Annotated in this window: 108 protein-coding genes, 2 tRNA genes and 5 pseudogenes (2 of these 115 running past the window's edge); 44 read left to right on the plus strand and 71 right to left on the minus strand. The window is 62.9% G+C overall.

Translation table 11 applies throughout. The features are described 5' to 3' along the window. From IPK59_11265 to IPK59_11290, 6 genes are all read left to right on the plus strand, one after another. A protein-coding gene (locus IPK59_11265; protein MBK8159305.1) for an ABC transporter permease crosses the window boundary here: on the plus strand, nucleotides 1-415 show its final stretch. Its footprint begins 422 nt before the window's first position; 415 of the gene's 837 nt are visible here — the last part of the coding sequence; its start codon lies beyond the left edge, outside the window; it ends in the stop codon at nucleotides 413-415. After that, the gene (locus IPK59_11270) at nucleotides 415-1,335 is read left to right on the plus strand and encodes an ABC transporter permease (GenBank protein MBK8159306.1); all 921 of its coding nucleotides are present in this window, start codon (nucleotides 415-417) and stop codon (nucleotides 1,333-1,335) included. Before IPK59_11265 ends, IPK59_11270 begins: the two co-directional genes overlap by 1 nt. Nucleotides 1,336-1,357: 22 nt before the next feature. After that, on the plus strand, nucleotides 1,358-3,052 hold the full coding sequence (locus IPK59_11275; protein ID MBK8159307.1) for an ABC transporter substrate-binding protein: 1,695 nt from the start codon (nucleotides 1,358-1,360) through the stop codon (nucleotides 3,050-3,052). A gap of 56 nt (nucleotides 3,053-3,108) precedes the next feature. Next, nucleotides 3,109-4,167: an acetamidase/formamidase family protein gene (locus IPK59_11280; GenBank protein MBK8159308.1), complete on the plus strand. Its 1,059-nt coding sequence runs from the start codon at nucleotides 3,109-3,111 to the stop codon at nucleotides 4,165-4,167. A 29-nt stretch (nucleotides 4,168-4,196) separates the two neighbouring features. Further along, nucleotides 4,197-5,954 carry an ABC transporter ATP-binding protein gene (locus IPK59_11285; GenBank protein ID MBK8159309.1) on the plus strand — a complete coding sequence of 586 codons (1,758 nt, stop codon included), beginning with the start codon at nucleotides 4,197-4,199 and terminating at the stop codon, nucleotides 5,952-5,954. A gap of 177 nt (nucleotides 5,955-6,131) precedes the next feature. Continuing rightward, the gene (locus IPK59_11290; GenBank protein ID MBK8159310.1) at nucleotides 6,132-7,541 is read left to right on the plus strand and encodes an amidase; all 1,410 of its coding nucleotides are present in this window, start codon (nucleotides 6,132-6,134) and stop codon (nucleotides 7,539-7,541) included. A 155-nt stretch (nucleotides 7,542-7,696) separates the two neighbouring features. Here IPK59_11290 and IPK59_11295 read toward each other — a convergent pair whose 3' ends face one another. Next, entirely contained in the window at nucleotides 7,697-8,197 is a 501-nt protein-coding gene (locus tag IPK59_11295; GenBank protein MBK8159311.1) for a helix-turn-helix transcriptional regulator, read from the minus strand. Between the two features lie 199 nt (nucleotides 8,198-8,396). Here IPK59_11295 and IPK59_11300 point away from each other — a divergent pair, with 199 nt between their 5' ends. The 9 genes and pseudogenes from IPK59_11300 (at nucleotide 8,397) to IPK59_11340 (ending at nucleotide 18,644) form a co-directional block, all read left to right on the plus strand. Beyond that, on the plus strand, nucleotides 8,397-8,843 hold the full coding sequence (locus tag IPK59_11300) for a MaoC family dehydratase (GenBank protein ID MBK8159312.1): 447 nt from the start codon (nucleotides 8,397-8,399) through the stop codon (nucleotides 8,841-8,843). Nucleotides 8,844-8,993: 150 nt separating this feature from the next. Next, nucleotides 8,994-9,982, plus strand: a pseudogene (locus IPK59_11305) (bifunctional riboflavin kinase/FAD synthetase). Nucleotides 9,983-10,008: 26 nt separating this feature from the next. Beyond that, entirely contained in the window at nucleotides 10,009-12,882 is a 2,874-nt protein-coding gene (locus tag IPK59_11310; protein MBK8159313.1) for an isoleucine--tRNA ligase, read from the plus strand. After that, nucleotides 12,882-13,388 (plus strand): signal peptidase II, encoded by a 507-nt coding sequence (gene lspA / locus IPK59_11315; GenBank protein MBK8159314.1) that lies wholly within the window; start codon nucleotides 12,882-12,884, stop codon nucleotides 13,386-13,388. Before IPK59_11310 ends, lspA begins: the two co-directional genes overlap by 1 nt. Nucleotides 13,389-13,391: 3 nt before the next feature. After that, nucleotides 13,392-13,988: a DUF3035 domain-containing protein gene (locus tag IPK59_11320; GenBank protein MBK8159315.1), complete on the plus strand. Its 597-nt coding sequence runs from the start codon at nucleotides 13,392-13,394 to the stop codon at nucleotides 13,986-13,988. A gap of 7 nt (nucleotides 13,989-13,995) precedes the next feature. After that, a complete protein-coding gene (locus IPK59_11325) occupies nucleotides 13,996-15,381 on the plus strand; it encodes an insulinase family protein (protein MBK8159316.1) in 1,386 nt (461 codons plus the stop codon). Continuing rightward, nucleotides 15,378-16,718, plus strand: coding sequence for an insulinase family protein (locus IPK59_11330; protein ID MBK8159317.1), 1,341 nt, complete (start codon nucleotides 15,378-15,380; stop codon nucleotides 16,716-16,718). The genes IPK59_11325 and IPK59_11330 overlap by 4 nt, the downstream gene beginning before the upstream one ends. Before the next feature lie 188 nt (nucleotides 16,719-16,906). Further along, complete coding sequence (locus IPK59_11335) at nucleotides 16,907-17,293, plus strand: hypothetical protein (protein MBK8159318.1); 387 nt, start codon at nucleotides 16,907-16,909, stop codon at nucleotides 17,291-17,293. A 148-nt stretch (nucleotides 17,294-17,441) separates the two neighbouring features. Next, a complete protein-coding gene (locus tag IPK59_11340) occupies nucleotides 17,442-18,644 on the plus strand; it encodes a multidrug effflux MFS transporter (GenBank protein ID MBK8159319.1) in 1,203 nt (400 codons plus the stop codon). Nucleotides 18,645-18,647: 3 nt separating this feature from the next. On the opposite strand, the gene IPK59_11345 is transcribed toward IPK59_11340, so the two are convergent. Together IPK59_11345 and IPK59_11350 are read right to left on the minus strand one after the other, a co-directional pair. Then, on the minus strand, nucleotides 18,648-20,708 hold the full coding sequence (locus IPK59_11345; GenBank protein ID MBK8159320.1) for a PBP1A family penicillin-binding protein: 2,061 nt from the start codon (nucleotides 20,706-20,708) through the stop codon (nucleotides 18,648-18,650). A 162-nt stretch (nucleotides 20,709-20,870) separates the two neighbouring features. Then, nucleotides 20,871-22,001 (minus strand): DUF2336 domain-containing protein, encoded by a 1,131-nt coding sequence (locus tag IPK59_11350; protein ID MBK8159321.1) that lies wholly within the window; start codon nucleotides 21,999-22,001, stop codon nucleotides 20,871-20,873. 524 nt (nucleotides 22,002-22,525) lie between these two features. Here IPK59_11350 and IPK59_11355 point away from each other — a divergent pair. The 3 genes from IPK59_11355 to IPK59_11365 all read left to right on the plus strand — a co-directional run bounded on the left by IPK59_11355 (nucleotide 22,526) and on the right by IPK59_11365 (nucleotide 24,891). Then, nucleotides 22,526-22,610 (plus strand) — tRNA-Leu (locus IPK59_11355). Nucleotides 22,611-22,760: 150 nt separating this feature from the next. Next, a complete protein-coding gene (locus IPK59_11360; GenBank protein ID MBK8159322.1) occupies nucleotides 22,761-23,657 on the plus strand; it encodes an SMP-30/gluconolactonase/LRE family protein in 897 nt (298 codons plus the stop codon). Nucleotides 23,658-23,721: 64 nt separating this feature from the next. After that, entirely contained in the window at nucleotides 23,722-24,891 is a 1,170-nt protein-coding gene (locus IPK59_11365) for an aminotransferase class I/II-fold pyridoxal phosphate-dependent enzyme (GenBank protein ID MBK8159323.1), read from the plus strand. Between the two features lie 1,349 nt (nucleotides 24,892-26,240). Here the strand turns inward: IPK59_11365 and IPK59_11370 are convergent. After that, nucleotides 26,241-26,897: pseudogene (locus IPK59_11370) on the minus strand (response regulator transcription factor). A 12-nt stretch (nucleotides 26,898-26,909) separates the two neighbouring features. Further along, entirely contained in the window at nucleotides 26,910-27,608 is a 699-nt protein-coding gene (locus tag IPK59_11375) for a hypothetical protein (protein ID MBK8159324.1), read from the minus strand. Between the two features lie 227 nt (nucleotides 27,609-27,835). Here IPK59_11375 and IPK59_11380 point away from each other — a divergent pair, with 227 nt between their 5' ends. Then, nucleotides 27,836-28,333, plus strand: coding sequence for a hypothetical protein (locus tag IPK59_11380; protein MBK8159325.1), 498 nt, complete (start codon nucleotides 27,836-27,838; stop codon nucleotides 28,331-28,333). A gap of 63 nt (nucleotides 28,334-28,396) precedes the next feature. Here IPK59_11380 and IPK59_11385 read toward each other — a convergent pair whose 3' ends face one another. After that, on the minus strand, nucleotides 28,397-29,302 hold the full coding sequence (locus tag IPK59_11385; protein ID MBK8159326.1) for a dihydrodipicolinate synthase family protein: 906 nt from the start codon (nucleotides 29,300-29,302) through the stop codon (nucleotides 28,397-28,399). Here IPK59_11385 and IPK59_11390 point away from each other — a divergent pair. Then, nucleotides 29,301-29,933 carry a GntR family transcriptional regulator gene (locus tag IPK59_11390; protein MBK8159327.1) on the plus strand — a complete coding sequence of 211 codons (633 nt, stop codon included), beginning with the start codon at nucleotides 29,301-29,303 and terminating at the stop codon, nucleotides 29,931-29,933. The two genes, IPK59_11385 and IPK59_11390, sit on opposite strands and share 2 nt — an antisense overlap. 8 nt (nucleotides 29,934-29,941) lie before the next feature. Here the strand turns inward: IPK59_11390 and IPK59_11395 are convergent, their stop codons facing one another. Further along, entirely contained in the window at nucleotides 29,942-30,601 is a 660-nt protein-coding gene (locus IPK59_11395) for a TetR/AcrR family transcriptional regulator (GenBank protein MBK8159328.1), read from the minus strand. 230 nt (nucleotides 30,602-30,831) lie between these two features. On the opposite strand from IPK59_11395, the gene IPK59_11400 reads away from it, so the two are divergent. The 11 genes from IPK59_11400 to IPK59_11450 all read left to right on the plus strand — a co-directional run bounded on the left by IPK59_11400 (nucleotide 30,832) and on the right by IPK59_11450 (nucleotide 40,959). After that, nucleotides 30,832-31,797 carry a homocysteine S-methyltransferase family protein gene (locus IPK59_11400; GenBank protein MBK8159329.1) on the plus strand — a complete coding sequence of 322 codons (966 nt, stop codon included), beginning with the start codon at nucleotides 30,832-30,834 and terminating at the stop codon, nucleotides 31,795-31,797. A gap of 13 nt (nucleotides 31,798-31,810) precedes the next feature. After that, nucleotides 31,811-32,440 carry a GNAT family N-acetyltransferase gene (locus IPK59_11405; GenBank protein ID MBK8159330.1) on the plus strand — a complete coding sequence of 210 codons (630 nt, stop codon included), beginning with the start codon at nucleotides 31,811-31,813 and terminating at the stop codon, nucleotides 32,438-32,440. A 36-nt stretch (nucleotides 32,441-32,476) separates the two neighbouring features. Then, nucleotides 32,477-33,046 carry a DUF2062 domain-containing protein gene (locus IPK59_11410; GenBank protein ID MBK8159331.1) on the plus strand — a complete coding sequence of 190 codons (570 nt, stop codon included), beginning with the start codon at nucleotides 32,477-32,479 and terminating at the stop codon, nucleotides 33,044-33,046. A gap of 91 nt (nucleotides 33,047-33,137) precedes the next feature. After that, nucleotides 33,138-33,698: a DUF2062 domain-containing protein gene (locus IPK59_11415; GenBank protein MBK8159332.1), complete on the plus strand. Its 561-nt coding sequence runs from the start codon at nucleotides 33,138-33,140 to the stop codon at nucleotides 33,696-33,698. 85 nt (nucleotides 33,699-33,783) lie between these two features. Beyond that, nucleotides 33,784-35,175: a glutamine synthetase gene (locus tag IPK59_11420; GenBank protein MBK8159333.1), complete on the plus strand. Its 1,392-nt coding sequence runs from the start codon at nucleotides 33,784-33,786 to the stop codon at nucleotides 35,173-35,175. A 176-nt stretch (nucleotides 35,176-35,351) separates the two neighbouring features. Continuing rightward, a complete protein-coding gene (locus tag IPK59_11425; protein ID MBK8159334.1) occupies nucleotides 35,352-36,101 on the plus strand; it encodes a PspA/IM30 family protein in 750 nt (249 codons plus the stop codon). Beyond that, entirely contained in the window at nucleotides 36,101-37,789 is a 1,689-nt protein-coding gene (locus IPK59_11430) for an ATP-binding protein (GenBank protein MBK8159335.1), read from the plus strand. The genes IPK59_11425 and IPK59_11430 overlap by 1 nt, the downstream gene beginning before the upstream one ends. Further along, entirely contained in the window at nucleotides 37,776-38,630 is an 855-nt protein-coding gene (locus IPK59_11435) for a hypothetical protein (protein ID MBK8159336.1), read from the plus strand. The genes IPK59_11430 and IPK59_11435 overlap by 14 nt, the downstream gene beginning before the upstream one ends. After that, entirely contained in the window at nucleotides 38,627-39,355 is a 729-nt protein-coding gene (locus IPK59_11440) for a hypothetical protein (GenBank protein ID MBK8159337.1), read from the plus strand. Before IPK59_11435 ends, IPK59_11440 begins: the two co-directional genes overlap by 4 nt. Then, entirely contained in the window at nucleotides 39,312-40,358 is a 1,047-nt protein-coding gene (locus IPK59_11445; GenBank protein MBK8159338.1) for an OmpA family protein, read from the plus strand. Before IPK59_11440 ends, IPK59_11445 begins: the two co-directional genes overlap by 44 nt. A gap of 25 nt (nucleotides 40,359-40,383) precedes the next feature. Next, nucleotides 40,384-40,959 carry a DUF2062 domain-containing protein gene (locus IPK59_11450; protein MBK8159339.1) on the plus strand — a complete coding sequence of 192 codons (576 nt, stop codon included), beginning with the start codon at nucleotides 40,384-40,386 and terminating at the stop codon, nucleotides 40,957-40,959. Between the two features lie 1,645 nt (nucleotides 40,960-42,604). Here the strand turns inward: IPK59_11450 and IPK59_11455 are convergent. The 5 genes and pseudogenes from IPK59_11455 to IPK59_11475 all read right to left on the minus strand — a co-directional run bounded on the left by IPK59_11455 (nucleotide 42,605) and on the right by IPK59_11475 (nucleotide 48,248). Then, a pseudogene (locus tag IPK59_11455) lies at nucleotides 42,605-42,745 on the minus strand (SEC-C domain-containing protein). Between the two features lie 22 nt (nucleotides 42,746-42,767). Beyond that, nucleotides 42,768-44,549, minus strand: coding sequence for a single-stranded-DNA-specific exonuclease RecJ (recJ, locus tag IPK59_11460; protein MBK8159340.1), 1,782 nt, complete (start codon nucleotides 44,547-44,549; stop codon nucleotides 42,768-42,770). A 16-nt stretch (nucleotides 44,550-44,565) separates the two neighbouring features. After that, complete coding sequence (glpX, locus tag IPK59_11465; protein ID MBK8159341.1) at nucleotides 44,566-45,525, minus strand: class II fructose-bisphosphatase; 960 nt, start codon at nucleotides 45,523-45,525, stop codon at nucleotides 44,566-44,568. 14 nt (nucleotides 45,526-45,539) lie between these two features. Next, on the minus strand, nucleotides 45,540-46,853 hold the full coding sequence (locus IPK59_11470) for a homoserine dehydrogenase (protein ID MBK8159342.1): 1,314 nt from the start codon (nucleotides 46,851-46,853) through the stop codon (nucleotides 45,540-45,542). A 54-nt stretch (nucleotides 46,854-46,907) separates the two neighbouring features. After that, nucleotides 46,908-48,248, minus strand: a complete 1,341-nt coding sequence (locus tag IPK59_11475) for an OmpA family protein (GenBank protein MBK8159343.1) — start codon at nucleotides 48,246-48,248, stop codon at nucleotides 46,908-46,910. Nucleotides 48,249-48,584: 336 nt separating this feature from the next. On the opposite strand from IPK59_11475, the gene phaC reads away from it, so the two are divergent. Both phaC and IPK59_11485 read left to right on the plus strand, forming a co-directional pair. Then, nucleotides 48,585-50,330, plus strand: coding sequence for a class I poly(R)-hydroxyalkanoic acid synthase (gene phaC / locus IPK59_11480; protein ID MBK8159344.1), 1,746 nt, complete (start codon nucleotides 48,585-48,587; stop codon nucleotides 50,328-50,330). 115 nt (nucleotides 50,331-50,445) lie between these two features. Then, nucleotides 50,446-51,105 (plus strand): aquaporin, encoded by a 660-nt coding sequence (locus tag IPK59_11485; protein MBK8159345.1) that lies wholly within the window; start codon nucleotides 50,446-50,448, stop codon nucleotides 51,103-51,105. Nucleotides 51,106-51,280: 175 nt separating this feature from the next. On the opposite strand, the gene IPK59_11490 is transcribed toward IPK59_11485, so the two are convergent. Continuing rightward, nucleotides 51,281-53,362 carry an elongation factor G gene (locus IPK59_11490; protein MBK8159346.1) on the minus strand — a complete coding sequence of 694 codons (2,082 nt, stop codon included), beginning with the start codon at nucleotides 53,360-53,362 and terminating at the stop codon, nucleotides 51,281-51,283. Between the two features lie 242 nt (nucleotides 53,363-53,604). Here IPK59_11490 and IPK59_11495 point away from each other — a divergent pair, with 242 nt between their 5' ends. Then, nucleotides 53,605-54,285, plus strand: a complete 681-nt coding sequence (locus IPK59_11495; protein ID MBK8159347.1) for a TetR/AcrR family transcriptional regulator — start codon at nucleotides 53,605-53,607, stop codon at nucleotides 54,283-54,285. Beyond that, nucleotides 54,282-55,448, plus strand: a complete 1,167-nt coding sequence (locus IPK59_11500) for a glycosyltransferase family 2 protein (protein MBK8159348.1) — start codon at nucleotides 54,282-54,284, stop codon at nucleotides 55,446-55,448. The genes IPK59_11495 and IPK59_11500 overlap by 4 nt, the downstream gene beginning before the upstream one ends. Before the next feature lie 9 nt (nucleotides 55,449-55,457). On the opposite strand, the gene IPK59_11505 is transcribed toward IPK59_11500, so the two are convergent. Further along, nucleotides 55,458-55,931, minus strand: coding sequence for a hypothetical protein (locus IPK59_11505; protein MBK8159349.1), 474 nt, complete (start codon nucleotides 55,929-55,931; stop codon nucleotides 55,458-55,460). 103 nt (nucleotides 55,932-56,034) lie between these two features. Here IPK59_11505 and IPK59_11510 point away from each other — a divergent pair, with 103 nt between their 5' ends. Continuing rightward, nucleotides 56,035-57,285 (plus strand): D-amino acid dehydrogenase, encoded by a 1,251-nt coding sequence (locus tag IPK59_11510; protein MBK8159350.1) that lies wholly within the window; start codon nucleotides 56,035-56,037, stop codon nucleotides 57,283-57,285. A gap of 114 nt (nucleotides 57,286-57,399) precedes the next feature. Here IPK59_11510 and IPK59_11515 read toward each other — a convergent pair whose 3' ends face one another. Beyond that, on the minus strand, nucleotides 57,400-58,044 hold the full coding sequence (locus IPK59_11515) for a hypothetical protein (GenBank protein MBK8159351.1): 645 nt from the start codon (nucleotides 58,042-58,044) through the stop codon (nucleotides 57,400-57,402). 5 nt (nucleotides 58,045-58,049) lie between these two features. Then, the gene (locus IPK59_11520; protein MBK8159352.1) at nucleotides 58,050-58,856 is read right to left on the minus strand and encodes an aspartate/glutamate racemase family protein; all 807 of its coding nucleotides are present in this window, start codon (nucleotides 58,854-58,856) and stop codon (nucleotides 58,050-58,052) included. A gap of 193 nt (nucleotides 58,857-59,049) precedes the next feature. On the opposite strand from IPK59_11520, the gene IPK59_11525 reads away from it, so the two are divergent. Then, nucleotides 59,050-59,670 carry a hypothetical protein gene (locus tag IPK59_11525; GenBank protein ID MBK8159353.1) on the plus strand — a complete coding sequence of 207 codons (621 nt, stop codon included), beginning with the start codon at nucleotides 59,050-59,052 and terminating at the stop codon, nucleotides 59,668-59,670. Nucleotides 59,671-59,683: 13 nt separating this feature from the next. Here the strand turns inward: IPK59_11525 and IPK59_11530 are convergent, their stop codons facing one another. Both IPK59_11530 and IPK59_11535 read right to left on the minus strand, forming a co-directional pair. After that, nucleotides 59,684-61,711 (minus strand): CocE/NonD family hydrolase, encoded by a 2,028-nt coding sequence (locus tag IPK59_11530; protein MBK8159354.1) that lies wholly within the window; start codon nucleotides 61,709-61,711, stop codon nucleotides 59,684-59,686. 23 nt (nucleotides 61,712-61,734) lie between these two features. Next, entirely contained in the window at nucleotides 61,735-62,616 is an 882-nt protein-coding gene (locus tag IPK59_11535; GenBank protein ID MBK8159355.1) for an AEC family transporter, read from the minus strand. Between the two features lie 135 nt (nucleotides 62,617-62,751). Between IPK59_11535 and IPK59_11540 the strand changes: the two genes are divergently transcribed. From IPK59_11540 to IPK59_11555, 4 genes are all read left to right on the plus strand, one after another. Next, entirely contained in the window at nucleotides 62,752-64,344 is a 1,593-nt protein-coding gene (locus tag IPK59_11540; GenBank protein MBK8159356.1) for a 5-guanidino-2-oxopentanoate decarboxylase, read from the plus strand. A gap of 236 nt (nucleotides 64,345-64,580) precedes the next feature. After that, entirely contained in the window at nucleotides 64,581-64,823 is a 243-nt protein-coding gene (locus tag IPK59_11545) for a hypothetical protein (protein MBK8159357.1), read from the plus strand. Nucleotides 64,824-65,022: 199 nt separating this feature from the next. Further along, nucleotides 65,023-65,550, plus strand: a complete 528-nt coding sequence (locus tag IPK59_11550) for a sel1 repeat family protein (protein ID MBK8159358.1) — start codon at nucleotides 65,023-65,025, stop codon at nucleotides 65,548-65,550. 35 nt (nucleotides 65,551-65,585) lie between these two features. Beyond that, on the plus strand, nucleotides 65,586-65,936 hold the full coding sequence (locus tag IPK59_11555; protein ID MBK8159359.1) for a cupin domain-containing protein: 351 nt from the start codon (nucleotides 65,586-65,588) through the stop codon (nucleotides 65,934-65,936). Between the two features lie 50 nt (nucleotides 65,937-65,986). Here IPK59_11555 and IPK59_11560 read toward each other — a convergent pair whose 3' ends face one another. The 7 genes from IPK59_11560 to IPK59_11590 form a co-directional block, all read right to left on the minus strand. Beyond that, nucleotides 65,987-67,261: an ArgE/DapE family deacylase gene (locus IPK59_11560; GenBank protein ID MBK8159360.1), complete on the minus strand. Its 1,275-nt coding sequence runs from the start codon at nucleotides 67,259-67,261 to the stop codon at nucleotides 65,987-65,989. 24 nt (nucleotides 67,262-67,285) lie between these two features. Next, a complete protein-coding gene (locus IPK59_11565) occupies nucleotides 67,286-67,888 on the minus strand; it encodes a 2-hydroxychromene-2-carboxylate isomerase (GenBank protein ID MBK8159361.1) in 603 nt (200 codons plus the stop codon). Between the two features lie 15 nt (nucleotides 67,889-67,903). Beyond that, on the minus strand, nucleotides 67,904-68,584 hold the full coding sequence (locus tag IPK59_11570) for an SDR family oxidoreductase (protein MBK8159362.1): 681 nt from the start codon (nucleotides 68,582-68,584) through the stop codon (nucleotides 67,904-67,906). A 3-nt stretch (nucleotides 68,585-68,587) separates the two neighbouring features. Continuing rightward, complete coding sequence (locus IPK59_11575) at nucleotides 68,588-68,974, minus strand: RidA family protein (protein MBK8159363.1); 387 nt, start codon at nucleotides 68,972-68,974, stop codon at nucleotides 68,588-68,590. Between the two features lie 38 nt (nucleotides 68,975-69,012). Beyond that, a complete protein-coding gene (locus IPK59_11580; GenBank protein ID MBK8159364.1) occupies nucleotides 69,013-70,128 on the minus strand; it encodes an isovaleryl-CoA dehydrogenase in 1,116 nt (371 codons plus the stop codon). Between the two features lie 1,344 nt (nucleotides 70,129-71,472). After that, complete coding sequence (locus IPK59_11585) at nucleotides 71,473-73,776, minus strand: NADP-dependent malic enzyme (GenBank protein MBK8159365.1); 2,304 nt, start codon at nucleotides 73,774-73,776, stop codon at nucleotides 71,473-71,475. 195 nt (nucleotides 73,777-73,971) lie between these two features. Beyond that, a tRNA-Leu gene (locus IPK59_11590) sits at nucleotides 73,972-74,056 on the minus strand. A gap of 122 nt (nucleotides 74,057-74,178) precedes the next feature. On the opposite strand from IPK59_11590, the gene lipB reads away from it, so the two are divergent. After that, nucleotides 74,179-74,820 (plus strand): lipoyl(octanoyl) transferase LipB, encoded by a 642-nt coding sequence (lipB, locus tag IPK59_11595; protein MBK8159366.1) that lies wholly within the window; start codon nucleotides 74,179-74,181, stop codon nucleotides 74,818-74,820. A gap of 149 nt (nucleotides 74,821-74,969) precedes the next feature. Here the strand turns inward: lipB and IPK59_11600 are convergent, their stop codons facing one another. The 42 genes and pseudogenes from IPK59_11600 to IPK59_11805 all read right to left on the minus strand — a co-directional run bounded on the left by IPK59_11600 (nucleotide 74,970) and on the right by IPK59_11805 (nucleotide 106,536). After that, entirely contained in the window at nucleotides 74,970-75,746 is a 777-nt protein-coding gene (locus IPK59_11600; GenBank protein ID MBK8159367.1) for an SDR family oxidoreductase, read from the minus strand. Nucleotides 75,747-75,767: 21 nt separating this feature from the next. After that, nucleotides 75,768-76,064, minus strand: a complete 297-nt coding sequence (locus IPK59_11605) for an acylphosphatase (GenBank protein MBK8159368.1) — start codon at nucleotides 76,062-76,064, stop codon at nucleotides 75,768-75,770. Further along, nucleotides 76,064-78,049, minus strand: coding sequence for an acetyl/propionyl/methylcrotonyl-CoA carboxylase subunit alpha (locus IPK59_11610; GenBank protein MBK8159369.1), 1,986 nt, complete (start codon nucleotides 78,047-78,049; stop codon nucleotides 76,064-76,066). The genes IPK59_11605 and IPK59_11610 overlap by 1 nt, the downstream gene beginning before the upstream one ends. Nucleotides 78,050-78,072: 23 nt before the next feature. Next, nucleotides 78,073-79,605 (minus strand): acyl-CoA carboxylase subunit beta, encoded by a 1,533-nt coding sequence (locus IPK59_11615; protein ID MBK8159370.1) that lies wholly within the window; start codon nucleotides 79,603-79,605, stop codon nucleotides 78,073-78,075. A 194-nt stretch (nucleotides 79,606-79,799) separates the two neighbouring features. Continuing rightward, a complete protein-coding gene (locus IPK59_11620) occupies nucleotides 79,800-80,513 on the minus strand; it encodes an ATPase (protein ID MBK8159371.1) in 714 nt (237 codons plus the stop codon). 5 nt (nucleotides 80,514-80,518) lie between these two features. Beyond that, the gene (locus IPK59_11625; GenBank protein ID MBK8159372.1) at nucleotides 80,519-82,585 is read right to left on the minus strand and encodes an AsmA family protein; all 2,067 of its coding nucleotides are present in this window, start codon (nucleotides 82,583-82,585) and stop codon (nucleotides 80,519-80,521) included. Nucleotides 82,586-82,617: 32 nt separating this feature from the next. After that, the gene (locus IPK59_11630) at nucleotides 82,618-83,298 is read right to left on the minus strand and encodes an HAD-IA family hydrolase (protein MBK8159373.1); all 681 of its coding nucleotides are present in this window, start codon (nucleotides 83,296-83,298) and stop codon (nucleotides 82,618-82,620) included. A gap of 10 nt (nucleotides 83,299-83,308) precedes the next feature. Next, on the minus strand, nucleotides 83,309-84,319 hold the full coding sequence (locus IPK59_11635; GenBank protein ID MBK8159374.1) for an RluA family pseudouridine synthase: 1,011 nt from the start codon (nucleotides 84,317-84,319) through the stop codon (nucleotides 83,309-83,311). Between the two features lie 37 nt (nucleotides 84,320-84,356). Then, nucleotides 84,357-85,013, minus strand: coding sequence for a cysteine hydrolase (locus tag IPK59_11640; GenBank protein ID MBK8159375.1), 657 nt, complete (start codon nucleotides 85,011-85,013; stop codon nucleotides 84,357-84,359). Between the two features lie 321 nt (nucleotides 85,014-85,334). Next, nucleotides 85,335-86,618: a replication-associated recombination protein A gene (locus IPK59_11645; protein ID MBK8159376.1), complete on the minus strand. Its 1,284-nt coding sequence runs from the start codon at nucleotides 86,616-86,618 to the stop codon at nucleotides 85,335-85,337. Nucleotides 86,619-86,680: 62 nt separating this feature from the next. After that, nucleotides 86,681-88,081 (minus strand): Do family serine endopeptidase, encoded by a 1,401-nt coding sequence (locus IPK59_11650; GenBank protein ID MBK8159377.1) that lies wholly within the window; start codon nucleotides 88,079-88,081, stop codon nucleotides 86,681-86,683. Between the two features lie 111 nt (nucleotides 88,082-88,192). Next, the gene (rplQ, locus tag IPK59_11655; GenBank protein ID MBK8159378.1) at nucleotides 88,193-88,615 is read right to left on the minus strand and encodes a 50S ribosomal protein L17; all 423 of its coding nucleotides are present in this window, start codon (nucleotides 88,613-88,615) and stop codon (nucleotides 88,193-88,195) included. A gap of 181 nt (nucleotides 88,616-88,796) precedes the next feature. Further along, nucleotides 88,797-89,813 carry a DNA-directed RNA polymerase subunit alpha gene (locus tag IPK59_11660; protein ID MBK8159379.1) on the minus strand — a complete coding sequence of 339 codons (1,017 nt, stop codon included), beginning with the start codon at nucleotides 89,811-89,813 and terminating at the stop codon, nucleotides 88,797-88,799. A 151-nt stretch (nucleotides 89,814-89,964) separates the two neighbouring features. Beyond that, nucleotides 89,965-90,366, minus strand: coding sequence for a 30S ribosomal protein S11 (rpsK, locus tag IPK59_11665; GenBank protein ID MBK8159380.1), 402 nt, complete (start codon nucleotides 90,364-90,366; stop codon nucleotides 89,965-89,967). Between the two features lie 60 nt (nucleotides 90,367-90,426). After that, nucleotides 90,427-90,804: a 30S ribosomal protein S13 gene (gene rpsM, locus IPK59_11670; GenBank protein ID MBK8159381.1), complete on the minus strand. Its 378-nt coding sequence runs from the start codon at nucleotides 90,802-90,804 to the stop codon at nucleotides 90,427-90,429. A 163-nt stretch (nucleotides 90,805-90,967) separates the two neighbouring features. After that, nucleotides 90,968-91,624, minus strand: a complete 657-nt coding sequence (locus IPK59_11675; protein ID MBK8159382.1) for an adenylate kinase — start codon at nucleotides 91,622-91,624, stop codon at nucleotides 90,968-90,970. Then, nucleotides 91,621-92,970, minus strand: a complete 1,350-nt coding sequence (gene secY / locus IPK59_11680; protein MBK8159383.1) for a preprotein translocase subunit SecY — start codon at nucleotides 92,968-92,970, stop codon at nucleotides 91,621-91,623. Before secY ends, IPK59_11675 begins: the two co-directional genes overlap by 4 nt. 103 nt (nucleotides 92,971-93,073) lie before the next feature. Further along, the gene (locus IPK59_11685) at nucleotides 93,074-93,565 is read right to left on the minus strand and encodes a 50S ribosomal protein L15 (GenBank protein MBK8159384.1); all 492 of its coding nucleotides are present in this window, start codon (nucleotides 93,563-93,565) and stop codon (nucleotides 93,074-93,076) included. An 11-nt stretch (nucleotides 93,566-93,576) separates the two neighbouring features. Then, the gene (gene rpmD, locus IPK59_11690; GenBank protein ID MBK8159385.1) at nucleotides 93,577-93,762 is read right to left on the minus strand and encodes a 50S ribosomal protein L30; all 186 of its coding nucleotides are present in this window, start codon (nucleotides 93,760-93,762) and stop codon (nucleotides 93,577-93,579) included. A 26-nt stretch (nucleotides 93,763-93,788) separates the two neighbouring features. Then, the gene (gene rpsE, locus IPK59_11695) at nucleotides 93,789-94,358 is read right to left on the minus strand and encodes a 30S ribosomal protein S5 (GenBank protein ID MBK8159386.1); all 570 of its coding nucleotides are present in this window, start codon (nucleotides 94,356-94,358) and stop codon (nucleotides 93,789-93,791) included. 18 nt (nucleotides 94,359-94,376) lie between these two features. Continuing rightward, nucleotides 94,377-94,739 (minus strand): 50S ribosomal protein L18, encoded by a 363-nt coding sequence (rplR, locus tag IPK59_11700; protein MBK8159387.1) that lies wholly within the window; start codon nucleotides 94,737-94,739, stop codon nucleotides 94,377-94,379. 9 nt (nucleotides 94,740-94,748) lie between these two features. Further along, entirely contained in the window at nucleotides 94,749-95,282 is a 534-nt protein-coding gene (gene rplF / locus IPK59_11705) for a 50S ribosomal protein L6 (protein MBK8159388.1), read from the minus strand. An 18-nt stretch (nucleotides 95,283-95,300) separates the two neighbouring features. Next, entirely contained in the window at nucleotides 95,301-95,690 is a 390-nt protein-coding gene (gene rpsH, locus IPK59_11710) for a 30S ribosomal protein S8 (protein ID MBK8159389.1), read from the minus strand. 10 nt (nucleotides 95,691-95,700) lie between these two features. Then, nucleotides 95,701-96,006: a 30S ribosomal protein S14 gene (gene rpsN / locus IPK59_11715; GenBank protein ID MBK8159390.1), complete on the minus strand. Its 306-nt coding sequence runs from the start codon at nucleotides 96,004-96,006 to the stop codon at nucleotides 95,701-95,703. A gap of 21 nt (nucleotides 96,007-96,027) precedes the next feature. Next, nucleotides 96,028-96,570 carry a 50S ribosomal protein L5 gene (gene rplE / locus IPK59_11720; GenBank protein ID MBK8159391.1) on the minus strand — a complete coding sequence of 181 codons (543 nt, stop codon included), beginning with the start codon at nucleotides 96,568-96,570 and terminating at the stop codon, nucleotides 96,028-96,030. 14 nt (nucleotides 96,571-96,584) lie between these two features. After that, nucleotides 96,585-96,902 (minus strand): 50S ribosomal protein L24, encoded by a 318-nt coding sequence (rplX, locus tag IPK59_11725; GenBank protein MBK8159392.1) that lies wholly within the window; start codon nucleotides 96,900-96,902, stop codon nucleotides 96,585-96,587. 23 nt (nucleotides 96,903-96,925) lie between these two features. Continuing rightward, nucleotides 96,926-97,294: a 50S ribosomal protein L14 gene (gene rplN / locus IPK59_11730; protein ID MBK8159393.1), complete on the minus strand. Its 369-nt coding sequence runs from the start codon at nucleotides 97,292-97,294 to the stop codon at nucleotides 96,926-96,928. Nucleotides 97,295-97,332: 38 nt separating this feature from the next. After that, on the minus strand, nucleotides 97,333-97,578 hold the full coding sequence (rpsQ, locus tag IPK59_11735) for a 30S ribosomal protein S17 (protein ID MBK8159394.1): 246 nt from the start codon (nucleotides 97,576-97,578) through the stop codon (nucleotides 97,333-97,335). A 21-nt stretch (nucleotides 97,579-97,599) separates the two neighbouring features. Beyond that, nucleotides 97,600-97,803, minus strand: coding sequence for a 50S ribosomal protein L29 (gene rpmC / locus IPK59_11740; GenBank protein MBK8159395.1), 204 nt, complete (start codon nucleotides 97,801-97,803; stop codon nucleotides 97,600-97,602). Nucleotides 97,804-97,821: 18 nt separating this feature from the next. Further along, nucleotides 97,822-98,238 carry a 50S ribosomal protein L16 gene (gene rplP, locus IPK59_11745; protein MBK8159396.1) on the minus strand — a complete coding sequence of 139 codons (417 nt, stop codon included), beginning with the start codon at nucleotides 98,236-98,238 and terminating at the stop codon, nucleotides 97,822-97,824. 35 nt (nucleotides 98,239-98,273) lie between these two features. Next, the gene (gene rpsC, locus IPK59_11750) at nucleotides 98,274-98,954 is read right to left on the minus strand and encodes a 30S ribosomal protein S3 (protein MBK8159397.1); all 681 of its coding nucleotides are present in this window, start codon (nucleotides 98,952-98,954) and stop codon (nucleotides 98,274-98,276) included. Continuing rightward, on the minus strand, nucleotides 98,954-99,343 hold the full coding sequence (gene rplV, locus IPK59_11755; protein ID MBK8159398.1) for a 50S ribosomal protein L22: 390 nt from the start codon (nucleotides 99,341-99,343) through the stop codon (nucleotides 98,954-98,956). The genes rpsC and rplV overlap by 1 nt, the downstream gene beginning before the upstream one ends. Nucleotides 99,344-99,345: 2 nt before the next feature. Continuing rightward, nucleotides 99,346-99,624, minus strand: coding sequence for a 30S ribosomal protein S19 (gene rpsS / locus IPK59_11760; GenBank protein MBK8159399.1), 279 nt, complete (start codon nucleotides 99,622-99,624; stop codon nucleotides 99,346-99,348). A 14-nt stretch (nucleotides 99,625-99,638) separates the two neighbouring features. Next, complete coding sequence (gene rplB / locus IPK59_11765; GenBank protein ID MBK8159400.1) at nucleotides 99,639-100,463, minus strand: 50S ribosomal protein L2; 825 nt, start codon at nucleotides 100,461-100,463, stop codon at nucleotides 99,639-99,641. Nucleotides 100,464-100,466: 3 nt separating this feature from the next. Continuing rightward, the gene (locus IPK59_11770; protein MBK8159401.1) at nucleotides 100,467-100,781 is read right to left on the minus strand and encodes a 50S ribosomal protein L23; all 315 of its coding nucleotides are present in this window, start codon (nucleotides 100,779-100,781) and stop codon (nucleotides 100,467-100,469) included. 14 nt (nucleotides 100,782-100,795) lie between these two features. After that, nucleotides 100,796-101,425 carry a 50S ribosomal protein L4 gene (rplD, locus tag IPK59_11775; GenBank protein ID MBK8159402.1) on the minus strand — a complete coding sequence of 210 codons (630 nt, stop codon included), beginning with the start codon at nucleotides 101,423-101,425 and terminating at the stop codon, nucleotides 100,796-100,798. Nucleotides 101,426-101,436: 11 nt separating this feature from the next. After that, a complete protein-coding gene (gene rplC, locus IPK59_11780; GenBank protein ID MBK8159403.1) occupies nucleotides 101,437-102,129 on the minus strand; it encodes a 50S ribosomal protein L3 in 693 nt (230 codons plus the stop codon). A gap of 14 nt (nucleotides 102,130-102,143) precedes the next feature. Next, complete coding sequence (gene rpsJ / locus IPK59_11785) at nucleotides 102,144-102,458, minus strand: 30S ribosomal protein S10 (protein ID MBK8159404.1); 315 nt, start codon at nucleotides 102,456-102,458, stop codon at nucleotides 102,144-102,146. A 28-nt stretch (nucleotides 102,459-102,486) separates the two neighbouring features. Then, complete coding sequence (gene tuf / locus IPK59_11790; protein MBK8159405.1) at nucleotides 102,487-103,677, minus strand: elongation factor Tu; 1,191 nt, start codon at nucleotides 103,675-103,677, stop codon at nucleotides 102,487-102,489. A gap of 31 nt (nucleotides 103,678-103,708) precedes the next feature. Next, nucleotides 103,709-105,660: pseudogene (locus IPK59_11795) on the minus strand (elongation factor G). Nucleotides 105,661-105,681: 21 nt separating this feature from the next. Beyond that, entirely contained in the window at nucleotides 105,682-106,152 is a 471-nt protein-coding gene (rpsG, locus tag IPK59_11800) for a 30S ribosomal protein S7 (GenBank protein ID MBK8159406.1), read from the minus strand. Between the two features lie 12 nt (nucleotides 106,153-106,164). Next, nucleotides 106,165-106,536, minus strand: coding sequence for a 30S ribosomal protein S12 (locus IPK59_11805; GenBank protein MBK8159407.1), 372 nt, complete (start codon nucleotides 106,534-106,536; stop codon nucleotides 106,165-106,167). A 599-nt stretch (nucleotides 106,537-107,135) separates the two neighbouring features. Between IPK59_11805 and IPK59_11810 the strand changes: the two genes are divergently transcribed. Next, entirely contained in the window at nucleotides 107,136-108,857 is a 1,722-nt protein-coding gene (locus tag IPK59_11810; GenBank protein ID MBK8159408.1) for an SUMF1/EgtB/PvdO family nonheme iron enzyme, read from the plus strand. 108 nt (nucleotides 108,858-108,965) lie between these two features. Further along, nucleotides 108,966-109,538, plus strand: a complete 573-nt coding sequence (locus IPK59_11815; protein MBK8159409.1) for a hypothetical protein — start codon at nucleotides 108,966-108,968, stop codon at nucleotides 109,536-109,538. Between the two features lie 120 nt (nucleotides 109,539-109,658). Here the strand turns inward: IPK59_11815 and IPK59_11820 are convergent. From IPK59_11820 to recO, 4 genes and pseudogenes are all read right to left on the minus strand, one after another. Further along, nucleotides 109,659-111,786, minus strand: a pseudogene (locus IPK59_11820) (DNA topoisomerase IV subunit A). Nucleotides 111,787-111,923: 137 nt separating this feature from the next. Then, nucleotides 111,924-112,469, minus strand: coding sequence for a GNAT family N-acetyltransferase (locus tag IPK59_11825; protein MBK8159410.1), 546 nt, complete (start codon nucleotides 112,467-112,469; stop codon nucleotides 111,924-111,926). Nucleotides 112,470-112,473: 4 nt separating this feature from the next. Then, entirely contained in the window at nucleotides 112,474-113,715 is a 1,242-nt protein-coding gene (locus tag IPK59_11830) for an FAD-binding oxidoreductase (protein MBK8159411.1), read from the minus strand. Nucleotides 113,716-113,786: 71 nt separating this feature from the next. Next, nucleotides 113,787-114,344, minus strand: the 3' portion of a protein-coding gene (gene recO / locus IPK59_11835; protein ID MBK8159412.1) for a DNA repair protein RecO. The gene runs 174 nt beyond the window's last position; the window shows 558 of its 732 coding nt (coding positions 175-732); the start codon falls outside the window, past its right edge; it ends in the stop codon at nucleotides 113,787-113,789.

Here is a 114,344-nt window from a genome sequence, read left to right on the forward strand (position 1 = left end):
CATGGTCATCGCCATGGTGAGCTGGGTGCAGCTCGCCCGCGTGGTCTATGCCGAGACCGTGTCGCTGGCCGAGCGCGAATATGTGGTGGCCGTCCGCGCCATCGGCGCCTCCACAATCCGCATCCTCTTTCGCCATATCCTGCCGCATCTCGTCCCCACCCTCATCGTCTGGGGCACGCTCGGCATCGCCACCACCTCGCTCTTCGAGGCGACCCTGAGCTTTCTCGGCATCGGCGTGCAGCCGCCGACACCCTCCTGGGGGAACATGGTCAACGAGAACCAGACCTATTTCGAAAGCGCCCCTTGGCTGGTCTTCATCCCGGGAGCGGCGATCGGCCTCCTCGCCCTCTCCTTCAACCTCATCGGCGATGCGCTCCGCGACATCCTCGATCCCACCCTGCGGGGACGTCACTGATGGCCGGCTATCTCATCCGCCGCATCATCCAGGCGCTCCTCACGCTGATCGGCATCAGCCTCATCACCTTCCTCATCCTGTTCCTGCTGCCGGCCGATCCCGCGCGCCAGGTTGCCGGCCGCACCGCCAGCGTCGAACAGGTCGAACAGGTGCGTGCGCAATTGGGCCTCGACCTTCCGCTCTGGCAGCAATATGGCCGGTATGTTGCCAAGCTTGGCGTCGGCGATCTCGGCCGCTCCTATGAACAGCGCACGGAGGTCTCGGCTCTGGTGGCCTCGCGCCTCCCCGCCACCCTCTGGCTGATGCTGGCGGCGATCGTCTGCGAGCTGGCCATCGGCCTGTCGGTGGGCGCCATCGCCGCCTTCCGGCGCAACAGCCAGCTCGACCGCCTGGTCATGTTCGGCGCCTTCGCCTTCGTCTCGACGCCGCAATTCCTGCTCGGCTACACGCTGCTCTATGTCTTTGCCTTCTGGCTCGGCTGGTTCCCGATCGGCGGCTATGGCAGTTTCAGCCATGTCGTGCTGCCGGCGCTGACCCTGGGCCTGCTGGGTGGCGGCTGGTATGCGCGCATGATGCGCTCCAGCGTCATAGAGGTGCTGCGCCAGGATTTCGTCCGCACCGCGCGCGCCAAGGGGCTGTCGCGTGCCCGCATCATCTTCGTCCATATCGTGCCCAACGCCATCCTGCCCATCATCGCCATGATCGGCATCGATATCGGCATCTTCATGAGCGGCATCGTCGTGGTGGAATCGGTGTTCGGCTGGCCCGGCATCGGCCAGCTCACCTGGCAGGCCATCCAGAAGGTCGACTTTCCCATCATCATGGGCGTGACGCTGGTCTCGGCCTGTGCCATCGTCCTTGGCAATCTGCTGGCGGATCTGGCCGCACCGCTGATCGACCCCAGAATCAGACTCAAATAGACCTATGGACAGGAGGACTTCAATGAACCGTCTACTGGCATCCGCCTCGATCGTGACGCTGCTGGCGCTCGGCGCCTGCGGCGAGGAAAAGAAAGAAGAAGCGCAACAGGCAGCCCCCGCCGCCAGCAACACCACGGCAACGACCGAAGCGGCGCCGGCCACCGCCGAGATCAAACAGGGCGGCAGCATGATCGTCACCTTCAAGGACGATCTCCCCACCCTCGACCCCGCCGTCGGTTATGACTGGAAGAACTGGTCGGTGATCAAGAGCGTGTTCGACGGGCTCCTCGACTACAAGCCCGGCACCACCGAGATCGTGCCGGACCTGGCCGAGAGCTTCGAGACTTCCGCCGACGGCCTCACCTACACCTTCAAGCTGCGCCAGGGCGTCAAGTTCCATAACGGCCGCGAGATGAAGGCAGCCGACGTCAAATATTCGTTGGAGCGCATGATCAACCCGGCGACGCAAAGCCCGGGTGCGGGCTATTACGCCGGCATCAAGGGCTTTGCCGAATTCCAGGGCGGCACCGCCACGGAAGTGGCCGGCATCACGACACCCGACGATTACACCGTGAAGCTCGAGCTCACCGCGCCTGATGCCACCACGCTCCATCTGCTGGCGCTCAACTTCTCCTTCGTGGTGCCCAAGGAAGAGGTCGAGAAATCCGGCCTCGATTTCGGCAAGAAGCCGGTCGGCACCGGCGCCTACAAGGTCACCGAATGGACCTCGGGCCAGAAGATCGTGCTCGACCGCAATGCCGATTACTACAAGGCCGGCCTGCCGCGCCTCGACAAGATCACCTTCGAGATCGGCCAGGAGCCGGTCGTGGCACTCCTGCGGCTGCAGAAGGGCGAGATCGACATCGCCGGCGACGGCATTCCGCCCGCGAAGTTCGAGGAGATCATGAACGATCCGACCTCGAAGGATCTGGTCATCACCGCCGACCAGCTCCACACCGGCTATGTCGCCATGAACGTCACCATGAAGCCGTTCGACAATGTGGCCGTGCGCCAGGCCGTCAACATGGCGATCAACAAGGAGCGCATCGTGAAGTTGATCAACGACCGCGCGGTCGTTGCCAATCAGCCGCTGCCCCCCGCCATGCCCGGCTACGACACGGCCTATAAGGGCTACGCCTTCGACGTCGAGGGCGCCAAGGCGAAGCTGAAGGAAGCAGGCCTCGAGGCCGGCTTCGAGACCGACCTCTATGTCATGAACACCGACCCGCAGCCGCGCATCGCCCAGGCGATCCAGCAGGATCTCGCCGCCATCGGCATCAAGGTCAATCTCAAGAACCAGGACATGGGCACCGTGATCGCCGCCGGCGGCAAGAAGGACGGCGCGCCGATGATCTGGTCGGGCGGCATGGCCTGGATCGCCGACTTCCCGGATCCCTCCAACTTCTACACCGTGATCCTGGGCTGCGGCGGTGCGGTCGAGGGCGGCTGGAACTGGTCCTGGTATTGCAACGAGGCGCTCGACAAGCGCGCCGCCGAAGCCAATGCCATGACCGATCCCGCGAAAGCCGGCGAACGCGCCATCGCCTGGGGCAAGATCTTCACCGACCTCATGGCGGATGCGCCCTGGGCGCCGGTCTTCAACGAGAAGGCCTATGTCGTGCACAGCAAGCGCGTGGCCGGGCCTAACGGCGTCTTCGCCGATCCCATCCACATCCCGGTCAATTACGACGAAGTCTATGCGACCGATGTGAAGTAACGGCGCGGGAGCCGGCTCAATGCCGGCTCCCTTTTCTTTTCGGCAATGAGGTCATCATGAGCGGTTCGCACGGCCATCCGGCACACACCATCCACCGCCACCATCATCACCATGGCTGGGACAATTCGATAAAGCCCGTGCTGACCGTGGCACCAGGCACCGTGGTCGAGCTGGAAACCATCGACAGTTCCGGCGGGCAGATCACGCCGTCCTGGACAGTGGCCGACATGGGCAAGCTCGATTTCGCCAAGGTCAATCCGACCACGGGGCCGATCTATATCGATGGTGCCGCCCCCGGCGATGCGGTCAAGGTGACGCTCCTCTCCTACAAGCCTTCCGGCTGGGGCTGGACCGCGAACATCCCGGGCTTCGGGCTCCTCGCCGACCAGTTCAAGGACCCGGCGCTCCATATCTGGAAATACGATGCCACGAGCCTCGCCCCCGCCATGTTCGGCAACATCGCGCAGGTGCCGCTGAAACCCTTCGCCGGCACGATCGGTCTGGCCCCTGCTGAAGCCGGCCTTCATTCCGTCGTGCCGCCGCGCCGCATGGGCGGCAACATGGATATCCGCGACATGGCCGCCGGTACCGAATTGCTGCTGCCGGTCGAGGTCGCTGGCGCGCTGTTCTCGCTCGGTGACACCCACGCCGCGCAAGGCGATGGCGAGGTCTGCGGCACCGCCATCGAAAGCCCAATGGACGTCACCGTGAAGCTCGATCTGGTGAAAGGCGCCAACATCAAATTCCCGCAGTTCCGCACGCCCGGCCCGGTCACGCGCCACTTGGATGCCAAAGGCTATGACGTCACCACCGGCATCGGTGCCGATCTGATGGAAGGCGCCAAGGCCGCGGTCAGCGGCATGGTCGATCTTCTCACCAAACGCCACAAGATCAGCGCGGTCGAGGCCTATATGCTGTGCTCGGTCTGCGGCGATCTCCGCATCAGCGAGATCGTCGACATGCCGAACTGGGTCGTCTCCTTCTACTTCCCCGCGTGGTGCTGGATTGATGGCAGCGCCCTCACCCCGACCCTCTCCCCGCAAGCGGGGCGAGGGAGTTTCGAGCGAGCTCGCCATAAAGCCCCTCGCCCCTCTGGGGAGAGGGGTTGGGAGTGAGGGTCTACGTCGTGATTCTCGCCAAACCCATCGGCGATCTCCTGCTCGACGTGCGCGCGCTCAGCGTCGAGTTCGCCTCCCCCCAGGGTGCCGTCCGCGTCATCGACAAGCTCTCCTTCGATCTCCGCGCCGGCGAAACACTCTGCATCGCCGGCGAATCCGGCTCGGGCAAATCGGTGACGGCGCTCTCGCTCATGGGCCTGCTGCCCAAACCCGGCGGGCGCGTGGCCGAAGGCAGCGCGCATTTCCTCGGCCGCGATCTTCTCAAGCTCGATGAAGCGGCGATGTCACAGCTTCGCGGCAACGAGATCAGCATGATCTTCCAGGAGCCGATGACCTCGCTCAATCCCGTGCTCTCCATCGGCACGCAATTGACCGAAGGCCTGGTGCGGCATCTGGGTCTCAGCCAGGCCGATGCCCGCAAGCGCGCGTTGCAAGCCCTCGACGCCGTGCGCATGTCGGAACCCCAGCGGCGCCTGGCGCAATATCCCCACGAGCTTTCCGGCGGCATGCGCCAGCGCGTGATGATCGCCATGGCGATGGCGTCGAAACCCAGGATCCTCATCGCCGATGAGCCGACCACCGCCCTCGACGTCACCATCCAGGCGCAGATACTGGAACTGATGGCGACACTCCAGCGCGAGACCGGCACGGCTATCATCATGATCACCCATGACATGGGTGTCGTGGCCGAGATCGCCGACCGCGTCGTGGTGATGCGCAAGGGCGAGGCGGTTGAGCGCGGCACCACCGCCGAGATCTTCGCCCGCCAGCAGCATCCCTATACGCGCGCCTTGCTCGCCGCCGTGCCGAGCTTCAGCCAAGGTGCCGCGGCACCCAAGGCGCCCGATCTCACCGGCGCCAGCCCGCTCATCACCGTTAAGGACCTCATCGTCCGCTTCGACATCAAGGGTGGCCTGCTGCAGCGTGTGCAGCAGCGCGTCCATGCGGTCGAGAAGGTGAGTTTCGAACTGATGCCGGGCGAGACCCTGGCGCTGGTCGGCGAATCCGGCTGCGGCAAATCCACCACCGGCAAGGCGCTGATGCATCTCGTCCCCAGCGTCGGCGACATTCGCATTGAAGGCGAAACTGCCGGCCATAAATCGACCCGCGAGCTGAAGGCCATCCGCCGCCGCGTGCAGATGATCTTCCAGGATCCGCTCGCTTCCCTCGATCCGCGCATGAGCGTGGGCGACCTCGTCATCGAACCGCTGGTCATCCACCAGATCGGCACGGCATCTGAGCGGCGCGAGAAGGCGGCGGAACTGTTCCGCCGTGTCGGCCTCACCCCCGACCAGCTCGCCCGCTTTCCCCACGAATTCTCCGGCGGCCAGCGCCAGCGCATCTGCATCGCCCGCGCCCTCGCCCTGAACCCGAAGGCCATCGTCGCCGATGAATGCGTCTCCGCCCTCGACGTCTCGATCCAGGCGCAGATCCTCGAGCTGATGCAGGAATTGCAGGACGAGCTTGGCATCAGCTATCTCTTCATCTCCCACGACATGGCTGTGGTCGAACGCATCAGCCACCGTGTGGCGGTGATGTCGATGGGCCAGATCGTCGAGACCGGCCCCACCCGCGCCGTGCTCGGCAATCCGCAGCATCCCTATACGCAGAAGCTCTTGGCCGCCGTGCCGATCCCGGACCCAGCGCGCCGTCATGCCGACGATTGGCAGCGCGACCGACAGCGCATAGAAGGCGAAGTGCCGAGCCCCTTCCAACCCGTCGATTTCACCCCGACCTATGTCACCTACCGCGATCTCGGCGGCGGCCATCTGGTGGCGGCTTGAGCGTACTTTGTCTAATGGGAAAAGCACCCCTCACCCCAACCCCTCTCCCCAGAGGGGCGAGGGGCTTCAGAGCGAGCTCAGTCGAAACTCCCTCGCCCCGCGCTTGCGGGGAGAGGGTCGGGGTGAGGGGCGTTTCATGCAGCTAAATCTGCTAACCGGCCTATTTAGGAGAAAACCATGACCGAATTCTGGCGCCTCAGCGCAGTGAAGGCCGTCGAGCTGCTGAAAAAGGGCGACGTCACACCGCTCGATCTCATCGACGATGCGCTGGCGCGCATCAATGCCGTGAACCCGAAGGTCAACGCCATCGTGACGCTCTGCGCCGAGCGCGCCCGCGACCACGCCAAGCGGCTGATGGCAAAACCGATCGACCAGCGCGGCCCGCTCTGCGGCCTCCCCTTCGGCGTCAAGGAACTGAATGACGTCGCCGGGGTCCGCACCACCTATGGCTCACCGATCTTCACCGACAATGTGCCGGTGAAATCCGACATCATGGTCGAGAAGCTTGAGGAAAACGGCGGCATCGTGCTCGGCATGACCAACACGCCCGAATTCGGCGCCGGCGCCAATACCTTCAACGAGGTGCATGGCGAAACCTATAATCCCTGGAACACGAAGCTCAATGCCGGCGGCTCGTCGGGTGGTGCCGCCGTGGCGCTGGCGACCGGCCAGGTGTGGCTCGCGACCGGTTCCGATCTCGGCGGGTCTTTACGCACACCCGCCGCCTTCTGCTCGGTGGTGGGCCTGCGACCCTCCCCCGGCCGCGTGCCATCCGGCCCCGGCGAACTGCGCTTCGACACATTGTCGGTCGACGGGCCGATGGCGCGCAACGTCACGGACACGGCGTTGATGCTGGATGCGATGGCCGGCTGGCATATCGACATCCCGGTCTCGTTCCCGGCGCCGACGGAGCCCTTTCTCACCACCACGCAACGCCGCCTGAAGCCTTCGCGCATCGCCTTCTGCCTTGATCCCGCCGGCCTGCCGATCGAGCCGGGCGTCAAGGATATCTGCCGCAAGGCGCTCGACAAACTCTCCGCAGCCGGCCTCAACGTCGAAGAAGCGACGCCGGATTTCAGTGGCGTCGGCAATGCCTTCCAGACCCTGCGCGCGGCCGATTACGCCGCCACCATGCGCGCGCTCCTCAACCAGCATCGCGCCAAGCTGAAGGACGAGGTGATCTGGAATGCCGAAAAAGGCCTGAAGCTCACCGGCGAGGAGATCGGCAAGGCGCATATCCGCCGCTCGCGCCTTTATGCCGACATGGTGAAGCTGTTCGAGACCTACGATCTTCTCATCCTGCCCGCGGCACCCATTCTGCCGCGCGACATCAAGGAACGCTGGCCGCGCGAGATCAATGGCGAACAGCTCGACAATTATGTCGAATGGCTGAAGCTCGCGGCACTCATCACCATGACCTCCTGTCCGGTCCTGTCGCTGCCCTGCGGCTTCTCCCCCGACGGTCGGCCGATGGGCCTGCAATTGGTCGGCAAGCCCCGCGGCGAAGGCGCCCTGCTGTCCCATGCCCTGGTCTGCGAGGAGATTCTCGGTATCCGCGATCTGGTGCCGATCGATCCGCGGGGGTAGGGCAAGAGCCCCTCACCCCAACCCTCTCCCCGCTATCGCGGGGCGAGGGAGTTCCGACCGAACTCGCTGCAAAGCCCCTCGCCCCGCGCCGCCGACGAATGTCGGTCTTCGCCTCCGGGCGGGGAGAGGGGTTGGGGTGAGGGGGTCGTGGCGGACTACTTCCCATCCCCCTTCATCGCCTTCTCATAAGCCGCCTGCATCTGCGCACTGGCGCTCGGCCCATCACTCTTGGGCGCCGCCCCCAGATGCCCGACGCGCAATTCATCCATGAACGCCGCCCAGAATGCCGGCCCGCCCTGCTCCAGCAGATGTGCCCGCACCGAGAGGGTGTGCGTGGCGTCGGTGTGCCGGGCGCCCCAGGCACCCATATGGGCCAGCAGCGGCACCAGCTGAATGGCCTTCTCGGTCAGCGAATAGATCGCCTTCTGCTTGTGGCTGGGATCGTCGGCCTTGGTGATGAGGCCCTCTGCCAGCAGCCGCTTCAGCCGGTCGGCGAGGATGTTGGAAGCGATGCCTTCCTCGGATTTCGTCAGCAGTTCGCGGAAATGCCGCCGGTTGCCGAACATCATGTCGCGGATGACCAGCAGACTCCATCTGTCCCCCAGTGCCTCCAGGGTCAGGTTGATCGGGCATCCCGATCGCTGGCTCTCGCTCAAATTGCCGCTCCTTGCGTAACTGATTGCAATTTAGGAGTGGTAGACTGAGTGCGCAAGCGCCCCTCCCTCACAATCTTGCGCTGCCTATCCTTGAGGCAGGTGGGGGCGGTCGTTATAGTGCGGCCCGATTTGTGCGGTGCAATGCCCGGGTACCCTTCCCACGGGGGCAAAGACCGACGCAGACCTTGGGAGAGGGTTCATGAGCGTTGCTTACGCGGATGAGTTGCGCGGCAAATATATCGATGAAATCGATACGGGCATGTCGGCGATCTATTCAAAGACGGTGACCGAGACCGATATCGTGCTGTTCGCGGGCTTGTCCGGCGACACGAACCCGGTCCATCTCGACGAGGAGTTCGCCAAGCCCACCATGTTCAAGGGCCGCATTGCCCATGGCATGCTGACGGCCGGCTTGATCTCCGCCGTGTTCGGCACCAAGCTGCCGGGACCGGGCTGCATCTATCTCTCCCAGACGCTGAAATTCAAGGCGCCTGTCCGGATCGGCGACACAGTCGTTGCCCGCTGCACGGCCATGGTCGTCGACAAGGAAAAAGGCCGCGCCACCTTCGCGACCGTTGCCACGGTCGGCGACACGGTCGTGCTGGAAGGCGAAGCCATGCTGCTCGTCCCGAAGCGGCCGGCGTGAGTTGAGTTTTGTGATGGCACACGCCCGACCAAGATCCCCTCACCCCCACCCTCTCCCCGCTATCGCGGGGCGAGGGAGCTTCGGTGCGCCAGAACAATCGCGTTCCCTCGCCCCACGCAGTGGGGAGAGGGTTAGGGTGAGGGGCACTTTATGCGCCTGATCCGACATTTCCAGGATGTGCCGCCCGAGGGCCGCGGTGCCGTGGTGGCGCTGGGGAACTTCGATGGCGTGCATCTCGGCCACCAGGTGGTCATCGGCCAGGCGTCTGAGATCGCGCGCTCGAAGAACGCGCGCCGCTGGCCGTGCTCACCTTCGAACCGCATCCGCGCAGCTTCTTCCGGCCGCAGGACCCGCATTTCCGCCTCACCCCCTTCCGCATCAAGACGCGGCACCTGCAGGCGCTGGGTGTCGACTTCCTGTTCGAACTCACCTTCGATGCCGAGATGGTGGCGCGGAGCGCCGAGAACTTCGTGACCGAGATCCTGGTCGAGGGCTGCCACATCTCCCATGTCGTGGTCGGCTACGATTTCTGCTTCGGCAAGAGCCGCAGCGGCAATGCCGCGACACTCACCGAATTCGGCGGCCGCCATGGTTTCGGCGTCACCTCGGTCGCCGCGGCAAAATCGGGCGATGGCCCCGCTTACTCCTCGACCCTGGTGCGCGAACAGCTTCAGGCGGGCGATCCCAAGAGCGCCGCCGCCACCTTGGGCCGCCCCTGGGAGATCGAGGGCCGTGTCGAACATGGCGATGCGCGCGGGCGGTTGCTGGGTTTTCCCACCGCCAACGTCGCCTTGGGCGATTTCATGGAACCCAAGCTCGGCGTCTATGCCGTGATGGCCTGCGATGACGGGGCGGAAAATCCACACTGGATCCACGGCGTCGCCAATCTTGGCCGCCGCCCCACCGTGGGCGGCACGCGCGTGCAGCTCGAGGTGCATCTCTTCGACTTCTCGGCCGACCTCTACGGCAAGCATCTCCGCGTGGCGCTGCTCGACTTCATCCGCCCGGAAATGAAATTCAACGGGCTCGATGCCCTGAAAACGCAGATCGCCGTCGACAGCCTCGAGGCGCGGCGCCTGCTGAAAGACTATCAAGGCCCGGCACCGGGACACCTGCCCGGACATTCGCGCCAGCCATAACAGTTTTGCAAATTCGGATACCGATCATGACCGCCGAGACCACCAAGCCCGATTACAAGAACACCGTCTTCCTGCCGAAGACCGACTTTCCCATGCGCGGCGACCTGCCGAAGAAGGAACCGGCGATCCTCGAATCATGGTTGAAGGACGACCTCTACGGCAAGCTGCGCGCCAGCACCAAGGGCAAGACCAAGTTCGTGCTCCATGACGGCCCGCCTTACGCCAACGGCAACATCCATATCGGCCACGCCCTCAACAAGATCCTCAAAGACGTCATCAACCGCTCGCAGCAGATGCTGGGCAAGGATGCGCATTACGTGCCGGGCTGGGACTGCCACGGCCTGCCGATCGAATGGATGATCGAGGAACAGTACCGCAAGGCCGGCAAGAACAAGGACGAGGTGGAGATCAACGAGTTCCGCCGCCAATGCCGCGACTTCGCCGCCAAATGGATCGACGTACAGCGCGAGGAGTTCAAGCGCCTCGGCATTTTCGGCGATTGGGATCATCCCTACCTCACCATGAGCTTCCCGGCCGAGGCGCAGATCGTGCGCGAGATCGGCAAGTTCCTGATGAATGGCGGCCTGTTCCGCGGCTCGAAGCCCGTGATGTGGTCGGTCGTCGAGAAGACGGCGCTGGCCGAAGCCGAGGTCGAATATCATGACCATGTCAGCAACACGATCTGGGTGAAGTTCCCCATTGCCAAAGGCCCGGATGCCCTTAAGGGTGCATCGATCGTCATCTGGACGACGACGCCCTGGACCATACCCGGCAACCGCGCCATCGCGTTTGGCAAGGACATCGATTATGTCGGGCTGGAAGTCACCGGCACCGGCGAGGGTGCCCATGTGAAGTCCGGCGACCGGCTCGTCGTCGCTGCCGATCTCCGCAGCGCGTTCGAGGAGAAGGCCGCGATCACCACCGCCAAGGTGATCTGGTCGGGCAAGGGTTCGGACCTTGTCGGCAGTGTCACCCATCATCCGTTCCACGGATCGGGCTATGATTTCGACGTGCGGCCCTATGCCGGCGATTTCGTCTCGATCGAGGCCGGCACCGGCTTCGTGCACATCGCCCCCGGCCACGGCGCCGACGATTACGAGCTGGGCCTTGCCAATGGCGTCGAAGTGCCGCAGACGGTCGGTCCCGACGGCGCCTATTACGACCATGTGCCGCTCTTTGCCGGCAAGCGTGTCATGAACCAGTACGGCAAGAAGGGCGATGCCGACGATTCCGTGATCGCAGCCTTGACCGAGCGCGGCATGCTGGTGGCGCGCGCGCAGATCACACATTCCTATCCGCATTCCTGGCGCTCGAAGGCGCCGATCATCTTCCGCAACACGCCGCAATGGTTCATCTCGATGGAGAAGAACGATCTGCGCAAGACGGCACTCTCCGAAATCGAGAAGACGCGCTTCGTGCCCGCGGGCGGCAAGAACCGGCTCTATTCGATGATCGAGAACCGGCCCGATTGGTGCATCAGCCGCCAGCGTGCCTGGGGCGTGCCCATCGCCGTCTTCGTCAACAAGAAGACGCAGGAACCGCTGCGCGACCAGAAGGTCATCGACCGCATCGCCGACGCCTTCATGAAGGAAGGCGCCGATGCCTGGTACTCAAGTGCGCCTTCGCGCTTCCTCGGCAATGACTACAACCCCGATGATTTCGAGCAGGTGAAGGACATCGTCGATGTCTGGTTCGATTCCGGCTCGACCCATGCCTTCGTGCTGGAGCCGCGCAACCGCGCCGACCCGACCTGGGACATGCAGTGGCCGGCCTCGCTCTATCTCGAAGGCTCCGACCAGCATCGCGGCTGGTTCCATTCCTCGCTGCTGGAAAGCGTCGGGACGCGTGGCAAGGCGCCCTACAAGGCGGTCATGACCCACGGCTTCACGCTCGACGAGCAGGGCCGCAAGATGTCGAAATCGCTCGGCAACGTCGTCGCCCCGCAGAAGGTGATGGCGAAGTCCGGCGCCGACATCCTGCGCCTGTGGGTCGTCTCGACCGACTATGCCGACGACCAGCGCATCGGCAACGAGATCCTGAAACACTCCGCCGAAGCCTATCGGCGTCTCCGCAATACGCTGCGCTATCTGCTGGGCGCCCTCAAGGGCTGGGACGAGGCCGAGCGCCTGGCCCCCGCCGAGATGCCGGAGCTCGACCGCTGGGTTCTCCACCGTCTTTCCGAACTCGACGCCAAGGTGCGCGAGACGGCGGAAGGGTTCGACTTCCACACCCTCTTCACCGAGCTCCACAATTTCTGCGCGGTCGATCTCTCGGCCTTCTATTTCGACATCCGCAAGGACGCCCTCTATTGCGACCGGCCGGATTCCAACCGCCGCCGGGCGACAAGGACCGTGCTCCATGAGGTGTTCTCGGCGCTCACAGCTTGGCTGGCGCCGATCCTCTGCTTCACAGCTGAGGAAGCCTGGCAGGCACGTCCCTGGGCAAATCAGGGGGGGAAGGATGGCGAGGAAAGCGTGCATCTGCGCGTCATTCCGATCCTGCCCACCTCCTGGAAGGATGAGGCGCTGGCGGCAAAATGGGGCAAGATCCGCGACATCCGCCGCGTCGTCACCGGTGCCCTGGAATTGGCGCGTGCCGAGAAGAAGATCGGCGCCAGCCTCCAGGCGCACCCCATCGTCTATCTCTCAGCCGAGCGTCTGGAGCAGCTAAAGGGTTTGAACTTAAGCGAAATTTCCATCACCTCCGGCATCACGATCAGCACCGATCCAGCCCCCGCCGACGCCCAGACCCAGCCAGACGTCGATGGCGTCGCGGTCGTGGTCAATCTGGCTGGGGGCGAGAAATGCGAACGCTGCTGGCAGGTCCTGCCGGAAGTCGGCAAAAATGCAGCCCATTCAACGCTTTGCCATCGCTGCGCCGATGCGGTCGGGGCGGCCTGATGCGCATCGCGACCCCGAGCCTCTTCCGCAATTCGATCCTCCTTGCCGGGCTGATCATCGCCGCCGACCAGTTCACCAAGTGGTTGGTCATGTTCGAAATCATGAACCCGCCGCGGGTCATTCCGGTGGTGCCCTCGCTCAACATCGTGATGGCCTGGAACACCGGGGTGAGCTTCAGCATGCTGCAGGGTACCGGCCCCTGGCTCCTCTCCGCCCTTGCCCTCGCCGTCAGCCTGGGGCTGCTGATCTGGCTGGGGCGCCTCACGCATCGCCTGCCGGGCTATGCCGTTGGCTTCATCATCGGTGGGGCGGTCGGCAATGTCATTGACCGGCTGCGCTTCGGCGCGGTCTTTGATTTTATTGATTTTTACGTTGGCGATTGGCATTGGCCGGCCTTCAACCTTGCCGATTCCGCCATTTTCGTGGGGGTCGTTCTGCTGCTGTTCGACAGCTTGTTTCATCAGCCGGATCGGGGTAAAAATAGCGCCGGATCGGAGGCTCCCTAAACCATGCGCGCAAGACTCATCGTCACTGCTGTTGGCCTGTTGGCCCTGCCCGCCCTGGTCGGCGGCTGTTCCAACACCACCAAGGAAGCGCTCGGCCTGACCAAGCGCTCGCCGGATGAATTCGAGGTCGTCTCCAACGCCCCTCTCTCCATGCCGCCGGATTACAATCTGCGCCCGCCCGCGCCCGGTTCGCCCCGGCCGCAGGAAGGGACCGCGCGCGATCAGGCGCAGCAGGTGGTGTTCGGCTATCCGGGCGCCGGTGGCGTGCCCTCCAAATTGCCGGAAATCGGCGTCGGCGAAGCCTCCAGCGCCCAATCGGCCGGTGAAGCCTCGCTGCTGCAATCGGTCGGCATGGCCGGGGTCGATCCCAATATCCGCCAGGTGGTGGATGCCGAGACCAGCGAAGACGAAGCGGATTCGCAGCAGCTGGTCGACAGCATCGTGTTCTGGCGCAAGCCCGAACCCTACGGCACCGTGGTCGATCCCACCGAGGAACAGAAGCGCCTGCAGGAAAATGCGGCGCTGGGCAACGCGCCCACCCAGGGCGATGTGCCGATCATCGAACGCAAGAAAAAAGGCCTGCTGGAAGGGTTGTTCTAGGATCTTCATGTTTTACAAACTCAATCGTCTCCTGAGGCCGGCTGCCCTGTGCGCCGGCCTTAGTTTTTGCCTCATGGCCCCGCTGCCCGCCGGCGCTGAGATGTTCGATGCCGAGAGCTTCACGCTCCAGAACGGCATGGAGGTCGTGGTACTGCCGCGTCACCTGGCGCCCGTCGTCTATCAGGTCGTGGTCTACAAGGTGGGGGCGGCGGATGGCGAGCCGGGCAAGAACGGCATCGCCCATTTCCTGGAACATCTGATGTTCAAGGCGACGAGCACGATGGCGGCCGGCCAGTTCAGCCAGGATGTCGACCGCCTGGGCGGTACCGACAATGCCTTCACCAACCAGGACATGACCGCCTACCACCAGGAGATCGCGGCCGAGCATCTGCCCCTCATCATGGCGGCTGAGGCCGATCGCATGGTCAATCTGCAGCTCGACGACAGCGTCGTCCTGCCGGAACGGGACGTCATCCTCAACGAGCGCGGCCAGACGGTCGAGAGCGATCCCGGCAGCCGCCTCATTGAGGCGATGACCGCGGCCATCTACCAGAACCATCCCTATGGCTTGCCGATCATCGGCTGGCGCCATGAGATGGAGGGCTACACGACCGAGGACGCCTTGCGCTTCTATCGCCGCTGGTACGCCCCCAACAACGCCATCCTGGTGGTGGCGGGCGACGTGACCCTGGAACAGGTGAAGGCGCTGGCGGAGAAGAATTTCGGATCCCTGCCGGCCCGAAAACTGCCCGAGCGCGTGCGCCTTCAGGAACCGCCGGCAGAAGCACCAAGGCGCCTCTCTTTGGCAAGCCCCGAGGTCGAACATCCCAGCATCTGGCGCCGCTATCTGGCACCCAGCTATCGCACCGCTGCCGAGAACGACCCGAAAGCGCCCTACGCCCTCAGCCTGCTCTCCGAGATTCTCGGTGGTGGCGCCGTCGGAAGGCTTTACCGCCGCCTGGTCATCGATGAGAGCCTGGCGCTGAGCGCCGGTGCCAGCTTCAATGGCGACCCGCGTGACTATGGTAGCTTCACCTTCTATGCGAGCCCCCGCGACCCCGCCGAGCTGGTCAAGGTCGAGGCGGCACTCGATGCCGAAATCGCGCTGCTGCTCAAGGACGGCATCAGCGAGACGGAACTGACCGAAGCACGGAACCGATTGCTGATGGAAGCCACCAAGGCGCGCGACAGTCTCAACGGCCCGGCCTTGCTGGTGGCCGAAGCGCTTGCCAGCGGCGAGACCCTGGAGGATATCCAGGCCTGGCCAGACCGAATCCAGGCCGTCACAGTTGAGGACGTGATGCGCGCCGCGCGCGCCGTGCTGACGGAGGATAACAGTGTCACCGCCACGCTGACGCCGCCGCTGCCCGCAGACACGGTGGTCGCCCCATGAACATGAAACAGATCATCTTGGCCGCCTTTCTGGCGGTGCTGACGCTGGTGCCGCAAAGCGCCGCTGCCACAGAGATCCAGCGCGTCACGAGCCCGGCCGGCATCGAAATCTGGCTGGTCGAGGACCATACGGTGCCGGTGATCTCTCTGGCCTTCGGCTTCGAAGGCGGCACCGCCGCCGACCCCAAGGGCAAGGAAGGTGTGGCGACGCTGGCGTCCGGGCTGTTCGATGAGGGGGCGGGCGAGCTTGATTCCCGCGCCTTCCAGCAACGCATTGCCGAGCTTGGCCTCGATTACGGCTTTACCGCCAGCGCCGACAGTTTCACCGGCGGGCTGCGCACCTTGACCGAGAACAAGGAGGCGGCCGTCGATCTGCTGGCGCTCGCCCTCACCAAACCGCGCTTCGATCCGGAACCGGTCGAACGCATGCGCAAGCAGTTCCTGATCAGCATCGAGGGCGAGCAGCGCGACCCGCGTTCCGCCGCTTACCGCACGCTGGAACGTAAAATGCTGGGCGATCACCCCTATGCCCAATCCAATTACGGCAGCAAGGAATCGATGTCGGCGCTGACACCTGACGATCTGCGGCAGTTCCTCAAGGATCGGCTGACCCGCGATCATCTTTTCGTGGCTGCCGCCGGCGACATTAACGCCGCGGATCTCGGCAAGCTGGTCGACCGCGCCTTTGCCGGCCTGCCGGCGACCGGAGTCGCCGCCGCCGTGCCGGAAGCGATTGTGACGCCGACCGGGTCACTGTCGGTGGTCGAACGCGATATCCCGCAGGCGGCGGTGCTGTTCGCACAGCCCGGCGTGAAGCGCAGCGACAAGGACTTCTTTGCCGTCTACCTCATGAATTACGTGCTGGGCGGTGGTGGGTTTTCATCGCGGTTGATGACGGAGCTGCGCGAGAAGCGCGGGCTCACCTACGGCATCAATACCGATCTGGTGACACTCGATCACGTCGGGTTTCTGACTGGCAGCTTTGAAACGCCCAATGCCAAGGTCAAGGAATCACTCGACCTCCTGCGCGCAGAATGGCAGCGCATGGCCGAACAAGGCCCGACGGCCGAAGAACTGGAATCGGCCCGCACTTATCTGCTGGGCTATTATCCGCGCAACCTCACCACGACCTCGAAGGCGGCAGAGACCCTGCTCGGCATCCAGATGGATCACCTGGGCATCGACTACATGGAAAAGCGCCGCGAGGAAATTTCCGCCGTCACCATCGACGATGTGAAGCGGGTGGCGAAGGCTCTGCTGAAGTCGGATGCGCTGACCGTCGTGGTGGCCGGCAAGCCGGAAGGCTTGGAAGGCGCGGAGCTGGTGCCTGGGCAGTAATGCACTCGATTCTCTCTAACAGTCATGGTCGGCGAAGGCCGACCATCCACGAGTTTGCCGCGACATTTAGAAAGTAACTCGTGGATCCTCCGCCTTCGCGGAGGATGACAAACTAAAGCCCGTTTCGCGCCAAGTACCCGCCAAATGGGTTGAGCAGCGAGACTTGAGGTGTGAAAGGCTCGTTGGTCATGAGCGTCAAGAATCCACCACCTGAATTTGTCATTCGCTTCGGCGGCGTTTCGATTGATCGAGACGAATTGACGAAATCACTCGGCGTTGACCTCGACCGATACGAACCGTCGCCTCACGAGTCATCCCATTACGCTCAGATCAGCTTGTCGGGCGATGTCGATCATTGGACATCGATCGCTGAATTCCTTGATGCGGTTGGCCCGCGAATCAAAGCCCTCATTGGTCAGAGGCTGATTGGTTCAGCGTCTATGGATTTCGCGGTCTACATCCCCCGTGATGCCTGGGCTGCGTCGATGACCGTTCCCGCTGCCGTGGCGCTACGCGCCAGTCAAAACCTGATCGACATCGAAACATCGACCTACCTCACGAATTCAGGCGCCTGATGAAAACGGCCCGTCAGCGCAGCAACACTTCGATCGTCATCCCCGTGCTTGGCACGGGGATGACGAGTTTGTTGGCAACTGAAGAAAGTAACTCGTGGATGGTCGGCCTTCGCCGACCATGACGATCTAGTAAAATGACCTTTAACGAATGACTGCCTCCGCCAACGAACCCATCAGCCGCGTGACCCTCGTCACCCTCACCTCGCTGGTGGCGATGGGGCCGCTGTCGACGGATTTTTATCTGCCGGCGCTGCCATCTATCGCGAAGTATTTTGATGTTGCCGAGGCGCATGCGCAGGCGACGCTGTCGGCGTTCCTCATTGGCTTTGCCGCCGCCATCCTGGTCTATGGGCCGCTCTCCGACCGCTTCGGCCGGCGGCCGGTGCTGGCCGGCGGAATCGTGATCTTCACCCTGGCCAGCCTGGGCTGCATGCTGTCGGACAGTATCGGCATGCTGGTGCTGTTCCGCTTCCTGCAGGCGCTGGGTGCCTGTGCGGGTCCAGTCATCTCGCGCGCCATGGTGCGCGATCTGGTCGGCGCCAATGGAGCGGCGCGCGTCTTCTCTTATTTGAGCGCAGCGGTTGCCCTGGCCCCGGCCATCGCCCCCATCATCGGCGGGTTCCTGACCGATGCCTTCGGCTGGCGCGCCTGTTTCGCGGCCCTCACTCTTTACGGTGCCGGCGGGCTCATCGCGGTGTTCACGGTGCTGAGGGAAACCAACACCCAGCGCGACATGAGTGCCGCCAATCCGCTGGCCTGGTTTCGCATCTATGGCGCATTGGTCAAGCATCGCGGCTATTTCGGCTATGTGCTGGCGGCGACCTTCGGCTATAGCGGGATCTTCTGCTTCATCTCAGGGTCCAGCTTCGTCTTCATCGATGTGCTGCAGGTGCCGGCCAAATATTTCGGCTTCTGCTTCGGCGTGTTCGTGATCGGGTACATCATCGGCGCCACCAGCGGCGGCAAGCTGTCGAAACGGCTCACCGCATCGCAGCTGGTGGGACTGGGATCGCTGATAGCGCTCCTCAGCGCGCTGGCGCTGGTAGCCATCAACCTCATTGCCCCGGCATCGGTCTGGACCGTGCTGGCCCCCTTGCTGCCCTATATGATCGGCGTTGGCATGACGCTGCCGGCGGCGCAGGCCGGCGCCATCGGCCCCTTCCCGCGATCGGCAGGTGCCGCCTCGGCGCTCCTCGGCTTCGTGCAGATGACGGTCGCAGCCGCGATCGGCGCCGTGCTGGGTGTCATCGGTTCGCCCTCGCCCATGCCGATGACCTTGATGATTGCCGGAACTGGCGTGGCGCAGATCGCCTGCTACTGGTTCGTCATCCGGAAAGCGCCTGCTACCTAGACTTCAATCGCGGCCCTGGTCTTCGCGCTGCTGGTAATAGGGCTTCTTGTCGGCCGGTGCTGTTTTCTTGGTGCCTGAGTCAGGCGAGGCATCGCCACCGCCCAGAATCGTGTCGAGCAGTGAGCCGATGCCGGACTCCTCTTCGGGCTGTGCCGCGGGCTGGGAAATCTCGGGCACCAGGTCGACCGGTGCGCCGGCGCTGGCCACCAGCGCGCCACCGGTCGGTCGCGGGATGTCGCGCGGCGGCACATTGGCCAGCACGTCGCTCATGAAATCATGCCAGATGACGACCGGCAGCGAGCCACCGGTCACCTTGTCCATGGCGGCGCCATTGTCGTTGCCGACCCACACACCTGTCACCAGATCGGCGGTGAGGCCGACGAACCAGGCATCGCGGAAATTCTGGCTGGTGCCGGTCTTGCCATAGGCCGGACGGTCGATCTTGGCCTTCTTGCCCGTACCCCAATCGACCACCGAGGCCATGACGTCGAGCATTTCGTTGGTGGCACCCGCACTGGCGACACGGCCGGGGCCGGAGCCGCCGCGCTCGTAAAGTACCTGGCCGCTGCGCGTGGTGATGCGGCTGATGGCATAGGGCCAGACGCCCTTGCCCTGATTGGCAAAGACCGTATAGGCGGTGGTCATTTCGAGGAGCGTCGTCTCGGAGGTGCCGAGGGCGATCGAGGCGTCGTTGCCGATCGGCGTGGTGATTCCCAATCGTTGCGCAGCCGCGATGACTTGTCTGCGGCCGACCTGTTCCGAAAGTTGCACCGCCACCGAATTGAGCGAGCGCGCAAAGGCTTCGCGCAGACTGACCTCGCCATAGAATTTGTCGTTGTAATTGCCGGGCTGCCATTTGCCGATGCGGATCGGCCCATCGGTGAACATGTTGCCGGGACCGTAGCCAGCCTCGAAGGCGGCGAGGAAGACGAAGGTCTTGAACGCGGAGCCCGGCTGACGCATGGCCTGCGTCGCGCGGTTGAACTGGCTGGCGCGGTAGGAGACACCGCCCACCATGGCCTTCACCGCACCGTCCGGCGTCATCGCAACGAGGGCCGCCTGGGAGGCATTCTGCTTGGGGCCAAGCTCGGCCATGGTCTGGCTGAGATGCTGTTCGGCCGCGCGTTGCTGGACCGGGTCGAGCGTGGTTTCGACCACCAGATCCTGGTCGGAGAAGCCGACATAGGACGAGACCTGGTCCAGCACCCAATCGGCATAGAACTGGCCGATCTGCCCTTTGGCCTCGGCACTGACCGAGGGGGCCGTCATGGTGGCGGCCGCGTCGGCCACATCCTGGTCGATGAAATCGGCCGCGACCATGTTCTGCAGCACCAGCGTGGCGCGGTCGCGGGCGAGGGTCTTGTCGTTCAGGGGGTTGTAGCGCGACGGTGCCTTCAGCATGCCGGCCAGCATGGCGGATTCGAACATGCTGGCTTCCGCCGCCGGGTGGCCGAAATATTTGCGCGAGGCGGCGTCGATGCCATAGGTGCCGGCGCCGAAATAGACACGGTTGAGATAGAGCTCGAGGATCTGGTCCTTGGTGAAATTGCGCTCCAGCCACAGGGCCAGCAGCACCTCCTGGCCCTTGCGATGGATCGAGCGTTCCGGCGTCAGGAAGATGTTCTTGGCCAGCTGCTGGGTGATGGAGCTGCCGCCCTGCACCAGGCGGCCCTGGGTGAGGTTGACATAGACGGCGCGCGCCAGGCCTTTGAGGTCGAGGCCGAAATGGCTGTAGAAGCGCCGATCTTCGGTCGCGATCACGGCCTGGGGCAGATAGGCCGGGAGATCACGCAGTGCCACCGCGCTGCCATAGAGATCGCCATAGGAGGCGATGAGGCTGCCGTCGCTGGCAATCAGGCTTACCGAGGCGCGGCGCTTGATCTCGTTGAGCTTGGAGACGTCCGGCAGGTCATAGGCGCACCAGGCCACGAAGATGAGGGCGATAAAGCCGCCCCAGATCGATGCCACCAGACCCCATTTCAGGGCGAAGATGGCCAGCCGGCGGCGCCACTTACGCCCCGGTTTTGCCGAATTGCCGCTCTGTCCCGAGTCGCTTGTCGTCATGGCCGCCTTTTACCAGATCGCCACCCCAGTTCCAGTCTGACGGAACCGGGGCGAGATCGTTGCAAACGGTCATATGGCCATGAAATAGGGCGGAAACAGGGCGCCCAATGGATCATTTTCCGGTGAAATCAGGGGGCGCAACCAGGAGAAGGCGAGGACAGGCTACCTGCCCATGGCCCGCCGGCCGATCATCGTCTCCTGGCCGTCACCATGGGTGTGGCGGGTAGCCAGCACCAGCAGGGCTTCGGTGATGCGCTGTTCGAATGCCTGCTCGGCATTGCTGTCGCCGATCACATCATCCAGCACAGGACGGACATTGGTACGCCAGCCCTCCGGCGCGAAGCCAAAGCGGCGTACGCGCTCATGTCGACCAAGCAGGGTCAATTGCAGGAACAGTTCCCGGAAGGACGGGTCCAGATGGCAGCGTTCGAATAATTGTTGTGGGCCGCGGCCGCCTTCGTCACCCAGCAGCGCCCGCACATTGCTGATCTGGATACCGGCCTTGAGGCTCAGGGCCGGTAGCACGAAGGCGAAGTTGCCAAGGCTGAAGGCGCGCAGGATCAGGGTCGAACTCAGCAGGCCGTTCTGATGCAGCGCATCGATGAGGCCGCGCATTTCCTCGGCGCGCTGGCCCGGTGCAAAGCTGGTCAGGAGAATGTTCTCGCGGCCATGCTCGATGAGCGCCGAAACACGCGCCGGCTCAAGGCTGTACTTGTCGATGAGCCGTTCGAGAATGCGCCCGGTGACGACGGTGGTCATGCGTTCGGCCACTGCCACCGGCAAGGCACGGCGCTGTGCCACGGCATCGGTTACATTCGCATTGTCGGCAAAACGGTCGAGCATGCGATGATAGGCCTGCGTCGGGATCGCGGCGTTTTCATTCGCGGCCACGCGCAGCACGACTGTTTCGTCATCGGTCTTGATCAGCGCCGTGGAGACGGCGGCCGACAGTTGCGGACGAGTGGCCACAGTACGGGCATGTTCGATCGAGCGGTGTTCGATGATGGCGACCAGATCCTCATCGGTCAGCGACAGGCATTCGGACAGGATCGGCCGCGCCACATCCATGACATCTTCGGCCAGTCGGCGCGCAATGCTGCGATCAAGACCCGGGGCGGATTTCAGCGTTTCGGCGAGCTTGCGACGGAAATCAAGCTCTGCCTCCGGCAGGACCGCATTGATGATGGCGTGAGCGATCTCGCGTTCTTCCGGCGTCATCTCACCGGCCTGATAGACCCCAGCCACCGCCAACATCGTGGCAGCGCGCCTTGCCGGGGTCAGGTCTGCGCTCAAGCGTGTCACATCTGCTTGCGTCAACCTTGCCACACTTTCGTCCCTTCTTTTGCCACCGCCAGTCAGTGGCAGCGGTCTCTTCCCATCCGGTACGCCGCTGTTTCCGGCCCGGATCGGCCCTTTCACTTTCGGCCTGGGCAGAACCCAGGGCGGATTCGACTCGGGGCCACCATCATCCCGGCACCGACTCAAACCGCCTGACCAAACAATAGTTTTTGCCTAGCAGCGACGTCCAGACACGATCGCAGGAGATGGCCTCTTATCACGGATAAATCACGATAATTCAGCAATATAGTGTGAGTTTTCGTTGCCTCAAATATGCCGTCAAATTTAGTTAATTTAGCGTAAATGCGCTGTGGCAAAACTGGGACCGAACTGCACGAAAAGCAGGACCGGGCGACGGCGCTGCCAGCGACAAATGCACCGGCTTCAACATCTTCCCGCCGCGATGCTTGCCAAGTGCCTGCCTTTGGCTAATATGCCGCCGCGCCGCCCACCTGCTGAACGGGCTGGCCAACACAGATGCCTCTGTGGCGAAATTGGTAGACGCGCCTGACTCAAAATCAGGTTCCGAGAGGAGTGCTGGTTCGAGTCCGGCCAGGGGCACCATCTTTTCCTGCTAACATCCATCCGCGCACTCCCCGACGACGCCGTCAGGCATACCGTAGCCTCATGCGGCCGATAAGAATTCGGCATTTCGGGCTTGCGTGCCTCGGGCTGACAATCCTCCCACCATAAGAACGTTGACAGGGGGATGGGATGGCTCGGTTCGGTATACCTTCCGGCGTGATCGTTGCGGCGCTCCTGGGGCTGGCGACGACCAGCGCCGCAGCGGATGTCAGGGTCATCAATGACAATGCCGGCTTTCCTGAAGGCCCGACCGTGCTGGCCGACGGGACCCTGCTCTATGCCGAGTATGGCAGTCACCAGGTCTCGCGCTGGGACGGCAAGGCAAATTCGGTCCTATGGTCCAAGGAGGGTTGCGGGCCCTCGGCCGTCGTGCCCATGGGCGAGAATTTCGCCGTCACCTGCTATGACAGCGCGCAGATGGTCGTCATCTCGGCCGACGGCAAGACGCTGGCCACCTATGACAAGGATGCTGCCGGCAACGCCCTGACCGGTGCCAATGACGCGACGCCGGACGGCAAGGGTGGCGTCTTCTTCACTGCGTCAGGCCCCTGGGAATCCGGCCCGATCGTGAGTCGCGTCCTGCATCTCGATCCCGACGGCACAGTGACGCCACTGGCCGACGATCTCCATTATGCCAATGGCATCGCGCGGTCGGCCGACGGCGGCTTGCTCTATGTCAACGAGTCGGAAGCGGGCCGGGTCATCACGTTCAAGATCGGCGCCGATTTCAGCCTGTCGGACCGGCGCCTGTTCGTGCGCCTCACCGGTCTGGGCGAACCGGCCGACGCCTATCCCGATGGGATCAAACTGGGGCCGGACGGACATCTCTATATCGGGCAGTACAGCAGCGGGCGCATCCTGGTGGTCGACGCCACCGGCAAGCTGACGCGCACCATCGAGGTGCCATCGCCGGCGGCGCCCAACATGGCTTTCAGCAGCGACGGCAAGACACTCTACGTCACCGCCGTCGATGACAAGAACAATGCGCCCTACAAAGGCAAGGTCTACGCCCTCCCCCTCAACTAGGGGGTTGCCTTGACCAGCGCGCCTCAGCACTCTTGCCCGACCTCTACAACAGGGCGAGGGTGCGATGCAGGAGCGGGATTGGCGGGCGGAGAGTCTGGCGGCGCAGGCGCTGGGCTGGGTCGATGCGACGACACAGGCGATAGCGCCGCCCATTCACATGTCGAGCACTTTCCTGCGTACGCCGGATTACGGCAGCGAGCGTGCCTATATCCGCGACCAGAATCCGGCCTTCGACCAGGCCGAAGCCCTGCTAGCAAAGCTTGAGGGCGGTGCGGCCGCCGCCTTGTTCGCCTCGGGCATGGCCGCTGCCACCTCTGTGTTCATGGCGCTGAAGCCGGGCGACCATGTGATCGCGCCGCAGATGATGTATTGGTCGCTGCGCAACTGGCTGACCGGTTATGCCAGCGTGTGGGGGCTCGACGTCACCCTCGTTGACATGACGGACCTTGCTGCCTTGCAGGCGGCGTTGCGGCCCGGCCGTACCAAGCTGGTCTGGATCGAGACGCCGGGCAATCCGCTCTGGTCGATCACCGACATCGCCGCCTGCGCCACCCTCACCCATGAGGCAGGCGCGCGCCTGGCGGTCGATTCAACGGTGGCGACACCGGTCTTCACACGCCCGCTTGCGCTTGGCGCCGACCTGGTCATGCATTCGGCGACCAAATATCTCAACGGTCATTCCGATATCTGCGCCGGGGCCCTGGTGACGGCGCAGGCGGACGCCGCCTGGGATCGCATGGTCGAGATGCGTTATACGCTTGGTGCCATTATCGGCTCGGTCGAAGCCTGGCTGCTGCTGCGCGGGATGCGCTCATTGTTTCCGCGCGTGCGGCAGCAGGCGGCGAGTGCTGCCGAACTCGCCCGGCGCTTCGCGGCACATCCGGCGGTGGCCACCGTGCTCTATCCTGGCCTGCCCGATTTTCCCGGCCATGACATCGCCCGGCGCCAGATGCAGGGCGGCTTCGGCGGCATGCTGTCGATCCGCGTCAAGGCAGGGACGGAGGCTGCCAAGGCGACCGCCGCCCGGGTTGGCCTGTGGCAGCGCGCGACCTCGCTGGGTGGGACAGAGAGCCTCATCGAGCACCGAGCCAGCATCGAGGGTCCGACAAGCCCGGTGCCCGGCGACATGCTGCGTCTGTCGGTCGGGCTGGAGGATGCAGACGATCTCTACACCGATCTCGATCAGGCGCTTGTCGTCGGCAATGCACCGGCGCGAATGGCACCGGCACGTTAGCCAGGCGGCCGGCAGATCAAGGTCGACCCGCAATCCGCCAAGAGAACTTTCACTCAGAGCCAGGCGACCGCGATAGAGCGTCACGATTTCCCGCACGATATCCAGGCCGAGGCCGGAGCCGGGTACGCGTTCGTCGAGCCTTTGTCCACGCCCCAACACCGTGTCGCGGGCGGCAGGTGCAATGCCCGGCCCATCATCCTCGATTGCGATGGCAAGGCGGCCTTCGCGTCGCAGTGCCGTGATCGAAACACAGGACCTCGCCCATTTGCATGCATTGTCGCAGAGATTTCCGAGGATTTCGACGAGATCGCCACGGTCGCCGGCAAAGATGGCATCGGATTCGATCTTCAGGCGCAGGGATAGATTTCGGTCCCGATAGATAGTGCCGAGGGAGAAGGTCAGATCGTCGGCGACCTCGGTCAGTTCGACGCGGGCGTGGCCGGTCGCGGTCGGCCCGGCGGCGAGGATTCGCTTCAGGATCCGCTCGACCTGGTCGGTGATCGATTGCAGTTGCGACGCCAGAACCAGCCGACGGGAATCGTCAAGATGGGCGATCTCGTGGGATAGGACCGAAAGGGGATTCTTGATGGCATGCGCGAGATTGCCGGCTTCATTGCGGGCGCGCTCGATGAGATGCCGATCGTGCTCGATGAGCGCGTTGACTTCCACAACCACGGGCGCGATCTCGTCAGGGAAACTGGGACTGAGGCTCTCGGCGCGACCGTCACGGATCGTGGCGATCTCGCTCCGCAACCGCGCCAAGGGCCGCAGCCCGAAGCCCACCTGCAGGTAGACAGCGATCAGGAAGGCAATGCCGAGAGTGGCAAAGATCACGACGATATGTGTGGCAAATTGTGCGACGTCGGCCTCAGTCTCGTCGCACGGTGCCGCCACCAGCACAGTGACCGGGAGATCGGTTCCGGGCAGCTTCACATTGCGGCGGAAGACGCGCAGTTCGCGGCCGCCGGGACCGATGAGTTCGGCAATGCCCTCGACCTGCGACAGCAGCGACAAGCCACCTGATTCCATCGGGCCGGCCGAGATGGATTGACGCACCACCCGGCCATCGAGTGCTGCCTGCCAATACCAACCGCTGAGCGGTCGGGTAAAACGCGGATCCGCGGGAATGTAATCGAGCACCAGATCACCGGAGGGGTTTATACTGGCCGCCGCCAGAAGTTCGCGCTGGTAGGCGGTCAGTTCAGCGTCCAACTGGCGCTCAAGATGGGTGCGAAACGCCCAAAGCAACAGCACACCGGCCAGCAAGAGCACCGGCAACGCCCAGATGGCGGCGGCCGCCATGAGGCGTAACTTCAGGGAATGCGGGAAAAGTGTGCCGATGAACTGTTTCATAGCGCCAGCACGTAGCCCTGGCCACGCCGCGTTTCGATCACGTCGGCGCCCAGCTTCTTGCGCAGGCGATTGATCAGAACTTCAATGACATTGCTGTCGCAGTCGAAATTCTGGTCGTAGATATGTTCGGTAATTTCGGTCTTCGAGATAACGGCACCTCGTCGCATCATCATGTAGGCGGTGAGGCGGTATTCAAGCGGCGTCATGACGATCGGACGGCCATCCTTGAAGATCGCGCTCTGCGCTGTGTCGAGGGTGAGCGGGCCGATCGTCAGGACGGGGTTGGCGATCCCTTTGGCGCGGCGGATAAGAGCCTCGATTCGGGCGATCACCTCCTCCATCTGGAAAGGCTTGGCCACATAGTCGTCGGCCCCGGCGCGCAGACCCTTGACCTTTTCGGTCCATGAATCGCGGGCCGTCAGGATCAGCACGGGCACCGTGATTCCTTCCTTTCGCCAGCGTTCGAGAATTGACAGCCCGTCCAGTTTCGGCAGACCGAGGTCGAGGATAATGGCATCATAGCTCTCGGTGGACCCCAGATGATGTCCATCCTCGCCATCGCTGGCCGTATCAACCGCCTAGCCGGCAGCAGTCAACGCCGTGGCGAGAAGACGCAGGATCTCGGCATCATCTTCAACGATCAGGATGCGCATATCGGTAGTCCCTCAGTCATCGCCGCCACCTTCACCGCCACCGCCGCCGCCACCACCTTCACCGCCGCCGCCACCGCCGCCACCATCTCCGCTGCCTTCGCCGCCACCGCCATCACCTCCTTCGCCACCGCTGGAATCACCGCCATCCGAATCGCCACCGTCGGAATCCCCGCTGCCGGAATTGCCGCTGCCCGATCCTTCGCCACCGGAATCGTCACCGCCCGAATCATCACCCCCGGACCCGCTGCTGCCCGAGCTGTCAGTGGCGACGCTGTCGGCACTGTCATCGTCGATCGGATCACCCGACTGCCCGGCGCCGTCCAGGCGAGTCATCAGCTTCGCGATATCGGGATCCTCGGCGGGACCCTGGACGCGTTTGAGATCGAGATCGACAAGATCGAAATCCAGGAGGGCTACACTGCCGCTGACGGTCAATACCTTGACCTCATAGACCCAGACGCAACTGCCGCCGATAGCTTGCGCCGTGATATCGACCGACAGCGGCTCGGCGCTGACCGTCGCTGCCAGTTCGCCATAAAGCGCGGAGGTGCCGGCGGCACCGGCGGGCCCAGCAGCTGCTGCGCATTCGCCGGCCCAGGCCGCGCGCATCCCCCCCGGTGCCGTCATACCTGTCACGCAAACCAGCGCCGCCAGCGCCAGGCGGTGGCGCGGTGGGAGATGGACTGGCCGGATGACGGCATAGGGCAACAAGACGATGGCTCTCGATCCGATTGGTGGCAGCAAATCGCAGGTTGCGGGATGACGCTGGTCAACCCTGTGGCCAACCCTGTCGATCGCCAAGGATATAGCAGGCCCTGTCGCACCTTAAACCAAGCTTTAAAGGACGCATCAGGCTTGTGTCAGGTGACAATCCCTATTGTCCGCCTGTCAGTGCGGCCACGTCCGCCGCCAGCAATCAGGAGGAGAAGACGATGTCCATGAAATTTGTATCCGAGCGCTTTGGCGAAGGTGTTGGCGCGGTCGGCCTGGCCAAGCGCCTGCTGCTCGGCGGCACCGCGACCCTGGCCCTGGTGGCGGCAATCAGCGCTGCCCCGGTGAACTTCGAACGCAGCCTGCTCGGCGACCTCAGCAGCGCCGACGCCCATGCCGATGGCGGCGAAGGCGGGGGGGATGGCGATGGTGGCGGCAGCGAAGGCGGCAGCGACAGCGATCACGATAGCGATCACGATAGCGGCGAAAGCGGCAACAGCGGTAGCGGCAGCGGGAGCGGCAGCGGCGAAAGTGGCAGCGACGACAGTGGCGAGAGCGGCGGCGACGACAGCGGCGAAAGCGGCGACGATGACGGTACGCCCGATCAGGGCACCGGCGACGCGCCGGGAACGCCCGGGGCACCTGCAGCACCCGGGGCACCGACCCTGCCGCCGATCCCTGGCAATGACGATGGCACACCGGACCAGGGCACGGGCGACAACTGATCCAGCCGTTTCAAGTCAGGAAAGGGCCCGATTGCCAATCGGGCCCTTTTCACATCTGCGTCGCTACGCGGCCTTCTTCAATTGCGGGCGGTTGGCCAGGGCCGTTTCGTAAAGCCCGATCACGCGTTTCCGCTCTTCGCCTGCGAGCACCATCCGCGGCGCGCGCACCGTCTCGGTGCCCAAGCCCACGACCTGCTGGCCCAATTTGATGTGCTGCACCAGCTTGATCTCGGTATCGAGATGGAGGAGCGGGGTGAACCAGCGGTAGATCGCACGGGCCTCTTCATAGCGGCCGGCCTTGCAAAGTTGCCACAGCGCCATGGCTTCGTCCGGAAAGACGTCGGAGAGGCCCGAGACCCAGCCATCGATGCCGAGCACGGCACTTTCCAGCACCAGATCGTCAACACCTGCGAAGATCTTGAAGCGTGTCCCGGTTTCATTGTGGAGATCGGTGATGCGGCGCACATCGTCGGAGGATTCCTTGATGGCGACGATGTTCGGGACGTCGCCATAGGCTTTGAGCGCCTCCGGACGAATGTCGACACCGTAGACCAGAGGGTTGTTGTAGATCATCACAGGAAGACCGCTGGCGCCGGCCACCTTGGTAAAATGGTTGAGCGTCTCGCGCGGGTCCGATTTGTAGACCATGCCAGGAAGGACCATGAGGCCGTCGATGCCGATCTTCTCGGCATCGCGGGCGAACTGCATGCCGCTGGCCGTGGTGAATTCGGAGACCCCGGACAGGACCGGCACCTTGCCGCCAGCCACCTCCTTGGCGGCGGCCAGGACCGCACGCTTTTCATCGGCCGCGAGCGAGCAGTTCTCGCCGCAGGTGCCCAGCATGATGAGGCCATTGACGCCGGCCTTCAGCAGGGCCGCGATCTCCTTCTGGGTCGCGGGCGTATACAATATGCGAAATGAGTCAACAGGGCAGTTCATGGCGAACGACACCATCCAGAAACGCACCATGGCCGAGGAAGTGGCCGACGTCCTGCGGGGGCGAATCCTCGCCGGCCGGCTGAAGGCCGGGGAACCTATCCGCCAGGAGCATGTCGCCAAGGAATTGGGGGTGAGCCGCATCCCGCTGCGCGAGGCACTCTCTCAGCTCGCTGCGGAGGGTTTCGTGACCCTGGCGGCCCATAAAGGGGCGGTGGTGGCGCCCTTGTCCCTGGCCGAGGTCGAGGAGCTGTTCGAGCTGCGCCTCATGCTGGAGGACGGGCTGCTCGCCCGGGCCATCCCGCATATGGGAGAGGGCGATTTTGCCATGCTCGACGCCCTCATCGACGAAAGCCGTGCCCCCGATGGCCTCAAGCGCTGGGGTGAACTCAACTGGCGCTTTCACGAGGTCATGTATCTGCCGGCCGGAAGGCCCGTCACCTTGAAGCTGCTCCGGCGCGTCCATGACAACATCGACCGGTATCTGCGCCTGGAAATCACCATGTCGGCGGAAGGGCGCAGTCGCGGCTATCGCGAGCACGAGGAACTGGTCGAACTGGCCCGCGCGCGCGACGTGGCGGGGGCCCGCAAATTGCTGGCCCGGCATATCACCGCCACGGCAGAGAACCTCTCACGGACACTGAAGGCGCGCGCGGAAGCCTGACGGCAGCCTCAATGCGCCGTCGGCTGGGCCATCCTGGCACGGGCCGGCTGCGGGTGATCCAGCGGCTGATAGAGCAGTCGGACATAGGAGCGCAGCAGCAGAATTTGTTGCGCCAGCACTTGCGGCTCCTTCAGCACCTTTGAGACCACGATACCGCCTTCAACGACGGAGGAAACCATGTCGGCAAGGGCATCCGTGTCGACGGGCTCGCGCGGTACATGGCGTTCGTTGATGTCGCGGAACATCACCGTGAAACGGCGGCGCCATGCCAGGACCGCCTGACGGTTCAGATCGCGCGTCGCCTGATCGAACAGGCGCTCGTTGTAGCAGTAGGTGACGACCAGGCAACCAGGGTGGCCACCAGGCAGATCGTGCATCATCTCGGCAAGCATCTGGAGCCCGATGAGAAAGGCCTGCAGCGGATCGTCGCTGAGCTTGCCGGCGCGGCCGAAGATATCGTTCAGGATGGCCTCGTCATTCGCCAGATGTCGCTGCAGCAGGCCATGGGCCAGCGCGTTCTTGTCCCGGAAGTGATAGAAGAAGCCACTCTTGGTGATGCCGGCCGCGGCGATCAGTTCCTCGATCGAGGTGGCACCGAACCCCTTCTGCAGCACCGCCGTCTCGGCAATGTCCATGATGCGCGCGCGTGTCGTGGCGCCCTTTCCCATACTGGCTACCCTCCGCTTCGTTGACCGCCGACAACTGGACCGGCGGTACAGCAATGCCATGATTTCGCGCCAATGCCTGTGAACCATCTCACAGCGCCCATTTTGCCCGGCAGATAGGTTGCGCCCCAGACAGCAACCGTACCACGCGTCCACTAGCTGCCAGCGTTCCCGGCCGACTACATCAGCGGCCGGACGGTTGTCACCATCAGCTTGAGACGACAGAGACAATGATGACCCAGATTGAAAAGGCCCAATATCGCCATGCCCAGTATCGCCAGGCCCTGCCGCAGTTGAAGGGCGGCATCTTCCTCGCCGACGGCGGGCTGGAGACCACATTGGTGTTCGAGGACGGCATTGACCTGCCCTGCTTCGCCGCCTTTCCCTTGCTGGACAACGATACCGGTCGCGCCACCCTGCGTGGCTACTTCGCCCGCTATCTCGATATCGCGGCCAGGAACGGCGTCGGCTTCGTGCTGGATACGCCGACCTGGCGGGCCAATGCGGATTGGGGCGCCAAGGTCGGTTATGATTCGGCAGCCCTCGCCCGCATCAACCGCGATGCGGTAACCTTCATCGCCGATCTGCGCGCGCATCTTGCCAATGCGGGCCGGCCGATCGTGCTCTCGGCGGTGATCGGCCCGCGTGGTGATGGCTATGTCGCCGGCACCGAAATGAGCGTTGCCGAGGCGGAGCGCTATCACAGCGCGCAGATCGAGAACTTCGCCGCGACCGCAGCCGACATGGTCAGCGCCGTCACCATGACCAACGTGCCGGAAGCAACCGGCATTGCCCGCGCGGCGAAGGCGGCGAAGATGCCGGTCGTCATTTCCTTCACCGTCGAGACCGACGGCAAGTTGCCGAGCGGCACCACGCTGGGTGCCGCGATCGAGGCGGTCGACGCGGCCACCGGCGGCTATCCCGCCTATTACATGATCAACTGCGCCCATCCGACGCATTTCGAAAGCGTGCTGAAAGGCAGCTGGATCAACCGCATCGGCGGCATTCGCGCCAATGCCTCGACCAAGAGCCATGCTGAGCTCGACGCCGCGACCAGCCTTGATGCGGGCAATCCGCAGGAATTGGGCCAGCAATATCGCGCTCTGCGCCGATTGCTGCCGCGCGCCACGGTGCTGGGCGGGTGCTGCGGCACCGATCATCGCCATGTCGAGCATATCTGTCACGCTTGTGCGGCGTGAGGGAGGGACGGTGATGCGTTTTGCAGCCATGGCGCAGACGGCCAAATACAACACCCTGTCGATCGGCCTGCGGCCGGCGGGACCGGAGGACGCCGCCGACCTGGTCGAACTGGTAAATGCGGCGGGCGAAGGCCTGCCGGTGATCTTCTGGCGCTCCATGGCGCCCGACGGCATCGATCCATTGCTGGTCGGCCGGCAGCGCATCTGCCGTGACGAAGGTGTGTTCTCCTACACCAAGGCGGAAGTGGCGGTGGTTGGGGGTAGTGTCGCCGGGACGGTCATCGACTATGCGTTGCCGGACTTGCCCGACGCCGTGTCACTGGTGACACCGGCGCTGATCCGGCCCTTGAACGAGTTGGAGAACCTTGCCTGCGGCAGTTGGTACGTGAACATCCTCGCCGTGGCGCCGGCATGGCGACGGCGGGGCATCGGCCAGCACTTACTGCGCGCGGCAGCATTCCGGGCAGCCGCGGCCGGGCGACGGGAGCTTGCCATCATCGTTTCCGACGGCAATCTCCCAGCGCAACGACTTTATGCAGCGATGGGCTTTGTTGAGCGGGCAAGACGGCGGATGTTCAAAGGTGACTGGCAGAATCCCGGTCAGCATTGGCGGCTGCTGACCAAGCCTGTGCCGCGTACCTGACATATCGCTGTCATCATCGCCCTGCATAGATCGGGCATGGCGAATCCGGCGGCACCCCCGCGTCCCAGGAACAAGGCTGACCGCAGGCGACTGATACCGTTCAGCACGCGGGTGGGTCGCCTGCTCCGCCTGCGCCTCACCGTGCCTTTGCTGCGTGCGCGCCACACCCCGGAGCTGGCGGCGCGCGGCACCATGATCGGACTCATCTGGGCCTTCACGCCGACCTTCGGGCTGCGCATGCCGCTGGTCCTGCTCACCTGGCTGGTGGCGCGCCACCTCTGCCGCTGGGATTTCAGCCTGCTGCTGGGAATCGCCTGGACCTGGACCACCAATGCCCTGGTCACGCTGCCGGTCTATTACGGCTTCTATGTCACGGGGCAGATCCTCCTCGGCCGCTGGCACGATCTCGGTGGGTTCGCTGCATTCGAGGCATTGTGGGAACCACTGCGCCGTGCCGATCCGGCACCGATTGTGGACCTCCTCCTGGATTGGGGACTGGTCCTGTGGCTGGGGGCGTTGCCCTGGGCAATCCTGATGGGCTGGCTCGGCTATCGCTGCAGCCTGCGGCTGCTGCGCAGGCGACAACCGGCGCGCAATCCAATCTAGCGCACATACACTGCCCTTGCGCCCGGACCTTTCGTCGACCAGATTGCCGGGCATGAGACACAAGACGAAACAGCCTGCGGCAGGGCGCCGCATGAGCTTTCTGCAGAAATGGCAGCGCCTGCTGCGCTACCGCCTGATCATGCCGCTGCTGCGTTCACGCCATGCGCCGGAACACACGGCGCGCGGCACGGCGATCGGCATCATGTGGGGCTTCACGCCTTCGATCGGCATCCAGATGCCGGCGGTCTTCCTCACCTGGGTGATCGCGCGACGGATGTTCAACTGGGACTTCAACCTGGTGCTGGCTTTGGCCTGGACCTGGATCAGCAATTTCGTCACCGCGCTGCCGCTCTATTACCTTCTGTACGTCACCGGGCAGATCATGTTCGGTCGCTGGTACGATCTCAGCGGCTATGAGAGCTTTCTCAGCCTGTGGCAGGGCAGTTTCAGCGCCGATCAATCGCTGCTTGAACAATTGGCGATGCTGGGCCGCGTGCTGGTGCTGGATTGGGGCATCGCGATGGCGGTGGGATCCGTCCCGTGGGCCGCCGGCATGGGCCTGCTCGGCTATCACTACAGCCTCCAATTCGTCCGCGCCCACCGCCAGCGCCGCGCCGAACGCATGCGGCGGCAGAAATCCCACACGGCTTGATTAAACCCATTTGGGTGGCATAGGGTCGCCCAGTTCATTTGGGGCCGGTCAATTTGGGGCCGATCAAGTCTAGGGAATCATCATCATGGCCAGGAAGCCAGCCGCGCAAAACAGCGAATTCGACGCGTTTCTGAAGCGTTATCCGAAGACCCAGGATGTCGATGTCTTCGTCCATGACATGAATGGTTTCCTGCGCGGCAAGCGCTTCCCCGTGGCCGAAGCCAAAAAGCTGTGGGAGAGCGGCGTCGAGATGCCGCGCTGCCTGCTGTTCCTCGATCCCACCGGCGACGATCTCGATCCCGGCGGTCGGTCGGAAGCCATGGGCGATCCGGACGGTACCGCGCATCCCATTCCCGGCCGCCTCGCACCCGTCCCCTGGGCGGAGCATCCGACGGCGCAGGTGCTGCTGCAGATGCATGACCCCTTCATCACCGGCGAGACCAATGCCGGCAAGCCGTCCAAATATTGCCCGCGCGCAGCGCTGCAGGGCACGCTGGCACGTCTCACCAAACTGGGTGTGACGCCGATGGTGGCGGTGGAGCTTGAATTCTACCTGCTCGATCCGGCGCGCGATGCAAGCGGCCAACCGCAACCGCCGAAGAATCCGCAGACCGGGCAGATCGAGACCTCGAAGCAGCCTTACAGCATGGATGATCTCGACGCCTATGCGACCTTCATCCGGCGCGCAGCATCCCATGCCGAGGCGCAGAGCATTCCGGCCTCGGCTGCCATCACCGAATATTCGCCAGGCCAGTTCGAGATCAATCTGAAGCATCAGCCCGATGCGGTCGCCGCCTGCGACAATGCCGTGCTGCTGAAGCGCTGCGTCAAGGGAACGGCGCGCGAGCTCGGCTATATCGCAAGCTTCATGTCGAAGCCTTTCCTGCAGGCGGCCGGCAGCGGCATGCATGTGCATGTGAGCCTCATCGACAAGGCCGGAAAGAATTTGTTCGGCGAGACCGGCGCCAAGGGCGAGCAGATGCTGCGACATGCCATCGGTGGGTTGCAGGCGACGATGGCGGAATCGATGGCGATCTTCGGCGCCAATCCCAATGCCAGCCGCCGCTATGTGCCCGGCAACAATGTGCCGATGAGCCCGGAATGGGGCTACAACAACCGCACGGTGGCCTTCCGCATCCCGGCCGGCGGCCCCAAGGCGCGGCGCATCGAGCACCGAGTCGCCGGGGCCGATGCCAATCCCTATCTCGCCATGGCGGCGATCCTGGCCGGCATCGCCCATGGGCTGGAACAGAAGCTCGATCCGGGCGCCCCTGCCGAGACCGGCGATTTCAAGCGCCCACCGGACCCGCGCATTCCGTTCAAATTCCCGGCCGCGCTGGAACGCCTCGCCAAGGCCCGGATCCTGCCGCTCTATATCGAGCCGGAATGCCTCGCGCTCTATGTCGATGCGCGCCGGGCCGAGTTGGAGAAGTTCTCCGACGTGATCGCCCCGCGCGAATACGATTGGTATCTGTAGGCGGTTCGGGCCGCAGTGAGGTCCGGTCTGGCGTCAGCCGGACTGGGCCAACACCCGTTAGGGTGCTGTTGAAGCACGTTTTTTGCTAGAAGAAGCCGCCGATCGATGGCAGTCTGTGGCCCTATGCGCGGCCGCCTCTGCGGCACAGTGACGGCACGTCACGGAAAGGGGAAACCATGTTCGGACGTATCGGCAATTTGCTCAGGGCGTTTCTCAACATTTTCGTCAGCAGCGTCGAGCGGCAGAATCCAGAAGCCCTGCTGCAGCTGGAAAAGGAGAATCTGCGCAAGCAGATCGGCAATTTCAACCAGGGCCTGGCGTCGCATGCGGGCCTGGCTGAGCGCCTGATGGGTCAGGTGCGCAAGCTGGAATCCGACCAGAACGACCTCCGCGCCAAGGCCTCGGCACATCTCAAGGCCGGCAACAAATCCGCGGCCGGGCAATATGCCCTGCGCCTGCAGACGGTGGAACGGGAACTGGCCGAGAACCGGCGGCAGTTGGAGCAGGCCGAGACCACCTATCAGAACATGGTGAAGGCGCGCGACGTGGCGATCGCCAGCGCGCGGGCCAAGATGGAGAGCCTGCGCGGCGCCATCGCCGACATGCGGATGAATTCGGCCATGGCCGAGATGCACGAAATGGCCGCCGGCATGATCGGCGAGATCGGCGGCGGCGGCGACACGCTCAACCGTCTCCATGAAATGGTCGAGGAAGAGCGCCAGAAGTCGGCGGGCCGGGCGCGCGTCGCCAAGGATTCGATCGACATGACCGACATCAATATCAAGGAATCGGAGATGAACGCGCTGGCCGATCAAGCACTGGCCGATTTTGCCGCCCGCGAGGGCCTGGCGCTTGAAGGCGCACCGGCGGCACCGGCACCGCGCGCCATGGGCAGCGCCAGCGAAGGCGCCGCGGAGAAGAACTGATGCCCCTGTCGCCCGAGGCACCGGCCTGGGCAGCCGAGATCGCACTCGCCTATGAGAGCACCTCCCAGGGACAGTTCATCCTCTCCGGCAATGTTCACGACCGCATTCCGCTCAAAGGCAAGCTGATCAATTTGGTCGGTTATATCGAGACGGAGTTGCTTGCCGGCTTCCAGATCGTGTTCTCCTTCGATCTTGGCAATGGCTTGCGCGTGACGCGCGGGGCGGATCTGCTGGAAGGATGGAGTGGGACGAAGCGCCTGGACGGCACCATCCGCCAGCCCTTGATGGCGGTCGAGCTCATCAGCGCCTATCTGCGCTATCTCGCCAATCTGCAGACCTTGCGCCAGGACAAGCCTCTGCATGTGGCCGCAATCCTGCGCGGTGCCGACGAGATCCTGCCGGCGACCGGCAATGGCGGCCATGAATTCGGTGGCCCTGCCAGCCTGCTGCGCGATTGGGCCGGCGAGACACCGTTCTGCGATTTGCCCTTCGTCAGCCTCCTCATCGCCGACAATATCAACGATCTGCACCCCTCGGTGGCGTTCAATCCACGGGCTGCGCGCGTGCAGGTGCCCTTGCCGCCCGTGGCAACGCTGAGCGCCGCCCTCACCTTGCTGCGCCGTGACTTTGCCCCGGCCTTCGAGGGGCTGGACGGCAGCGACGACAACACCGCCGCAGCACTCAGCGGTGTCGCGGTGACGGCGGTCGAGTCCCTCTGCAAGCAACGGGCCCATCAGCGCAAGCCGATCCGCAAGGTCGACCTGGTCGACATCAAGAAGGAACTGGTCGAGCGCGAGAGCGGCGGCCTCATCGATTTCATCGAGCCGCGCCGCACGCTGGCTGATTACGAGGGCCAGGCGGCGCTGAAGACCTGGCTGAAGCAGGATGTGGCTCTGTGGCAGTCGGGCGATCTCAAGGCCCTGCCAAAGGGCTATCTCATCTGCGGGCCGGTCGGCACCGGCAAGACCTTCCTGGTCGAATGCCTGGCGGGCGAAGCTGGCGTGCCGGTCGTGAAGCTGAAGAATTTCCGTAACCGCTGGGTGGGGTCGAGCGAAGGCAATCTTGAGAAGATCTTCAGCCTGGTGCGCGCACTCGGCCGTTGCATGATCTTCATCGACGAGGCCGACCAGGCGCTTGGCCGCCGCAACGCGGATTCCGGCGATAGCGGCCTTTCCGGACGCCTCTATGCGATGATCGCGCAGGAGATGGGCGATGCCGACACGCGCGGCCGCGCCATCTGGATCCTCGCCTCCTCGCGGCCGGACCTCATCGAGGTCGACCTCAAGCGCCCGGGCCGCGTCGACGTGAAGGTGCCGCTGCTCCCCACCACGACAGCAGAGGAAAGCGCCAAGCTGCTGCGGGCGCGATGTCGCCGGGTCGACCTTGCTCTCAGCATCGCCCCGTTGACGAGCCTTGGCACCAAGCTGCCGCTGCTCCTGACACCAGGTGCCGCCGAGGCCATCGCGGTCAAGGCCTATCGCCTGTCGCGGACCCAGTCGCTGTCGCCATTGCAGGCGCTCGGCCTGTGCCTCACAGGCTATCAGGCGCCGGTGCCGGAAGACGTCATGCAATTCCAGATGCAGCTTGCGGTACGCGAGGCAACCGATCTTGCCTTCGTGCCGGAATCGCTGCGCCACCTCGCCAGTGATCCGAACACCCGTGATGGGCAATCCCGTGCGCTGGGCTAAGTATCTCTGGCGCGCACTCAATGCGCGGCCCTTCGGCATGCCGATCCCGCCGCTCTGGTTCGGGATCGCGGCCTTTGCATTGCTGGGCCATTTCCTCAACCCCGCCTTCTACCTCATCGGCGGCGGTGTCACGGCTTTGTGCGCGGGCCTCATTGCCAGCAACCGGCGTTTCCAGAACAGCGTCGACGCGGCCGATATGGAACCGGGTGAAGATCCGCAGATTGCGCTGCTGAAGCGCCTCGACGAGGAGAGTCGCGCGCGCCAGGCGAAGCTGGAGCAGCAATGCAGGGAGCTGCAGCGCGTGCTTGAGGGCGCCAATGCCGGGCATGAACATATCCAGGGCGTCTGGCAGCTGGCGCAATTGCATCTCCGGCTGCTGGCGGCGCGGTCGGCGGCGGATGCGGTGGTGAGCGGCCGCGACGGCGAAGCAGGCAAGCAACTGGCCGTGCAGGCCGCGGTCCTCAATAAGCGGATGGCGCAGCCGGATATCGACCAGGAACTGCGCGAAGCCCTCGATGATCAGAGCAAGCTTCTGGAGAAGCGCCTCGCCGTGCAGACCGAAGCGCACCGGCGGGTTCAGTTGGTGGATGCCGAACTCGACCGCATCCGGGAGCAGATCGCCCTCATCCGCGAAGAGGCGCTGCTGACCTCCGATCCTGCCGGCATCCGCCGGTCGGTTGATTCATTGGCGGCCTTCCTCAATGAATCGGGCCGCTGGCTGCAGGACCAGGAAGAGATTTTTGGCGGGCTTGATCCGCTGTCGTCGGACCCCTTTGGCCCGACATCGCCTGATACGCAACAACGGCCGCGCAACGGCAGTCGCATGGGAGAATCGCAATGACAGATCGTGGTGTCGGCAAACCGTCCGGCGGCTCTCCGCTCGGCATCATCCTCACGCTGCTGTTCAGCATCGCGGTGATCGGCGTCGGTGCCTGGCTCTATCTCAAGAGTGCCGAGACGCCGGATGCGCCCGCTACGCCGGCCGCGGCAACCACATCGCCGCAGCTGCAATCGACACCGCAGGACGAGGCAGCACCGGCCGCGGCGCAGATCGGCGAGGCGCCCACCCCCGTTGAACCCACGGCCGGCAGCCCGACGCTGGAACTGCCCGCGGCCTACGTGCCCAAGAACAATGTTCTTGAGGTCGATATCAGCGAATATGCCGGCTATGGCGGCCTCATCGTCGCCAATGGCGGCTTTGCGCCCAACCCGGACTCGTTCTTTGCCAAGGAGTATGGCTTCCAGGTCAAGATCACGGTCTCGGAAGAGGAGACCTGGGGCAAGCTCAACAATGGGAAATTCGCGGCGGCGGCCACCACCACCGACGTGCTGGCGGTGCTTGGCCGGCAGTTCGACGTCACCGTGCCGGTGCAGATCGGCTTCTCGCGCGGCGCCGACATGATTGTGGTCGACCAGGGCATCGTCTCGGTCAACCAGCTCGCCGGCAAGATTCTGGCCGGGTCCGGAATTCAACGAGAGCGAATTCTTCCTGCGTTACCTCGCCCAGGAAGCGGGTTTGCAGGTGAAGCTGCTGCGCGATCTAGACGCGAAGCCCGCCGCCAATGAAGTGGGCCTCGTGCTCTATGAAGACGCGTTCGTCGCCTGCGACGCCTATGCCTATGAACTCCAGGGCAACAGCCCGCGCCTCAATGGCTGCGTGGGGTGGACGCCGCGCACCGACGAGGTGATCGAGGCCTCGGGCGGCAAGGCAAAGAGGCTGGTTTCCAACCGCAACCTGCTGGTGGTTGCGGACATTCTCACCGTCAACAAGGGCTTTGCCGATGCCAATCCGAAGATGGTGAAAGGCCTCGTGCATGGCATCCTGGAGGGCAATCGGCGCCTCCGCGACCAGCCCGACCAGCATGTCGGCATCGTCGCCAAGGCCTTCGGCTGGTCGGAGGCCGACACGCGCGACGAGCTGAGCCGCGTCCACCTTTCCAACCTGCCGGAGAACCTCGCCTTCTTCGACGGCACGATCGACGCCGCCGGCTCCTATTCTGGGATCTACCAATCCTCGGTGCTGGCCTATGGCAGCCGCATCCGCAACCCGGTCGATGGCGAGCGCTTCCTGGATCTCGCCCATCTGAAGGCATTGAAGGCCGAGGGCAAGTTCGCCGACCAGAAGATCGCCATCGCCCCCATCAAGACCAGCGCCAGCCAGCAGCTGGAAGGCGATCCGCTGCTCAGCAAGGATATCCGCTTCTTCTTCGAGCCGAACTCCTCCACGCTCGACAGCACCGCCAAGGAGAACCAGGACTACCTCGACACGATCAAATCATTCCTGCAGGTGAGCCCCGGTTCGCTGGTCCTGCTGCGCGGCCATGTCGACAATGCCCGGGTCGAGGAGTTCCGCAAGCAAGGCGGCGAGGAGCTGGTGAAGACGATGGCCCTCAAAGCCATGGAGCTCTCCAAGGAACGCGCCAACGGCGTGCGCGCGGCCCTTCTCAAGAAGCATCCCACGATCGATCCCAAGCGCATCGAGATCGTCGGCCGCGGCTGGGAAGAACCAGCCGGCCCCGACAGCGACCTCAACCGCCGGGTCGAGGTACAGTGGTTCACGTTGGAGTGACGGTGCGGGCGGCCGAAGCGCTGACTTGAGAGGCGGCGGCAGCAAGCGGCGGAGCTCTCTCTACCGCGCCTTCCGCTACCGCCTGCTCATCCCGATGCTGCGTGCGCGCCACGCGCCGGAATTCGCCGCGTGCGGCACGATGGTAGGATTGATGCTGGCCTTCACGCCGACCATCGGCCTCCACATGACGCTGGCGCTGGCGGTGTGGGTGATCGCCACGCGCCTCTTCAAATGGGAGTTCAGCCTGATCCTGGCGCTGGCCTGGACTTGGGTCAGCAATGTTTTCACCGGCCTGCCGATCTATTACCTGCTCTATGTGACGGGGCAGCTGCTGATGGGCCGCTGGCAGGACCTCTCCGGTTACGCCGAGTTCATCGACCTCTGGCACACATTCACCGCCGGCGACCACACCATCTGGCAAGACGCCACCATCATGGCCAAAGTCATGCTGGAAGATTGGGGTGTCGCGATGTGCGTGGGGGGAGCGCCCTGGGCGGTGGTGGCGGGTGGGATTGGATATTGGGTGAGTCTGAAGTTTATCCGCGCATATCGGCGGGAGAAGGCGGTGCGAAGGGGACCTTCACGTAGCCAAATGTCGTAGAATTGCTTGATCGACAAACTTCCCCAATCGGAGCACATCGGGCCTGTCGGCAAGCGCTCGACCCTTTGCTTGCTCAGTTGTCGTCTTCGTTAACTGAAGAAGCACTATGCTGCGATTGAAAAATAGCCCATGTCACGCGCTCTGCTACAGCCATCATCAAATCATTTCGTTCCAGATTTCCAAATTGGGCGATGTCCGGAGCCCCCGATATCTGTCGTAGAATCTGTTCGTTCGTATAGTCGGCGTAGACGGTCATCAACCACTCGAACATCTCTAGCGGGGTGTCCGCCCGTTTGTTTGGCTGACGAAGTTCACCAAATATTGCACTACCAAAGCTGACGTACTCGCGCAGCTCCTGATCAGTCATGTCCATAGTTAATATGTGAGCGCCAATTTCATCTGACATAACGCCCAGATACATGCACCGTTCATCTTCAGAGACAGCAACAGAGGTTACTTCGGCAAAACCGATGCCAGAATCACTAAAAAAATATTTTTCACCAATCATAATGCGGCGACTACCGCCATCTATTGTCTCCGATAACAACCGACCGTCAAAAGTTGATGGCAGCTCTGTATATCGAACGATCATGTCGAGGATATGGTAGATATCGATGTGCTTTTGTTTTTGCTGATAAATTACATGCAACGGCAACGCACCGCCCTTTAGAAAATCTGGGATGCCGTAGCCAAAGGCCGTGGTCACGCTTTGTGCGCGGTCATCCATCAAATGGCGATGGTAGTTCCAGTTTGTCACGAACACGTAAGCCGAAATATTCGTCGTGCGAGCGGATTCACTCTCTTTGAGTCGCCCTATAGCACGCTCGACCCACATCGGCGGCTGTTGATTTGTCGCCACTTGGTCACTGTTTGTGTCGATGAAAACGAGGCGAGTGCTTGCCGATGGCTTCTGCAAGGCCTGACGTAGATGCGCAGTCACTTTGTCAGTCGGGTCCTTATCCTTGCTCCCATCGACGTTGCTTTTTCCAAGAACGCCAGCAACAGCACGCATTTTTGCTTCGACGGTGTACTTCTTGCCGGTTCGTTTCGATATCGCTGAAAATTCACAATGTTTTGTGGTCTTATCATGCTCATCCTCAAGCACCAACTCAAACCCGGCCCGAATTAAGACATTAGCTATCATGAGTTCATGATAAGCACCTTGGAAATTCTTGGGATCTCGGAGACGGATGAGCAGACGATCTTGCAGTTCTACGTTGTGTTTGATCAGATAGAGACTGTAAGCGAGTCCGAGGAAACACCAAGCGACTCCTATTCCATTGGCGCTTCGAATTCCGCCTGATTGCAATGGATCGCGAGTCTGGAATTCGTAAAATGCTTGATACCATTGCATTACGATGTGTCGCTCAAGCATCGGCTTAGCGAGTTCCGCAGTCCCCCATTCCGTTCCGAGTACGGATTTGATGTAGTGGACAAGAAAGTCAGGGAAGGTTTTCCATTTTTTCGACCAGTAAATGCGATCACCCGTAGCAACGATACGGTGACCAGCCACTTCTGCCGAAACAATCGGCCGGCCCAGTCCTTGCTGGCGCTCGCGAATAGCCTCCTGCGCCAGATTTTTGCGCACTACTCCGCGGGTGGACGTGGCCTGTTCCTCATAAATGGGGCCGCGATTTGCGATGCTGCCACAACACTTCTTAAATTTTTTTCCACTACCGCAATGGCACGGCTGATTGCGCCCAACTTTGGCCACACTTCTCACCTTGCTCTTCTGATCGTGCCAGAATAAAGGCCAATTATCGGCCAAAGCCGATCTTTTGTGCAGAGAATTTTATTGAGAGTTCCCCTCACCCCGCCAGCGCGGCGTCCTCCACCACCATCTGGACGCTGTCGCGGCCTTGCCAGGTGTCGCGGCGGAGATGGCCGGCGACGTGGAATCTCTGCCCTCGGGCGGTGGTGAAGAGGCGGCCCAATTCGTTCTCGGCGGCGCGGAAGGCGATGGCCTTGATCCTGGTGCCGTCGGCGCCTTCCAGGCTCAGGCGCAGATGGGCGCCGCCGACCACGTCGGCAAACGCCAGGCGCACATTGGGGAGGGCGAAGCGCGGTTCAGCATTGCCGGCGCCGAAGGGGCCCATGCGTTCCAGCATCGTGATGAGATCGGTGGTGGCGGCGCGCGGCTGCAGGGCGGCGTCGAGGTCGAGCACGGGGACGAGGCGTTCGCCGTTCATGTCACCGGTGAAGCGCGTACTCAGGAATTTGCAGAGATCGTCGAGCCGGTCTTCGGGCACCTCGAAGCCAGCCGCCATGGCGTGGCCGCCGCCCTTTTGGAGGATGCCCGCCTCGCGCGCGGCGATGATGGCGTTGCCGAGATGGAGACTGCCCACGGACCGGCCGGAGCCCTTGCCGACACCCCTTTCGAGGCTGACGACGCAGGCCGGGCGCTGGTAGCGCTCCTTGAGGCGTCCCGCCACGATGCCGATGACGCCGGCATGCCAGTCATGACCCGCCACAAAGATGAGATAGGGGCTATCCCCGGCTTGTGCTTCGGCAGCGGCGATGGCCTGGTCGAGGACCCGGGCTTCGATATCGCGGCGTTCGGTGTTGAGGAGGTCGAGTTCGGCGGCAATGGATTTGGCGACCTCATTGTCATCGGTCGAGAGCAGCCGCGCGCCGAGATCGGAGCGCCCCACCCTGCCCCCCGCATTGACGCGGGGGCCGAGCAGGAAGCCCGCGTGATAGGCGTTGGGGCGTTCATTGATGCGGGCGACATCTGAGAGCGCGTTGAGTCCGGGGTTCCTGCGCCCCGCCATCACCTTCAAACCCTGTGCCACCAGGGCGCGGTTGATGCCGGTCAAGGGCACCACATCGGCGACCGTGCCCAGCGCCACGATGTCGAGCCATTGCATGAGGTCGGGTTCGGGTCGATCCGCGCCATAGGCGCCGCGCGCGCGCAGGGTGCGGTTGGTGGCGACCACCAGCAGGAAGGCCACACCAACGGCTGCCAGCTGGCCATGCTGGCCGGATTCATCAAGGCGGTTGGGATTGACCACGGCGGCCGCCATCGGCAGGCGCGGTTCAGCGACGTGATGGTCGACCACCAGCACGTCGAGGCCGGCATCCTTCGCTGCTTCCAGCGGGGCAAAGGCGGTGATGCCGCAATCGACCGTGATGACGAGGCGGGCACCCTGATCCTTCAACGCCAGCAGGGCAGGCGCGTTGGGGCCGTAGCCTTCCTTCATGCGGTCGGGGACATAGAGAATGGGCGCCTTGGCGCCAGCCGCATTGAGGAAGCGCAGCAGCAGCGCCGACGAGGTGGCACCGTCGACATCGTAATCGCCGAAGATGGCGATCTGCTCGCCGGATTGAATGGCGTCGGCGAGGCGCGACGCCGCCTGGTCCATGTCACGGAACATCGAGGGGTCCGGCATCTGGTCGCGCAATCGTGGTTCCAGATAGGCCGCGGCCCTGTCGAGATCCTGGCCGCGGGCCGCCAGCAACTGGCCGATGAGGTCGGGAAGACCCTCGCGCTGGGCGATGGCGAGGCCCAGCCTTTCGTCACCCGCCCGCTGCCGCCACAGGCGGCCGCTGGCGGATTGGGCGACGCCCAAGAAGGCGCCGCTTTCCGTCATGCGCGATGGGTCGGCATCAGACGCCTTGCGGCTTCTTGATGGTCCAATTGTGCTGCGCCTCGATGATGCGCACGGTGCCGGTCTTCGAGCGCATGACCATGGAATGGGTCGTGGCGCTGGTGGTCGAGCGACGCACGCCGGTCAGCATCGGGCCGTCGGTGACACCGGTCGCTGCGAACATGACGTCGCCCTTGGCGAGGTCGAGGAGGTCGTATTTGCGGTTGAGATCGGTGATGCCGATCTTGCGGGCGCGGCCCTTCTCGTCCTCGTTGCGGAAGACGAGGCGGCCCTGCATCTGGCCGCCGATGCAGCGGAGCGCGGCGGCCGCCAGCACACCTTCCGGCGCGCCACCCTGGCCGATATAGATATCGACGCCGGTACCGGGCTTGGCGGTGGCGATCACGCCGGCGACGTCGCCGTCGGAGATCAGCATGATGCGGGCACCCGTGGCGCGGACCTGGGCGATGAGATCGGAGTGGCGCGGGCGGTCGAGAATGCAGGCCACGAGATCGCTGATGTCCATGCCCTTCGCCTTGGCGAGGTTCTTCAGATTCTCGGCAGGCGTTGCGTCGAGGTCGACGATGCCCTTGGGCAGGCCCGGACCGACGCTGATCTTGTCCATATAGGTGTCGGGCGCATTCAGGAACCCGCCGGCTTCCGCCATGGCGATGACGGCGAGGGCATTGGTGCCGCCCTTGGCGGTGATGGTGGTGCCTTCCAGCGGATCAAGCGCGATGTCGATCTTCTGCCCGCCAGCGCCGACCTTTTCGCCGATATAGAGCATCGGCGCTTCGTCGCGTTCGCCTTCGCCGATCACCACCGTGCCGTCGATCGGCAGATCGTTGAGCGCGGTGCGCATGGCGTCGACGGCGGCCTGGTCGGCCGCCTTTTCATCGCCGCGCCCCATCAGGCGCGAGGCGGCAAGGGCGGCGGCTTCGGTGACGCGAACGGCTTCCAGCGCCAGATTGCGGTCCATCTCTCAGATCTCCTTCAACTCAGTGTCTCGATCGGGAGCACATGCGCGGGCTCAAGGATCGAGTTCACCTGGGCGAGACGCGCAACGACGCGGCCGATGGCCGCCTCGGTCGTCTCATGTGTGGTCAGAACAATCGGTACCGCTTCCCCCGGGGAACGTGCGCGCTGGATCATGGCTTCCATCGACACGCTCTCGTCGCGCATGACACCGGCGATATCGGCGATGACGCCGGGCTTATCGACCACCATCAGGCGCAGATAATAGGACCCGGCATGAAGCCCAACCGGCGCTTGGGCCGCTGGTTCCAAAGTTTCCGCAGGGGCTGAAAAAGCAGGCAGAATTCGGTCGCGGGCGATGTCCATGAGGTCGGCGACGATGGCGGATGCCGTGGGACCCCGCCCGGCGCCCCGGCCGATGGCCATGTTTTCACCAACAAAATTGCCGTTGGTGACGACCGCGTTATAGACGCCGTCCACCTTGGCGATGGTGCTGGCGACCGGCACCATGCAGGCATGGACGCGCTGCTCGATGCCGTGGGCGGTCTGGCGCGCGATGCCCAGGAGCTTGATCCGGTAGCCGAGTTCGTCGGCATAAGCGATGTCCATGGCCGAGACATTGCGGATACCGCTGATGCGCACGCCGGCGAAATCGACGGCACAGCCGAAGGCGACCGAGGTCAGGATCGAGAGTTTATGGGCGGCATCGACGCCGTCGACATCGAAACTGGGATCGGCCTCGGCGTAACCCAGCTTCTGCGCCTCGGCCAGCACATCGGCGAATTCGCGGCCGGTCTCGCGCATCTGCGTCAGGATATAGTTGCAGGTGCCGTTGAGGATGCCGTAGACGCGATCGATGCGGTTGGCGGCCAAGCCTTCGCGCATCGCCTTGATGACCGGGATGCCGCCGGCGACCGCCGCCTCATAGGCCAGCGCCACGCCGGCGCGTTCGGCGGCCAATGCCAGGGCGGTGCCGTGATGGGCGAGGAGCGCCTTGTTGGCGGTCACCACATGGCGTTTGTTGGCGATGGCTTTTTCGATGAGATCCTTGGCCTTGCCCTCGGAGCCGCCGATCACCTCGACCACGACATCGACCTTGGGGTGGTCGGCGAGATTGACCGCGTCATCGACCCAGTCGATGCCGGCAAGGTTCAGGCCACGATCCTTCTTGCGGTCGCGCGCGGAGACGGCGGTGACCACGATCGGCCGCGGGCAATGCTTGGCAAGAATGTCCGCATTCGTCTGCAGCAGTTCGATGACTCCGGCGCCGACCGTGCCGAGGCCGGCGATGCCGACCCTCAAGGGAGATTCAGGTTTTCGATCAACAGCCACGGCAAAGCTCCCTCGGCCACGCCGAGCCCAGCAGAATGTTCATGATCCCTGGACTCAATAGGCCGAGAGATAGATCTCAACGCGGCGGTTGTTCGCTTCGCCCGCCGGCATGGTTTCCGGCGCCACCGGGGTGGTCGAGCCAGCCGCCGCCACCTGAACCAGGGCCGCCGGGACACCGGCGCGGGTCAGCGCACGGGCGATGGCATTGGCCCGCTTCAGCGACACGTTGTAGTTCACCTGGTCCTGGGTATAGGGGTTCATGTTGCCGGTGCGCTGGCTGGCATGGCCCACCAGACGGATGACGCCGCCATAATAGCGGTGCATTTCGGCGATCTGCTTCACCACCCGGGCGTCGTCACGTCCAAGTTTGGCAGACCCGTTGTTGAAGAACACCACGCCGACCGGCTGGCCGGCAGCCGGCAGCGGCGGCACGCTAGCTGCCGGTGCATAAGACTGGAAGCCCGGCGCTGCGGCATAGGCCGGCTGATAAGCCGCTCCGCCATACGCCACCGGCTGCGTCACGCCATAAGGCGAGCGGTAATAGGCCTGGGCCGGGTTGTTGCGCTGATAGGGACTGTAGCTGGCATATCCATAGGTGCCGCCGGCGGCGACCGAGGAATAGTCGACCATCACCGGGGTGGCCACCACGGTCGGGGCGCTGGCCTGTGGCACCGCGCCCGGCTGGACGACATACGCATTCTGCCCGCTGCCGCCCAAGGGCTTCGAGCCGGGTTGGGGGGTGCCGATATAGCCCTGGCTGACGGTGCCCAAGGGGGTCATCTGCGGGGCCGGATACTGGCCGACAACGGCCGGTGTCGCGGCGGGCAGGGGCTGCTGGCTCACACTCGCGACCTGCGGTGCCGGGGTACCAGCGGGCGCCGTGGCAGCCGGCGGGGTCGAAGCCGGGGCCGTCGACGCAACAGGAGCCGGCGCTGCCGGGCGCGCGGCGGTCGAGCCCGGCGCCATCAGCGTTTCATCGGTGTATTGGGCGTTGGCGCGGTCGGCGGCGAGGCCAGGCTGAACGCCGGCTTCAAGATCGGCCGGAACTGGCGCCGCCTTTGGCACGCTGTTGATGTCGGGGACAGCGCCACCGGTTGCTGAGCTCGTTGCAGCATTTGCCGTCTGGGTGGCGGCTGCCTCGCCGGTTTCCTTGGCGGCATCGGCCGCTGCCTGCTTGGCGGCGGCATCTCGGGCGGGCTGCTGGACATCGCTGCCGAACCAGGACGAGCAACCGCTGATGGCGATGAACGCCGCCACGGCCGCCCACCGGCGCATCGCATGCCGTGAATGCGGCAGGAAAGGCCTGAGGGCCGAGCCGGAATTCAGCGCCAAGCGGCCAACGGCCTCGGCGACGGCAACACCGCGCGACGCGGCCAGATCCGAGAAATCAACCATTTACATCCTCCCCAGGGCCCCAGGACCGACCGCGCCTTGAGGGACCCAATCCGGCCCCGGCCGCGCTCTTGGTCAAGTATGCCATCCTAATGCGCAAACTACTGGCGCAAAATAAAAGTTCCGATTTTTTAGACTGGGCTACTATAACAAACAAGCGAGATCATGGACGTGAAAAAGCGTTAGGTCCTAAATCTTTGTTATTTTTGTCCTTTCCAAGGATCAACAATGGCCAAGAGCGACCCCGGAAGCCGCCCCCCCAGCGGAAAAGGCAGCCCCCAAGGCAAGCCGAATACGCAGGATCCCCAAACGCCCGACCCACAGGTCATGGCAGAGTCGATGAGTCGCATCGCTGAACAGTCGCAAAGGTTGATGCAGGAATTCCTCAGCCGGCATGCCCATGACTTCAGCATCGGGCCGGATGCCACCAGCCTCGGCCGCGCCTTCCTGGAAATGACCACGCGAATGATGGGCGATCCGGCCAAGCTGCTCGAGGCGCAGGTCTCGCTCTGGCAGGACTACATGAATTTGTGGCAGTCCACGGCCGCCCGCATGATGGGGCAGGAGCCGGAACCGGTCATTGCCCCCGCCAAGGACGACCGCCGCTTCAAGGACGCCGCCTGGAACGACAACCAGGTGTTCGACTACATCAAGCAATCCTACCTGCTGACCGCGCGCTGGATGCAGAACACCGTGCGCACGGTCGAGGGGCTCGACGACAAGACGGCGAAGAAGGTCGATTTCTACACCCGCCAGTTCGTCGATGCGATGGCGCCCAGCAATTTCGTCATGACCAATCCAGAAGTGCTGCGCACGACGATCGAGAGTCGCGGCGAAAACCTGGTCAAGGGGCTGGAGAATCTGCTCGAAGATCTGGAGCGCGGCAACGGCAAGCTCAAGATCTCGATGACCGACCAGGAAGCCTTCGAGATCGGCAAGAATGTGGCCGTGCAGCCGGGCAAGGTGGTGTTCCAGAACGAGTTGCTGCAGCTCATTCAATATGCGCCGACCACGGAGAAGGTCGCCAAGCGCCCGCTCCTCATCATCCCGCCCTGGATCAACAAATATTACATTCTCGACCTGAAGCCCCAGAACTCCTTCGTCAAATGGGCGGTCGACCAGGGGCAGACCGTGTTCATGATCTCCTGGGTCAATCCGGATGAGAAACTCGCCCAGAAATCCTTTGTCGATTACATGCTGCAAGGGCCGCTCGCCGCCATCGAAGCCATCACCAAGGGGCTTGGCGAGAAGAGCGTCAATGTCATCGGCTATTGCCTGGGCGGAACGCTGCTTTCCTGCCTGCTCTCCTATCTCGAGACGAAGAAGCGCTCGGACCTCATTGCCAGCGCCACCTTCCTCACCACGATGATCGATTTCGCGGAGGCAGGTGAGCTTTCCATCTTCATCGATGAAGAACAGCTCACGGCCCTTGAAGACAAGATGAACGAGCGTGGCTATCTCGAGGGGCATGAGATGGCGGCAACCTTCAACATGTTGCGCGCCAACGACCTGATCTGGTCTTTCGTCATCAACAACTACCTGCTCGGCAAGGAGCCTTTCCCGTTCGACCTGCTCTACTGGAATTCGGATTCCACGCGCATGCCGGCGGCGATGCACAGTTTCTATCTCAGAAACATGTACCAGAAAAACCTGCTGATACAGCCAGGCGGCATTGAGCTTGACGGGGTGAAGATCGACCTTACCAAGATTGCGCAGCCAAGCTTTGTGCTGGCAACGCGCGAGGATCATATCGCGCCCTGGGTTGCCGCCTATGCCGCGACGCAGACCTATAAGGGGCCGGTCACCTTCGTCCTGGCGGCATCGGGACATATCGCCGGGGTCGTCAACCCGCCCGCGTCCGGCAAATACAGCCACTGGATCGGCAAGAGCAACAAGAACTATCCGGCAAAACCTGAAGACTGGTTTCAGTCGGCCGATCAGCACCCCGGCTCGTGGTGGCCGGAATGGCAGAAGTGGATCAGCGGCTTCAGCGACGGTCAAGTCGATGCGCGCCAACCCGGCACCGGCAAGCTGAAGGCGATCGAGGACGCGCCGGGATCCTATGTGAAGGTGACCGCGCAGTAATTTCCTGCGCCACTCACATTCGGGCACCAGTATAGCAATTCACCCGACTGTCTTTGTCGACGCGGACACTTTCTGATAGTTTGGTCTACCATCAAACTCTTGGGGAGAGACGGTGATGAACAAGCTGATTGCCGAATTCATCGGTACATTGACGCTCGTCCTGTTCGGCTGCGGTGCCGCCGTGTTGGGCGGCGAGCATGTCGGGCAGTTGGGCATTGCCCTCGCTTTCGGTTTTGCGATCGTTGCCATGGCTTATGGCATCGGTCCGGTCTCCGGCTGCCATGTCAATCCGGCGGTCAGCCTCGGCGCCTTCATCGCCGGTCGCATGGAGGCCAAGGACATGGTCTCCTATTGGGTGGCGCAAGTGCTGGGTGCGATCGCGGGCGCCCTCATCCTCATGATCATTGCCGGCGGCGCCGATGGCGGACTGGGCCACAACGGCTGGGGCCCGGGTTATCTCGGCGAATTCGGCCTCGGCCAGGCCCTGGTATTCGAGATCGTGATGACGGCGCTGTTTGTGATCGTCATCCTGGGATCGACCGGCGCCGGCTCAAGTCCCGGCTTCGCGGGTCTTGCCATCGGCATCACGCTGGCCGTCATCCATATCGTCGGCATCCAGGTGACCGGTGTTTCGGTCAACCCGGCGCGCAGCATCGGCCCGGCAGTCTTCGTCGGTGGGCAGGCCCTGGCACAGCTCTGGTTGTTCATCATCGCCCCGGCCATCGGCGCCGTGATCGGCGGGCTCTTGTTCCGTTTGAATGTGATCAAGCCGTAGGCAGAAAATACTTTGACATCGCAGGGCCATCTCAGCCCCCTCTCCCCTTGCGGGAGAGGGTCGGGGTGAGGGGGTGGTGAGAGCGGATTCCCGGAGAGATCCCCCTCACCCGCTCGCTTTGCTCGTCACCCTCTCCCGCAAGGGGAGAGGGTCCAAATTGTCAGGCAAAATGAGTTTACGCAGCCCCCTTATGCGGCACCGCCTGGCGCTGCTCGATCACCTTGTCAGCAAGGCGGCCGCTCAATTCCTGCAAATGATCGAACTGGTATGAGAAGTTGCCGATGCCCAGGGTGAGCGAGCGGAGTTCGATGATCATGTCATGGAGTTCCGATTGCGGCACCAGGGCCTGCACAACTTCCCAACCGGTCCAGTCTTCCTTGGCCTGGAAACTGAGGATCTGACCGCGCCGCCCGGTGACGAGGTTGTGGACGCGCGCGGTGAACTCCGCTGGTGCCGACACCTCGACCGAGAAGATCGGCTCCAACAGGATCGGTCCGCATTGTGGCAGCGCTTCCTGCATGGCCTGGCGCGCCACCGTTTTAAACGCCATGTCGGAGCTGTCGACGGCATGGAACTGGCCGTCGAACAGGGCGACCGCCACGTCGACCACAGGGAAGCCAAGCGGACCGCGCGACAGCGATTCCCGCGCGCCCTCCTCGACCGAGCCGATGAACTGCCGCGGTACCGAGCCGCCGACGACACGATCATGAAATTCGAACCCGGCGCCGCGCGCCAGCGGCCAGACCTCGATATGGATATCAGCGAACTGGCCATGGCCGCCCGATTGCCGCTTGAAGCGCGCATGCTGCTTGACGCCGCTCCGGATCGTTTCCTTGTAGCTCACCTGCGGTCGGCGATGCTTCATCGGCAGGCTGAAGCGCGACTTCAACCGATCAAAGGCGATGTGCAGATGAATCTCGCCCTGACCGGAGAGCAGGAGCTCATGCGTGTCCGGATCATGGGTGAAAGTGAGCGAGGTGTCTTCCTCGGTCAGTTTGGCGAGCGCGGTCGTCAATTTTACCTCGTCGGCCCGATTCTCCGCATCCATCGCCAGAACAAAGAGCGGCTCGAGCGGAGCCGGCCAGGCGAAATCGGGATTCTTCTTGCCTGAAGCGGTAAGGAGATCGCCGGTGTGGACCTCCTCCATCCGCGCCAGCGCCACCACTTCACCGGTGTTGGCATGCGGCACTTTTTCGAAGGCATTGCCCTTGGGTCGCAGCACGCCGGCCACGCGGGCGCCATTGAGCACCGACCCTTCGCTGACCCGGCCGCCGAAGATGCGCGCCAGCGAGAGCTTGCCGGCATGGGGCTGGTGGTAGGTCTTGAAGACCAGCGTCGAGGCGTCGTAGCTGGAAATGCCCAAGCGCTGTGCGAGAGCTTCCGGCCCGGGCACTTCATGACGCAACGCCTTCAACAGACGACGTACACCGCCATCGCGCTCCGCTTCGCCGAGCAGGACCGGCACAATGAGATCGGACGCCAGATCCTTGGCGAATTGCTGATAGATCTCATCCTTCGGCGGCACCACGTCGCTCAGGATTTCTTCCATCAGATGATCGTCGAAATCCGCCAGCGATTCCAGCATGCGACCGCGCGCTTCCTGTTCGCGCGGCAGGATTTCCTCCGGCATCTGGATAAGGTCGGATTCCTGGCCCGGATGATATTTGTAGGCACGCTCGCTCACCAGATCGACATAGCCGGTAACTTCGCCGCCATCCTTGCCGGCGCCCCGGATCGGCACCTGACGCAGCACCAGCGGGCGGCTGGAGACCGCCTGCAGCGCGTCCAACATTTCACGCACACGGTAGGTCGAGACATCCATCTTGTTGATGAAGAGGATATGCGGGATCTGATGATCGTCGAGGAATTTCAGGGTTGGCGCCAGCATCAGCGCCTTTTCAATGACCGGTTCGCAGACGACGATAGCGACATCGGCCACCATCAGCGCATTGCGCGCTTCCTGCGCCAGTTCGACCGAACCCGGACAATCGAGGAAGCACCAGCGTTCGCCCAAAAAATCCGTGGTAGCGGCGGTGACTTCGACCGACATCTTGCGGGCGCGTGCTTCGGCGGAACTGTCGGCGATCGTATTGCCTTCCTTGGCGGTTCCCTTGCGATGGGTGGCCCCGGTGACGAAGAGCAGACTTTCAAGAAGGGCGGACTTGCCGCTGAGATAGGGACCAACGATGGCGGCGCAGCGCGGCGCCCCCGGTTCTCTGCCGTTTTGTGTTCCAGCATGTTGAGTGACTGTAGCCATCTCGACCTCCTTTTCGCTGATGAAATTTCGCGTGAGAGGTCCGGTCTTCTGCGGGGCCGGTATGCGTCAAGTGTTTCAAGGGCGATGCCCCACTGGCAAGGATAAAAGGCAGAACAAAATTCGATCAATTCCATTGCGCCGCAATATGAAGGTCTGTCTTGCTGACGCTTGGCAAGTGCCGCACGATCGGGCATCCTGTGAACATTCGTTCACAGCAGCTTGGGGGAAGCATGCCGCGCGGCATGGCGACACGAAATCGGATCAAACAGGCGGCCCTGGAACTCTTCGTCACCAAGGGCATCATCGGCACCTCGGTGCGCGACATCGCGACCCTGGCCGAAATTGCCGAGGGTGGGCTCTATCGTCATTACGCCTCGAAGGAAGATCTTGCCTGGAAATTGTTTTCGGAGAACTACGCGTCGCTCGCCAAGGAATTGCACGACCTTGCCAAAGCGAAGGGTGACTTCGCCAGCCGGCTTGGTGCGATGATCCATCGCTTCTGCCGCTTCTTCGATGAGGAGCCGCTGATGTTCCGCTTCCTGCTGCTGACCCAGCACCAGGAACTCCCCAAACTGCGCGCGAAATCGCAATCGCCGGTTCAGGTGCTGCACAAACTGGTCACAGAGGCCAGGAAGCAAGGCCAAGTCGAGATCGCTGACGTCGACCTGGCGACGGCGCAGATATTGGGCCTCATCCTGCAGCCGGCAACCTTCATGGTCTATGGGCTGCTGGCGCCCGGCATGCAACGGGTCGAAGCAGAGACCTTGGCGGCTTGCTTGAAGGTTGCCGACTCAACAAACCACGCCGTCATGCCCGTGCTCGGCACGGGCATCCACGAGTCTGTCGGCACCAGAAAGAAAGTCGTGGATGGCCGGGCCAAGCCCGGCCATGACGATCGAAAGATTCGCATGAGCGGCAAATGAACAACGCGACGAGCAATTCCCTGGAACTCACCATCTTGATGCCCTGCCTCAACGAGGCGGAGACACTTGAAGTCTGCGTGCGCAAGGCGCGGCAATTCCTGGAGACGCATGGGGTCAGTGGCGAAGTGCTGATCGCCGACAATGGCAGCACCGACGGATCGCAGGATTTGGCAAGGGCTGCCGGGGCGCGGGTGGTTGACATTCCGGTCAAGGGTTATGGCGCCGCTCTCATCGGCGGGATCGAGGCTGCCGCCGGGCGCTTCATCATCATGGGCGATTCCGACGATTCCTATGATTTCTCCAACCTGATGGCCTTCGTCGAACGCCTGCGGGCGGGCTATGAACTTGTCATGGGCAACCGTTTCGCAGGCGGTATCGAGCCCGGCGCCATGCCGCCCTTGCACCGCTATTTCGGCAATCCTGTGCTGACCGGCATCGGCCGCATCCTGTTCAAGAGTCCCTTGCGCGACTTTCACTGCGGCCTGCGCGGCTTTTCGCGCAATGCCATTCGCGCCCTCGATCTCAGGACCACCGGCATGGAGTTTGCCAGCGAGATGATCGTCAAGGCGACGCTCAACGGCCTCAAGGTCACCGAAGTGCCGACGACGCTCTCGCCCGATGGACGGTCACGACCGCCGCATCTTCGGAGCTGGCGCGATGGCTGGCGGCATCTCCGCTTCCTGCTGATGCTGAGCCCGGAATGGCTGTTCTTCTATCCCGGCTTGTTGCTGGCATTGTTCGGCCTCATCGTCCTCATGGCGCTGTCGGTCGGCCCGATCCGCATCGCCAACATCACCTTCGACATCAACACGCTGCTGCTGGCCGGGGTCGCGGTCATCGTCGGCGTGCAGGCGGTGGGGCTTGCAGTGCTGGCCAAGCAATTCTGCATCGCCAATCGGCTGCTGCCGCCCAGTGCCAGGTTTCGTTCGCTGGCCGACCGATTGTCGCTGGAATTCCTGCTGGTGATCGGCGGCGTGCTGACGGTCGCAGGCATGATCGGCATCGCCGTCGCCATCCTCACCTGGCAGGAGGCGGGCTTTGGCAATCTTGATACCGGCAGCATGATGCGCTTGCTGGTGCCCTCATCGACAGCCCTGTGTGTCGGCCTGCAACTGGCCTTCACCGCCTTCTTCAAGGGCGTGCTGGGCCTGGCGCGGCGCTAGGAAAGCGCGTCAAGGCAGCGGGCAGACCAGGTCCTTCTTCGCCATGTCGACGTCGTAGGCGTAGCGCGGGCGGTTGACGCAGGTCGCGGTATAGTTCGATGCCATGGCGTTGTAATCGCTCACTGCCTGGTTGAGCGAGAGACGCACGTAGGATTGAATGAGGTCGCGCAAGGCCGCTGCCTGGGCCATGGAGTTCTTCAGCAGCTCCTGGCCGATGAGGTCGTTCGGGTCGAGGGTCTTGCGGCGCTGCGCGATCTGGCCGTCGAGTGCCGTCAGCTGCGCCTGCCGCTCGTCGAGAATGGCGCGGCGCATGGCGATATCCTGGCGGGCCGCTTCAAGCTTCGGCTCCTCGCACAGACAGCCGCGCAACTCGTCGACCGACAGCGCCGGGCCGGCCGGGATCGGCGTTGCTTCCTGCGCATAGGCAGCACCTGAACAGAGAATCAGGGCCGATAGCGTGATCATCGCAAACCGGTATGTCATCGAGGGGGTTCCGTCTTTCATTCTGCGGAGCAGACCTTATGCTGTAGGGGCGGTTTATGGCAATGTTGCGGCGGATAGAACACAAAAAGCGAACGGGGCAGGTATGCGGATCGTCGTCTTGGGTGCCGGGTTGCTGGGCGTCACCAGCGCCTATTATCTGGCCAAGGAAGGCCATGAGGTCGTGGTCATCGACCGGCGACCGGAAGCAGCAAGGGAAACCAGCTTTGCCAATGCGGGATTGGTGACGCCCGGCCATGCCAGTTCCTGGGCCAGTCCCCGGGCGCCGATGATCCTGCTGAAATCGCTGTGGCGAAATGACACATCCCTGCGTTATCGCCTGCGCCTCGATCCGCGCATGTGGCTGTGGAGCCTGCAGTTCCTGCGCAACTGCACCACGGCACGTAACCGCGCCGCCACCAAGACCAAGATCAAGCTTTGCGTCTACAGCCAGGCGGAGACCTTGCGCGTGGGACGCGAGGAGGGACTGGACTGGGACCGTATCGCCAAGGGCGCCATCTATATCTACAGCGATGCCGCGGCCTATCGCGCCGGCAAGGAAAACATGCGCTTCCTGATGGATCAGGGTGTCGAGATGAACTTCCTCGATCCCGACCAGCTGGTGGCATTGGAGCCGGGCCTCCGCCATGCCAAGGACAAGCTCGCGGGCGGCATGCACACGCCTAATGATGAATCGGGTGATGCGCGTAAATTCACGCTGGGCCTTGCCGAATGCGCCAAGGCCATGGGCGTCACCTTCCAGTTCGGCGAAACGATCCAGCGCATCGAGAAGCAGGGCAAGCGCATCACCGAGATCGTGACGGACAAGGGCAAGTACAGCGCCGATCAATATGTGATGGCGCTGGGGTCCTATGCGCCGCTGCTTTCAAGGACGATCGGCTTCAACCTGCCGATCTTTCCGGTGAAAGGCTATTCGGTCACCCTGCCGATCGCCGACCCCGCCGAGGCACCCACCATCGGCGGCGTGCATGAGGAGCATCTGGTCGCGTTCTCGCGTCTCGGTGACCGATTGCGTTTGACCGCCACGGCAGATTTCGCCGGCTATGATACCGAGTTCGAGCCAGGCAATTTCTCGCACATGCTGCGGGTGGCACGCGACCTCTTCCCCAAGGCCGCCCTCTATGACCGGCCGGATTACTGGTCGTGCCTCCGCCCCATGACGCCGGACGGCCCGCCCATCATGGGGCCGTCACCGGTTTCCAATCTGTGGCTCAATGCGGGACATGGCCATATGGGCTGGACGATGGCCTGCGGCTCCTCGCGGTTGCTGGTAGATCAGATGCTGGGCCGGAAGCCGGAGATTGATCCGGAGCCGTTTCTGTTCACGAGGTATTAAACTTATCGTCATGGTACGCGAAGGCGTACCACCCACGAGTTTCTTTCTGATGAGCTACAGTCGTTGCAGGCAAACTCGTGGGTGGTCGGCCTACGCCGACCATGACGATTGAGTTTATGGCGCCTTCACGATGCGTAAATGAACCAGTGCGTCATATGGGAGTCGCTTGGCATCTGGCATGTCCGACGGTGCGAAAAGCTTGCCGTCATAGCCCGACATGACCTTTTCCACCGAGGGTCGCTCAAATAGGTAACCATAGCGTTTGAGCAGCGCCGGCATGAACGACAGCCCTGTCCGAACGTCCGGCGAGACCTCGGCGCTGTCCGCAAGCGTTTCCAGTACCATCAGTGAGACGATGTCCGCGACCACATCGTTCTCGGACACCCCCTCCTGCATCGGCCGTCCATTCTCCCCGTCCCAATCCGGATAGTGAGCGGCCCAGGCAGTCAGACCGCGCGACAGCCAGGGGTAGTCGTAAAGCCTGCCTAAAAAGACCAACCTGGGCTGAACGCCTTGTCCCTCTGATGCCAGCCAGTCGAACGCCGACTTGAGGGCTTCCTCCAGCATCGCCGGTGTGACGTCGCAATCGCGGCTCGGCGTTCGCCCTAAAGGCAAAACGCGCAGCATGTTGTCGCTAGATTCCAGCCCAACGGCGATGAAACACATCTTCGGGTCGCCGGCGAAGCCGATAAGCGAATCTGCATTCGCTTCGTGCTGAAACAGAAGGAACGCCACCAAGCCAAGGACGATCGCACGCATCCTAGTCAAATCCGGAACAGCCTGCCCCAACCTTCGATCGGCTCCGTCACGCCCGCGAGGCGCAGGCAGTGCCAGGCCATGGCGTGGTTTGACGACGTGACGGGCTTGCCGAGTTCGCGCTCCAGCGGGTCGGCGATTTCGGCGACGCGCAAGCTGGTGCAGGAAACGAACACGCCATCCACTGAAGGATGCCGGCCCAACTCCAGCGCTGCGTCGTAGATCGACTTCGTCGAGATGCGCGCCACTTCGTTATCGTCTTCGTGGTTGAAGGAGCCGATCACTGGCACCTCGATTCCGCGTGCCTCGATATAAGCTTTGAGCTTCTGGTTGACGCTGTCGATATAGGGGGTGAGCAGCGCGATGCGCTTGGCTTTCAGCGCCCGCAATCCTTCGAGTGCCCCGGTGATGGGCGTCGTGCATTTGGCTTCCGGCCGCGTCTCGTGAATGCGCTTGAAGACATTCTCCTCGCCGATCACGACGGCGCCCGAGGTGCAGCCATAGGCGACCACGTCAAAGGGGGTACCCGGCAGGATGACATCGGCCGCGGCGGCGAGGCCAGCTTCCATCGCGGCCAAGGTGGTGGGGTTGATCTCGGCGGCGTTGCGGATGCGGGTCGCATAGAGGGCGACACCGGGAATTCGGAAGATCTGGCGGAACTCATGCTCCAATGTGTGGTCGGTCGCCAGCACGATGAGGCCGATCCGAGCCCTTGCGGCGACACCGCCGTCTAGGACAAAGGGCATGTGGGTGCGGTTGACCAGCAATCCGCCGGAGCTGAGTGCCTCCAAAGCCGAGGCCTGAACAGGGGGCATGCCAACGTCTCCCTTCATTTTCGCGCGGCGAGCCATGCCAAACCGGCATGGGGCAAGGCCGACCATGGCGAATATGATGGCGTGAGGCGGAAACTAAAGCAAATGCCGTCTGTTGTCAGACATGGCCGCTTTCCGCTATGTGGAACAACAGGAACACATTTCGGCACAAGGCGCCGCACCAAAGGATCAGTCCATGCCAGCAATTCGCCTGCCCAATCTTGGAAAACCGGCCCTGGCCGGGCTGCTGGCGGTGGCCTGGATCATGGCGAGCCCGACCCTGGTGGCTCCGGCCCTGGCGCAGGACAAGGTGGAAAGCTCCGCCACGATCGAGACAATTGCCTATCAGCCGATTCCGCCTGGCGCGCGGTTGCTGACCCAGCCGGAAACCCAGAGCCAGATGGATGATGACGCCTGGCGCCAGGTCGATGCGGATCTCGGCGCCCGCGGCTATGCGGTTGGTGGCGACAGCGATCTGGTCGTGACTGTGGCCACCCAGCTGGTCTCGCGCCTGTCGGCCGATCGGTCGGTCAGCGATGTCAACGCCGCCAAGAGCGATCCCAAGAACGCCCATCTCTTCAGCACCGAGGGTGGCACGCTCCTGAACCCGCAAGACCCGATCAACACCACGGACCGGGTGTTCCGCATCAACATGACGGTCTATGACCGGCCGAGCGGCCATTTCGTCTGGCGCGGCACGGTCGAACGCAGCGACGCAGCCCTCGATGCCGCGACGGCCATGCGCGAGATGCTGCCGGCCCTGCTCGACCATTTTGGCGAGACAGCCACCGGCGTCACCATTCCTTTGAGCGAATAGCCAACGGCACGTCTCAGCAATAGTCCCGCTTCAGGTCGTAGGCCTCCTGGTCGCTGAAGATGCGGGTGCCGCTGTCATAGGCATCCATGCGGGCGGCGATGCGGAACACGTCCTTGTGCGCCTGGAGACTGGTGACACTGACGGTCTTCGCCTCCCAATCCGGCCCTTTCAGCATCTGCTCATAACTGATCTCGACATGGTAGCTGAGGGGATCGTTCGGCTTGATGCGATAGGTTTCGATCACCCGGCAATCCGAGGTGACGCCGATCTCCGAGAAATGATAGCCCCCGGCATCCTTGTGATTGATCAGCACCGTCTCGCCCGTGGCGATATCGATGCGCGCCTCGCGTTTTGATGAACCTTCGCGCGTCACATGGCCCGGCGCATGCGGCGCCTTTTCCGGCGTGGCGAGGTTGAATGCCGGATCCTTGGCGCCGGTGGCTCGCACCGGCAATTCCAGATGGCAGCCTTCCGTGAAGAGGGTGAGGGTCACTGCCTCCGGCGCCGGCATCATCATCGGCCAGTAAGTGGTCGAGACCGCCACGCGCAGGCGATGGCCGGGCAGGAAAGCATGGGCGATGTAGTTGAGTGGCACACGTGCCACGTAACGCTGCCCCGGCACCAGGTCTTGCGGATGAGCCTGGTCGTCCTTGTGGTTGAGGCTGAAGACGCAGAAGGTGACGCGCGTCGAGGCACCGTCCGGTGCCACATCATTGAGGCGCACAGCAATCCGCGCCACCGGCTTGTCGACAGCGAAGGCCAGTTCCACCACCGGCATGCCGAATATCTCACGGCGCTCCGTAAGCGGCAGGCCGTCGAAGCAAAGCGACAAGCCGTCATCGCCGCGCTGTTCCGATGGATAGTCGCCATCGCTCCCGCCATAGGAGCACCATTCGACCGAACTGAGGCCACAGGTCTGCGGCGAGTTCACGGAAAGACCGACCGATTCCAGCGCATGGCCCAGCGTGTGACGACCGAACTTGATCGTCTCCGTTGCGATGCGCGGACTCGGCCACGCGCTCTCGGCGATCCAGCGACCTGGCCGTTCCAGGGCGCAGGGGTCCGGCGCATAGGAATCATTCATCCAGGCGATGATCTTCGGATCCTGCGTGACGCCGGTCTCCTTGCCCTTCAGCCACTGGTCCCACCAGCGGAGCGCCTCCTGCAGGAAACCCGCGGCTGGTCCCGGCAGGCCGTTATGCGGGTAGGTATGGCCCCAGGGACCGACCCAACCCTTGACCGGCCCCGTGACGTGCTGGCAGAGGCGTGGCACGGCGTTGGAATAGCCGTCCTCCCAGCCACCCACGGCGAAGACCGCGCATTTGATGGCACTGTAATCCTCGATCACCGAGGCCTGCCGCCAATAGGCATCGCGCCGCTGATGACCGCCCCAGATGTGAAAGGGGAATTTGTAGTGCCGCAGCCGGTCCTGCCACATCTGCCGCCAGCGCGCACCCACCAGTTCCGGATCCGGCGGCAAGACGGCATAGGCATACATGGCCGAGGCCCAGGAGAAATTGTCGTGCAGCAGCACGCCCTGCATGTAATGGACATCGTCATTGTAACGATCGTCCGAGGCATCGACCGTGATGATCGCCTTCAAGGCCTGCGGCTGGCGGGCCGCCACCTGCAGGCTGTTGAAGCCGCCCCAGGAAATACCCATCATGCCGACATTGCCGCTGCACCAGGGCTGCGCCGCAATCCAGGCAATGGCCGCGATGAGATCATCCTGTTCCGCCACCGTGTACTCGTCATCCGGCAGGCCCTCCGATTCACCCGTGCCCCGCAGATCGATCCGCAACACCGCATAGCCATGGCCGGCCGTGTAGGGATGCATCTCATCGTCGCGAAAGCGCAGGCCATCCCGCTTGCGATAAGGTACGCATTCGATGATCGCCGGCACCGGGTTTTTCTCGGCATCCTGTGGCAACCACATGCGCGCGGCGAGATTGACGGCGCCATCCGTGCCATTGGCCGGTACGGGGATCCAGATATTCTCGACATGCCGGATGGCGTGCGGAAATTCGCTGACGATACGCATAGTGATATCTCCCGGGGAAACGTCTACAAAACGAAATAAAGCAGCAGCGGCAAGGTGACGAAAGAGAGGGCGGTCGTGATCACCACCATCGAAGCAACGTCGGCCGGTTCGCGGTTGTAATACTGGGCAAAGAGATAATTGAACACGGCGACCGGCATGGTGCTCTGGATGATCAACACCCCGGTGGCAAGGTCGGAAGCACCAATGAAATGGCCGACCAGGAAGCCGATGGTGGCGCCCCCGCCCAGGCGCACCAGCGACAACAGCAGATTGCGCGGCAGGCGCGTGACGCGCAGCTGGGCCAGCGAGACGCCGAGCGCCAGCAGCATCAGGGGAATTGTGACGCCACCTAGCAACTGCAGCGTGTTGCTGACATAGGCGGGCAAGTGCCAGCCAAAGGACAGCACGATCAATGCAAAGATGATGGCATAGATGAGGGGCATGCGCGCGAGGCGGGTGATGCTGAAACTACCCGACGCGAGGGACATGCCGATCGTGAACTGCGCCGTGATTGAAATGGCGAAGAACACGACGGCGAAGGCCAGGCCTTCATTGCCGAAGGCGAACAGGGCCAGCGGCAGGCCCATATTGCCGGTGTTGGGAAAAATCAAGGCGGGCAGATAAGAATGGTTCGGCAGACGCATGACCTTCAGCACGATGAGGCCCAGCACCAGAAATCCCGCAAAGCATAGCGCCGTCAGGCCAGCCATTTCGATGAGGGCGCCCGTTTCAACCCGGATACGCGTCAAGGCATCGGCGGCAAGCGCTGGCGTTCCGATATTGGTGACCAGCTGCGTCACGAAGCGATTGTCGAATGTATTGCCCGACCGCGCCCAGATAAAGCCAATGGCCGGCACAACCAGCACCGGCAGGATGATGGCGGCAAGTTGCTGCAACAGATCCATGAAGCTCTCCTGAGGGCCCATTTCTAGCCGGAAAGGCATTGCTGCGTCTATTGCTGCATACAGCTGCTTTCGGCTAAAGTCCGGCACCAATTCGGACCGGCCGCAAGCGGCCCACAGACCAGATCAGGGGATATGATGAGTGCCAACCAGATAGGCGGCCATGCCGCCATTGCCTTGCTTGAGACCTACGGGGTCGACACCGTCTTCGGCATTCCGGGTGTGCACACCCTCGACCTCTATCGTGGTCTCGCTGATCGCAGGATGCGCCATATCGGCGTACGCCATGAGCAAGGTGCTGGTTTCATGGCCGATGGTTACGCCCGGGCATCGGGCAAGCCGGGCGTTGCCTGCCTGATCACCGGACCGGGTCTCATGAACGCAGCGACGCCGATTGGCCAAGCCTATTCCGATTCCGTGCCGGTCCTCATCTTGTGCAGCGTCAATGCGAGCACCGATCTCGGCAAGGGACGTGGTCGACTCCATGAGATCACCGATCAGCGCGCGGCCATTGCCCCACTGACCGGTTTCGCCCGGACCGTGAAGACGGCTGCCGAGCTGCCGCAGGCGATGGCCGATGCCTACAAGCTGTTTGAAACCGGCCGGCCGCGCCCGGTGGTCCTGGAGTTCCCGCTCGACATGCTGGCGGCGGCGGCCGATGTCGGCCAGCCGAAGCGCCAGACCGCAGCACGCCCCAAGGCCAGTGCCGCCGATATCGCCGCCGCGATCGCCCTTATCGACAGCGCCAAGGCGCCGGTGCTCATTGTCGGCGGCGGCGCCATCGATTGCCCGGCCGAGGTAAGGGCCTTCGTTGAAAAATCAGGTGCGCTGTGTGTCACCACCACCGCCGGCAAGGGCATCCTGCCGCACAGCCACGCCCAGAGCCTGGGCAGCACCCTGCTGTTGCCGGCGACGCAGAAACTGCTCAGAGATGCCGATCTGGTGATCGCGGCCGGAACCGAGATGGCCGAGACGGATTCCTGGGTCGACCGCCTGACCTTGGGTGGCAAGCTCATCCGCATCGATCTTGATGCCTATACGCTAACCAGGGACTATACACCCAGCGTCGGCCTGCTGGCGGATGCCGGTCCGACACTGAAGGCACTGACCGACGGGATCAGGTCCGGCCGCAAGCCTGACCTCGCCACCGCGTCCGAGCTGCGTGGCTTGATCCGCGCCGATCTCACACCGCTGCAACAGAAACATGTCAAGGTACTGGATGCCTTGCGCGAGGCCCTGCCGGCCAATGGCATCGTCGTCAGCGACATGACCCAGATCGCCTATACGGGCAATCTCACCTTTCCGTTCGAAAGTCCCCGCGGCTGGTTCCATCCTTGCGGCTTTGGCACGTTGGGCTATGCCCTCCCCGCCGCGATCGGTGCGAAGATCGCTTGCCCGGACAAGCCGGTCGTAGCGCTGGCCGGTGATGGCGGTTTCATGTTCACGGTCCAGGACCTGGGCACAGCGGTCGAGCAGGGCTTGGCCCTACCGATCATCATCTGGAACAATGATGCCTTCGGCCAGATCGCCAAAGACATGGTTGAACTCGACATCCCGGAGCTGGGTGTCAAGCCGCGCAACCCTGATTACCAGGCCCTGGCCCTTGCCTTCGGCGCCAAGGCGACCAAACCCGGCAGCATCGCTGAACTCAAAGCTGCCATCGAGCTGGCCTTCAAGGCAGATGGGCCGACGGTCATCGAGGTCCATGAGGCGGCAGATTTCCTGAAATAGGACCGGGGCCTGGCAACTCGGCAGTATTTTCCCCCGAATCCAAAGCTGCGGGTCCTTCGTTAATCGATTCTTATGAGGCGGTGGGTCTAATCGACACAACGACTCGTCGAACGGACAGCAATCACCCCAACATCCTGTGATGATTCACTAATGGCATGAGGCTTGCTGAGAATGACGCGGTCAACCGTTCGATCAAGGAGATGGCTATGGAGGCCGCATTGGCACAAGGGCAGAAAATGAGCGCGCCCCCGACTACCGACGAAGACCAGCGCAAGCTGTGCTTCGAGATGTTCAACGCCTTTTGGGAAGACGCCTTCAAGAAGGGCGTCCCGTTCGACACCATCGGCACCATGTCGATTTCGGCGGCTTTGTTCGCCCTGGTTGCTAAACATGGCACCGAAACGACGGCGGAATTCGTCCAGGATCTGGTGAAGAGCATTCTCGAAGATCAGTTCACCAGCGTCCGCAAGGACAACTGAACTCCCTCGGTCGCCCCGGTCGGGTGATACCCACCGGAATTGACGAGAGCTGCCCGGTCGCCACATCTGGTGCCGGATATGGGATTGTTTTGCCGGGCAGAAAATGCCGGACGGTGTCCGTTGTGACCACCGTCACGTCTCGGCCGATAGGCTTGCCGTCGCGGTTGCACTGAGGGCCAAGATCGGCAATTCTCCGGCCATGTCAAAAAAGCGATTCATCGTCCGTTCCATCGTCGCGCTCCTGCTGGTCGCGGCAGCGCATGTCTTTGTCCTCCCGCCCGCCCTGGCCGCCCCGGAAGACCTCCAGGAGGTGCTCAAGATGGAGCTCGAGGGCAACAAGGTCGGCGCCTATCTCAAGCTCAAGGAAATGGCGCCGGGGGGTGACCCCGTGGCGCAGTTCAAACTCGCCGGCTACTATCATTATGGCGATGCTGGCCCGGCCAATTTTGCGCTGGCGCGTGAATGGTACGACCGCGCAGCCAAGCAGGGCTTCCCGGATGCCATGCTGGGGCTTGCCGTCATGAACGCCCGCGGCCAGGGCAGCCCGGTCGACAAGAGGACCGCGTTCATCTGGTTGACGATCGCTTCTGGGCTGCTGAAGAACCCGACCGAAATCAAGGAAGTGAACGGCCTCCGGGACATGTATAAGAGCGAATTGTCGACCGCTGAACTCAACGCGGCTCTCGCTGAAGCCATGGCTTTCCAGCCGGTCCCGGAAAACCACTAAGTTCATTCACCAATTTCGCCTCAGGAGCCTCTTCCATGATCAAGCGCCTTGCCAATACCGCCGGCCTCACTTCGGCGGCTCTCGAAGATTGGGGCAAGGTCGCTGAACCGATTGGCACGCCGGTCGCGCAATTGCGTGGCACATCGCCGACGGAGAAAGATAAGGAGCCGGATTTTGGTATCTGGGAATGCAGCCCGGGCAAATGGAAGCGTCAGATCCGCAAGGCGGAGTTCGCTCATTTCGTCGCCGGACACTGCACCTTCCACGCCGATAACGGACAGGTTATCGAGATCAAGGCCGGCGACGCGCTCTATTTCCCCGCTGAGAGCCTCGGCGTGTGGGAAATCCACGAGACGGTCAGGAAGACATATATTCTGCTGCCGTAAGAAACGGGGCTAGGCGTTCAAGGCCGCCATTCTGTGGCGGCCCGCCGACACTACTTCTCCTCCACGCCGCACCAATCGGCCATGAAGAGTGCCATGCCGGTCGTGATCTTCTTGAGCGAGCTCAAGGAGACGCGCTCGTCGAAGCCGTGGATATCCTCCGACAACGGGCCATAAACCAAGGCCGGCGTGTCAGCATAGAGGCCGAAAAAGCGCGCGTCGGTGGTGGCGGTGGTAGGGATCTTCGGCAGTTCGGCATCGAAGGCGAGGCGATGCGCCGATTCCAGGCAGGCTATGGCGGCATCGCCGTTCATGAGCACATAGGGTTCCGCCTGGAAGCCGTGATAGACGACCTGTGGCGGGTTGTTGGCGAGGTAGGTATGGCCGGCGGCCGCGGCCCGCACCGTCTCCTCGATATCACGGCGCACGCGCGCAAGCTCCATGCCGGGATAGAAGGAGATGCGCATGTCAAAGGTGCACCAGGCGGGGACGCTGGAGGTCCAGTCGCCGCCTTCGATCCGGGAGACAACGAAATTGATCGGGTGGCGGTGCTCCTGCCAGATCTCATGCTTCTCGGCATTCCAGCGCTCTTCCAGCGCATGCAATGCCTGTATGACGGGATAAGCCGCTTCGATCGCATTGGCCCCGCTGCCGGCATAGGCGACATGGACGGGCTTGCCGCGCAGTTTTACCTGGAACCACATCACGCCGAGCTGGGCGGTGAGGAGCGAATCGCCCATCGGTTCCGGGATGATGGCCGCATCGGCCCGATAGCCGCGCTGCAGGCAGGCAAGCGCCCCGTTGCCGGTGCACTCCTCCTCGACCACGGATTGCAGATAGACCGGCGCCGCCGGGCGCAGGCCAAGGCGATCCAGCGCATCGAAGGCGGCAAGGCAGCCATAGAGACCGGCCTTCATGTCGCCGGAACCGCGGCCATAGAGCCAGTCGCCCGAGACGTATGAATCAAAGGGCGGACGCGCCCAGAGATCGTGGGGGCCGGTCGGCACCACATCGATATGGCCGTTGAGGATAAGCGAGCGGCCCTTGACGTCGCGCGGACGATGGGCGCCCACGACGTTGAAGGCGTTCTCATAGGACACCGTGACCGGCGAGAAGCCGGGCAGATGCTGGATATCCTCGACATTGATCTTCCAGTGATCGACGCTGAGGCCGCGATCCCGGTAATGCTGCGCCATGAAATCCTGCGCCGTCGCTTCCTGACCGCGCAGGGACGGGAGCGCCGTCAACGCCTGCGTCTCCTTCACCTGTTTATCGAAGCCGGCGGCGACGGCGGAGATGATGTCCTTGGCAAGCGATTGATCGAGCATGATGGGATCCTTGGATGAGATGTCTTACCAGCCGCCGGATTTCAGCCAGTCGCGGAGATCGGGGATGCGATCGTTGCCCCAGAAAGCCTCACCGTCCACGATGAAAAAAGGCGAGCCGAAAATGCCGCGCACGATCGCTTGATCAGTTTCCGCCTTGAGACGTTCCTTGATCTCTGCTGCGCCAATCCCGGTGCGGATCTGCTCGGGATCCAGTCCTGCCTTTTGCGCGATCACAACGACGGTATCTGTGGCGCTGATGTTGAGGCCCTGCGCGAAGACGGCATCGAATAGCGCCAGTGCCAGCCGCTTGGCCTCGGCCGGCGATTCTTGTTCGACCCAATAGTAGGCGCGGGCGGCCGCGATGGTTGCCATCGGGAAGTCGGCTGGCAGCTGAAACGGCAGTTGCTGCCGTCGTGCGGTGCGCTGAAGGTCGTGAAGATGGTAGGGACCACGCAGAGGCTGACTCACCAATGGGCTCTGCCCGGTTGCCTTGAACACGGCGCCAAGCAGGATTGGCCGCCACAGCACCTCGCGACCGAACTCGGCGCCCACCGCCTCGATGCGATGGGCCGCGAGATAGCCGTAGGGCGAGGAGAAGTCGAAATAGAACTCGATCGGTCCAGCCACACATCGTCTCCCAGGCTACCAGGGCAAAGTTTCGCCGCTATAGTTGAAGAAGCCGCCGCTGGATGAGGCATTTAGTTTGTCGATCACCTTGATGATGCCGGCGGCGCTGTCGCTCACCTTCAGCGGCGCCTGCTTGCCGCCCATGTCGGTCTGCACCCAACCCGGGCTGATCACGGCGATGGCCAGGCCCTTCTCCTTGAGATCGCGTGCGGCATTGGTCATCACCATGTTGAGGGCCGCCTTGGAGCTTCTATAGGCATAGGAGCCGCCATTGGCGCCACTGGCGATCGACCCCATGCCGCTGGTGATGGCCACGATCTTCTTCAGCTTGGAGCGCTTGACGTGCCCGACGAAAGCCTCGGTCATCAGCAGCGGACCAAGGGCGTTGACCTGCATGACGGCAAGGAACTCCTTGCTCTCCGCCTTGCCGAAGCCAACGCGTCGGCCAAGGATGCCGGCATTGTTGAGCAGCACGTCGATGGCACGGCCTTTCAACGCTGCCGCCAGCTTCTTGATCGAGGCGGGCTTGGCGACGTCGAGCGCTTTCAACTCGATCCCGCCTTTGATCTTCGCCAGCGCCGTCGCTTCCTTGGGTTTGCGGCAGCAGGCGATGACCTCCCAGCCGGCGGCCGCATATTGGCGCGTGAGTTCCAGGCCGATGCCGCGATTGGCGCCCGTGATGAGGACGGTCGGCATGGTCTAAGCCACCTGGCGCTTGGCGGTGACTTCGATCTCGATCTTCATCTTGGCATCGACCAGGCCGCAGACGATGGCGGTTGAGGCGGGCCGGATGTCACCGAAATACTGGCCGAAAACCGGGGCCACGATCGGCCAGTCTGACGGGTTGACGATGATGTAGCGCGCCCGCACCACGTCCTTGAGGCTGGAGCCGGCCTGTTTCAAGGCGGCTTCGATGTTGCGGAAGGTCTGGTGGGTCTGCTCGACCACGTCATCCGAGATGCTCATCTTGGCATAGTCGAAGCCGGTGGTACCGGAGACAAAGATCCAGTCGCCATCGACGACGGCGCGTGAATAGCCGGCGGTCTTCTCGAAGGCGGATCCGGACGAAATCAATTGACGCGGCATGATTGCAATTATCCTGTGCTTGTTGGTGTGACGTAGGATCAGGCGGATTCTTCGAACAATTCACGGCCGATCAGCATGCGGCGGATTTCCGAGGTCCCCGCCCCGATTTCGTAGAGCTTGGCATCGCGCAACAACCGGCCGGCCGGATAGTCATTGATATAGCCGTTCCCGCCCAAGCATTGAATGGCATCGAGCGCCAAAAGAGTCGCTTTTTCTGCCGAAAACAGAATGGCGCCGGCAGAATCCTTGCGCGTGGTCTTGCCTTTGTCGCAGGCTTTGGCGACGGCATAGACATAGGCGCGGGCAGCACTCGTCAGCGTGTACATGTCGGCCATCTTCGCCTGCATCAGCTGGAAGGTGCCGATCGGCTGGCCGAACTGGCGCCGCGTATGGACATAAGGCAGCACCAGATCAAGACAGGCTTGCATGATGCCGAGCGGACCACCCGACAGCACTGCGCGTTCGTAATCGAGACCGCTCATCAATACGCGAACGCCGCCATTCAAAGTGCCCAGCAGGCGGTCTTCGGGAATGAAGCAATTCTCGAACACGAGCTCGCCGGTGTTGGAGCCGCGCATCCCCAGCTTGTCGAGCTTGCGGGCGCAGGAGAAGCCCTTGTCGCCGCGCTCGACGATGAAGGCGCTGATGCCGCGGGGGCCGGCCGCCATATCCGTCTTGCCATAGACGATCACCACATCGGCATCCGGCCCGTTGGTGATCCACATCTTGGCGCCATTCAGCGTAAAGCCGCCACTGGCAACATCCGCCTTCAAGCGCATGGAGACGACGTCCGACCCGGCTTCCGGCTCGCTCATCGCCAGGGCGCCCACCTTGCTGCCATCTATGAGGCCCGGCAGATAGCGGCGCTTCTGTGCCTCGGTGCCGTTGCGGCGCATCTGATTGACGCAGAGATTGCTGTGCGCACCATAGGAGAGGCCGACCGAAGCGGAGGCGCGGCTGATCTCCTCCATGGCGATGACATGTTCGAGATAGCCCATGCCGGCGCCGCCATATTCCGGCTCGACGGTGATGCCGAGCAACCCCATCTCGCCGAATTTGCGCCAGAGGTCGGCCGGGAAGTCGTTGTCGCGATCGATATCGGCGGCCCGCGGCGCAATTTCGACAGCCGCAAAGGCCGCGACGCTCTCGCGCAGCGCGGGCCAGCCCCGGTCGCGGGATCGAAGCCAAGCTTGTCCATGGCGAGCGGAATCACGGTGCCGGCGAAGCCTGCCCAGACCATATTGAAGATCATGGCGCCGCCCAGAACGACCCCCAGGCCCAGATGGCCGAACCACAAGCCGCCCAGCGTCCCCAAAATGACCGCAAAGACGATGGCGTTCATGAAACCGACTGCCAATTCCTTGCCGACGAGGCGCATGACATTGGACGAAGGTGTGATTTCCTTGGTGGCCAGGGCGCGGACGGTGACGGTGATGACCTGCACGCCGGCATTGCCGCCCATGGCGGCAGTGATCGGCATCAGAACCGCCAAGGCGGGGTAGTGGCCGATCGTATCTTCGAAGCGCGAGATGACAAAGCTGGCAATGAGCGTGTTGATCAGGGTCACCACCAGCCAGCGCACCCGCAGGAATGCCGTCTTGTAGGCCGGGGCGTGGAAATCCGTGTCGGAGACACCGACGATGTTGAGGAGATCTTCCTCGGCCTCTTCGTCGATCACGCGAACGACGTCGTCAACGGTTACCACACCTATCAAACGTCCCTCAGGGTCAACCACCGGCGCTGAGACGAGCCCGTATTGGCGAAACAAATAGGCGACGGCCTCCTGGTCAGTATCGGCCGGCACCAGGCGCAGCTCTTCGTCCATGATTTCGGTCAATTTGGTCGCCCGTTCGCTGCGCATGGCGCGCGAGAGCGGAATGGACCCGACCGGCTTGTGTGCCGGATCGACGATGAAGAGATCGTAGAAGTCGTCCGGCAGATCCTCGGCATTGCGCAGATAGTCGACCGTCTCGCCCACGGTCCAATGCGAGGCGATGGCGACAAGCTCGCGCTGCATCAGGCGGCCGGCGCTGTCTTCCGGGAAAGTAAGACCCTGTTCGAGATAGGCGCGGTCCTCGGCCGGCACAGCATCGAGGACCTGCTGCTTGGTGTCCTCGTCGAGGTCTTCGAGAATATCGACGGCGTCATCGGTGTCGAGCTCGCTGACCATCTCGGCCAGTTCCGAGGGCGCCATCTGGTCGACCACCTCGTCGCGCAAGGCTTCGTCGAGATGCGAGATCGTCTCCGGCTCCAGCGCGTGCCGGGTAATATCGAGGAACAGCTTGCGCTGGTCGGGTTCCAGATGTTCGATGAGATCGGCGACGTCGGCTGGGTGGAGCGGCTCGATCAGCGCCTCGACCAGCGGGATGTCGGCAGCACTCAGAGCTGCGTTGATATTCTCCAGCAACTCTTCCGAGGGGCCGTAGAGCTCTTCTTCATCGACCGTCTCAACGACCGTGATCCTGTCCGCATCGTCTTCCGGCTGGGATGAACGCTCCTCAGGGCCGGCCATGGCCAACCGCCTCGCGCGACTTCTTGTCCTGGGCCTCGACGGCCGCGACGGCGCTCATGTTGATGAGGCCGCGCACGGAAATACTCTGCGAAACGATATGTGCGGGTAAGTTGGTGCCGAGCAGAATAGGCCCGATGGCAAGGCCCTCGCCCAGAACACGCAACAGATTGAGGGTGATGTTGGCTGCATCCAGATTCGGCATGACGAGCAGATTGGCCCGTCCCGACAGGCGCGAGGACGGGAACATGCGTTCGCGGATCACCTCGGACACGGCCGAATCGCCCTTCATCTCGCCTTCGACTTCCAATTCCGGGTCGCGCTGCAGGATGAGGCCAAGCGCGCGGCGCATCTTGCGCGCGGAATCGGTGTCCGAACTGCCGAAATTGGAGTGCGACAGCAAAGCCGCCTTGGGCACGATGCCGAAACGGCGCAGCCAGGCTGCCGACAGAATGGCGCTTTCCGCCACTTCGTCCTCGGTCGGATTGGCCGTCACATCTGTGTCGGTGATGAAGAAGGTACCGGAGGTGAGCAGCACGGCGGTCAACGTCGAATAAGCCCGCAGGCCTGGCTTCCGCCCGATCACTTCGTTGACATAGCCGAGATGCCGCTCGAAACGGCCGATCGTGCCGCAGATGAGCGCATCGGCCTCGCCACGCCGCACCATGAGGGCGGCGATCAAGGTGCTGCGCGTGCGCACCAGCGTGCGCGCTGAATCCGGGGTGACGCCGCGTCGCTCTGTCAGCGACAGATAAAGCGCCCAATATTCATTGTAGCGCGGATCGCCTTCCGGATCGCACAACTCGAAATCAACGCCTTCCTTGAGGCGCAGGCCGATCTTGGCGATGCGCCGTTCCACCACGGCGCGACGCCCAACGAGGATGGGGAAAGCCAAGCGTTCATCGACCACCGATTGCGCGGCACGCAGCACGCGCTCGTCCTCACCCTCGGCATAGACCAGGCGGCGCTTGTCGGCGCGGGCGCGTTCGAACACCGGCTTCATCACGAGGCCCGACCGGAACACGAATTGTTCGAGATTGGTGCGATAGCCGTCCCAATCGGTGATCGGCCGCGTAGCCACACCACTGTCGATGGCAGCACGCGCCACGGCCGGCGCCAGTTCCACGATGAGGCGCGGGTCGAAGGGCTTCGGGATCAAGAACTCCGGACCGAATTGCATTTCCTGGCCACCATAGGCCGAGGTCACCACATCGCTGCTCTCGGCGCGTGCCAGCTTGGCGATGGCATAGACGCAGGCGACCTTCATCGCTTCGTTGATCTGCGTCGCACCGACATCAAGGGCGCCGCGGAAGATGAAGGGGAAGCAGAGGACGTTGTTGACCTGGTTGGGATAGTCGGAGCGTCCGGTGGCGATGACGGCATCTGGCCGCACGGCCTTCACTTCTTCCGGCAGGATCTCGGGCGTCGGATTGGCCAGCGCGAAAATGATCGGGCGCGGACCCATCTGCGCCACCATCTCCGGCTTCAACACGCGCGGCGCGGACAGCCCTAGGAAGATGTCGGCATTCTTGATGGCATCGCCCAGCGTGCGCGCATCAGTCTTGCGCGCGTAGCGGGCCTTGCGCGGATCCATGAGTTCGGTGCGACCTTCATAAGCCACGCCGACGATGTCCGTCACCGTGACATTGTCGACCGAGAGGCCCAGCGCCACCAGGAGATCGAGGCAGGCGAGCGCCGCAGCACCCGCACCCGACGTCACCAGCTTCACGTCACCGATCTTCTTGCCGACGACTTCGAGCGCGTTGATGAGGGCGGCTGCCACTACGATGGCGGTGCCATGCTGGTCGTCATGCATGACCGGGATCTTCATCCGCTCACGCAGCTTGCCCTCGACCTCGAAACATTCAGGCGCCTTGATATCCTCAAGGTTGATGCCGCCGAAGGTCGGCTCAAGGGCCGCGATGATGTCCACCAGCTTCTGCGGGTCGGTCTCGTTGATCTCGATGTCGAACACGTCGATATCGGCGAATTTCTTGAAGAGGACGGCCTTGCCCTCCATCACTGGCTTGGCAGCCAGCGGCCCGATCGCACCGAGGCCGAGGACGGCGGTGCCATTGGTCACGACGGCGATGAGATTGCCACGGCTGGTGTACTCAGCCGCCATGGCCGGGTCGGCGGCAATCGCCTCGGAGGCAGCGGCAACACCCGGCGAATAGGCCAGGGCCAGATCACGCTGATTGGCGAGGGGCTTGGTGGCCTGGATGGCGATCTTGCCGGGTTTCGGGCGCCGGTGATATTCGAGGGCGCCTTCTCTGATGCTGTCGTCCGCCATATCGCCCTCAAAATGCCGCGGCAAAAGCCGCGTCGACCTTCATGATTGGCGCGGATTATAGCCAAGGGGCGCGCATGCGCCACCCTGACGGGGCCGGTTAAGGCTATTTTTTGGATTTCGATTCATGGGGATAGCCGGGGCCAGCGCCCGGACTATCCAAGGACCCTGAGGTTGGGTCCAAACCGTCTAAAAGAATGGTGCGGTCGAGAAGACTCGAACTTCCACGGGTTGCCCCACAGCGACCTCAACGCTGCGCGTCTACCAATTCCGCCACGACCGCGCCCGAAGGGTCACTTGACCCTTGCCAGACAGCGCCGCGGGGAATAGCAAATCGGGGCGTGGGGATCAAGCAAACAAAAAACCCAACCATTCAAAGGGCTTGCCGTGGGCGATTTGAGCGAATTGACGTGGCGGATCAGCGATGAGCGCATTCCTTACCCGGAAGCGGTCGATTTCATGGAGCAAAGGGTCGCCGAGATTCGCGCCGGGACGGCGTCGGAAATGATCTGGCTGCTGGAACATCCCCCGCTTTACACCGCCGGCACCAGCGCCAAGCCGGGAGATCTCCTGGCCCCGAACCGCTTCCCTGTCTATCAGAGCGGCCGCGGCGGGCAGTTCACCTATCATGGACCCGGTCAGCGTGTGGCCTACGCCATGTTGAACGTGAAGAAGCGCGGCGGTGACGTCCGGCATTTCGTGCACGATCTGGAGGAATGGGTGATTCGCACCCTCGACCGCTTTAATGTGCGGGCCGAGCGGCGCGAGGGGCGGGTCGGCATCTGGGTGGCCGACGGGGGCCGCGAAGACAAGATCGGCGCCATCGGCATCCGCCTGCGGCATTGGATCAGCTTTCATGGCATTTCCATCAATGTCGACCCGGAGCTGTCGCACTTCGAGGGGATCGTGCCCTGCGGCATCAGCGAAAGTGCGACGAGCCCCTACGGCGTGACATCGCTGGCGAAGCTCGGGCAGATGGTGACCATGCCGGAACTCGATATGGCGCTGAAGGCGGCCTTTGCCGAGGTGTTTGGGCCGAGCGCGTAGCTGAGAAGCCCCCTCACCCTGACCCTCTCCCGCGAGGGGAGAGGGAATGAGATCTGCCGGCAGAACCGAGCCCAGCAGAAAGATCGCTGTTGAAATGCGAGGCACCGAGCCCCTCTCCCCTCGCGGGAGAGGGGTTGGGGTGAGGGGGGTTAGTTCCCGCCGCGGCTGGCTCCACCATCGAGGCGGAAGAAGGCGCCGGTGGTGTAAGCGGATTGCTGCCCGGCGAGGAAGGCGACCATAGCTCCGAATTCGGTTGGATCGCCATAGCGCCCGACCGGAATGCCGGCGGCTCCTTCTGCCGCCACCTCAGCCAATGCACGGCCCGCGCGCTGCGCCGCCGCGGCATCCAGGGAATGCGTGCGCTCCGTCGCAAAGGCGCCGGGCGCCACCGTGTTGACGGTGACGCCCTGCCCCGCCACTTCATCGGAGAGTGATTTCAGCCAGCCATTGAGGCCTGCGCGCAAGGCATTGGAATAGACGAGGCCCGGGATCGGCTCCTGCACACTTGTGGAGGCGATCGAGATGATGCGGCCCCAGCCGCGCGCGGCCATGCCCTTGACGAGATGGGCGGCAAGGTCGATCTGGTTGAGGAACATTGCATCGAACTGGCTGGCCCAGGTCTTGCGATCGCCGGCACCTGCCTTGACCGGGGGCGGTGGGGGCGAGTTCAGCACCAGGATATCGTAGCCGCGCGGATCTTCCATGATCGAGGTGAGGTCGGCCTGGCGACCGAGATCGGCAACCAGCGCCGAGGCTTTTCCGCCTTTCGCGATGATGTCTTTAACCTGGACGCTCAGCTTCTCGCTACTGCGCGCGAGCAACACGGTCTCGACACCTTCGGCAGCCAGGGCGGCAGCGGAGGCGGCACCCAGGCCTTGACTGGCACCCAGCACCAGGGCGCGCTTGCCGCTCAATCCCAGATCCATGTCACTCTCGCTTGCCTCGTTTCAGGAGCTGGATCTTTTCGCGAATGAGTCTGGAATGTCGCCTGCGAAATCCTCAACGCCGACCTCCACCACACGCGCGGCTGGCGGCCCCTGATGGCAGGCAGCGATCATGTCATCGACTTTGGTCTGTGGCCCCGCGAACAGCGCCTCCACCGAGCCATCGGCAAGATTGCGCACCCAACCCTTCAGGGCACGCGCCTGCGCCTGCTCGATCGTCCAGGCGCGATACCAGACACCCTGCACCTTGCCGCTGATCAGGCAGCGTTTGGCAACCCAGCCGGCAGGAAGCGAAGGCATCAGCCGAATTCCACAATGACCTGATCAACGGCAAGGCTATCGCCGGATTTGGCGTGAATCTTGGCGACCGTGCCGTCGCGTTCGGCCTTGAGGATGTTCATCATCTTCATGGCTTCGACAACACAGAGCTCCTCGCCAGCCTTGACCTCCTGGCCCTCTTTGACGGCGAGCGAGACGAGCAGGCCCGGCATCGGCGAGAGCAGGTATTTCGACATGTCCGGCGGCTGCTTCACCAGCATGTGCCGGTCGAGTTCGGCCGCGCGCGGCGCCAGCACCAGCACCTTGGCCTGGGCGCCGGCATAGGTCAGCCGATAGCCGATCCCCACCCGGTCGATCTGGATCGTGATATTGCGGCCATCGATGCGGCCACGCCACAGCACGTCGCCGAGCTTCCAATCGCTCACCAGCTCATGGCTCTTCTTGTCGGCGATGACGGCGAAACCAGCGGCTGTCTCCGCGACTGTCGCCTCATGCATGGTGTCGCCCAGCTTCACCATCCACTTGCCATCGACCATGCTGCCATTGGCATGGAAATGCGGGACGCGGCCATGAGCGCGGAGTTCATAGCGATGATGCACGATGGCCGCCACGGCGACGAGATCGGCATGGGCTTGCGCCGGCAGGTTGACGCCGTGGAAACCGTCCGGAAACTCCTCAGCGATGAAGCCGGTGGTGAGGCGCCCGGCAGCAAAGCGTTCATGGGCCATGAGTGCCGAAAGGAACGGCATGTTGTGGTTGAGACCGCGGATGTAGAACGCATCCAGCGCGTCGCGCATGGTCTGCGTGGCGGACTTTCGGTCCGGGCCGTAGGCCACCAGCTTGGCGATCATCGGGTCGTAGAACATGCTGATTTCGGCGCCCTCATAGACGCCGGAATCGACGCGCACATTGGCGCCAAGGCTGGGTTCGCGATAGCGCACCAGGCGCCCGGTCGAGGGCAGGAAGTTGCGCAAGGGATCCTCGGCATAGACGCGCGCTTCGATGGCCCAGCCCTTCAGCTTCACATCGGTCTGTTTGAGCTTCAACTTCTCGCCATAGGCCACCCGGATCATCTGCTCGACGAGGTCCAGGCCGGTCACCATTTCGGTCACCGGATGTTCGACCTGGAGACGCGTGTTCATTTCGAGGAAGTAGAAATTGCGCTTGCCGTCGACGATGAACTCGACGGTGCCGGCGGATTTGTATTTGACGGCCTTCGCAAGCGCCACCGCCTGTTCGCCCATGGCGGCGCGGGTCTTCTCATCGAGGAAGGGCGACGGCGCCTCTTCGATCACTTTCTGGTGGCGGCGCTGGATCGAGCATTCGCGTTCGCCGAGGTATAGGCAGGTGCCATGGCCGTCGGCCAGGACCTGGATCTCGATATGACGCGGCTCCTCGATGAATTTCTCGATGAAGATGCGGTCGTCCCCGAAGCTCGCTTTCGCTTCAGACGTGGCCGAGCGGAAGCCATCCTTGGCCTCGGCATCGTTATAGGCGACCCGCATGCCCTTGCCGCCACCGCCGGCCGAGGCCTTGACCATGACCGGGTAGCCGATCTCGCGGGCGATCTTGACGGCATGATCACCGTCCTTGATCACGTCGAGGAAGCCCGGAACCATGTTGACGCCGGCTTCCTTGGCGAGCTTCTTCGATTCGATCTTGTCGCCCATGGCGTGGATGGCATGGGGATCGGGGCCGATGAAGGTGATCTTGGCCTTCTTGAGCGCCTCGGCGAACTTCATGTTCTCGGACAGGAAGCCATAGCCGGGATGAACCGCCTCGGCACCCGTGGCCTTGCAGGCCTCGACGATTTTCTCGATGACGAGATACGACTCGCGCGCCGCCGCGGGACCGATCGCCACGGCCTCGTCGGCCAGACGCACATGAAGCGCGTCGGCATCGGGTTCCGAATAGACGGCCACGGTCTTGATGCCCATGGCCTTGGCGGTCTTGATGACGCGGCAGGCGATCTCGCCGCGATTGGCAATCAGGATCTTCTTGAACATGATCTTGTCTCTCCCGCCCCGGCTCAAAGCGGGATGTTGTCGTGCTTCTTCCAGGGATTCTCGACCTTCTTGTCCCTCAGCATGGCCAGGGACCGGCAGATTCGCTTGCGGGTCGAATGCGGCATGATGACATCGTCGATGAACCCCCGTGCGCCGGCCACGAAGGGTGTCGCGAACTTCTGGCGGTATTCCTCGGTGCGCTCGGCGATCTTGTCGGCATCGCCCGCATCCGCACGGAAGATGATCTCGACAGCACCCTTGGGGCCCATCACGGCGATTTCAGCAGTCGGCCAGGCGAAGTTCACATCGCCGCGCAGATGCTTCGAGCTCATGACGTCGTAAGCACCGCCATAGGCCTTGCGGGTAATGACGGTGACCTTGGGCACCGTTGCTTCGCCATAGGCAAAGAGCAGCTTGGCGCCGTGCTTGATGATGGCGCCGTGCTCCTGCGTCGTACCCGGCAGGAAGCCCGGGACGTCGACGAAAGTCACGATGGGAATCTCGAAGCAATCGCAGAAGCGCACGAAGCGCGCCGCTTTCCGGGATGAATCGATGTCGAGACAGCCGGCCAGGACCATCGGCTGATTGGCAACAATGCCGACCGTCTCGCCGCCCATCCGGGCAAAACCGGTGAGGATGTTACGCGCGTAATTGGGCTGCAGCTCAAAGAAGTCGCCCTCGTCCACCACCTTCTGGATGAGTTCCTTCATGTCATAGGGCTTGTTGGGATTTGACGGGATCAGCGTGTCCAGCGACATCTCGTCGCGGTCGATCGGGTCCATCGTCGGCCGTGCCGGCGCCTTGGAGCGGTTCGAGGCGGGCAGCATGTCGACGAAGCGGCGGACTTCAAGCAGTGCCTCGACATCGTTCTCGAAGGCGAGGTCGGCGACGCCCGATTTCTGGCTGTGGGTGACGGCACCGCCCAATTGTTCGAACGTCACCGTCTCATGGGTCACGGTCTTCACCACCTCGGGACCGGTGACGAACATGTAGGAGCTGTCCTTCACCATGAAGATGAAGTCGGTCATGGCCGGGGAATAGACGGCACCACCGGCACAGGGCCCCATGATGACGCTGATCTGCGGCACAACGCCGGACGCCATGATGTTGCGCTGGAAAACCTCGGCATAGCCAGCGAGGGACGCCACACCTTCCTGGATGCGGGCGCCACCCGAATCGTTGATCCCGATGACCGGGGCGCCGACGCGCAGGGCCTGGTCCATCACCTTGCAGATCTTCTCGGCATGGGCCTCGGAGAGCGAACCGCCGAAGACGGTGAAATCCTGGCTGAAGACGAACACCAATCGGCCATTGACGGTGCCATAACCGGTCACCACGCCATCGCCCGGCACACGCTGCGATCCCATGCCGAAATCATGGCAGCGGTGCTCGACGAACATGTCCCATTCTTCGAAGGAATCCGGGTCGAGCAGCAATTCGATGCGCTCGCGGGCGGTCAGCCTGCCCTTGGCATGCTGCGCCTCGACGCGCTTTTTACCGCCGCCGGCACGCGCTGCGTCGCGCTTGTCTTCAAGCTGTTTCAGGATTTCCTGCATTGGCCCGTCCCCCTGATGACTAGCCGGCCCTGGAGGCCGGGAGGTTTCGCCCCGCGCTTTTTTCCGCAGGTGCGAAAAGCGTATTCTGGATAGCACGAAGAATTCGCGAACCCAAGGCCGAAGCGACAGCCAATCCGGTCAAAAACGCCGCTTTCCGGGTGATTTCAACCGGTCCATTCGTCGTAGGAATCGGATTATGGCAGGCCCAGCAAATCGAGGAAGCGGCGGGCCGCCACCAGCTCGGCCAATTGGCCCACCCGGCGTTCGAGCGCATCCTTATCCTCACCCCAGCGCTCGGCCTGGTAGAGCTCGTCGAGCTGGGCCGCATGGGCGGCCTGTTCCGCCGTGAGCTCCCCCTCCGCGACGGCCAGCGCGATCACCAGGGATCCCGCGGCATAGACCAGCGTTGCCAACCCCGCGAGGGCGAAGTCGCCAAACCCGTCCACGGCACGCGTCAGGGCCTCCAGGCTCGCCTGGGGCTGCGGAATGGCGACGATGCCGCTGGTGACGGAGAGCGACACGTCGTAACGCCGGCGCAGCCAATCGAGCAGCGGATCCCAGGTCTGGCTCTCCCGCTCGACCAGGGTGGCTGGTTCGGTTGCGCGGTAGCAGATGAGATCGGTGCCGGCATAACCGGCCAGGTCCGCCACGATACTTGCCCGCGCCGGCCCGATGCGATCGATCGCCGTGGCAGCAAACTGCATCAGCGGCATGCTGTGCGGATGGATCTTTTCGGTCTGCGCATCCCACTCGCCGGCGATGGCGTTGGCCAAGGCGTGGCTTGGGAGATCGAACGCATTCTTCGCAGGCGAGCGCAGGACCTTGCCATCCAGCGTGACGCCCCAACCCAGGTCGGTCCGGATGACGGCGACGTTCTTGTAGAAGCGACGTGGTGCCGACCCAAGCATGGCAATCAGTTCCCGAAGAGATCGTTGAGGCCATCGCCGATCGATTCCAGCGCCTTGCCGGTTTCCTTGCCAATCTCCTTGGCGCCCTCGCCCACGCCCTCGATCACCTGGCCGGCACCTTCACCGACGCCTTCAATGACCTGTCCCGTGCCTTCGATGATCTTCTCGCCGGGTGTTGCCGACTTTCCAGCCTTGACGCCGGCATCGAGAGCGGAGCGGCAAGGATTGGGACCGAGATCGTTGGATTGACCCAGGCCGGTCACCGCCTCAAGCGCACCGAAGGTGGCGAAGTTGGCAGCGCGGGTCGCAAATCCGGCAGTGTTTTCGACCGTGCCCAACGCATCCGGAGTCACGCTCGGCTTCGACAAAGTACCACCGACATTCATCGGCACGGCGAGATTGGCGAGGTTGATCTGTTTCGATTGTGAATCGACATGGAGGTTCAGCCGCTCGTTACGCAGATCGATCGTGCCCGAGCCCAGGATCGTGGCGCCTGGTGTGTCCAGCACGATGCCGCGCGATTGAGCGATGCCGTTCTCGATGGCAAAGCGCGTCACCAGGCAATTGACCTGGGATGAATCATTGTTGCCGCCGATCGAGATGAGGCTGAAGAGATCGGCAAACAGCAGGCGCACGAAATCATTCTGCAGGCGGCCGCTGCCGGTTTCAAACAGCACAGTGCCATTGGCGCCAGCCAGCAAGGCCCGCAGGGATTGGGCCGGGCCGGCAAGTTCGACTTCGAGATTGGCGTTCTTGCTTTGAAGGACGCCGGCAAGGCCCATGGTTTCCAGCAACGGCACCGCCGCCACGTCATCCGCCCGCACCCGCGCCACCAGAGGCGCCGGCGATTGCATCGTGTCGAGCGAGCCCGCCGCGGAGAAACGCCCATCGACGAGATTGCCGGTCACATTGGTGAGGTTGAGCTTGCCGTCGCGCAGATGCAGTTCGATGCTGGCATTCTTCAAGGGATAGGGACCGTGGGAGAATTCCTGTGCCGTCCACAGCACATCGGCATCCAGCATGTTCAACTGGGGGATGATCCAGGCCTCGCCGGAAAAGGCGCGACCATCCTTGGGGCCGTTATCCGGGCCGGAGAGTACCGGTTCGAGACCAAAATCCTTGCTGTCGAGTTTGGTGGAAGCGAGGCGCAAGCCGATGAACGGCCGCTTCTCACCCAGCGCATATTCGAGATCGCCGGTAAAATCGCTGCCGCCGACCCGGCCGCTGGCTGCGGTAAGCTTGTAGCTGCCCTTGGCGCCGCTGAGATGGCCGGCGAGCCGGTAGGGTCCGGCACCCGGCAGCTTCAAGTCACCGAAGGCGACCGCGCCGGCCGAGATGAGCGACAGATCGACATCGATACCTTCGAAATGCGCCGGGTCGGCCACTTGGCCGGCTACGGTGAAGGCGACCCCGCCGACATTGCCCTTGAGGTCGATTGGGAGTGGTCCTTGCGTAAACTGGCGCAAGGCGCCGATCTGACCTTCGGCGGTGAGTTGCTCGCCTGCCATCGCGGCACGCAGCGCCAGTGCGATCGGCGCACCGGGGGCCGCGGTCTGCGCGGCGAGATTGTCGATGTCGACCTGGCGCGTGACGCCTGTCTCGCCATCTCGGTAGCGAATGCTCAGGCGCTCGACCAGGACGTCGGCGACATGCGGCAGGGGCGCCGAACCGCCACCGCCACTGCCCATGACCCAATTGCCGGTGCCGTCGGTATTGGTTTCAAGCAGAACGTCGGCATCCGACAGGATCAGCCGCTTGATAACAATCTCGCTGGAGAATAGGGGCAGCAACTCGATTTCGGCCGCCAGCCGGTCGAATTTGAACATGGCCGGCTCCGAGCCCCAATCGGCATTGCGGAAGGTCACCTGGCTCACGGTCAATGTCGGGGTAAGGGAGATGCCGAGTTCGACATTGCCCGCCAGCACGAGGTCGCGCCCGGTTGCGGCCTTCACCTGGCCGGCAATGACGTCCTTATAGGCGTTGAAATCGGTCGACTTGATGATGGCAACCAGGGTCACCGCCAGGCCAACCGCCAGCATCACCAAACCGGCCAGAATCGTTTTCAGCCGCATCAGATGCTTCCTTCCATAGTCCGGAAGTTATTTTAGCGGCTGGCGGAAAGGCTTTGCAAACAACCGATGAGCTCGGCCGGCGAATTCAGCACCTGATGCGACCCGGCAGCGGTCAATTCCTCCGCCGGATGATAGCCCCAGGCCACGCCGATGGCAGTCGCCCCGGCGGCGCGGGCCATTTCGACATCGAAACTGGTATCGCCGATCATGGCCGTTTCCCGCGGGTCGCAGGCGGTCTCTGCCATGGCCCGGAGCACCATGTCGGGATGCGGCTTGCTCAGGGCCCGGTCGGCGGTCTGCAGGGTGTGGAAGCGCTCCCGGAGGCCGTGCAGCGCCAGCGTGTGCTCCAGCCCCACCAGGTTCTTGCCCGTCGCCACGCCCAGGAACAATTCCGGATGGTCAAGCGCCAGGATGAGGTCGCGGATGCCGTCGTAGAGCGGTTCGGCTATGCCACCCCCGCTGCGCAAGGCGCGCACAATCACCCGGTACGCCTCGGCGATCTCGTCGGCGGCACCTTGCTCTTCTGCCGGAAGCAACCGCGCGATGGCGATCTCCAGGCTGAGGCCGACCTGCCGCCGCACGGCTTCTGGCGTCGGCAGCGGACGACCGAACTGATCGAAGGCACTTTGCATGGCGGCGATGATGTTGTGCTGGCTGTCGACCAGCGTGCCGTCACAATCGAAGATCACGAGACGGTAGTGGCCGGCCGGCATCACGATCGGATCAGAGCTCAAGGCCGGCAAAGGGATCCTCATCCGGCTCGTCGGCGAACTCGAAGAACTTCCAGGTCTTCTGCATGTGCGGCGGCAAGGGCGCCGTCACGTTGATGATTCCCCGGGTCGGATGCGGCATGCGGATCGAGCGGGCATGGAGATGGAGCTGGTTGTCGAGGGCCTCGCGCGCGAAATAGGCCTTGGCGCCGGCATATTTGCCATCGCCCAGGATCGGCGTTCCCAGGGCCACGCAATGCGCGCGCAGCTGATGGGTGCGGCCGGTCACCGGCATCAAGGCGAGCCAGGCCGCCTTGTCATGGGCCCGTTCGACCACCGCGTAATAGGTGATGGCCTTCTTGCCTTCGTCCTCGTCGATCTGCACGCGTTCGGCGGAGCGGCGGCCGACGGCGGCGACACTCTGCTTCACCAGCGGGGCGTCAATCTTGCCTTCGTTCATCTTCGGGGCGCCCACCGTGACGGCCCAATAAATCTTGCGGGCAGTCTTGTGGCGGAACGCCTCCGCGAGCTTCCTGGCCGCGGCCTGGCTGCGCGCCAGCACGAGGCAGCCCGACGTGTCACGATCTAGACGGTGGACGAGGCGCGGCCGTTCCGGGGCGTCGAACTGGAGGGCTTCCAGCATCGCATCGATATTCTTGTCGAGACCGGTGCCGCCCTGGACGGCGAGGCCGGCCGGCTTGTTGATCACGATGACGTCGGCATCCTTGAACAGGACCGCCTTGCGCAGCGCTTCGGCATCCTTGGCGGTGATCGGCTTGGGGCCGCTGGGCAGATCGTCGAGACGCGGTTCAGCGGCATCACCCAAGGGCGGAACGCGGACGATCATCCCGGCAGTCAGGCGATCCGCGGCCTTCGCACGTTTGCCGTCGATGCGCACCTGCCCGGTGCGCAGCAGCTTCTCCAGTCGACCATGGGTAAGGTGCGGGAATTTGCGCTTGAACCAGCGGTCGAGACGCTGGTCGCCATCGGCCGCGGTGATGGTGAATTGCTGGACGCCACTCATTGTGAGTCTCTGGGTGAGTCACCGGTTAAAAAGTTCATCAGGCAGCTTGCCGGCTGCGTGACAACCAATCGAGCAATTGTTCCGTCGCCATCAGGTAAACACCAATCTGCGCCAATTCATTGAGACCGACATCGGTGGCGCCCGAAATCGCGTCGGTCGCCAGCACCATGCGGAAATCGCGGTTGGCCGCAGCATACACGCTGGAGCGCGGCGAAGTGGAGAAATCAGTGCCGCAGATGACGATGGTGCTGATCCCAAGAGCCTTCAGATGTTCCTCGACCGGGGTCTGGAAGAAGGCCGAGAGGCGCGGCTTGTAACCAATCCACTCACGCGGGCCGATCTCCTGCAGCTTGCCGTCGAGCAGCAGTTCCGGCTCGATCCGCTGCGCCGCATCGGGCTTTAACTCGTCGATGAGCTCGCAGCCGAGTGTACCCGGCATGACAATACGCTGCCCGGATTCGATCTGGGCGCGGTGGCAGAGGTCGACATTGGAACCGTTACAACGATAGAGGCGCACCATATGAACGATCGGCGCGCCCAATTGCCGGAAGGCCTCGGTCAGGCGCTGCATCTGGGGAACGGCGCACATCGAGCCGCTGACGGCGGCCGGCCCGTTGGGCAGGACGAAGTCGCGTTGCGCGTCGATGGTAATAAGGGCTACTCGTTCACGTTCAGGCGAAAGATAATCTTGCATTCTAAGAGCTCGCCTCTATCCGGCGGTTTGGCCGCCACCCAGTTTTGATCACCTTGCCGGCTGTGCCGTCCGGTCACCTCTGTTGGACTGCCCGGGGGCTGATTGGCGTCTACACCAGGCAATCTGCGGGGACCCTAGCCAAGCCTGTTTCCAGCGACAAGCCCTTCATCTTGCATGGCGAAGTCGCCATCATTGCAGACCTTGCCCCTTGCCTTTTTGGCCCGAGCTGCTCCACCCGAGCAGAACGTTAACCCTCATGGCGCGCCATTCGACCAAGCGTGCCATCAACTGCACTGAGCAGTTCAGTTGCACACGACGCGTTCAAACATCGTTCTCGTCATCGGGCTTGCCGACCGGCGCCTTTGGCTGCTGACGCTTGACCCGGAGCTTGTCCCAATACTCCTGGCGCTTGACCAGTTCACGTTCGAAGCCGCGTTCAACCGGCTTGTAGAAGCGCTCGCGCCGCATGCCATCGGGAAAGTAGTTCTGACCTGAAAAACCTTCCTCGGCATCGTGGTCATAGGCATAGCCGGCAGCGTAGCCCAGTTGCTGCATGAGCTTGGTGGGGGCGTTGAGGATATGCTTGGGGCACATCAGCGAACCATGGATCTTGGCGCCCTTGCGCACGGCATTATAGGCGCGGTCGGCGGCATTCGACTTAGGGCCGGTGCCCAGATAGATGACCGCCTGGGCGATCGCCAACTCGCCTTCGGGCGACCCCAGCCGCTTGTAGGTATCCCAGGCCGCCAGGGCCTGGGTGAGGGCCTGCGGGTCAGCGAGACCGATATCCTCAGCCGCAAAGCGTACCAGGCGGCGGGCGATGTAGAGCGGGTCCTCGCCACCGTCGAGCATGCGCGCAAACCAATAGAGGGCGGCATCGGTATCGGAACCGCGCAATGATTTGTGGAGGGCCGAGATGAGGTTGTAATGGCCTTCCTGCGCCTTGTCATAGAGTGGCGCCCGGCGCTGCACCGCCTGGCCAAGGCCGGCCGGATCGAGCAGTACGTCGGGCGGCAGGCGGAAGAGTTCTTCAGCGAGGTTGAGCAGATACCGACCGTCGCCGTCGGCCATGTCGAGGAGGACCGCCCGCGCCGCATCGTCGAGCGGCAGGCGGTATCCCATCAGGTCCTCGGCCCGGGTCAGCAGCAATTCCTCGGCCGTCGTATCAAGCCGGTTGAGGACGAAGACCTGGGCCCGGGACAGCAGAGCGGCGTTGAGTTCGAAGGAGGGGTTCTCGGTCGTGGCACCCACCAGCACGATGGTGCCGTCCTCGACATAGGGCAGGAAACCATCCTGTTGGGCACGATTGAATCGATGAATCTCGTCGATGAAGAGCAGCGTGCCCTGCCCCATGCGCCGCCGCTCCCGCGCCGCCTCGAACACCTTGCGGAGATCGGCAACACCTGAGAAGACCGCGGAGAGAAGCTCAAAGTGCAGGCTGACGCCATCGGCCAGCAATTTGGCGAGCGTGGTCTTGCCGCAGCCCGGTGGCCCCCAGAGAATCATCGACGAAACCTGGCTTGCAGCCAGCATGCGTGTGATCGGCCCCTGCGGACCAATGAGATGATCCTGCCCGACAATGTCGCCAAGCTTTTGCGGGCGCATCCGGTCGGCGAGCGGTCGTGGTGCCTGGGATTCGAAGAGACCGCTCACTGTGGGTTTCCGTCCTAATCCAGATCGAAGGTCTTAGTCTTGCCGCCGCGATTGATCGTGATGGCCCAGGGCGCCGCGGTAGTCTCCATCATCGAGACGAGATCGGCCACGGTTTCGACCTTGCGATCATTGATCTTGGCAATGATGTCGCCGCCTTCGAAGCCAACCCGGTCGGCGATGCTGCCGCGCTTGATCTTGGCGATGGCAACGCCGTTCCAGGCACTGATGTTAAGCTCATCCCCGGTGGCTGGCGAGAGGTCGACGACCAGGGCGCCGGCCAGCGGCTGGCGACCGCTCAGCAGCGTCTCATGGGGAGCCGGCGTGTCCGGCGGGGCGATGAGGCTGACGGAGAGATCCATGGTCTCGTCCTTGCGCTGGACATTGAGGCTCGCTTTCTCGCCGACCGGCAGAGTGGCCAGGCGAAAGCGCAGACCTTCCGGATCCTCGACATCGCGCCCATTGACGCCGACGATGATGTCGCCGGGCTTCAGGCCGGCCTGTTCCGCCGGACCATCGGGATAGAGCTGCTGCACGACAACGCCCACGGGTCGCGGCAGGCCGAGGCTCTTTGCGATATCAGCGGTGACGGCTTCGCCGGCAGCGCCGATCCAGGGACGGATCAACTTGCCGCCATTGCCCTCGGCCTTGATCACCGCCGCCACCATATTGGCCGGGATGGCAAAGCCAATACCGATCGAGCCGCCGGATTTGGAGAAGATCGCCGTCGGAACACCGATCAGCTTGCCGTCGGTGCCGATGAGGGCGCCGCCGGAATTGCCGGGATTGATTGCGGCATCGGTCTGGATGAAATAGCCGAAATCGCCGATGCCGGTATTGGTGCGGGCGACGCCGGAAACGATGCCGGAGGTCACGGTCTGGCCGACGCCGAACGGGTTGCCGATGGCCAGCACCAGGTCGCCCACTTCAATCTCATCGGAATCGCGCAAGGTGAGGACGGGCAATGCCTCGCCCTGGGTGTCGACCTTGAGCAGGGCCAGATCGAGCCGCTCCTCGGCAGCGATCACCTTGGCCTCGAATTCGCGCTTGTCATTGAGCACGACACGGATCTGGTCTGCGCCGGCGATGACATGGTTGTTGGTGACGATGAGGCCATCGGTGCGCACGATGACGCCGGAGCCGAGCGAGCCCTGGACGCGCTCCTTGGGTTGCCCGGACTTGAATTGATCGCCAAAAAACTGGTTGAAAAACGGGTCATCGAAGAAGGGCGATGTCTGGCGGGCCTTGACCACCGTACGGGTATAGATGTTCACCACAGCCGGTGCCGCGGCCCTGACCAGCGGCGCGAAGGTGAGGTCGATCTGGACCTTCTGCGTCGGCACCGTTTCCTGCGCCAGTACCGGCAGCGGGGCGAATGCGAGCAACAGGGCCGGCAGCAGGGCGAGGATGGGCTTCATGGCGAGATCCGATATCTTCGTGGGACGGTTTCGCTGATGATCAGATGATAGCAAAAAGGGCGGCCGACAAGGCCGCCCTTCGCATTTCCTGTGGCCGACCAGCCTCCGCGATCAGGCGGCGGCTTCCTCGGTCCCGGCATTCTGCTTCGGGCCGGAATCCTGGCCCTTGGCGGTGACGTCGCGATCGACGAACTCGATCACGGCCATCGGCGCCATGTCGCCATGACGGAAACCAGCCTTCAGAACGCGGGTGTAGCCGCCGGCGCGGGTCTTGTAGCGGGTGGCCCGAACCGTCATGCGCTTTTCGCCCAGCGCTTCGTTCTGCAACTGGGCGATCAACAGGCGACGGTTGGCAAGGCCACCCTTCTTGCCCTTGGTCACCAGGCCTTCGACGATCGGACGCAGATCCTTCGCCTTGGGCAGCGTGGTGGTGATCTGCTCGTGCTTGATCAGCGCCTGAGACAGATTCATAAACAGCGCCTTGCGGTGGCTGCTGGTGCGGTTGAGTTTACGGCCGCTCATACCATGACGCATTGTCGTGCTCCTTCAGTCTGGCCTGCGACCTCGTGCCGGCGATTTTCTCGGCGGCGGTCGTAGATCCGATGGCAATCCCAAATCCGGCGCAAGAATGCATCTCAGGCACGGCAGGGGCGGGTCACCATGACCCTAAGCTGGCAACGACCGGCTTCATCCCGATCGTTGCCTATTTAGAAACTCAATACGGCTCGTCGAGACGGCGGGCCAGGTCTTCGATGTTCTCTGGCGGCCAGTTCGGGATTTCCATGCCGAGATGGAGACCCATCTGCGCCAGGACTTCCTTGATTTCGTTCAGCGACTTGCGGCCGAAATTCGGCGTACGGAGCATTTCCGCTTCGGTCTTCTGCACGAGATCGCCGATGTAGACGATGTTGTCGTTCTTCAAGCAATTGGCCGAGCGGACCGAGAGCTCGAGCTCGTCGACCTTGCGGAGCAGGTTGCGGTTGAACGGCGGTTCGGAGGTGGCGACTTCGGCAACAGCCTGGGTCGGCTCTTCGAAATTGATGAACAGCTGCAGCTGGTCCTGGAGGATGCGCGCGGCGATGGCCAGCGAATCTTCCGGGGTCACGGCGCCATTGGTCTCGATGGTCAGCGACAGGCGGTCGTAATCGGTAACCTGGCCAACGCGGCTGTTGTCGATCTTGTAGGAGACCTTCTTCACCGGCGAGAAGATGGCATCGACCGGAATGAGACCGATCGGCGCGTCCTCGGGACGGTTGTTGGAGGCGGGCACATAGCCCTTGCCGGATTCGACGGTGAATTCCATCGACAGATTGGCGCCCTGATCGAGGGTGCACAGCACCAGATCGGGGTTCAGCACTTCGATGTCATGGCCGACTTCGATCTGGCCGGCCTTCACTTCGCCGGGGCCCTGGGCCTTCAGGCGCATGCGCTTCGGACCGTCGCCACCCATGCGAAGCGCGATCTGCTTCACGTTGAGGACGATATCGGTCACGTCTTCGCGGACACCGGGGATCGAGCTGAACTCATGAAGCACACCGTCGACATGGATCGCGGTCACGGCAGCGCCCTGCAGCGAGGAGAGCAGCACACGACGCAGCGCGTTGCCGAGCGTCAGGCCGAAGCCGCGCTCAAGCGGTTCCATGACCAAGGTGCCGCCGCGCTTGGCGTCGGTACCGCCGTCGAACTTCTTGTTCGGCTTAATCAACTCGGTCCAGTTCTTCTGAATCACGATCTTTGTCCTTTCATAGCCGGCCGACAACCATTCTGTCGTTGCGGTCCGGAGATCCGATAACAAGTGGCCTTAAAACGCGTGTGGCGGGAAGCATTGCTTCCCGCGCACGTCGCAAATGGTGCCGGCAAAATGCGCCGGAACCGAATTCCGGTCAGACGCGGCGGCGCTTCGGCGGGCGGCAGCCGTTATGCGGGATCGGCGTCACGTCGCGGATCGAGGTGATGGTGAAGCCGGCGGCCTGCAAGGCACGCAGCGCGCTTTCACGACCCGAACCCGGGCCCTTCACTTCGACTTCGAGCGTCTTCACGCCATGTTCCATCGCCTTCTTGGAAGCGGCGTCAGCAGCAACCTGGGCGGCGTAGGGGGTCGATTTGCGCGAACCCTTGAAACCGGAGGCGCCGGACGAAGCCCAGGCGACGGTGTTACCCTGATCATCAGTGATGGTGATCATGGTGTTGTTGAAGCTCGCATTCACATGGGCGATGCCCGACGTGATGTTCTTGCGTTCGCGCTTACGTACGCGGGCGCCGGTTGCGGCTGCTGCTTTCGCCATTTTCTCGTCCGTTCCTTGAACAAAATGCAGCGGCCGTTGAGCGGCCGCGGCACATCAAAATTACTTCGTTGCCTGCTTCTTGCCGGCGATGGCAACGGCCTTGCCCTTGCGGGTGCGGGCGTTGGTATGGGTACGCTGACCGTGAACCGGCAGGCCCTTGCGATGACGCAGGCCACGATAGCAGCCGAGATCCATCAGACGCTTAATGTTGATGGCAACCTGGCGGCGCAAATCGCCCTCGACCATGTAATCCTGGTCGATGGTTTCGCGGATCTTACCGACTTCGGCGTCGGTCAGCTGATGCACACGACGCTCGGCCGGAATGCCGACCTTCGTGCAGATCTCGCTGGCCTTCTTCGGACCAATGCCAGTGATATAGGTCAACGCGATGATCACCCGCTTTTGCGTCGGAATGTTCACGCCTGCAATACGCGCCACGTCGGCTCTCCTTAAATCATGCGATAAACGCAAGTCGAAACGCCCGAAAACCCTGGGTTCGCCGGGGGTGTCGAGAAGGCGCGCATTATATGGCGAAATGCCCGCCCGTCAACCTCTGGTCCGCCTTTCGGGCGATTCCAGATTTCCGAGTTAAATCAAAGAATTAGGTTTTGATTTTTGTTAACACTTGCTCGATCTGTTTGGTGACTTCATCAAGTTCCGCCATGCCGTCCACCTGATGCAGCAACCCCTTGCCCTTGTAATAGGGCAGAATCGGGGCCGTCTGCTGGCGATAGGCGACCAGCCTGGCTTTGACCGTTTCGGCATTGTCGTCCTTGCGGCGGGTGAAGTCGGTCCCCCCGCAGGAATCGCACACGCCGGCGACTTTCGGTTTCTGGAAAGTGTCGTGATAGCCAGCACCGCATTTGGCACAGGCATAGCGGCCGGAGATGCGCTCAACCAAAGCTGCCTCATCCACCGCGAGTTCAATGACGCCGTCGATCTTGGCGCTGTGCCGGGCCAGCATTGAATCGAGCGCCGTGGCCTGGCCTTCAGTGCGCGGGAAGCCGTCGAGGACGAACCCGTCCTTGCAATCCGGCTTCTCGATGCGGCCTTCGATCATGCTGATGACGATGTCATCGGACATCAACTGGCCGGCATCCATTACCTTCTTGGCCTGCGCACCCAAGGGAGATCCCGATGCCACTTCGGCACGAAGCATGTCCCCGGTCGAGAGTTGCACCAGATGGTGTCGGTCGAATAAGCGCTTCGCTTGCGTACCCTTGCCCGCCCCCGGCGGACCCAGCAGGATCAGTTTCATCCGCGCCGCCCTTTGAGCTTCGATTTCTTCAGCAGGCCTTCATATTGATGTGCCAGCAGATGCGAGTGGATCTGCGCCACGGTATCCATTGTCACCGAAACCACGATGAGCAGACTGGTACCGCCGAAATAGAACGGCATGGCATAGTTGGCGATGAGGACTTCCGGCAGGGCGCAGATGACGGCGAGATAGGCAGCACCCACCACGGTCAGCCGCGTCAGCACGTAATCGAAATACTCGGCGGTGTTCTTGCCCGGGCGGATGCCCGGCAGGAAGCCACCATGCTTCTTCAGATTCTCCGCGGTGTCGTCCGGATTGAAGACGATGGCGGTATAGAAGAAGGCAAAGAAGACGATCAAGGCAATGTAGGAAACGATGTAGAGCGGTCGGCCATGGCCGAAATAGGTCATCGCATCCTGCAGCAAGGTCGGCGTATCGGCGCCAGTGCCGTAGAAACCAGCGACGGTCAGCGGCAGCAGCAGGATCGACGAGGCGAAAATCGGCGGGATGACGCCCGATGCATTGAGCTTCATCGGAAGATGCGAGGATTCGCCACCAAACATGCGGTTGCCGACTTGGCGTTTGGGGTATTGCACGATCAGGCGACGCTGAGCGCGTTCGAAGAACACGATACCGGTAATGGCCGCGACGGCGACGACGGCGAAGAGCAGCACGGTCAGGCCGGAGATGGAGCCGGCCCAAAGCTGCTCGAGCAGCTGGCCGAGAGACGTCGGCAGGCGCGAGACGATACCGGCGAAGATGATGAGCGAGATGCCGTTGCCGATGCCGCGCGCGGTGATCTGTTCACCCAGCCACATCAGGAACAAGGTGCCGCCGGTGAGCGTCACGACGGTCACGAAAATGAACATGGCGCCCGGATCGATGACGGCACCGCCGGACGGACCGGCCATGCTCTGCAATCCCTTGGCCATGCCGAAGGATTGGACCATGGCAAGCACAACAGTGCCATAGCGGGTGTATTGGTTGATCTTCTTGCGGCCTGACTCGCCTTCCTTCTTCCACGCTTCAAGCGTGGGCGAGACACTGGTCAGGAGCTGCATGATGATCGATGCGGAGATATACGGCATGATGCCGAGCGCAAACACGGTCATGCGGCTGATGGCGCCGCCGGCGAACATGTCGACCATGCCCAGCACGCCGCCTGAATGCTGCGAGAAGATCGCCGCGAAGGCCGCCGAATCAATTCCTGGTAGCGGGATATAGGCGCCGATACGGGCGACGATGAGCGCACCCAGCGTGAACCAGATGCGCGCCTTCAGCTCTTCTGCCTTGGCGAAAGCGCCAAAATTGATATTGGCGGCAAGTTGTTCAGCAGCGGAGGCCATCAGTTACCCTTCGGCGCGTCGGTGCAATGCTGTGTAGGGGGTATTTAGTGATCAGGCCCCCGCATTGCATCGGGGGCCTGATTTTATTTGAGGTGCCGTAACCTTACGCCGCGGCGCCTTCGACCTTGGGCTTCTTCGGGGCCTTGACGACCACCGTGCCGCCCGCCTTCTCGACCGCTTCGATCGCCGCCTTGGAGGCGCCGACGACCGTGATGTTGAGCTTGGTCTTCAATTCGCCCTTGGCCAGCAGGCGGACACCGTCGCGGACCCGGCCGATAAGACCAGCAGCCTTCAGCACCTTGCCATTGACCGGCTTGGTGGCATCGAGGCGCTTGGCGTCGATCGCATCCTGCAGCGAACCAAGGTTCACCACCGCAAAGTCGAGGCGGAAGATGTTGTTGAAGCCGCGCTTCGGCAAACGCCGATAGAGCGGCATCTGGCCACCTTCGAATCCGTTGATGGAGACGCCCGAGCGTGCGGTCTGGCCCTTGCCACCCTTGCCCGAGGTCTTGCCCTTGGTCGAACCGATACCGCGGCCGACACGGATGCGCTTCTTGCGGGCACCCGGATTGTCTGAAAGCTCATGCAGCTTCATGGTACTGTTCCTTACTTCGCCGGTTCGATCAGCAGCAGGTGCTGGACCTTGCGCAGCATGCCGCGGACCGACGGTGTATCGTCGACTTCGCGCGTGCGGTTCATCTTGTCGAGACCGAGGGCCTTCAGCGTACCGCGCTGATCGGCCGGACGGCCGATGCTGCTCCCGATCTGGGTGACTTTGACCTTGTCAGCCATGTTCTAAACTCCCTTGCCCGAAGCGCTTATTCGCGCGCTTCGGCGGCGGCATCCTTGCGGCCAATCACATCGCTCACCTTCTTGCCGCGGCGGGCAGCCACGGAACGGGGCGAGGAGCAATGATTGAGCGCGTCGAAAGCGGCGCGGATCATGTTGTGCGGGTTGGACGTGCCGACCGACTTCGCCACGACGTCGTTGACGCCCAAGGCTTCGAAGATGGCACGGACCGGACCGCCGGCGATGATGCCGGTACCGGCATCGGCGGCGCGCAGAACGACGCGGCCGGCACCGTAGTGACCGGTCACGTCATGGTGCAGCGTGCGACCCTCGCGCAGCGGCACGCGGATCATGCCGCGACGCGCCTGGTCGGTAGCCTTGCGGATGGCTTCCGGCACTTCCTTGGCCTTGCCGGCGCCGTGGCCGACGCGGCCCTTGCCGTCACCGACGACAACGATCGCGGCGAAGCCGAAGCGCTTGCCACCCTTCACCACCTTTGCAACGCGGTTGATCCCGACGAGCTTTTCGATGAGCTCGACCTCGGTCTCCCGGTCGCGGCGCTCGCGGTCGCGGCGCTCGCTCTTTGCTGGTTTGGCCATAGTCTTTAGGTCCCTTCCTTAGAACGCCAGCCCGCCTTCGCGGGCGGCGTCGGCCAGGGCCTTGACCCGACCGTGGTAAATGTAACCGCCGCGATCAAAGACGACTTCCTTGATGCCCTTCGACACAGCGCGTTCGGCAATGAGTTTCCCCACGGCCTTGGCGGCATCGATATTGGCGCCGGTCTTGAGCTTGCCCTTGAGTTCCTTGTCCACCGTCGACGCGGCGGCAAGCGTGTTGCCGTTCACGTCATCGATGATCTGAACATAGATGTGCAGGCCCGAACGGTACACCGACAAACGCGGGCGCCCGATCGACTTCTTCCGGAGCGAGGTCCGGACGCGCGCCCTGCGGCGCTCGAAAAGTTCTTTCGCTTTCGACATGTCCAGCCCTTACTTCTTCTTGCCTTCCTTGCGCAGGATGGTCTCGGTCGAGTACTTGATACCCTTGCCCTTGTAGGGCTCGGGAGCACGATAGCTGCGGATCTCCGCGGCTACTTGACCAACCGTCTGCTTGTCGAACCCGGTAATCGAGATCGACGTCGGCTTATCGCATTTCACCGTGATGCCTTCCGGAATCGGATAGCTCACGTCGTGGCTGTAGCCGAGATTGAGTTGCAGGTTCTTGCCCTGGACGGCAGCACGGTAACCGGTGCCGTTGATCTCGAGAACCTTGGTGAAGCCTTTGGAGACGCCTTCGACCATGTTCTTGAGATTGGCGCGCGTCGCGCCCCAGCTCATGCGAGCCTGCTTCGTTTCGGTGATGGGCTTCACCCATACCTTGTCGCCTTCCACCTTCACCTCGACATGGGACGAGATCGGCAGCTTGAGCGAGCCGAGCTTGCCCTTCACCGTGGCCAGGCCGCCGGCGAGGTCGACGCTGACGCCTTGCGGCAGCGGGACGGGGTTTTTACCTACGCGAGACATGATTTCCGTTCCTCTCGCTTAGAACACGCGGCACAGCACTTCGCCACCCACGTTTTGGGTACGCGCTTCGCTGTCCGAGAGGACGCCACGGGGCGTCGATAAGATGGAAATGCCGAGGCCGTTATAGTAGCGCGGCAGATCGGAGATCTTCGAATAGACCCGACGACCGGGTTTCGACACGCGGGCGATCTCCTGAATCACGGGCTGACCCTCGTGATACTTGAGCTCGACCGTGATCTCGCCGCCAGGCTTGGTGCCGTCGACGCTGAAATTGCGGATATAACCTTCGCGCTTCAGAACTTCGAGCACATTGGCACGAAGACGCGACGAAGGACTGGTCACTGCCGACATCCGGGCCTTTTGGCCGTTGCGGATGCGCGTCAGGAGATCTCCCAAGGGATCGTTCATCTCTTGCTCCTTACCAGCTTGCCTTGACCATGCCAGGAATCTGGCCGGTCGAAGCGAGCTCGCGCAACGCAATGCGCGACAGCTTGAATTTGCGATAGGTCGCGCGCGGGCGGCCGGAGAGTTCGCAACGATTGCGGATGCGGACCTTCGACGAGTTGCGCGGCAGTTCGGCGAGCTTCAGGCGCGCCGCGAAGCGCTCTTCCATCGGCAACGCCTCGTTGTTGGCGGCAGCCTTCAAGCGCGCACGACGGGCAGCGAACTGCTTGGTCATCTTCTCGCGCTTCTTGTTCTTCTGAACGGAGCTAGTCTTAGCCATGTCTTTTCCTCCGGCTCAGGCTTAATTGATGAAGGGCATTTGAAAGCCCTTCAGCAACGCCTTGGCCTCAGCATCGGTCTTGGCGGTTGTGACGATAATGATGTCCATGCCACGCACCGCATCGACCTTGTCGTAGTCGATCTCGGGGAACACCAGCTGCTCCTTGAGGCCGAGGGCATAGTTGCCACGACCGTCGAAGCTGGTGCCGCTGACGCCACGGAAATCGCGGACGCGGGGCAGGGCGATGGTGATCAGGCGGTCCAAGAACTCATACATCTTGGCGCGACGCAGGGTCACCTTGGTGCCGATCGACATGCCTTCGCGCAGCTTGTAGACCGCGATCGACTTGCGGGCCTTGGTCACCACCGGCTTCTGGCCGGCAATGGCGGTGAGCTCGTCAACGGCGACGTTGATCTTCTTGCTGTCGGCGGCGGCTTCGCCAACGCCCATGTTGATGACGATCTTCTCGATCTTCGGGCACTGGTGGACGTTCTCGTAGGAGAACTCCTTCATCAGGGCCGGACGAACGACGGTTTCGAAATGCTCGTGCAAGCGGGTACGCATCTGTCCTCGCTCCCTCAATCAATCTTTTCGCCGGAACGGCGCGAGACGCGAACCTTCGCGTCGCCGTCGATCCGGTAGCCGATACGCGTCGGCTTCTGCGTCTTCGGGTCGATGTGGGCGATGTTGGAGACGTGAATGGTCGCCTCCTTCTCGATGATCCCACCCGGCGTCTGCATGGACTGCTTCTGATGATGCTTGGCCATGTTCACGCCGCGCACCTTGACGCGGTTGTTGGCGGGCTGGACTTCGATGATCTCACCGGTCTTGCCCTTGTCGCGACCGGTGATCACAACCACCTTGTCGCCCTTTTTGACTTTAAGCTTTGTTGCCATTTTCAGCACCTTGCCTCTCGCGCTCACAACACTTCGGGAGCGAGCGAGATGATCTTCATGAACTTCTTGCCGCGGAGCTCGCGAGTCACCGGGCCGAAGATGCGGGTGCCGATGGGCTCACCCTGCTTGTTGATCAACACCGCAGCGTTGCGGTCGAAGCGAATGGCAGAGCCATCGGCGCGGCGGATTTCCTTGGCGGTGCGCACGATGACGGCGCGATGGACATCGCCCTTCTTCACCTTGCCGCGCGGAATGGCTTCCTTGATGGACACGACGATGACGTCGCCCACTTCGGCTGTGCGGCGCTTCGAGCCACCCAGCACCTTGATGCACTGCACCCTGCGCGCGCCTGAGTTGTCGGCGACATCCAGGTTCGTCTGCATCTGGATCATGGTTCAGATCCTCTCGTTACAATTACGCTAGTTAACAGTTAAGCCTGGGCGGTGGCAGCGTCGACCACTTCCCAATGCTTGGTCTTCGACAAGGGACGGCATTCCTGGATAAACACCACGTCGCCGACCTTGCACTTGTTTTCAGCGTCGTGCGCAGCGTAGCGCTTCGAACGACGGATGATCTTCTTGTAGACCGGGTGCATGACGCGACGCTCGACCAATACGGTGATGGTCTTGTCGGTCTTGTCACTGACCACGGTGCCTTGCAGAACGCGCTTGGGCATTCTCTCTCTCCTGCTTCCCGCTTAGGCCGAGGCCTTCGACTGCGCCTTCTGGCGCAGCGAAGTCTCAATGCGGGCGATGTCACGCCGAACGACGCGCACGCGCGCGGTGTTTTCTAGCTGCCCCGACGCGCGCTGAAAGCGCAGGTTGAAGGCCTCTTTCTTCAAGCTAACGAGGTCAGCCTTGAGCTGGTCCTCGGTCTTCAGGCTAACGTCTTTTGCCTTCATGATCGGGTTCCTCGTTTCTTATTCTTCGCCAATACGGCCGACGAGGCGCGTCTTGATCGGCAACTTCGCGGCGGCGAGGGTGAATGCCTCTTCCGCCAGGTTCCGGTTCACGCCGTCGATCTCGAACATGATGCGACCCGGCTTCACGCGGCACATCCAGAATTCCGGCGTACCCTTGCCCGAACCCATGCGCACTTCGGCGGGCTTGCGGCTGACCGGCACGTCCGGGAAGACCCGGATCCACACCTTGCCGACACGCTTCATGTGACGCGTGATGGCGCGGCGGGCCGCTTCGATCTGGCGGGCCGTGATACGGCCTGGTTCCATCGCCTTCATGCCGAAAGCGCCGAAATCGAGGGTGTAGCCGCCCTTGGCGTCGCCCTTGATCCGACCCTTATGGGCCTTACGAAATTTTGTCCGCTTAGGAGAAAGCATCGTCCTGTTTCCTATCGCTCTCTAAGGCCTGGGCCTTAGCGAGCCGGCGCCTGATGTTCCATGGACCGCTTGTCCATGGCCATCGGGTCGTGGCCCATGATCTCGCCCTTGAAAACCCAAACCTTGACACCGCAGGTGCCGTAGGTGGTCTTCGCCGTACCTTCACCGAAATCGATCTCGGCGCGCAGCGTATGCAACGGCACGCGACCCTCGCGGTACCACTCGATGCGCGCGATCTCGGCGCCGCCCAGCCGACCCGAGCAGTTGATCCGGATCCCCAGGGCACCCAAGCGCATCGCCGACTGCACGGCGCGCTTCATCGCCCGGCGGAAGGCGACACGGCGCTCGAGCTGCTGCGCGATGTTATCGGCGATCAGCTTGGCGTCGATTTCCGGCTTGCGGATTTCGATGATGTTGAGGCTCACTTCCGAGCCCGTCATCTTCGACAGTTCGCCGCGCAGCTTCTCGATGTCGGCGCCCTTCTTGCCGATCACCACACCCGGACGCGCCGTGTGAATGGTGACGCGGGCCTTCTTGGCCGGACGTTCGATGACGACGCGGGCGACACCGGCCTGGTTGAGGCGCTCGGTCAGGAACTTCTTGATGCGCAGATCCTCATGGAGGAGCTGGGCATAGTCCTTGTCGGCGAACCAGCGCGAATCCCAGGTGCGGTTGATACCGACGCGCAGCCCGATCGGGTTGACTTTCTGACCCATTACTTTGCCTCCTCGGCTTCGACGCGCTCACGCACGACGACCGTCAGGTTGCTCCAGAGCTTCACGACCTTCACGCCACGGCCGCGGGCGCGGGCGTGGAAACGCTTCAGGCGGAAACTGTTGCCGACATAGGCCTCGGCGACGAACAAGCGGTCGACGTCGAGCGAGTGGTTGTTCTCGGCGTTGGCGATCGCCGCCTGCAGCACCTTGCGCACGTCCTGGGCCGCACGCTTCTTGGAGAAGGTGAGGGCCGCCAGGGCCGGCTGGGCGTCGAGGCCGCGGATCATCTGCGCCACGAGGTTGAGCTTGCGCGGCGTCGTCTGCACGACGGACGCCACCGCCTTCGCCTCGGTGTCCTTCAGGACGCGGGCTCTCTTCTGCTTGCTCATCGTTAGGCCCTCTTCGCCTTCTTGTCGGCGGCATGACCGTGGAAGGTCCGGCTCGGCGAGAACTCGCCGAACTTGTGGCCGATCATGTTCTCGGTGACGAGAACCGGCAGGAACTTCTGGCCGTTATAGACGCCAAAGGTGAGGCCGACAAACTGCGGCAGGATAGTGGAGCGACGCGACCAGGTCTTGATCACCTCGTTGCGGCCCGAAGCACGCGACGTCTCTGCCTTCTTCAGCAGATAACCGTCGATGAACGGACCTTTCCATACGGAGCGAGCCATTTTTGTCGCCCTCCTTATTTCTTCGCTGCGTGACGGCGGCGCAGGATCTGGCCATCCGTCTTCTTGTTATGACGGGTCTTCTTGCCCTTGGTCGGCTTGCCCCAGGGTGTCACCCAGGCACGGCCACCATTGGTACGACCGCCGTGCGGATGGTCGACCGGGTTCATCACGATGCCGCGCGTGGTCGGGCGGTAGCCGAGATGACGGGCCCGACCGGCCTTGCCGATCGAGGTGTTCTGCTGATCCGGGTTGGAGACCGCACCGATGGTCGCCATGCACTCGGACTTGACCATGCGGACTTCGCCCGACGGCATGCGCAGGAGCGCGTTGCCTTGGTCACGACCCACGAGCTGCAGGAAGGTACCGGCGGAACGGGCCATCTGGCCGCCCTTGCCGGGCTTCAGCTCGACATTGTGGATGATCGTGCCGACCGGGATCGAACGGAGCGGCATGGCATTGCCCGGCTTCACGTCGACCTTGTCGCCGGAGATGACCTGGTCGCCGGCCTTCAGGCGCTGCGGCGCCAGGATGTAGGCCAGCTCGCCATCGGCATACTTCACCAAGGCGATGAAAGCGGTACGGTTCGGATCATATTCCAGGCGCTCGATCGTCCCCACCACGTCGAACTTGCGGCGCTGGAAATCGATCAGGCGATAGCGGCGCTTATGGCCACCACCGGTGCGAAAGGCCGTGATACGACCGCGATTGTTGCGCCCACCGGACTTCTTCAGGCCTTCGGTCAACGCCTTGACCGGATCACCCTTATGGAGCTCGCTGCGGTCCACGAGGACCAGCTGGCGGCGACCCGCGGAAGTCGGCTTGAATGTCTTCAAAGCCATGGCTTAGATCCCCGTCGTCACATCGATCTTGTGGCCCTCGGCGAGGGTCACGATCGCTTTCTTGAAATCCGGACGCTTGCCCGAACGGCCGCGCCACAGCTTGGTCTTGCCTTCGACACGGATCGTGTTGACGGCATCGACCTTCACCTTGAAGACACCTTCGACCGCAGCCTTGATCTCCGGCTTGCTGGCATCGAGCGGCACCTTGAAGGTGACCTGATTGTGTTCCGAACCCATGGTCGACTTTTCGGTCACATGGGGACGGCAGATCATCTCCAGCATCGCTGCTTCGGAGAGCTTCACCTTCGGGGTAACCATCTTCCGTGCGCGGCTCATTTCAAGCGCTCCACCAGATGTTGCACGGCGTCCTTGGTGAGAACCAAGGTGTCACGGCGCAGGATGTCGTAAACGTTGGCACCCTGCTGCGGCAGCACATCCACATTGGGAATGTTGCGCGCGGCGCGGGCGAAACCTTCGGTGACTTCCGGGCCTTCGATGAGAAGGACCGACTTCCAGCCGAGGGCTTCGAACTTCTTCACCACGTCCTTGGTCTTGGCATCGGTGCCGACACCGTCGAGGACGATGAGCTTGCCTTCCTTGACCTTGGACGACAGCGCCGTCTTCAGGCCGAGGGCGCGAAACTTCTTCGGCAGGTCATGCTCGTGGCTGCGAACGACCGGGCCGAAAATCGTCGCACCACCGCGGAACTGCGGCGAGCGCAGCGAGCCCTGGCGGGCGCGACCCGTGCCCTTCTGGGCATAGGGCTTCTTGGTGGTACCGGAAATGTCGCCGATTTCCTTGGTCTTGTGATTGCCTGAGCGGCGCTTGGCGAGCTGCCAATTGACCACACGGGCGAGGATGTCCTTGCGCACAGGGCGAGCAAAGATGTCGTTGAACGTGGCGTCGTCCAACTCGATCTCGCCTTGCGGCTTGTTGTTGATGTCGATGACTTTGAGCTTCATGATTTCCTCGCTCACTCAGCCGCTTCGGCTTTTGCCTTGAGGGCGGCCGGGAACGGCGCATCCTTCGGCAAAGCGCGCTTCACGGCGTCCTTGATGAGGACATAGGAGCCCTCGTGGCCCGGAACGGCGCCCTTCACCATGACGATGCCGAGTGCCGGATCGGTGCCGACGACCTTCAGGTTCTGCGTGGTGACACGCTCGTCGCCCAGATGGCCGGCCATCTTCTTGCCTTTGAAGGTACGGCCCGGATCCTGACGCTGACCGGTCGAACCAAGGCTGCGGTGCGAGACCGAGACGCCGTGGGTCGCACGCAGACCACCGAAGTTCCAGCGCTTCATACCGCCGGCAAAACCCTTGCCGATGGTGGTGCCGGTGACGTCGACGAACTGACCGGTCACGAAATGATCGGCCGACAGTTCGGCGCCGACTTCGAGCAGCGCATCCTTGTCGACGCGGAATTCCGCGATCTTCTTCTTCGGCTCGACTTTCGCCTTGGCGAAATGGCCGCGCTGGGCCTTCGAGACATTCTTCACTTTCGCTTTGTCGAGACCAAGCTGCACGGCGTTATAGCCGTTCTGCTCTTCGGTCCGAACCGCGATGACTTGACAACCAGCGACCTTCAACAAGGTCACGGGCACGTGCGCGCCATCTTCGGCGAAGACGCGGGTCATGCCCAGCTTCTGGGCGATGAGGCCGGTTCGCATAGGTGCCCCTCCTCTTAATTCTTCAACTTGATCTCGACGTCCACGCCGGCGGCGAGGTCGAGCTTCATCAGCGCGTCCACCGTCTGCGGGGTCGGATCGACAATGTCGAGAAGACGCTTGTGCGTGCGCATCTCGAATTGCTCGCGGCTCTTCTTGTCGACGTGCGGCGAACGGTTAACGGTGAAGCGCTCGATGCGGGTCGGCAGCGGAATCGGTCCGCGTACCTGGGCACCCGTGCGCTTCGCCGTGCTGACGATCTCGTTGGTCGACTGGTCCAGCACGCGATGATCGAACGCCTTGAGGCGGATGCGGATATTCTGGCTTTCCATCTTCTGGATCCTTTAGGCCTTTTCAGCCTTACTCGACGATCTTGGCGACGACGCCGGCGCCGACGGTACGACCGCCTTCGCGGATGGCGAAGCGCAGACCTTCATCCATGGCGATCGGGGCGATCAGGTTGACCACCATCGAGATGTTGTCGCCGGGCATCACCATTTCGGTGCCTTCCGGCAACTCCACCGTGCCCGTCACGTCCGTCGTGCGGAAGTAGAACTGCGGGCGATAGTTGGAGAAGAACGGCGTGTGACGGCCACCCTCTTCCTTGGTCAGAATGTAGGCTTCCGCCTTGAACTTGGTGTGCGGGGTGATCGAACCCGGCTTGGCCAGCACCTGGCCGCGCTCGACGTCCTCGCGCTTGGTGCCGCGCAGCAGCGCACCGATGTTGTCGCCGGCTTCGCCGCTGTCCAGCAGCTTGCGGAACATTTCGACGCCGGTCACGGTCGTCTTCACCGTCGGCTTCAGGCCGACGATCTCGACTTCCTCGCCAACCTTCACGATGCCGCGCTCGACGCGACCCGTGACCACCGTGCCACGACCCGAGATCGAGAACACGTCTTCGATCGGCATCAGGAACGGACGATCCTTCGGACGCTCCGGCTGCGGGATGAATTCATCGACCGCCGCCATCAGCTTCAGCACCGCGTCATGGCCGAGCTCCGGCTGCTTGCCTTCAAGGGCGCACAGCGCCGAACCACGGATGATCGGAATGGTGTCGCCCGGGAATTCGTACTTCGACAGCAACTCGCGGACTTCCAGCTCGACGAGATCGAGGAGCTCGGGATCGTCCACCATGTCGCACTTGTTCATGAACACCACCAGCGCCGGCACACCGACCTGGCGGGCCAGCAGGATGTGCTCGCGGGTCTGCGGCATCGGGCCGTCGGCCGCCGACACCACCAGGATCGCGCCATCCATCTGTGCGGCACCCGTGATCATGTTCTTCACATAATCGGCATGGCCCGGGCAATCGACATGGGCGTAGTGGCGGTTCTTCGTCTCATACTCAACGTGGGCCGTCGAGATCGTGATGCCACGAGCCCGCTCTTCCGGCGCCTTGTCGATCTGGTCATAGGCCGTGAACGTCGCACCGCCCGTCTCCGCCAGAACCTTCGTGATCGCCGCCGTCAGCGACGTCTTGCCGTGGTCAACGTGGCCGATCGTGCCAACGTTGCAATGCGGCTTGTTGCGCTCAAATTTAGCCTTCGCCATCTCAAATACTCCGTAAGTTCGCTGGTACCGATCAGGCCATCTTGGCGCGGACTTCGTCCGCAACCGCCTGTGGGACCTGCTCATAGTGGTCGAAAGTCATGGTGTACTGGGCACGGCCCTGGCTCATCGAGCGCAGGGTATTCACGTAGCCGAACATGTTGGCGAGCGGCACCATCGCCGTGATGACACGGGCGTTACCGCGGCTGTCCATGCCCTGGACCTGGCCACGACGAGAATTCAGATCGCCGATGACGTCGCCCATGTAATCCTCGGGCGTCACGACTTCGACTTTCATCATCGGCTCGAGCAACCTCGGGCCGGCTTTCGGAATGGCTTCGCGGAAGCAAGCGCGCGCCGCGATGTCGAAGGTCAGCACGTTCGAGTCAACGTCATGATAGGCGCCGTCGATCAAGGTTGCCTTGAAGTCGATCAGCGGGAAGCCGGCGATGACGCCCGTTTCCTTGGCGAGCTTCAGGCCCTTTTCGACGCCCGGCACGTATTCGCGCGGCACCGAACCGCCGACGACCGAGTTCTCGAACACGAAGCCGGAACCCGGCTCCAGCGGCTCGAAGCGGATCTTGACGCGGGCGAACTGACCCGAACCACCGGTCTGCTTCTTGTGGGTATAATCCTGCTCGACTTTCTTGGTGATGCTTTCCCGGTACGCCACCTGCGGCGCGCCGACATTGGCTTCGACCTTGAATTCGCGACGCATGCGATCGACGAGGATTTCGAGATGGAGTTCGCCCATCCCCTTGATGATCGTCTGGCTGCTTTCCGGATCGGAATTGACGCGGAAGGACGGATCCTCCTGCGCGAGGCGGTTTCGGTGGTGGTGTTCTTCAGGCCGCAGAGGGCGACGATGTCACCGGCGCGGGCTTCCTTGATGTCTTCGCGGCTGTTGGCATGCATGAGCAGCATGCGACCGACGCGCTCTTTCTCTTCCTTCACCGTGTTGAGCACGGTGGTGGCCGAGTTGAGGATGCCGGAATAGATGCGCACGAAAGTGATCGAGCCGACGAACGGATCGGTCATGATCTTGAAGGCGAGGCCGGAGAAGGCTTCGTCATCCGAGCTCTTGCGAGTCAATTCCTGGTCACTATCGACCGCAACGCCCTTCATGTCCGGCACGTCGAGCGGCGACGGCAGGAAGTCGACGACGGCATCCAGCATCGGCTGCACGCCCTTGTTCTTGAAGGCCGAACCGCACAGCACCGGCACGAAATTGCCGTTGTTGGTGCCCTTGCGGATCAGCTTCTTGAGGGTGTCGACATCCGGCTGCTTGCCGTCGAGATAGGCCTGCATGACCTGGTCGTCGAGTTCGACGCACATCTCGACGAGACGGGCGTGATACTCTTCGGCCTTTTCCTTCATGTCGGCGGGAATGTCGCCGATCACGAATTCGGCGCCGAGGCTTTCATCCTTCCAGATGATGCCCTTCATGGCGACGAGATCGACGATGCCGGCGAATTCGCTTTCCGAACCGATCGGCAGATGGATGACCAGGGGTGTCGCGCCCAGGCGGTCAACGATCATGTCGACGCAACGGTAGAAGTCGGCGCCGATGCGATCCATCTTGTTGACGAAGCAGATGCGCGGCACGCCGTACTTGTCGGCCTGGCGCCACACCGTTTCCGACTGCGGCTCGACGCCGGCAACCGAATCGAACACCGTGACGGCACCGTCGAGCACGCGCAGCGACCGTTCGACTTCGATGGTGAAGTCGACGTGGCCCGGGGTGTCGATGATGTTGATGCGGTGGTCGTTCCAGAAGCAGGTCGTCGCAGCCGATGTAATGGTGATGCCGCGCTCTTGCTCCTGCTCCATCCAATCCATCGTCGCCGTGCCTTCGTGCACTTCGCCGATCTTATAGGACTTGCCGGTGTAATAGAGGATGCGCTCGGTCGTGGTCGTCTTGCCGGCATCGATGTGGGCCATGATGCCGATATTGCGGTATCGCTCGAGCGGAGTGGTGCGCGCCATGATCTTTAGGTCCTTCCGCCCTTACCAGCGGTAATGCGAGAAGGCCTTGTTGGCCTCCGCCATCCGGTGGGTGTCTTCGCGCTTCTTCACCGAGGCGCCGCGGTTGTTGGCGGCATCGAGGATTTCAGCAGCGAGGCGATCGGTCATGGTCTGCTCGGAACGGCCACGGGCAACCGTGATGATCCAGCGGATGGCCAGCGCCTGGGCGCGGTCCGGGCGAACTTCAACCGGCACCTGATAGGTGGCACCACCGACGCGACGCGAACGCACTTCAAGATGCGGCTTCACGTTCGTGAGAGCTTCGTGGAACAACTTGATCGGATCGCCCTTGGACTTCTTCTCGACGCTCGAGAGGGCCCCATAGACGATCGTTTCTGCCGTCGACTTCTTGCCGGCATACATAAGGCTGTTCATGAACTTGGTGAGCACGATGTCACCGAATTTGGCATCCGGCAGAACTTCGCGCTTTTCAGCTGCGTGACGACGCGACATCTCGTGATCTCCTTACTTCGGCCGCTTGGCGCCGTATTTCGAACGGCGCTGCTTGCGGTCCTTGACGCCCTGGGTATCGAGCGTGCCGCGGATGATGTGATAGCGGACGCCGGGCAAATCCTTCACGCGGCCACCACGGATCATGACGACCGAGTGCTCCTGCAGGTTATGGCCTTCGCCCGGGATGTATGAGGTGACTTCGAAGCCGTTGGTGAGCCGCACGCGCGCGACCTTACGCAGCGCTGAGTTCGGCTTCTTCGGCGTCGTGGTGTAGACGCGGGTGCAAACGCCACGCTTCTGCGGGCTCGCTTCAAGCGCCGGCACCTTGTTGCGGGCCTTCAACGGCTCGCGGCCCTGGCGGATCAGCTGGTTAATCGTCGGCATTAGTTCTTCCTCACCTCGTTGCGCGTCCGGGCCGAGCCCATTGGCGCAGATTTGCGACATGCAAATGTTGCCATATGCAAAAGCGACCTCATCGAAGGCCGACGCTTTCGCGTCTCGATGCGGTCGAAAAAACGCCAGATTGCTCATGCTCAGAGGCAGAGGAGCCCTATGTCGCTTCGGATGCTTAAGTCGGGACAGCGTTTAGACTGAGGGGCGCTTCCGCGCCGGGTCATCTACCACCAGCCCCCTTAAAGGCGGGCGGAATATATTGATTCGATATCCCGGGGTCAAGCAGAAGAATCCGGGGTGAAATCGACATTTTTCAATGACTTAACCTATATGCGGCACCGCGCGCATAGCTACCATACGATGGGGTTTGGCACCTACCCTACCCCCACTTCTAGAGGCCCCCGGCGTTTCCAACCCAGCTGGACGGGCATTTCAGTAATTAAATTACCTAAAATGCCCGGATATCTGCGACCGACCGGAGTCGATGAACCTTGTCACCCGGACCGGCCCGCGACAAGCTTTCAAAGGTTCCTTGAACCATCGAGTCCGGAGGCTGGATGCGCAGGGCTGTTCTGATCTTATGTTGGCTCTTGATCGGCATCGGCGGGCTGGCCTGGACTGGCAGCAGCGCCCAGGCAGCCCCGCGCGTGGCCCTGGTGGTTGGCAACGGCGCCTATGGCGACGCGATCGGGGATCTGGCCAATCCGGTCAGGGATGCCGATCTGATCGCCGCTGCCCTCACCGAGATCGGCTTTTCCGTGACCATTGTCCGCGATGCCGATCAAAAGACCATGAAGCGGGCCATCTCCGATTTCGGCCGGCGCCTGGTCGAGGCGGGGCCGGAGGCGACCGGACTCTTTTATTATGCCGGCCACGGGGTCCAGGTCGGCGGCACCAATTATCTGATCCCGCTGGGGGCCGCGATCGGCAGCGAGGCCGACGCCGATATGGAGGCGGTCGATGCGGGCTGGATCCTGAAGCAGATGGAATATGCCGGCAATCGGGTCAATTTCGTGATCCTCGACGCCTGTCGCAACAACCCCCTCGCCCGCAGCATGCGCAATGCCACCGCGGGCCTTGCACGCATGGATGCCCCGAAGGGCAGCTTCGTCGCCTATTCGACCGCCCCCGGCGAGGTGGCGCAGGACGGGACCGGCGACAACAGCCCCTATGCCGCGGCCCTCGCCAGGGCCATCACCGGCGCATCCCTGCCGGTCGAGGAGATGTTCCGCAATGTCCGTGTCGCGGTCATGCAGGCGACAGGAGAGGGCCAGGTGCCCTGGGATTCCTCATCCCTTACCGGCGCCTTCTATTTCCGCGAACAGACCGCCGAGGTTGCGACGACGGAAACGACCGCGCCCAGCATGGAGACCGGCGCGGGAACGGTGCGGGGCCAGGTCGAAACAGAACCGCCCGTCGCCGGAACTATCTTTCGAGACTGCCCGGAATGCCCGGACATGGTCGTCATTCCCGCCGGGCGGTTCGTGATGGGGGCGCCAAAGGAGGATGAGGACCGGCGTCCGGATGAAACGCCGGTACACAAGGTCAGCATCGCCAAGCCCTTCGCCCTGTCGACCACCGAGGTGACCCGCGACCAGTTCGCGGCCTTCGTGGCGGCGACCGGTCACGACATGAACGGCGAATGCTACCTCGCCGATGACAAGGAGGGGCGCATGGACCCGCAGGCCAATTGGCTGGCACCAGGCTTCCAGCAAAGCGGCCAGGATCCCGTCACCTGCGTCAGTTGGCGCGACGCGCAGGCCTATGTCGAATGGCTGGGTGATCAGACGAGCGCGCAATACCGGCTGCCCAGCGAAGCGGAATGGGAATATGCCGCCCGGGCCGGCAAGCGCGGCTTCTTCCCCTGGGAGGACGATGATCTGGCCGACGCCTGCCGGATCGGCAACAGTTTCGACCGGCAGGGGCAAACGCAATATCCCGGCATCGAGCCATCGCCATGCGACGATGGTCAGATCTTCACCGCGCCGGTCGGCAGCTATACAGCCAACCGCTTCAAGCTGTTCGACATGGCCGGCAATGTCTGGGAATGGGTCGAGGATTGCTACGCGCCCAGCTACCAGGGCGCCCCTGACGACGGCAGCGCCGTCATCGGCGACACCTGCCCCGGAACATGTGGCGCGCGGTGGCAGCTGGATCGACGGGCAATGGGATTTCCGTTTCGCCCGGCGCTACGCCCTCGACGGCTGGGGACGCGAGAATATCGTCGGCTTCCGCCTCGCCCGCGATCTTTAGGCCGCGGCCTCATCACTTGCGACATCTCCGCCCCAAGCATGGGCAGAGTGCAATGTTGAGAAATGAAGCCCCCGTCGACCCGACTTCGAGACGCGGCACAGGGTTGGCAGAAACCACAACCTTGGGCATAGTGCGACACAAGTTAAACAATATTTGCAGCACAGCGCATGCCTAGTCTTTCGAAGTTCCTCTTCGGCCCGCCGGCAGTGATCACCACGACGTTGATGCCCGAGCAATGTAGCGCACGCTGCGCCGAGCGCACCCTGCAGGGTTTCTTCGCACTCGCCTTTTCAGCCTTCAGCGGCAAGCCGGTCATGGGCGAGGTCGGCGCCTACAATTTGCGTTGGCGCAAGAACTCGTTGCTGCGCGACTACTTCTATCAGACGGAGCTGCGCGCAGCATTCAGATCCATTCCCGATGGCAAGGGAACGCGCATCGAATGTGAGCTCGGCGGCGGCATTTTTTTCTGGCTCGGCGCCATCCTCATGCCGTTGGTGATGCTGATACTGTTTGGTTCTGTTCTCGTAAGCAAACTCATCAGCCATCCGATCGCAGACGCCCCGGTCATCTTGACATCACAGCTCATCCCCCTGCTCTTCATTGCCGGGATACTGGGATTTGCCGTGATCTTTACCCGCCGTGACCGGGTTTTTCTGCTCGATCTTCTTCATCAAACAGTCGGTGGCCAGATGCACGACGTGACCGAGGATACCGCTTCGCGCACGCTCGTCGTCCGCTAACTCGAAGCATACCGACCACAAGGACCCAACTCACTCTGCCCTCTCCCACCGGCCGACGCATGTCGCCATTCACCGGCAGGGGGTACTTGCGGGCAATTGACGGTCAGTTTCGGGTCATCGTCAGCCGAACTTGTTGGCCTTGGGGAATCCGTTCGGCGGCAGGCGACCGGCCTGGGCGCGTTCGCCGATCCAGTCCTTCAAATTGCTGTGCGTCTCGGTGCGGATCTTGTCACCAAGCCGCCAGGTGAGGCCCTCCGACTTGGTGTAGACCTTGGCATCCGAGAGGCCGCCATCCTTGTATTTCTGCAGCATGACACCGCGGCCTCGGGTCATCTCCGGCACTTCATTGAGCTTGAAGATGAGCAGTTTCCGGTTGTCGCCGATCACTGCCAGCATGTCGCCATCGGCCGGCACGCAGACATTGGCCTCGACACCCTCGGGCACCGAGAGGACTTGGCGGCCGTTCTTGGTCTGGGCGATGATCTCATCGGTCGAGACCACAAAGCCCCGCCCGTCATGTGCCGCCACCAGCAGTTTCGAGCCCGGCTTGTGGATCATCATGGCGACGATGTCATGCTCGTTGCCGAGATCGACAAAGAGGCGCACGGGTTCGCCATGGCCGCGGCCGCCGGGCAGCTTGTCGCACGGGATCGTATAGAATTTGCCGTTGGTGGCGAAGATCACCAGCTTGTCGGTCGTCTCCGCCTGCAGCTGGAACTTTGCCCAATCGCCTTCCTTGAACTTGATCTCGGTGCCGGGCTCGACATGGCCCTTCAAGGCCCGGATCCAGCCCTTTGACGAGCAGACCACGGTGATGGGTTCGCGCTCGATCATGGCTTCCAGCGGAATGATCATGGCAGAGGGCGCTTCGCCCAGTTCCGTGCGGCGCTTGCCCAGCGGCGTCTTCGGGCCATAGAGCTTTTTCAGCTCCTGGACTTCGGTACCAATTGCGTCCCATTGCTTGTCGTCGGAGGCGAGCAAGCTTTGCAGCGTTTTGCGCTCGGCCGAGAGTTCCTTGTGCTCACCCTTGATCTCCATTTCCTCCAGCTTGCGCAAGGCTTTCAAGCGCATATTGAGGATGGCGTCGGTCTGGGTGTCCGAGAGCTTCCACTTCTTCATCATGACGGCCTTGGGCTCGTCCTCGAAGCGGATGATGCGGATCACCTCGTCGATGTTGAGATAGGCGACGAGGTAGCCGTCGAGGATTTCCAGCCGCCGCTCGATCTCGCCCAGGCGGAATTTCGATCGGCGCTGCAATACCACGCGGCGATGGTCGAGATAGGCCTGCAGCACTTCGGCCAAGCCCATGACGCGCGGTGTCTGATTGGCGTCGAGCGCGTTCATGTTGAGGCTGAAGCGGGTCTCGAGATCCGTCTGGCGGAACAACTGCTCCATGAGATGCGCGGGATCGATCGTCCGCGACTTGGGCGTCAGGACCAGGCGGATATCGGTCGTCGATTCATCGTTGATATCGTCGAGGAAGGGCAGCTTCTTGTCCTGCAGCAGCTCGGCGATCTTCTCGATGAGGCGCGATTTGGCGACCTGGTAGGGAATCTCGGTGACCACGATCTGATAGCCACCGCCTTTAATCTCCTCGCGCACCCATTTGGCGCCCAGGCGGAACGAGCCGCGGCCGGTGCGATAGGCCTCGACGATGGTCTCGCGGGTCTCGCAGAGCAGGCCGCCGGTCGGGAAATCCGGTCCCGGCATGAGATTCACCAGCGTCTCGATCCGCGCATTGGGCGTTTTGAGGAGATGGCTGAGGCAATCGCAGATCTCGGCCACGTTGTGCGGCGGAATGCTGGTCGCCATCCCGACCGCGATGCCCTGCGACCCGTTGGCGAGCCCGCGCTTCGGTATAGCGCATGGCGGCCGCGTTATCGCCGTCGATCGAGCCGAAATTCCCCTGGCCCTCGACCATCGGATAGCGCACGGCGAAATCCTGCGCCAGGCGCACCATGGCGTCATAGATCGAGGCGTCGCCATGGGGATGGAACTTACCCATGACGTCACCGACCACGCGGGCCGATTTCTTGAAGCCGGAACCTGGGTCCAGGCGCAGCTGCCGCATCGAATAGAGGATGCGGCGGTGAACCGGCTTCAACCCGTCGCGCACATCGGGCAGCGATCGGGACATGATGGTGGACAACGCATAGGAGAGGTATCGCTCGCCCAGGGCCTCGGCGAGGTTGGTCAGCTTGATTTCGCCCACGGGTTGCGGTGTGGTGGTCGTGGCTTTTTTGGCCATGCGCAGGGTCAACTTTCCAGGTGGCGTGATCGGGTCGCGTGATTCGGCGCCATCCTAGGCAGCATCGGCCTCGCGTCAAGCCTGCGCCAACGCTTTCTTAAGGAGCCCGATCAAGGTGTTAGGAAGCTGTACCCGGTTCAGAGCTGGTTCAACATCAGCTGCCGATGCTGTTTCGGATGAGACTCGGACCCGATCCTGAGCGCGTCCTGCTCGAGGCCGAACACCTCAAATCCCAGCCGGTCATAGAGCTGCTCGGCCGCCGGATTGGGCGTGGTGACGGTGAGCTGGAGCTGCCGCAGGCCGTCAAGGCTGCGTGCATAGTCGATGACGTCGAGCATCAGCGCCGTGGCGATGCCCTTCCCCTGCCAATCGGGCGCGACGGAGAGGCCGATGATCTGGCCGATATGCTGGCGCTTGGCGCCGGCTTCCCGCCGGAAGCCGACCGCACCGATGAGGATCCCGCCGTGATCGAAGGCACCCTGCCAGCGATTGAGCGGCGTTGGTTTGAGACGTCGCTCCGATGTGGCCAGTGGCTTCAGCGCTTCCTCGGCGGCGTCGGCGCGGAACAGGGTCGGATAGAGCTTCAGATTGTTCAGCCGGAACGACCGGTATTGCGGTGCATCCGAGGGCAATAGCAGCCGCAGGGAAAAGCCGCCTTCGGCGGGTCTGTCCGGCGCGCGCATAGGGTCAGAACCGGTCGATGCGGAAGGGCTGCATGTCGAGCCCCGGATCGCGACCGGCCACCAGATCGGCGATGATGCGCCCGGTCACTGGTCCCAGGGTCAGGCCGACATGGCCATGGCCGAAACCGAAATAGGTGTTCTTGAAGCGACCGCCCTGGCTGATCACTGGCACCGAATCCGGCATCGACGGGCGGAAGCCCATCCAGTCGCTGCGCCCGGTCTCATCCAGTTCGCCGAACATGCGCTTGCCATGGTTCATCAGCTTCTGGGCACGGGCGTAATTGGGCGCTGCTTCCAGCCCACCCAGCTCGACCGTGCCGGCAAAACGCAGGCCGACATCGAGCGGCGTGATGGCGAAGGAATGATCGCCGGAATAAAGCGGCATGCGCGGGCGCTTCTGCGCGTTGGGCAGCGTGACATGATAGCCCCGCTCGGTATCCAGCGGCACGGTGTGACCGAGCTGCGCGGAGAGCTTCTTCGACCACGCGCCGGCCGCCACGACCACGGCGTCGCACGGATAGGATTGTCCGCCGGCTTTGACCGCGGTCGGCCCGTCGGCGCCGATCTCGAAGCCCGTTACATCCGCCTTCACGATCTTGCCACCATTCGCGGCGAAATGGTTGGCGAGGCGTTGCACCAACGCGAAATTATCGGTGACGAAAGAATTCTCCGGGTAGTAGACCGCGTGGTTGTAGATCGGCTGCAGGCTGGGTTCGAATTGGCGGATCTCTTCCTTCTTCAACACCTGAAAATTGACGCCGCGCCGCTTCTGCAGGGCAAGGTCCCACTGATAGCTCTGGAATTTCTCGTCCTTCTCGAAGACACCGAGCCAGCCGGTATCCTTGATCATCATCGATTGGTTGGCGAGTGCCGCCAGTTCCTTATGCGCGGCCAGGGCCTGGACCAGCGCCGATCGCAGGGTGATCGAGATCTGCTCGACCCGCTTTTCGCCGCTATTGGCGACGAAGCGCAGCAGCCAGGGGGCAATCTTCGGCAGATAGGCCCAGCGGATGGCGAGCGGGCCAAGCGGATCCATCAGCATCTTCGGCACATCCCACAGAATGCCCGGCGTCGCCACCGGGATGCAGGATTCGGTGGCGATCACCGCCGCATTGCCCTTCGATGTCCCTTCACCCGGATCCCGCCCATCGATCACGGTGACGCGGTGGCCGTCCTTCTGCAGATAGAGGGCCGTGGAAATGCCGACGATGCCGGCGCCGATGACGATGAAATGACGGTTGCCCATGATGCCCCTAAATCTCTGCGTGATCGCGCTGGAGCATGGCGAAGGCCGCGGGCCAAATCAAGGCTGCCGGCTCAGGCCAGATGGCTGACCCGCTCCACCAGGCGGTCACGGGCGGTGAGGCGCTTTTCGGCACCCTTGGTCGGCAGCAGATGGGCGTGCAGGAAATGACCGGTCAGGCGCAATCCCTGTACCAGTGCTGTCGCATCACAAACGGCCTTGTCGTCGATCAGGAAAGCCGGCAGAGGCAGGAGCCGTTCGGCATAGCGCCCGGCCCCGGCCTTGCTGACGGCGCGACCGGTCTTGGGTGAGACGAAGACCAGATCCTCGGTGGTGCCCGTCACGGCACAGCTTCTGAGATCGAGGCCGAAGCCGAGATCGGCCAGCAGCTTCAACTCCCAGCGCAGATAGAGGCCGCCCCAATCCGGCACGGCCGCCACCAGACCCGCAAGGAGGACACTGAAATCCTCATAGACATCCTGATGCGGCTCCCGTTCGGGCAGGGTCGCATCGATGACCCCGGCGGCAGCGCTCAGCGCCGTCAGCCGATCCGCGTCGTCCATCAGATGGGCGATATGGGCCTCGAGCAGTTCCGCCTGGAAGTAACCGAGTTGTTCGGAGAGCCGCGCCCG

It is taken from the genome of Rhodospirillaceae bacterium, assembly GCA_016712715.1.
Classification (GTDB): domain Bacteria; phylum Pseudomonadota; class Alphaproteobacteria; order Dongiales; family Dongiaceae; genus Dongia.

Bases quoted from the DNA above. Each gene is read 5' to 3' on its own strand.
- rplN (MBK8159393.1), bottom strand. From the start codon at position 97,294: ATGATCCAGATGCAGACGAACCTGGATGTCGCCGACAACTCAGGCGCG.
- IPK59_11635 (MBK8159374.1), bottom strand. From the start codon at position 84,319: ATGAGTGGCGTCCAGCAATTCACCATCACCGCGGCCGATGGCGACCAG.
- IPK59_11615 (MBK8159370.1), bottom strand. From the start codon at position 79,605: ATGCAGGAAATCCTGAAACAGCTTGAAGACAAGCGCGACGCAGCGCGT.
- rpsC (MBK8159397.1), bottom strand. From the start codon at position 98,954: ATGGGTCAGAAAGTCAACCCGATCGGGCTGCGCGTCGGTATCAACCGC.
- recJ (MBK8159340.1), bottom strand. From the start codon at position 44,549: ATGACGGAAAGCGGCGCCTTCTTGGGCGTCGCCCAATCCGCCAGCGGC.
- lspA (MBK8159314.1), top strand. From the start codon at position 12,882: ATGCGCATCGCGACCCCGAGCCTCTTCCGCAATTCGATCCTCCTTGCC.
- IPK59_11415 (MBK8159332.1), top strand. From the start codon at position 33,138: ATGAGCTTTCTGCAGAAATGGCAGCGCCTGCTGCGCTACCGCCTGATC.
- IPK59_11425 (MBK8159334.1), top strand. From the start codon at position 35,352: ATGTTCGGACGTATCGGCAATTTGCTCAGGGCGTTTCTCAACATTTTC.
- rpmD (MBK8159385.1), bottom strand. From the start codon at position 93,762: ATGGCTGACAAGGTCAAAGTCACCCAGATCGGGAGCAGCATCGGCCGT.
- rpsE (MBK8159386.1), bottom strand. From the start codon at position 94,358: ATGGCCAAACCAGCAAAGAGCGAGCGCCGCGACCGCGAGCGCCGCGAC.
- IPK59_11510 (MBK8159350.1), top strand. From the start codon at position 56,035: ATGCGGATCGTCGTCTTGGGTGCCGGGTTGCTGGGCGTCACCAGCGCC.
- IPK59_11525 (MBK8159353.1), top strand. From the start codon at position 59,050: ATGCCAGCAATTCGCCTGCCCAATCTTGGAAAACCGGCCCTGGCCGGG.
- IPK59_11345 (MBK8159320.1), bottom strand. From the start codon at position 20,708: ATGACGACAAGCGACTCGGGACAGAGCGGCAATTCGGCAAAACCGGGG.
- IPK59_11610 (MBK8159369.1), bottom strand. From the start codon at position 78,049: ATGTTCAAGAAGATCCTGATTGCCAATCGCGGCGAGATCGCCTGCCGC.
- IPK59_11515 (MBK8159351.1), bottom strand. From the start codon at position 58,044: ATGCGTGCGATCGTCCTTGGCTTGGTGGCGTTCCTTCTGTTTCAGCAC.
- phaC (MBK8159344.1), top strand. From the start codon at position 48,585: ATGAGTCGCATCGCTGAACAGTCGCAAAGGTTGATGCAGGAATTCCTC.
- rpsH (MBK8159389.1), bottom strand. From the start codon at position 95,690: ATGAACGATCCCTTGGGAGATCTCCTGACGCGCATCCGCAACGGCCAA.
- IPK59_11395 (MBK8159328.1), bottom strand. From the start codon at position 30,601: ATGGGAAAGGGCGCCACGACACGCGCGCGCATCATGGACATTGCCGAG.
- IPK59_11825 (MBK8159410.1), bottom strand. From the start codon at position 112,469: ATGCGCGCGCCGGACAGACCCGCCGAAGGCGGCTTTTCCCTGCGGCTG.
- IPK59_11430 (MBK8159335.1), top strand. From the start codon at position 36,101: ATGCCCCTGTCGCCCGAGGCACCGGCCTGGGCAGCCGAGATCGCACTC.
- rplE (MBK8159391.1), bottom strand. From the start codon at position 96,570: ATGCGTACCCGCTTGCACGAGCATTTCGAAACCGTCGTTCGTCCGGCC.
- IPK59_11320 (MBK8159315.1), top strand. From the start codon at position 13,392: ATGCGCGCAAGACTCATCGTCACTGCTGTTGGCCTGTTGGCCCTGCCC.
- IPK59_11630 (MBK8159373.1), bottom strand. From the start codon at position 83,298: ATGCCGGCCGGCCACTACCGTCTCGTGATCTTCGATTGTGACGGCACG.
- IPK59_11380 (MBK8159325.1), top strand. From the start codon at position 27,836: ATGAAATTTGTATCCGAGCGCTTTGGCGAAGGTGTTGGCGCGGTCGGC.
- IPK59_11575 (MBK8159363.1), bottom strand. From the start codon at position 68,974: ATGCCGCGTCAATTGATTTCGTCCGGATCCGCCTTCGAGAAGACCGCC.
- IPK59_11475 (MBK8159343.1), bottom strand. From the start codon at position 48,248: ATGGTTGATTTCTCGGATCTGGCCGCGTCGCGCGGTGTTGCCGTCGCC.
- IPK59_11530 (MBK8159354.1), bottom strand. From the start codon at position 61,711: ATGCGTATCGTCAGCGAATTTCCGCACGCCATCCGGCATGTCGAGAAT.
- IPK59_11310 (MBK8159313.1), top strand. From the start codon at position 10,009: ATGACCGCCGAGACCACCAAGCCCGATTACAAGAACACCGTCTTCCTG.
- rpsN (MBK8159390.1), bottom strand. From the start codon at position 96,006: ATGGCTAAGACTAGCTCCGTTCAGAAGAACAAGAAGCGCGAGAAGATG.
- rplD (MBK8159402.1), bottom strand. From the start codon at position 101,425: ATGAAGCTCAAAGTCATCGACATCAACAACAAGCCGCAAGGCGAGATC.
- IPK59_11330 (MBK8159317.1), top strand. From the start codon at position 15,378: ATGAACATGAAACAGATCATCTTGGCCGCCTTTCTGGCGGTGCTGACG.
- IPK59_11410 (MBK8159331.1), top strand. From the start codon at position 32,477: ATGGCGAATCCGGCGGCACCCCCGCGTCCCAGGAACAAGGCTGACCGC.
- tuf (MBK8159405.1), bottom strand. From the start codon at position 103,677: ATGGCGAAGGCTAAATTTGAGCGCAACAAGCCGCATTGCAACGTTGGC.
- IPK59_11770 (MBK8159401.1), bottom strand. From the start codon at position 100,781: ATGGTTACCCCGAAGGTGAAGCTCTCCGAAGCAGCGATGCTGGAGATG.
- IPK59_11300 (MBK8159312.1), top strand. From the start codon at position 8,397: ATGAGCGTTGCTTACGCGGATGAGTTGCGCGGCAAATATATCGATGAA.
- IPK59_11675 (MBK8159382.1), bottom strand. From the start codon at position 91,624: ATGAAACTGATCCTGCTGGGTCCGCCGGGGGCGGGCAAGGGTACGCAA.
- rplC (MBK8159403.1), bottom strand. From the start codon at position 102,129: ATGCGAACCGGCCTCATCGCCCAGAAGCTGGGCATGACCCGCGTCTTC.
- IPK59_11325 (MBK8159316.1), top strand. From the start codon at position 13,996: ATGTTTTACAAACTCAATCGTCTCCTGAGGCCGGCTGCCCTGTGCGCC.
- IPK59_11520 (MBK8159352.1), bottom strand. From the start codon at position 58,856: ATGCCCCCTGTTCAGGCCTCGGCTTTGGAGGCACTCAGCTCCGGCGGA.
- IPK59_11540 (MBK8159356.1), top strand. From the start codon at position 62,752: ATGAGTGCCAACCAGATAGGCGGCCATGCCGCCATTGCCTTGCTTGAG.
- IPK59_11805 (MBK8159407.1), bottom strand. From the start codon at position 106,536: ATGCCGACGATTAACCAGCTGATCCGCCAGGGCCGCGAGCCGTTGAAG.
- rpmC (MBK8159395.1), bottom strand. From the start codon at position 97,803: ATGAAGGCAAAAGACGTTAGCCTGAAGACCGAGGACCAGCTCAAGGCT.
- rpsG (MBK8159406.1), bottom strand. From the start codon at position 106,152: ATGTCGCGTCGTCACGCAGCTGAAAAGCGCGAAGTTCTGCCGGATGCC.
- glpX (MBK8159341.1), bottom strand. From the start codon at position 45,525: ATGGACCGCAATCTGGCGCTGGAAGCCGTTCGCGTCACCGAAGCCGCC.
- IPK59_11275 (MBK8159307.1), top strand. From the start codon at position 1,358: ATGAACCGTCTACTGGCATCCGCCTCGATCGTGACGCTGCTGGCGCTC.
- IPK59_11495 (MBK8159347.1), top strand. From the start codon at position 53,605: ATGGCGACACGAAATCGGATCAAACAGGCGGCCCTGGAACTCTTCGTC.
- IPK59_11290 (MBK8159310.1), top strand. From the start codon at position 6,132: ATGACCGAATTCTGGCGCCTCAGCGCAGTGAAGGCCGTCGAGCTGCTG.
- IPK59_11485 (MBK8159345.1), top strand. From the start codon at position 50,446: ATGAACAAGCTGATTGCCGAATTCATCGGTACATTGACGCTCGTCCTG.
- IPK59_11420 (MBK8159333.1), top strand. From the start codon at position 33,784: ATGGCCAGGAAGCCAGCCGCGCAAAACAGCGAATTCGACGCGTTTCTG.
- IPK59_11505 (MBK8159349.1), bottom strand. From the start codon at position 55,931: ATGACATACCGGTTTGCGATGATCACGCTATCGGCCCTGATTCTCTGT.
- rpsK (MBK8159380.1), bottom strand. From the start codon at position 90,366: ATGGCGAAAGCAGCAGCCGCAACCGGCGCCCGCGTACGTAAGCGCGAA.
- IPK59_11385 (MBK8159326.1), bottom strand. From the start codon at position 29,302: ATGGTGCGTTTCTGGATGGTGTCGTTCGCCATGAACTGCCCTGTTGAC.
- rpsJ (MBK8159404.1), bottom strand. From the start codon at position 102,458: ATGGAAAGCCAGAATATCCGCATCCGCCTCAAGGCGTTCGATCATCGC.
- rplB (MBK8159400.1), bottom strand. From the start codon at position 100,463: ATGGCTTTGAAGACATTCAAGCCGACTTCCGCGGGTCGCCGCCAGCTG.
- IPK59_11600 (MBK8159367.1), bottom strand. From the start codon at position 75,746: ATGGATCTGGGATTGAGCGGCAAGCGCGCCCTGGTGCTGGGTGCCAGT.
- rplR (MBK8159387.1), bottom strand. From the start codon at position 94,739: ATGTCGAAAGCGAAAGAACTTTTCGAGCGCCGCAGGGCGCGCGTCCGG.
- rplP (MBK8159396.1), bottom strand. From the start codon at position 98,238: ATGCTTTCTCCTAAGCGGACAAAATTTCGTAAGGCCCATAAGGGTCGG.
- IPK59_11360 (MBK8159322.1), top strand. From the start codon at position 22,761: ATGGCTCGGTTCGGTATACCTTCCGGCGTGATCGTTGCGGCGCTCCTG.
- IPK59_11560 (MBK8159360.1), bottom strand. From the start codon at position 67,261: ATGCTCGATCAATCGCTTGCCAAGGACATCATCTCCGCCGTCGCCGCC.
- IPK59_11605 (MBK8159368.1), bottom strand. From the start codon at position 76,064: ATGCCTTCGCTTCCTGCCGGCTGGGTTGCCAAACGCTGCCTGATCAGC.
- rplV (MBK8159398.1), bottom strand. From the start codon at position 99,343: ATGAGCAAGCAGAAGAGAGCCCGCGTCCTGAAGGACACCGAGGCGAAG.
- IPK59_11400 (MBK8159329.1), top strand. From the start codon at position 30,832: ATGACCCAGATTGAAAAGGCCCAATATCGCCATGCCCAGTATCGCCAG.
- IPK59_11390 (MBK8159327.1), top strand. From the start codon at position 29,301: ATGGCCGAGGAAGTGGCCGACGTCCTGCGGGGGCGAATCCTCGCCGGC.
- rpsS (MBK8159399.1), bottom strand. From the start codon at position 99,624: ATGGCTCGCTCCGTATGGAAAGGTCCGTTCATCGACGGTTATCTGCTG.
- IPK59_11585 (MBK8159365.1), bottom strand. From the start codon at position 73,776: ATGGCGGACGACAGCATCAGAGAAGGCGCCCTCGAATATCACCGGCGC.
- IPK59_11640 (MBK8159375.1), bottom strand. From the start codon at position 85,013: ATGCAAGATTATCTTTCGCCTGAACGTGAACGAGTAGCCCTTATTACC.
- IPK59_11490 (MBK8159346.1), bottom strand. From the start codon at position 53,362: ATGGCTACAGTCACTCAACATGCTGGAACACAAAACGGCAGAGAACCG.
- IPK59_11570 (MBK8159362.1), bottom strand. From the start codon at position 68,584: ATGCCGACCGTCCTCATCACGGGCGCCAATCGCGGCATCGGCCTGGAA.
- IPK59_11625 (MBK8159372.1), bottom strand. From the start codon at position 82,585: ATGCGGCTGAAAACGATTCTGGCCGGTTTGGTGATGCTGGCGGTTGGC.
- IPK59_11550 (MBK8159358.1), top strand. From the start codon at position 65,023: ATGTCAAAAAAGCGATTCATCGTCCGTTCCATCGTCGCGCTCCTGCTG.
- IPK59_11685 (MBK8159384.1), bottom strand. From the start codon at position 93,565: ATGAAGCTGCATGAGCTTTCAGACAATCCGGGTGCCCGCAAGAAGCGC.
- IPK59_11650 (MBK8159377.1), bottom strand. From the start codon at position 88,081: ATGAAGCCCATCCTCGCCCTGCTGCCGGCCCTGTTGCTCGCATTCGCC.
- IPK59_11280 (MBK8159308.1), top strand. From the start codon at position 3,109: ATGAGCGGTTCGCACGGCCATCCGGCACACACCATCCACCGCCACCAT.
- IPK59_11545 (MBK8159357.1), top strand. From the start codon at position 64,581: ATGAGCGCGCCCCCGACTACCGACGAAGACCAGCGCAAGCTGTGCTTC.
- rplX (MBK8159392.1), bottom strand. From the start codon at position 96,902: ATGGCAACAAAGCTTAAAGTCAAAAAGGGCGACAAGGTGGTTGTGATC.
- IPK59_11620 (MBK8159371.1), bottom strand. From the start codon at position 80,513: ATGCTTGGGTCGGCACCACGTCGCTTCTACAAGAACGTCGCCGTCATC.
- rplF (MBK8159388.1), bottom strand. From the start codon at position 95,282: ATGTCTCGCGTAGGTAAAAACCCCGTCCCGCTGCCGCAAGGCGTCAGC.
- secY (MBK8159383.1), bottom strand. From the start codon at position 92,970: ATGGCCTCCGCTGCTGAACAACTTGCCGCCAATATCAATTTTGGCGCT.
- IPK59_11365 (MBK8159323.1), top strand. From the start codon at position 23,722: ATGCAGGAGCGGGATTGGCGGGCGGAGAGTCTGGCGGCGCAGGCGCTG.
- rpsQ (MBK8159394.1), bottom strand. From the start codon at position 97,578: ATGCCCAAGCGCGTTCTGCAAGGCACCGTGGTCAGTGACAAGACCGAC.
- IPK59_11500 (MBK8159348.1), top strand. From the start codon at position 54,282: ATGAACAACGCGACGAGCAATTCCCTGGAACTCACCATCTTGATGCCC.
- IPK59_11815 (MBK8159409.1), top strand. From the start codon at position 108,966: ATGCCTAGTCTTTCGAAGTTCCTCTTCGGCCCGCCGGCAGTGATCACC.
- IPK59_11645 (MBK8159376.1), bottom strand. From the start codon at position 86,618: ATGCGCCCGCAAAAGCTTGGCGACATTGTCGGGCAGGATCATCTCATT.
- IPK59_11440 (MBK8159337.1), top strand. From the start codon at position 38,627: ATGACAGATCGTGGTGTCGGCAAACCGTCCGGCGGCTCTCCGCTCGGC.
- IPK59_11340 (MBK8159319.1), top strand. From the start codon at position 17,442: ATGACTGCCTCCGCCAACGAACCCATCAGCCGCGTGACCCTCGTCACC.
- IPK59_11270 (MBK8159306.1), top strand. From the start codon at position 415: ATGGCCGGCTATCTCATCCGCCGCATCATCCAGGCGCTCCTCACGCTG.
- rplQ (MBK8159378.1), bottom strand. From the start codon at position 88,615: ATGCGTCATGGTATGAGCGGCCGTAAACTCAACCGCACCAGCAGCCAC.
- IPK59_11555 (MBK8159359.1), top strand. From the start codon at position 65,586: ATGATCAAGCGCCTTGCCAATACCGCCGGCCTCACTTCGGCGGCTCTC.
- IPK59_11830 (MBK8159411.1), bottom strand. From the start codon at position 113,715: ATGGGCAACCGTCATTTCATCGTCATCGGCGCCGGCATCGTCGGCATT.
- IPK59_11335 (MBK8159318.1), top strand. From the start codon at position 16,907: ATGAGCGTCAAGAATCCACCACCTGAATTTGTCATTCGCTTCGGCGGC.
- IPK59_11405 (MBK8159330.1), top strand. From the start codon at position 31,811: ATGCGTTTTGCAGCCATGGCGCAGACGGCCAAATACAACACCCTGTCG.
- IPK59_11535 (MBK8159355.1), bottom strand. From the start codon at position 62,616: ATGGATCTGTTGCAGCAACTTGCCGCCATCATCCTGCCGGTGCTGGTT.